Here is a 115,343-nt window from a genome sequence, read left to right as displayed (position 1 = left end):
TCCGGGAGGTTTTGAAAGTAGGCCTCAGCGTCTCGATGCAAGGTTTTTCTCAAGGCCTTGAACTGCATCAGAGGGCCTCCGGGATTAAAGATGTCGTCGTAAGCGTCACTGAGTTGATTGACTTTGTGAACGTCAGTGACGATAGGCAGCAGCTCGGCCCGTAACGCTTGGGGCACGTCATAGACAGTGGTGGGGCTGGCAACGTCGGGTAAGGGGGCTGGCGTCCTTCCCCACGGCCAGCATCCGAAAATGCTACCGCCGCCACACAGCCCGGGCCGTGTCAGGAGTTCCCATTCACCCGCGGCGTTCAAGCGAACCGGCAGGTTGCGGTAAAACGAGAACGGGTTGGCGGGATCGATGATGACCCAGGTCTTCAACTCGTTGACGTAGCGCACCAGGTAGTAGTCGCCATTGATCCTGATGTAGTTGCCGCCCGTCGCCGGCTGATAAATGTTGCGGTACTGGCCTTCCTCGGCCGCTACCTGCAACCCATCGAGTACCTCATTGGTCTCGAACGGGGCTAGCGGGTTTTCACCTTCCAGGACATAGGCTCGACCAGGAGCGGCAACGGTGATTTTCGGCGGGGCGCCATTGGGGTGTTCGTTTTCGGCGGCGAGATTCTCCTGGGGGGTGAACTCATCGTTAGCTTCACCGACTTCCGCTACCTCGACCGAGCCGCCGAGCGCCAGCGCATTGAAGAGGGTATCGATGCTGCTGAAGATGGCGCCGAGTACACCGGCCTTGCGCTCCTGGGTATTCTTCCCGTTGACGGCCTGGTCGATGTTCAGGCCGATGTTGGCCAGGCCGGCGCCGACAGCCGCGAGGGCAACCGGCCAGCCCACCACGGCCATGGCGCCAAAGAGGCGACTGAAGGTGCTCAGGTAACCGATCCACATCTTTTCCCGCAGGTCGCCATTGGAGCGCAGGGACAGATCGGCGTCGTCGAACATGCGTTCCCTGACCGAGTCACGGATCCAGCTGAAGACGTCACCCTCGATGTCGGGCGCGTCCTGATCGAACAGGCTGCTGTCGTATTTGCCCCAGGTCGAATACAGCAGGTCGAGGGTGTGATTCAGGCCGACGTTGTCGCCATCCTGTTGTTGGGCCGACAGGGGAAAGTGCGCCATGAAGCGGGCGCGATTATCCGGGTGGTTGTTCTGGCACAACAGCCACCAGTGCAGGTCGTGGGAGGTTTCGAATACATGGAAGGCATCTGTTTCGCCAGGGGTATACAGGATCTGCCGACCCTGGCGGTCGATGATGCGCAGTATGTCGCAGGCGAAGTAGTTGCCGATGTACAGGGGCGTGGCCCGCAGGCCTTCGGCAGGTGGCTCATGGGCGTGGAGCATGTCGAGGGTGATGGGCCAGGAGAGGTGGCCGGCCACAGCCTTGAGTACGGTCTTGAGGTTCTCGTTGCTCAGGCGTGAGCCGTCGTGTTCCTCCAGCGCCTTGGAAATGAAATTGAGCTTGGCCAGGGTGCGGAAATTGTCTGAATGCTGGCGCCAGAAGGCGCCCATCTTGTCCCAATAGCGGTCGTGAAAATTGATGCGCCACAGGTCCTTGATGACCACGCTTGGGTACATCTTCACCTCGTTGGTTTCGTTGTAGATCCGGGCGTTCGCCCCCTCGTTGTAGAAACCACCGTCACTGTCCAGCAGGTCGGCATTGTCCTGATCGTGGGCTTGAAAGCGCTGGATCACCAGTTGCGGCAAGGTCAGCGACTCAATGGGCTTGGGGTAGTGTTCCCAGAACAGGAAGGCCTTGGTGCTGGTCACCGAAGTGTTGTCGAAACGGTGCCACCAGACTTTGTCCGGATCGATGTGCTGGATACCGTACTTGTCCAGAATCCCCCGGGCTTCGATATGGGCCATGTCGTGCATGTCGGGGCATGCTTCCACGAACGGGACCACCAGGTCTTTGAGGGCCTGCACGTCGTCGGAGTTGGGAAGTAGGAATTGTGAGTTTGTATCTGAAGAATTCATTTCTCTCTCCTTGAGAAATGGATGGGTTTGAAGTCGGCACTATGCCCTGCGGACTACAGCCTGATCTGTAGGAATGACGGCGCACGGTGTCCGGTATTGATGGATCTGTGCTGTCAGAGGCGGATCCGAACAGACTGCCGGCCCCGCTGCGGCCCGTCGTCACGCCCACTTTGCTGTTTCTTTCACAACTGCGGGTGTATCGTATTCGCCTTTTGCGGGCCCCGGGCCTGTCGCTGATACGTGAGGTAGTTGAGTTCATGTCGTTTACCCGTCGCCAAATCCTCGGTGGCCTGGCCGGTCTTGTTGTCGTTGGCGTCGGTGCGGGGGGCGCATCGCGCTACTGGCTGGGCAAGATGGCTGACGCCGAGGCGGGCCACGACTACGAGCTGATCGCAGCACCGCTGGACGTGGAACTGGTAGCCGGGCACAGGACCCAGGCTTGGGCCTTCGGCCCGTCGGCGCCGGGCACCGAATTGCGGGTGCGCCAGGGTGAATGGCTACGGGTGCGCTTCATCAACCATCTGCCGGTCGCGACCACCATCCACTGGCACGGCATCCGCCTGCCGCTGGAAATGGACGGTGTGCCTTACGTGTCGCAATTGCCGGTGTTGCCGGGTGAGTACTTCGATTACAAATTCCGCGTGCCGGATGCCGGCAGCTACTGGTATCACCCGCATGTGAACAGCAGTGAAGAGCTCGGTCGTGGCCTGGTCGGCCCTTTGATCATCGACGAACGCGAGCCGACCGGTTTCAAGTATGAGAAGACCTTGAGCCTGAAAAGCTGGCATGTCGACGACGTCGGCAATTTCGTCGAGTTCAGCATTCCCCGTGAAGCGGCCCGTGGCGGTACAGCGGGGCGCCTGGCGACCATCAACGGCGTGCCGCAAGCGGTGATCGACTTGCCGGCCGGGCAGATCACCCGTGTACGCCTGCTCAACCTCGATAACACCCTGACCTATCGCCTGAACATTCCCGGCGTCGAAGCGCAGATCTATGCGCTGGACGGCAACCCGGTCGAGCCACGACCGCTCGGCAAGGAGTACTGGCTCGGTCCGGGCATGCGCATTTGCCTGGCGATCAAGGCCCCGCCGGCCGGTGAGGAGTTGTCGTTGCGCAACGGCCCGGTGCGCCTGGGCACGTTCCGTTCGGTGGCCAATGCCGATGCGCCGACCGAGTGGCCGCCGGCCCTGCCGGCCAACCCGATTGCCGAGCCGGACCTGGCCAATGCCGAGAAACTCAACTTCAATTTCGAATGGGTCGGCTCGGTGTCGGTCAACGTTGATAACGGCAAGCCGCCGAGCCTGTGGCAGATTAATGGCAAGGCCTGGGACATCACCGACAAGACCTGCGCCGACCGGCCGATTGCCAAACTCGAGAAGGGCAAGAGCTACATTTTCGAATTGAAGAACATGACTCAGTACCAGCACCCGATTCACCTGCACGGCATGAGTTTCAAGGTCATCGCCTCGAACCGGCACAAGGTCATTCCGTACTTCACTGACACCTACCTGCTGGGCAAGAACGAGCGCGCGCAGGTAGCGTTGGTGGCGGATAATCCGGGTGTATGGATGTTCCACTGCCATGTGATCGACCACATGGAAACCGGCCTGATGGCCGCCATCGAGGTGGCGTGATGCGTCAGATTCGTCCCGCCGCCATCATCGACCGCAGCCGTGATCGCGAATTCATGCGTGAGGCCCTGGCCCTGGCGGCCCAAGGCGCGGCCCTCGGCGAAGTGCCGGTGGGCGCGGTACTGGTGCAGGACGGCGAAATCATCGGTCGCGGCTTCAACTGCCCGATCACTGGTAGCGACCCGAGCGCCCACGCCGAGATGGTCGCCATCCGCGCCGCCGCCCAGGCGGTGAGCAACTACCGCCTGCCGGGCAGTACGCTGTATGTGACGCTGGAGCCGTGCAGCATGTGCGCAGGCCTGATCGTGCATTCGCGGATTGCACGGGTGGTGTACGGCGCGCTGGAGCCGAAAGCCGGGATCGTGCAGAGCCAGGGGCAGTTCTTTACCCAGGGCTTTTTGAATCACCGGGTGCTGTATGAGGGCGGGGTGTTGGCGGAGGAGTGTGGGGCGGTGTTGAGCGAGTTTTTCAAGGCGCGCCGCGCCAAACCTTCAGACTGAACACAAAACCCATTGTAGGAGCGAGCCTGCTCGCGATTCGATCTGACAGTCACATCTGTGCTGAATGTCAGTTCGCAATCGCGAGCAGGCTCGCTCCTACAGGGTTACTTGGTGTCCAATTATTTCTTCGCCACGATGACCGCCCGCATCGGCGCCGGAAGCCCTTCAACGGTCTTGCTGTGATCCTCGGGATCGAGGAAATCACTGAGCGACTGATACTTCATCCACTCCGTCCCGCGCTGTTCCTCGACCGTGGTGGTGCTCACATCCACGCACTTCACATCCGTGAACCCGGCCCGACGTAGCCACAACTCCAGTGCAGGCACCGACGGCAGGAACCACACGTTGCGCATCTGCGCGTAGCGATCTTCCGGCACCAGTACCTGATGCTTGTCGCCTTCGACCACCAGGGTTTCCAGCACCAGTTCACCACCCTTGACCAAGCAATCCTTCAGCGCCAGCAAATGCTCGATCGGCGAACGGCGGTGGTAGAACACGCCCATGGAAAACACCGTGTCGAAGCCTTCAAGGTTCGGCGGCAGGTCTTCGAACGGGAAGGGCAGGTGCCAGGCATTCGGCTCTGACAGGTAACGCTGCACTGCCTGGAACTGGCAGAAGAACAGCCAGTTCGGGTCGACGCCGATTACGCTATTCGCGCCGGCACCGAGCATGCGCCACATGTAATAACCGTTGCCGCAGCCGACATCGAGGATGCGCTTGCCTTTCAGGTCCAGGTGCGGGGCGACTCGCGACCATTTCCAGTCCGAGCGCCATTCGGTATCGACGTGCACGCCGAACAGGTCGAACGGCCCCTTGCGCCATGGCGACAGGCCCATCAGCGCGGTGCGCATTTGCGCGCGGGTCTCGTCGTTGCAATCGGTGTCCAGCTTCAAGCCATTGAGCAAATCGACTTCGCTCGGCTGGATCTTCGGCAGGGCGTCCAGCGCGCTTTGCCAGCGTTCCAGGTCGCCATGGCCCTTTTCCATTTTCTTGTCGAGTTGCGCTTGCAGGGTGTTGGCCCATTCGGCCAGCGGCGTGCCGGCCAGACGGCGGGCGAGGGGGGACAGATCAATCATGGCAAGGCAATCAACGAGGCAAAGTTAAGACACTGGAACCACGGCACGACTTTCGAGAACCCGGCGGCCAGCAGGCGTTCGCGGTGTTCTTCGAGGCTGTCGGGCTTCATGACGTTTTCGATGGCGCTGCGCTTCTGGGCGATTTCCAGCTCGCTGTAGCCGTTGGCGCGTTTGAAGGCGATGTGCAGGTCGGTGAGCAGTGCGTGTTCCTGCTCGTCTTCGAAGCGCAGTTTTTCCGAGAGGATCAGGGCACCGCCGGGCAACAGCGACTGACGGATGCGCGACAGCAACGCCGTGCGCTGGTCCGGGGCGATGAATTGCAGGGTGAAGTTCAGCGCGACCACCGAGGCCGGCTGGAACTCCAGCGCGAGGATGTCGCCCTCGATCACCTCGACCGGCAGCAACTCCTGGAACATCGAATCCTGCCCGTTGAGGTACTCGCGGCAACGCTCGACCATCGCCGCCGAGTTATCCACAGCGATCACCCGGCAACCGTCGGTGCGCACGTGCCGGCGCAGGGCCTGGGTCACGGCCCCCAGCGACGAGCCGAGGTCGTAGAGCACACTATTGGGCTGGGCGAATTGCGCGGCGAGCACGCCGAGGTTTTCGACGATGGTCGGATAACCCGGCACCGAACGCTTGATCATGTCCGGGAACACCCGCACCACGTCCTCGTTGAAGGCGAAGTCAGGCACCTGGGCCAAAGGCTGGGCAAAAAGGCGATCGGGTTCTTTGCTCACGGCGGTTCCAGCGGTGTAGGTGGAAAAGGCCGGCATTTTAGCCAAGTTGGCGCGGGGATGCGCGGGTTGTCTGATAAAGCGGTGGGCTCACCATGATTTGTGGAGAGAAACACCATTGTGGCGAGGGAGCTTGCTCCCGCTGGGCCGCGCAGCGGCCCCAAAACCAATCAAACTGGTTTAATCAGGTGGATCCGACTGGCCGGGGTTGCGACTGCTGCGCAGCCGAGCGGGAGCAAGCTCCCTCGCCACAGGGGTTAGCGTGATCTTTGGGGGAATGCCGAGGCAGTGATCCCCCATTGTCCCAGCCAGTAACTGAGGATGATCACATAAGGCGCCGCGTCGAACGGCACCACAAACCGGCTGATGCCAATCACGCTGTCGGAGAACACGAACGCCACTGCGCCCGCCGCCGCCAGCAGCGCCGAGCGTTTGGGTACGTCGCTCCCGAGTCGGGCCAGGGCGCGCCAGAGCATGGCGCTGATGGCCGTGCCATAGACAATCACGGGCACCAGCAATGGGCCGAGGCCGTTGGAAATCAGAATCCCCAGCAGGACGGCACCGACGCCAAGGGCCAGCACCAGCGGCAGCACGGCCGGGCGTCGGCAATCGCTCAGATAAGCCTTGAGATAGGCCAGATGCGCGACCAGAAACGCGCCCAGCCCAAACACAAACAAATCCCCCGGCCATGCCAGCAACACGTCGCCGACCAGAGAGAAAATCAGGCCCAGGCTGATCCAGCGCCGATATTCGCCGGGCGGTGCGTCATGCAGCCAGCCCAGCAGGGCCAGTACCGGCAGCGGCTTGACCAGCAGGCACAGCAGAGATGCTTGCACGCTCACGCCATACAGAAAGGTTACCGCGCCCATCAGCGCCAGTATCAGCCAGCCCACGGTCAGTTGACCGAGATCGCGCAGTCGAACGAATCCACCGGCAGCACTTCCGGCGCCCATGGTTGTTGCGAGGTCAGGCGCAAACGCCCGGTGCCGGGCGCAAAAGCCTGAAAGCGCCAGGTCGAGACCCCGGCCGCGCCGACGATGCCGGCATCTTCCGGATTTCGATAAACCTCTGGCCCCAGGGCGTGCAACACGCCGCCGGCCGAATCCTGGATCGCCCAGCGATAGCCCGTGGTCGGATTGCTCGGCAGGGTCAGGATCAGGTTTTGCCCGTTGCTGAGCTGCACCGGACATTCGCTTTGTTTTTCCACGGTCACGTTGTGCGCAGGTTGCGTGGCGCACGCGGCCAGCAAGGCGAGGGCGAGGGGGACAAACAGGCGAATGGGGGACATAGGCTTCGGTGGCTCCGGCGTTCACGACGAACGGCGAGCATAACTGAAGATGAGACAAAGTGTGACCAGAGCCGTGAAGATGAGTGGCGAACGCGTCAGGCTCTGATGCGAGGGTGAGAAAACGAGGCTATTAGCTACTTATCCGGTAACTTCGAGTTCACCTTCAATCTCGTCGACTTGATTGTGGAATTTCAGCTTGAAACTTAGCCAGTATTTTTTAGTGGGAATGTCGAGATAGGATTTGAAAGTTCCTTCGTTGGCGTAGTTTTTTTCTCCCCCATTGAGGTAGAAAACATCTTTCAGTCGTTGTCCACGTACAAACACCTGTTCTCCGTTCGGAGTGGATGAGTCGATGATCAAGTTGATCGCACGTCCATTTGGAGAAAACAGGTTTTTGGAACCCTCGATTGTTATTTCTCCTTCATGGTGATTTACAGTAATTGTGTCGGCATTGAAGAGCTCATCGCAGTTTTGTTTTACTGTGAAGTAATATGAGGTTTTAGGTTTCGTGGAAAACTTTTGAGATGTCATGGTGATATTTCCCTAAAGGATTAAAAGATAAATCGAATGGGGAATGTATAAGAGTAAGGGGGTGGTCCGATACTGTCAATTTTGTCAGGTTTTAAAAACGAATCGCGATAAATATTATATTTTAATGCGTCGAAGGCGATTGAAAAGTGTCTTCACTACCTTCATCACGAGCAAACTGTGTTTGTCATTGATGAAGGTGATGAAGCCTACTTGGTTGTCAGAACAACACCTTCGCCACATCCGCAAAGCGTTTGGCAAAGTGCACGGTAATGCCTTCCTTCAGATACTCCGGCAGTTCCTCGAAATTGCCCTGATTCGCCTCCGGCAGAATCAGCTCGAAAATCTTCTGCCGCCGCGCCGCAATCACCTTTTCCCGCACCCCGCCAATCGGCAGTACGTGCCCGGTCAACGTCAGTTCGCCGGTCATGGCCACGCCTTTTTTCGGTGGCTGATTGCGCGCCAGCGAAAGCAGGGCGCTGGCCATGGTTACGCCGGCGCTCGGGCCGTCTTTCGGCGTGGCGCCTTCCGGCACGTGCAGGTGGACGAAGGCTTCGTCGAAGAACTTCGGATCGCCGCCATAGGACTTCAGGTGTGAGCTGACGTAGCTGTAGGCGATTTCCGCCGACTCTTTCATCACGTCACCCAGTTGCCCGGTGAGCTTGAAACCACGGTTGAGGGTATGGATGCGCGTGGCTTCGATCGGCAGGGTCGCGCCGCCCATACTGGTCCAGGCAAGGCCGGTGATCACGCCGACACCCGACAGCACCTGCTCGTTGCGGAACACCGGTTTGCCGAGGGACGCCTCGAGGTCTTTCGGGCCGAGCTTGATCACAGCCTTCGGCTCATCGAGCAGTTTCATCACCGCTTTACGCACCAGTTTGCCGAGGTTTTTTTCCAGCTGGCGCACGCCGGCTTCACGGGCATAACCGTCGATCAACGCCTTGAGCGCACTGTCGCTGATGCTCAGGCTGCCCTTGGACACGCCGGCTTTCTCAAGCTGCTTGGGCCACAGGTGACGCTTGGCGATGGCGACTTTTTCTTCGGTGATGTAGCCCGACAGGCGAATCACTTCCATCCGGTCCAGCAACGGGCCGGGGATCGAATCGAGGGTGTTGGCGGTGCACACGAACAACACTTTCGACAGGTCCAGGCGCAGGTCCAGATAGTGGTCGAGGAACTCGACGTTCTGCTCCGGATCCAGGGTTTCCAGCAACGCCGAGGCCGGGTCGCCCTGGTAGCTCTGGCCCATCTTGTCGATTTCATCGAGCATGATCACCGGGTTCATCACTTCGACGTCTTTCAACGCCTGCACCAGTTTGCCCGGTTGCGCGCCGATGTAGGTGCGGCGATGGCCCTTGATTTCGGCTTCGTCGCGCATGCCGCCAAGGCTGAATCGATAGAACGGCCGGCCCAGGGATTCGGCGATGGATTTGCCGACGCTGGTCTTGCCCACGCCCGGCGGGCCGACCAGCAGCACAATGGAACCGCTGATTTCGCCTTTATAGGCACCGACGGCGAGAAATTCGAGGATGCGGTCCTTGATGTCGTCGAGGCCAGCGTGGTGTTTGTCCAGCACCTTGCGCGCGTGCTTGAGGTCGAGTTTGTCCTCGCCGTACACACCCCACGGCACCGAGGTCGCCCAGTCGATGTAATTGCGGGTGACCGCATACTCCGGTGAGCCGGTTTCGAGGATCGACAGCTTGTTCATTTCTTCTTCGAGGCGTTTCTGCACCTGCGCCGGCAGGACTTTGCCGACTAGCCGCTGTTCGAACTGTTCGAGGTCGGAGCTGCGATCGTCCTTGGTCAGGCCGAGTTCCTGCTGGATGACCTTGAGTTGTTCCTTGAGGAAGAACTCGCGCTGATGTTCACCGATTTTGCGGTTAACTTCGGCGGAAATCTCTTTTTGCAGGCGCGCGACTTCGACTTCCTTGCGCAACATCGGCAGGACTTTTTCCATGCGCTTGAGCATCGGCACGCAGTCGAGCACTTCCTGCAGCTCACTACCGGTGGCTGATGTGAGCGCGGCGGCGAAATCGGTCAGCGGCGACGGATCGTTGGGGCTGAAGCGGTTGAGGTAGTTCTTCAACTCTTCGCTGTACAGCGGGTTGAGCGGCAGCAGTTCCTTGATCGCATTGATCAGCGCCATGCCGTAGGCCTTGACCTCGTCGGTCGGCTCGGTGGGCTGGTGCGGGTATTCGACTTCCACCAGGTACGGCGGGCGGTGATGCTTGAGCCAGGTCTTGAGGCGGACGCGGGTCAGGCCTTGGGCGACGAATTGCAGCTTGCCGTTTTCGCGGCTGGCGTGGTGCACCTTCACCAGGGTGCCGTAGAGCGGCAGGGCCGAGGTGTCGAAGTGGCGCGGGTCTTCCTGGGGGCTGTCCATGTAGAACAGGGCCAGGGAGTGGTGTTCGGACTTGGCCACCAGGTCCAGGGTCTCGGCCCATGGCTCTTCGTTGACGATGACCGGCAACACTTGGGCCGGGAAAAACGGGCGGTTGTGAATCGGGATGATGTAGACCTTGTCCGGCAGGTTCTGGCCAGGCAAGGCCAGGCCTTTGCCAGGTTTGTGCTGCGGGGCGTTTTCCGGATCGGCGTATTCGCTCGGGTCTTCGGGGAATTCCTGCTGGTCGCTCATGGGGGGCACCTGCGCAATGGGTATGGGTCTTAGATGGGGCAGGTTGGCGGTGGTTTCAACGGTCATTTTCTGCGAAACGGTGTTTCGCAGGCGTGATCAGCGCAGAGACAGGTTAGCTGGATTTCGGCACGACACGTTCAATTGTGGGAGCGAGCCTGCTCGCGAAAGCGATGTATCAGACACATTTATATCGACTGGTATGGCCTCTTCGCGAGCAGGCTCGCTCCCACAGGGGGGGCGGGGGTGTTTTGAAATCTGCGGTCACAAAAAAAGGCGACGTCCTCACGGACGTCGCCTTTCGTTTTACTGCCGCTAAAACTTACTCAGACAGTTTGTACGCAATCACATAGTCACCCATTTTGGTGCCCAGTGAGCCATGGCCACCGACGACCAACAGCACGTACTGCTTGCCGTCCTTGCCGGTGTAGGTCATCGGCGTAGCCTGACCGCCAGCCGGCAGGCGCGATTTCCAAAGCTCGTTGCCGGTGTTGACGTCATAGGCGCGCAGGTATTGATCCAGCGTGCCGCTGAGGAAGCCGACGCCGCCGGCGGTGACCATCGAGCCGCCCATGCTTGGCACGCCGAGTGTCAGGCCGATAGGCAATGGCGAGCTGTCGCGGCTGGTGCCGTTCTTGCGTTTCCACACGACTTTGCTTGTGGTCAGGTCGATGCCGGCCACGTAGCCCCAGGCCGGAGCCTGGCACGGTACGCCGAACGGCGACATGAACGGGTGCATGATCACCGCGTAAGGTGCGCCCGTGTTCGGTTGCACGCCCGCCGTTTCGCTCTCGCGCTTGCTGCCGGCCGCGACTTCGGCGCGTGGCACCATTTTCGAGACGAAGGCCATGTAGTTCGGGCTGGTGAAGAGCATCTGGCGAACCGGGTCGACCGAAACTCCGCCCCAGTTGAAGACGCCGACGTTACCCGGATAGATCAGGCTGCCCTGTTCCGACGGCGGGGTGTACTGGCCTTCGTAACGCAACTCCTTGAACTGGATGCGGCACAGCATCTGGTCGAACGGGCTGGCGCCCCACATGGCTTTTTCGGTCAGTTCCGGGGCCAGCAGGTTCAGGTCCGAACGGGCCTGGGTCGGCGCGGTGTGGTCACCTTTCACGGCGCCTTGCGGAACCGGGATTTCCTTGATCGGGATGATCGGCGTGCCGTCGCGACGGTCGAGGACGTACAGGCTGCCTTGCTTGGTCGGTTGGATCACAGCCGGCTTGATGCCGTCGGCGGTTTTCATGTCCAGCAGGGTTGGCTGGCTGCCAACGTCCATGTCCCACAAGTCGTGGTGAGTGAATTGGTAGTTCCAGCGCACCTTGCCGGTGGCCAGATCCAGCGCGACCAGGCCGGCACTGAACTTCTCGGCGCCCGGGGTACGGTCTGCGCCCCACTGGTCAGGGGTCTGGTTGCCCAGTGGCAGGTAGACCATGCCGAGTTTTTCGTCGACGCTGGCCAGCGACCACATGTTGGCCGAGTTGCGGCTGTAGTGTTCGCCCTCTGGCAGCGGTTCAGTCGCGTCTGGATTGTTGCTGTCCCAGTTCCACACCAGATGACCGTCGTGTACGTCAAAGGCACGGATCACGCCGGATGGCTCGTTGGTCGACTCGTTGTCGGTGACGTGGCCGCCCATGATCACCAGGTCACGGGTGATCGCTGCCGGCGAGGTGGCGTAGTAGCCACCGGGCGTGAACGGCCCGATGCCTTGAGTCAGGTCAACCACACCGTTTTTACCGAAACCTTCGCAGACCTTGCCGGTGTCGGCATTGAGTGCGATCAGGCGTGCATCGGCGGTCGGCAGGTACAGACGACGCGGGCAGGCCTGGGCAACGGCTTTGCCGGCCTCGGAAATCACTGCGGAGGCAGCGTTTTCAGACTTGGCGTAGGCCGCTTCGTCGTAGTACGACACGCCACGGCAGGTCATGTGGGCGAAGCCCTTGAAGCCCACCGGGCTCTTGATCTGCGGGTCGAAACGCCACAGTTCCTTGCCGGTGTCCGGGTCCAGCGCCAGCACCTTGCTATGGGCGGTGCAGGCATAGAGCATGCCGTTGGCCTTGAGCGGGGTGTTTTCGTTGGTCAGTTCCACCGGGTCATCGGCGGTTGGCAGATCACCGGTCTGGATACGCCAGGCTTCTTGCAGCTTGCCGACGTTGGCCGGAGTGATCTGCTTGAGCGGCGAGTAGCGGTCACCGAATTCGCTGCGGCCATAGGCCTGCCAGTCTCCTTCGGGCATCTGCGGCGCGGTGCTGGTCATGTCAGCCGAGTCACGACCCAACTCGCCGAGGGTCTCGCCCGGATGGGTGAACTGGCTGGCTACGGCGGTGGCGCCGGCCAGGACCACGGCCACGCTCAAGGCGCCAGTGCCCATAGGGGCAGGGCCGTTGATCAGCAATGGACGACGGAACCACGGCAGCAGCATCACCACACCGAGGGCGAACCACAGCGCCAGGCGCGGCACCAGTTGCCACCAGTCGAGGCCCACTTCCCACAGCGCCCAAACGGTACTGGCGAACAGCACCAGTGCGTACAGGCCCAGGGCCGCGCGGCGGGCGGCGATCAACAGCACGCCGCTCAGAGCGATGCCGATACCGGCCAGCAGGTAATACAGCGAGCCGCCGAGCATGCTCAGCTTGATCCCCCCGGCCAGCATGGCCAGGCCCATTAGCAGAAGCAGTATGCCGAGCAGGGTCGGCCATAGACGGCTTCGACCCAAGGCACTATCAGTGCTCATAGTGTGATTCTCCGTGACGTTTCAAGTAGTCCTGCGCAAGTTCACTGTAGATGACGATCTTGTGCGGGCATGGTTCAGATAAAACTGGTGTGGTTGACGCAGTCCCTGTAGGAGCGAGCTCTGTGGCGAGGGGGCTTGCCCCCGTTCGGCTGCGAAGCAGTCGCAAAGCATTGCACTCGTTGTGCCTGACACGTCGCGGTTGCAAGTATTGGGGTCGCTTCGCAACCCAACGGGGCGGTGCGGCGATCCGACAAGCCCCCTCGCCACATGTCGCTCCTACAAAGGCTTTGTGGTGTTTGTCAGAACGAGGACTGGACCTTGATCCCGCCGATCAGCGCGTCATCGACCTCGTTCACGCCACCGGGATGGCGGATGTATTGCAGGTTCGGGCGCACGGTCAGCCAGTTGGTCACGTGCACGCCGTAATAGAGCTCGGCGCTGTATTCGGTGTCCTGGGGCGGCAGGAAGGACTGATTGTCGAAGTCGAAGACGGCGTTGGCCTGGTTGGTCGCCTCGGCATTCTTGCGAAAGGCCGGGTTGACGTGGACGCGGGCCATGGCGAACCCAATGTCGTCCCGGGCGCGCGCGTCGAACGGGCCTTTGTAGACGAGACCGGCCTGGACATAGTTGTCGATGGCGTTGGTCTTCTTGTCGTGCATCGTGCCGTTGGCGAACAGGCTCAGGCCCCGGGAGTGGTCGCTGGCGACGCTGGTGACTTGCTGCTGAAGGCCCAGCCACACGCCGTGTTTGCTCGAGGCGCTGCGGTAGGCTTCGCCGCTCAGGGCGGCAGGCTGGCCATTGCTGTCCTTGTAGACGTCGGTGGCGCTGGCGCTGCTGTAGTAGTAACCGGCGCGGTATTCACCCGGCAGGCCGTTGAGTTTTGGCGTCCACACCAGCTCCACCGGCAGGACCGCGCCCTGGGTGCCGCTGCCGCTGAGCTTGAAGCCGTTGTTGCGGTCAAGGTTTGACGGGTTCTGCTCGTACGCGCCGACCTGTGCATAAAGCTCTGGCGTCAGGTGATATTTGACCCGCATCGCCCACTGGCTGACCGGCCAGTTGTACCAGATGTCGCCCGCCCAGTTGCCGACCTGGGAACCGCAGAACGCCAGGTTCTGGAAGTCGCAGGGGAAGCTGTTGAAATCTTCGCCTTCGCCGAATCGGCCGACCTTGATGTCGAGTTTTTCATCGAAGAACTTCTGCTGATACCACATCTGCGTCAGACGCCAGGTCTGGCCGCGGCCCCAGACTTCCTGGGCCGAGGTGAAGCCGCCGACACGCGGGTCGTTGATGCGGTCGTTGCTGATGTTGTTGCCGTTGCGTTCGGTGATGGTCAACTGGAATTCGGCATCGTCCCAGCCGAGGATCTTCTGCAAGTCCAGGTGGGTGCCCAGGCCGAACTGGTCGCTGTAGCGCGCGGTGCGGTCGTGGTCGTAGCCACCGTGCAGATTGCTGCCCATTTCACCGGTGTAATCGACTTTGAAGTCGTAGCCTTTTTCCGCGAGCTCTGTGCGAGTGCCATTCCAGTCACCGAGCATCCACGGTGAATCGCTATCGAAGGCCGGCGCCGCCTGAACGCAGGAGGCAAGGCCCAGCGCGGTGAGGCCACCAATCAGGGGCAGGATGTTTCGGTGGGCAGCAGTTGCAAAGACAGCGCTGTCTTGCAAAGATTTAAAGTCAGGCATAGAGACGGAGTTCTTGATCTTTTTCTGGGGGATAAACGGAAAGCAGCAGGCGTGAAGCGAAAGCAGAAGCGTTTCAGCAGGCAGCGGGGCGCAAGGATAATGTTCTGTTACAAATAGAGAAAGTGCTTTTGCTGACATGCATCGTTTCGGATTTGGTAACAGTGACAAAAAATCGCAGTCTTGAGTGACTCCATCCGCGCGTGTTCCTGCACAGGCACGGGACTTGTCCGGACGATCTTTTCCGTTTCACCTACATTTAACGTAAGGTGCGCGGCTTCCAATTCCCACTCTGCTCGAAGGCCCGGCATGACCGAACACAACACCGATCCGTTGCATGGCGTGACGCTGGAACAGATCCTCAACGCGCTGGTTGAACACTACGAGTGGTCGGGGCTGGCCGAGCGCATCGATATCCGCTGCTTCAAGAGCGACCCGAGCATCAAGTCGAGCCTGACGTTCCTGCGCAAGACCCCGTGGGCGCGGGAGAAGGTCGAACGCCTGTATGTGAAGTTGATGCGCACCAAACGACCGCTTTGAACATGGCCGACCCGTCTGCGTTACGCCGTCGTTTGGTGGCCATGGCTGCCATGCTTGGCTGGGCGGGATTGAGCATCCAGATGTACCTGATTCTCCATTCACGCTGGACGCTGGGCGCGAGCCTGATCGGCGGGCTGATGAGTTTTTTCAGCTATTTCACCGTGCTGAGCAACACCTTGGTGGCGACCGTGCTGACCTGTGAATGGACATCCCGCGAGTCAGCCGCGCGCCGCTGGTTCCTGCAGCCTTGGGTCAGCAGTGCGATTGCCGTGAGCATCGCCGTGGTGAGCCTCGCCTACAACCTGCTGCTGCGCCACTTGTGGCATCCCGAGGGCTGGCAATGGCTGGCCGATGAACTGTTGCACGACATCATGCCGTTGCTGTTCCTGGGGTATTGGTGGTGGTGTGTGCCCAAGGGCACATTGCGCGTGTGGCATATCGCGCTGTGGGTGATTTATCCACTGCTGTATTTCGCCTATGCGCTGTTGCGCGGGCATCTGCTGGCGGTTTACCCGTATCCCTTCGTGGATGTGGACAAACTGGGTTATCCACAGGTGTTCATCAATGCCGGTAGGTTGTTGGCGGGGTTTGTGGTGATTGCGTTGCTGGTGATCGGGCTGGATCGGTGGCGGGCTCGAAGGTGAGCGCGGATATGGCGGTTTGGAATGCTTTATGTGGTGAGGGGGCAAGCCCCCTCGCCACATGGTGATTCCGGTCACTCCTCGCCACTGTCCCCCAATTTCCAGTACCCAACCGCCTTGACGAACTGCTCGTCCAGCCCATGCTCATCGAGCAATACCCGACGAATCTGCCGCGACACTTTGCTCTCGGTCGCCACCCACGCATACAGGCTGCCGGATGGCATCTGGATCTGGCGCACGGTAGCCAGCAGATTGTCCTTGCCACCTTCGCGCAGCACCCAGATCACATTGACCTCGGCCGCACTGTGCAGCACCTGCTGCTCCTTGCCGTTTTCCACTTCGACGATCACCAGCGCACGGCGGTTGGCCGCCAGGCCTTCCAGACGCCGGGCGATGGCGGGCAGGGCGGTTTCGTCGCCGATCAGCAAATAGCTGTCGAAGATGTCCGGCACGATCATCGAGCCCCGTGGCCCGCCGATGTGCAGGAACTGCCCGGGCTGGGCCTGCGCCGCCCAGGTCGAGGCAGGGCCGTCGCCGTGCAGTACGAAGTCGATGTCCAACTCCAGGGTATCGAGGTCATAGCGGCGCGGGGTGTAGTCACGCATCTCAGGCAGCGGACCGTTGTCCTTGCCGGCGCCCAGTACCAGGGTTTCCAGCGCCGCGGCCTGTTCGGCATTCTGCGGGAACAACAACTTGACGTGATCGTCCGTGCCCAGGCTGACGAAGTCCGCCAATTCAGGGCCGCCCAGGGTAATCCGGCGCATGCGCGGGGTCAGGTCGACCACGCGCAACACTTCCAGGCGACGGCGTTTGATTTCGTGCATGACACGGTGAATGGTGGTGATCACTTCAGTCATTCGGCGTTCTCCTGAACGGGTTGAACGGCAGGGCCGTCGACGATGGCTTTGGCGGTGTCATTGAGCAGGTCACGTACCCGCAGGATTTCGTCCGGGCTCCAGCGTCCATGGTGCATTTGCAGGGCGTGGCGCAGGTTATGCACAGCCTCATGGATTTCCGCCGGGCGATCATGGCCGCGCAGCGAACGCTTGCTGACGTCGATGCGCATCCGCACGCCATCCAGTGCTACGGCTTGCTCTTGCAGGAATAGACGTCCGGCATCGGTGATGGTGTAGCGTTTTTTTCCGCCTTCGGCGTCGCCCAGGATCAGTTCGCTTTCTTCCAGGAACGTCAGGGTCGGGTAGATCACGCCGGGGCTGGGGCAGTAGGCGCCCTCGAACATGCCTTCGATCTGGCGGATCAGGTCGTAGCCATGGCACGGCTGTTCGGCGATCAATGCCGGCAGCAACAACTTCAGATCGCCGGGGGCAAACACCCGGGGCCCACGGCTTCCGCGTTCGCGGGCGGGACGTTTTTCGAAGCCGTCGCGGCCATCGCCGTGTTCGCGGTGGGGGGAATGATGGTCTCTCATTTTCTGCTTTCTCTCGTCGTCTTTAGATACAACTTAAGATATATCTTAACGAAAATGCAAAGGTTCCTGACCAACGGCAGTCCCTGCATCGGCCCTGGCTTGAAGGTCAAATCGAAAAAATAGAGCTTATTAGTACAGGTAAAATTTCAGAAATTAGTGTTAACTCTCTAATGTATTAGTTTGCTCCATTGTTTACTGGGGTTGTGGTATTGGTCTTACAGAAGGTACTTTGTTAATCTCTCGAATATCATTGCAGGCAGGATGCTGTTTGTAGTCTGTCTCTTACAGTCAAGCATTGGTTTTATAGTTATTCCTGCTTTTTTCTTTCTGCTGTCAAGGCACTCCGGCTACGCACTTGCAGGAACTTTCTTGCTTACTTTAAAGATAAATTGATCGATCATCTTTCGGCGTTGAAAGTTCGGCTGAGCCAATAGCTGCTCGTGACAGTTTTTGCTCGGCATGAACTTTCAGCCCTTCATCCTTTTAAAAACACAGGTACTGAAAGATGTTCAAGAAAATCGCGTTCGCTGCTCCCCTGGCTGTTCTGGCTCTGAGTTCTTCGATGGCGTTTGCCGCTACCGAAGCCAGGCACACCATCAGTCTGGTTGCTACTGTCAATGCTGACGACTTCTATGCGGTGCCGGTTGACTTTGATCTGGTCAACAAGGATCAGGACATGAGCTACAACCCTTCTACCGACTCCATGAGATCTGTCGATGGGCACTTTGATGTGCTTCATACCGCCGGCAAGGTAAACGCACGACTTGAAGGCGTCCCCAAGCTGATTGCCGGTAACAAAAGCATCGACTTGAAAGTCGAACTCAATGGCAAGACGCTGACAACCACTTCACAGGAAGTTGTTGGAGATGAAGAGTCCAATACCCGTTATCGCGCGCCATTCAAAATCAGCGCGGTTACCACTAAAAAACCTGATGCAGGCGATTACACCGGCGTCGTGATGTTGGTTGTCGAGCCTTCTGTCTAAGTAGTATTGGCGGCGGCAAACCGTTTACTTGTTTTAAGTAACGTTCTCGGTCGGCAAACTTTCCGGTTTGTCGGCCGTGCTTGAACTCCTTTGTAATTAGAGAACTCGTTCATGTTCCCGATGACGCCCATCGCGGCGGCGCTTGCGCTGCTGTTATGTAGCAGTGCATTTGCGGCGCCCACTTCCGTTGATAACTCGCCGCGAAGTTTGCTGGCACAGGCCAAGGGCTTGCCGGCCGAGTTCGAGGAGCATTTCTTCGATGTTCCCTTGGCGGTTCGTGTCGAACTCGATCAACAACCGCTGGGTGAGGCGATGATTGTGTTGTCCCGTGATGACCGGGTGACGCTGCTCGATTTCACCGACACCAGCGAAAGCCGCTTCAGCGCAAGTGAGCGTGATACCTGGGCCGATATTCTCAAACCCGGTGTGGCACTGGGCACCTGCACAAGCCAATGCCCGGAGCAGATGCTGGCGGTTCACTACAACCTCGAAAATTCATTGCTGTCGATCGTCACTGAAAATGCCGAGCGCGACAGCGAAGCCAAGCGTTTCTACGATCAGCCCGAAGGCGGCAGCAACGGCCTGATGGTACGTAACCAGCTCAATCTCAATGGCGGCCAGGGTCAGGACCTGGGCGGTCGTTTCGGCCTGGAGGCCAGCGGCAGCCTGGGCAACTGGAGCCAGACCTTCAACATGCAACTGTCCCGTCTTGGCGGTCCGGACAACAAGACCTACCACGCGGTGCACGAGCTCTATAGCCAACGCGAACTGGAAGGCCGTTTTTTCCGACTGGGCTACTTCACCCCCAACTCCGAAGGCCTGACGCGCGAACCCCGTTCGTTCGGCAACAGCCCCGATACGGCGGTGGGCGTGATGTTCGGCAGTTCCGACAGCCTGGCGATCGACAGCCCGAAACCCAGCGTCTATCCGGTCTATGTCACGGCCAACCGACAGGGTTCCGTGGAAATTTACCGCGATGGCTTGCTGATCAATACCCAGTCGGTCCCGGCCGGTTTGCAAACCCTCGACACCCGTCCGTTGCCTGGTGGCATTTACGAGGTGGAAGTGCGGTTGATCGAAGACGGTCAAATCACATCGACCACCCAGGAGTTGATTTACAAGCCGAACAATTGGCGCAACCACGATGAGCGTTGGCGCTACAACCTGTTTGCCGGACAGGAAAGCAAGTTGCTGAGTAATTGGAATGATCAAGAGAGCGGCGATGCGACGCTGGGGGCGTCATTCAACTACTTGCTGCACCCACGGGTGATTCTCGGGCTGTCGGCACGCCAGGTTAGTGACAAGCTGCAGTACGGCAGCTCCATCGACTGGAGCCTGGCCAACAGCGTCAGCCTCTATGCCAACCTGTACCAGACCGAAGACCACGGCACCGGTGCCGATTTTCAAGGCCTGTACAATTATGGCGCCGGCAGCCTGGTGATCAGCCACAACCGCAGTTGGCTCGATACCACCAACACCTTCGACACATTGCCCGACGGCACCCGCGTGCGTCAGCGCAATGTGTTCACCGGCCAGACCAGCAATTCGTCATTGGCGCTGAACCACCGGATCAGCCGCAAAAGCTCGCTCAACGCACGGGTGTCCCACAGCGAGGGCAACGTCGAAGGCATGGGGGTGGACCTGGGCTGGACGCAACGCACCGTTCTGTTCGGCAGCGATGCCAACTGGCGGCTCTCGTTGTTTGATCGTCCGGGCAGCTACAGCAGTGGTGATGCGCGTAATCGCGGGGTCGATCTGAGCATCAACATGGCGCTCGGTGGCCCGGGGCAGCAGGTTTCCGGCAGCATTGGCAGCCGCACCGCCCGTGATGGCAGCCGTGACAACAACGCCTCCCTGGGTTGGCGCAAGGACCTGCAAGACCATGTGTTGCAGAGCGTATCGGTGACCGCGTTGACCGATACCTACGGTGTCGGATTGTCGAGTCTGGCGAACTTTCGCACCGATGCCATCAATGGTGACGGGTTCATCCAGCGTTCGTCCTTCAACAACAATTTCACCGGTGGTTTGAACCTCGACAGCACGCTTGTCGTTGGAGCGCAGCGCATGGCGTTGACCAGTCAGCATCAAGGCCGCGGCGCCGGGATGATTGTAGATGTCGAGTCCGACATCGACGGCATCGCCCTGCGTGCCGACGACCTCAGCGGTGGCAGCGCGGCCTTGCGTCCCGGACGCAATTTCATACCGCTCACCGCTTACAAAAACAGCTCGGTGAGCTTCGATTTCGAAGGCAACGACGTCCCGGCGGCGAGCATCGAGCCGGCACGCACGCGCTATCACCTGAACAAGGGAGGCGTGGAGTACCGCAAGGTCCGTGTCATGAAAACCCTGACCGTGCTCGGCCGCTTGCTCGACCCGCAAGGACAGCCGCTCAAGGGCCATCACGTGATCAACCACGCCAGCCGTGGGGTCAGCGAAGTCGATGGCTTCTTCTCCATGGAAATGAATGCCGGCTCGCCAACCCTGGAAGTGCGTTACGCGGACCAGTTGCTGTGCCAGTTCCGCCTTGATATCGACAAGCACCGCAGTGAAAACAACGTGCTGATGATCGGTGATCTGCGTTGTTCGCCGGATACGTTGGCGGATGCCACTTCCAACCGGCGCACGGCAGGTTGAACGGCCCCGGTTCCGATGTTCAAGAGAGTGTGATCATGAATCTAACGTCTACATATTCCCGACTGCTGCGGCGCAGTCGCTGGCTGGGGATGCTGGCCGTCGTCGCGGCGCCTTCGGCACAGGCGGTGAATCAGGAGATCCGGGCGCTGTTCACCCCGGACTCTGCCAACCCGCAACGAAATCTGTTCGTTAATAAAACGCCGGTCAGTGGCTATTGTGCCGACTATCCCAGTGAGTGCCGGGACAACGAGACCTTCAGCATTCGCCTGCCCATGAGCTTCGAGTCGGCGAGCCCCATGCAACCCAATGCGTCGCCGCGCAACAGTGCGATGTTCAGCGTTCCGGCCCTGTGGCGTCCGTTAACGGTGACGAACAGGGAAACGGGCGAAACGGAAACCGTCGAGGTGCGTATTGCCGGTTTCGGTTCCCGATACATCCTCAGTGATACCGCGGTCAATCTGACAGGTGCCGCCACTGCCATTGAAGGGCACCGCGCCTTATGGGGCGGTCCGGGGGGAGGCTGGGTAAACGCGGCACCTCCCTGCGGCTACAGTGGTGTCGGGCTGTATTCGGACAGCTACTACCGGTTCTTCTGGAAGACCCCGGTACAAGGGACCTGCGTCAAGACTGCCAGTTTTCCGATACCAGCCATGACTTATGACTATCTGGACTTCTCCTACGAACTTAAAACCCCCAATCCGCTGACGATGTCCTCCGGGCTTTATACGGGGGACGTGAGTTATCGCATTGGTCCCGGTGGTGACTTCGACATGGGCGATGTGATGCTGCCGAGCGACCCCGACCTGACCCTGAATTTTGTGTTGGATGTTCAGCACACCCTCAAGGTCGACATCCCCCCCGGCGGCGAGAAAGTCCAACTGGTCCCGGCGGGCGGTTGGCAAAGCTGGTTGCAGGCGGGGCGTAAACCTGTGCGTTTGTTTCGGGACCAGACGTTCCATATTTCAGCATCGTCGCGGTTCAAGATGCTGTTGGAATGTGAGTTCAGCGGTTTTCCCTACGAGTGTCTATTGGATGATCGAGTCTCCAAGCGAGCGGTTGAATTGCGCGTCAGCGTCAGCCTGCCCAATGGCCTGACCGACTTGGCCGGCCAACCCGTCAGGCAAATGCGCCTACGAACGGGAGCGGCTAACGCACTGCAGTTTCAACCAGGTTTCTATGTCGATAGAGCACCGGGCGTACTGCACTTTGAAGTACCGCCAAGCCAGATGGAGTTCATGTTGGCACCAGGCGCGGGGCCCTTCTTCAGGGGCAATGTCACTGTGATCTGGGATTCGGAAGTCTGATGGGCCTCGTATCGATGGTTCGGTCCGGGGTTGTATTCAATGTCAGGAGATTCAAGGGTATGAAACGTCTATGGGCACTGTTGGTTTTGAGCGGGTTTTCCTTGGGTATTCAGGCCGGACCACAAATCAATGTCGGAACGGTTTACGACTACCTCGACAGCGACAAGAGCACCTACCTCAAGCGCGTGTTCAACAGTGGAGACAGCACGGCGTTCGTCAAGGTCAACATCCTGGAAATCGTCTACGACGCCGATGGCAGCCATCGTGAAATTCCGGTCAAGACCCAGGCGGACGGCAGTGGTCGGGATGGCTTGATGGCCAGCCCCGCGCGACTGATCGTGCCGGCCAAAGGTATGCAGGGCACGCGCTTGTTGCACATGGGCGAACGTGACACCGAGCGTTATTTCCGCGTGCGCTTCGTGCCGGTGGTGCCGGAGAAAGAAGACGAATTCGCGGTGTCGAGTGAAGAGCGCGATGCCTACAAACAGAACCTGTCGGCGGGGGTCAACGTGATGACCGGGTTTGGCACGGTGTTTTTTGTCCGACCGAAAAACAGTCGCTTCGACAGTGTGATCGATGACAGTCCCGGCGTTTACCGGCTGCGCAACAACGGCAATACCGTGGTGCTGATCGATGAGTTTCGCAACTGCTCGCTGAAAAACGAAACCGAGTGTGAGCCGACCACCAAACACCACGTTCTGGCCGGTAAAACCTTTGAGTTCGAGAAGAAGCCCGGCCGCGAATATCGCTTCAATCTGGTGGAAGGCGCATCGAAAAAAACGCTGCGCATCGCCAGCCAGTAATACCGGGAGGGGCGAGTCACCTTGGCTGGCTCGCGGTATTTTTTGTCGCAACAGGTACCTGACATGATCAAGCAATCGACCATCGCCGTGTGGATGAGCGTGATGGCGCTGATAAGTACCCAGGCTTTTGCGGCCCGGGAAGAGCGCACGTTCGAAGTGTCGGTGAATATCCCGACGTTGGGGTTTTACATCATTCCGGCCGAGTCGAACTGGATACACCTTGAACAGACGTTAGCGTGGAACATCCATACCAAGACATTGGAGGGGCTGCGCAAGAATTTCGACGTCAAGCACGACACCAGCGCAATCGAAGCACGGTTGGAGGCAGAACCTTATCTGTCCAACGGGCGTGACGATCAGAACATTTATTTGCGCGTCAGCTTCAATGGCAAGGAGTTGAGCCATGACCCACAACCGCGGGAAGTACTGACCGCCGCGCAAGCAATCGCCGGTGGCCGCTTTCCCTTGGAGATCGTGCCGAAAGTGCCTGTCGGCGGATACAAACCGGGTGTTTATTACGGCAATGTGCAACTGATATTCATCGCCGCTGCGCCTTGATGTGCGGCAGCCTGATGCGTCAGGCTGCCTTTGACTTGCTTTGTGGACTTTATTGGCCGGCTTTGCGCAGAGCCTCTCGGGTCAGTTGTCTCGCCATCTGTTTCTCCTCGTCACCCAGGTCGACGAGAAAACGATCGAAGTCAGTTTCGCTGATGGGCTCATCGGCAAAGACCACGGTCTCTGGAACGGGAAGATCGTTGATGAGTTCCCTGAGCCGGTTGCGCAGGTCGGCTTTCTCAATGTCCGACGTCGATTCGAGCCATTCGCGCTGCGTGGTGCGCAAGGTTTCCAACTGGTCGAACAGGCTCTGATAGTGGCGTTTGTTCGCCTCCACTTCAACCGAGTAGCGTTCAACCAGGTAGTTTTCCCAAAAGTCTTGCTCGAGCATTCTGTTCACCAGACCATCGACTTCGCCCAGGGCCAGCACCGTGTCATAGGCTTGATCGATCATGCTGTCGGTGACGCCCGAGACTGGCCGGTAGAGCATGCCTTCCGATTGCCAGGGCAAGCCCAGGCGTTGTGCCAACCCGGTCTGATAAGCCAGATAGATTTCGACCTCGTCAGGATTGCCGCCACGGCTGGCGACGTCGGCCCGGGCAATGTCGTTCACTTGTTCCAGTCGTGCCGCACCTTTGGCCAGGGTCACCAGTTTCTGCTCAAGCTCTGCCGCATCGATGGAGTACGAGTAGGCCTCGGAGGCGAGCACGTTGATGCCCATGTGGTTGAACAGCTGTGCGCCGGCATCAGCACAGTCCACGGGTGCGATTGCCATGGTGAACAGCTTTTCCCGCAAGCGGGTGTCGACATGCACGGCATCAAGCATGCGCCAGACCCTTTGTAGCAATTGATCCTGAGCCCGGCCGCCGGCCCGGTAGTCGGCAGTGTCTTTGGTGTTGAGCAGTACAGTCATGAACCGCTCGGCCTTGGGCTCGTCGATCAGTTCAGACCAAAGGTTGGCCCGATCGACGCCCCAGCCAGGCACATCATTCCAGTGGTCAGCGCTGTAGTTCGAGCTGATCATCAGCTCTGCCTGAGTGTTAGAGGGCACGATAGGCTCCGGAGGCAGCGCCATTGAGCGGCGGATTTCCTGGTAGAGCAACTGGTTCGGTTCCGACAGATTGCCGACATCCAGCCGTGTACGCCCCACTACCCAGGCTTGTGGGGTGCCGGGGACCACGTTGGGAATGAGGCTGATCGGGTTGTCTCGAAGGTCCAGCAGTAAGCCGCGGGGTCTGGGATTGCTCAAAACGCCTTTGGGCCAGGTCATGATCACGGTGTCTCTCAACCCTACGACTTTCAGCCGGGGCATAAGTGAGATGTCCACAGATCGTCCCAACGGATTTTCATCGAGCTTGAGTATTTCCAGATAGGTCAGGTGCTTTAGCTTCTCCACTGCGGGGGCGTCCAGAACGATCTCGTTGTCACTCAAGCGCAGGCGTTCCAGCCGATGCATGGTGCCAATGTGTTCCGGCAGGCTTGTCAGCTCGCACCGGCTGGCGCTGAGTTCACGAAGGTTGGGGAAGTCTTTCAACAAACCGTTCGCCTTGCCGGAAAAGCGCGTGTTGTCGAGTTTCAGGATCGTGACCTTGTCCAGAAACCTTTCTAGCTGCGGTCGTTCCGGCCACCCGGATTCCAGGTCCAGTGGCAGCAGGTCCTCTGACAGATCCAGCGCATAACAGTGCGGATCGGTACGGCTACCGAGATTGGTGTTTTTTCGCTCAAAACAGTCGAGCAAGCCCAGGGCAATGTGTTGCCGGACGCCACGCAAAGGAATCGGATTATCGGCATCCAGCCCGGCGAATTGGTGCTCCCAGAGTTCGACAGTCCTGCGTAGTTCGTCGAGTTCATTTTTCTGTTCCTCCAGACGTGTCATCGGTTCGCCCTTTTCGATCAGAGCCTGGGCAAAGGTGTCGACCTCGTTGTCGCTAAAGTGAGGATGCAGGTCGTGAATCCGCTCGTGCAGTGTTTCGCCGGACCTGCTGATAACGGGACCACGTACCAACAGCATGGTTTCGTGCTCGGCCACAGCACGAATAGGTGGAGTGGCCAGAACCGCGCGGCGCTCGCTCGGTGTTTCGGTTTTGGCAATGATCCAGTGCTTGAAGAACCCGACATCCCCCGCTCGATATCCCACCGCTCTGCGCCCATCCCGGCCCATGGCCTGGAGCAGGGCAGGAAGAAAGTCATCGGCTGCGTGGATCTGCTGATCCTCGGCGTCACGCACTTCGTATTTTCCGGATTCGTCGCGAACCATGATCCGCACTTGTGCTGCATCTTCCGGCCCTGCGCTGCATCGCAGTTCGCCGTCGAGCGCGCCCTGGCGGATTTCGATGCGCAGGTTGCCGAAGGTATCGGTTTGCATCCGCAAGGTGCCCAGCACCAGGCGTTCGGTATCGCCACTGACCAACGCGTTGTCGTACAGGCCGTGGGCCGCGCGCACCGCCTGGGTCTCGAACTGAAGTTCCCTGGCCTGGCTTTTCAGGCGCAAGGGCAGGCGCTTGTGCCGGGTAGTCTGCTGTCGTTCCGAATGGGTGGCGCCGGCGAAGATTTTTTCCGCGACGGGGTCGGGCAGTTCGGGAAAACCGCTGAATAGAGCAGCCATTTCGGGGGACAACACAGGAGGCGGATTCACCGGTGCCCCCAGGCGTTGCAGGGTGTCGGTTAGCAAAGGCGGCGGCGGGGCGTGCTCGATGTGCATCCTGCGCAGCGCGGCCTCTTCAGTACCGCTGATCTGACGGATCTGCTCCAGTTGCGTGTCGCTGAAGGCATCGGTCGTATGACCCAGGCGACGCATCAGGGTCGTGCCTTCCCACTCGCGCGGGTTCTCCGTTTCACAGACCCAGGCACCCTGGCCGTTGTGTCGCAGGGTCGGTGCATAGGCATCGAACCGCTGCGGATGGCGAATGCGCTGTTGCCCGGAAACGGGGTCGTCCAGCACTTCGAAGTGTTGATTGTTCAGGCGCAAAATTCGCCGGCCCTGATGCTGGTGAATACCCTGTCCATCAGGCCGTGCATCCGCCGGCAAAACCACGTCAGCTCGTTGATAAGGGCTTAGGTCAGGGTTCCACAGCCGTGTCTCACCGTTTGCCAACTGCACCGGCTTCAGACTTTCAAAAAACGGCGAGAGCTTCGCCCGCGCGACATTGCCGATTGCGCCGCCCGCCGCAAATGCGCCCAACTGGACGACGCTTTCCAGCACGCTGATGGTCTGTTCTGCCGCCTCGGCAAAATGACCTTCGGCCAGATCGACGATACCCTCGACCACTTCATCGGTCAGTTGATAGGCGGTGTACGCCAGCATCAGCTCGCCAAGGCCAGGGACAAGTGGCGTCGCCACCAGCAGCGCGACGTTGAGAATGTCCGACAGCATTTTTTCCAGGTTATCCCACCAGGCCCAGCGGGCCATGCGATCGGCGTACTCGGTAGAAATCGCGATTTCCCGCCCATCGTTGAGAATCTTGTTGAGCTTCTGGCGGTAGTAGTAGCCCCAAAGATCATTCTTGAACACAGTGTCTCGGTCGGTCCTGACGCTCGACAGGTTGAACTTCAAGTCAGGGTTGGCCACGGGTGTTTCACGCCAACTGGGCAAGTTGGAGCCAGGTGGGACCGGCTGCCATTCGATTGTGCTCAGGCGGTCATTGAGGCCGGCGAAGAAATGCCCGCGTTGCTGATGGGGCACGAACTGGCTGAAGTACTGTTGATAACTTTTGCTGGAGGTGCTGTCGCGCAGCTGGCGTGTCAGTTGCGCCATGAAATCGAGCGTCGACGGGTACAGCTTGAGCGGATGCTCCGGGTCATGGGGAACATACGCCATGACCGGGACGGTGCCTGTGGCGGTGGATACATCAGGGGCGATTAGCACAATGCCAACCAGGCGCGTGTCCATCATCGACAGGTTGTAATAACCGACGGGCTGCCCGCGCCATTGCATTTTTGAGCGATCGTCGAGCATGCCTTGCACGACGTCATAGGCCTCCTGGTCGATGTCCTTTTTCATCAGGGCCATTTGCGCCGCAACGTTCAACGCGCTTTTCTGACTGCGAATGACGATGTAACGCAGGTAATTGCTCGCCACTCTGTTGGTCGACAGCAAAAAATCGTTCAGATGCTGTTGGTATCTGGCACCGATGTTCAGTTCGCGGCACAGTGATTTGAACTGATCGATGCTCAGTTTGTGCTTGAGGTGTTTGACCCCGAAATGCCCACGAGCGTCGGGGCGGGTGATGAACTCGGAGTCTTGGTGAAACGACTCGTCGAGCGAAAAATTATGCAGGGCGGCGTCCAGCAGCGAAACAGTTCGGCTGGTGGTACCGTCTGAAAAGTCATGCACCCACCAGGATGTTTTCACCGGTGCATACAAATGTAGCCAGGTCTGCTCGACATCGTCATCGACGCCGAAGCGGTCCTTCAGCGCCTGTTGCAGGATGGGCCGGGCAAATGCGTAGACATCCTGCAGTTCGCTCAGTGCGCGATCTACCTCGTTTTGCGCCGTCCAGCTGAGCTTGATGCCGTGCTTCAGTCGTTGCTGCAGCACCTGGGTGGCTTTCCGCAACGGGTCTGGAAGGATCACTCTGTCGGCTTTCAGTTCGTTGACACGAGCGATGGAGGTGTCTTTCAGCCAGTAAGGGATAGCCTGTTTGACCCGTTCAAAATGGATACTTTTATCGGCCAGATCATTGGCGAGCGAGTCTGGAATATACGGATTGGGCATTGTCTGATCGTCCGTTGATCAATAATGGAACGGACAGACTAGGTACGCGTGGCCCCCGAAAAAAGCTCAAAAACTGGTTTGAAAGGATGCCTGTTTTGCCCCGATCTTCCCAAAATCAAAGAGTGAAAAATACATAGTTACCGCCACCCCGGCCCCGGTTTTGGTACTGGTTAGCGCACAGCCGTTGCCTGGGTTGGCTGGCACATCGTGTGGGTGCCCGGTTGCAGGTACGGCGTCAGAATCGGTGCCATGCCCTTGAGCACCTGCACCGGCAACGCTGAAGTGAAGGTGAAGTTTTCCGCCGAGCGGCCCGGCACGAACGCCGTCAGGGTGCCGAAGTGGGAATCGCCAATGTAGAACACGAACGTGGCCGTGCGGTTGAGCGATTTCGAACTCAGGATCCGTCCGCCGGAACCAATGGCTTCGATACGGTTGTCGCCAGTACCGGTCTTGCCGCCCATGGCCAGTGGGCTGCCATCCGGCAGTTTGAAACTGCCGGCCACGCGCTTGGCCGTACCGGCATCCACCACCTGTGAAAGGGCTTCGCGCATGGCGGTCGCCACCTCGGATGGCATCACCCGTTTGCCGACGTCCGGGTCATTGATCAGTTGGGTTTCATAGGGGGTGTTCGCAGCGAAATGCAGGCTGTCGATACGCAGGGTCGGCATGCGTACGCCATCGTTGAGGATGGTACCGATCAATTCGGCCAGGGCGGCGGGGCGGTCGCCGGAGCTGCCGATGGCGGTGGCCAGCGACGGCACCAGGTGGTCGAACGGATAGCCGACTTTCTGCCAGCGCTGGTGAATATCGAGGAACGCTTCGATCTCCAGCATGGTGCGGATGCGACTGTCGCGGGCACCCTTGTGCCGGCTTTTGAACAGCCAGCTGTAGACCTCCTGGCGCTCGAACTGGCTGGCTTTGACGATCTCGCTCCACTTGGCGTCGGGGTGATTGAGCAGGTAGCCCATCAGCCACAGGTCCAGCGGGTGGACCTTGGCGATGAAGCCTTGATCCGGCAAGTCGTAGGAGCCGGGAGCGTAGGCCTCGTAGAGCCGCACAAGACGTTCGTCAGTGAGTTTTTCCGTGAGCGTGGCGCCCTTGAGGTGTGAGCGCACGAAGGCGTTGAAGCTTTCCTGGCTGGCCTGCGGCAGCAGGTAGCGGTGCACGGCGGCCATGCGGATCGGGGTGGGGCGCATGCTGTCGAGGAAGGTATCGAGGCGGTCCTGGGTGTCCTTGTTCTTGTACCTCTTCCAGAACTTGAGCAGGAACGAAGTGCCCTCGCGGTCGGCGAAATCGGCCAGGTACTCCTGACGCCGTGGGTCTCGGTCGTCCTTGAGCAGTTCGGCACTGCTGTTCGGGCCGGAGTAGATGGTGTAGCGCACCAGGTCTCGCATCAGGCGAATGAACGGCAGGTTGATCGATTCGCGCAGGGCGTCGCGTATGGGCGGTATCCGGCCGTTGTCTTCCTTGCGGAAGTTGTGGAACACGTGCAGGCCGCCCCCGGTGAAGAATGCCTCGCCAGGGCTGGCGGAGTATTTACGGTCCAGAGCGGCACCGAGCATTTTTTGCAGGTCGCGGTCCTTGTTCTCGATCAGGTAATCGACCGCCCAGCGGCTCAGGCGGTCCTGGTCCGGCACGTCGACTTTCTTCAGTTCCGGAACGGTCATGCCGGCGTATTTGTCGTGCAGCTCGGCGATGATTTGCAGGTAGGTGGTCAGCACGCGCATTTTCGCGGTGGAGCCCAGTTCCAGTTTGCTGCCTTCGTTGATGTCGAATGGCTGGTCGGTGCTGTCGGTCTGTACCCGAACCCGCGAACCGTCCGGGGTCAGTTCGAACAAGGTGAAGCTGTAGCGCACCTGGGTGGTGCTGGTGGTGGTCAGGAGGCGTTCGCCGATCAGGCCGATTTGCGTGGCAAACTCCGGGTCGGCGAGTTTTTTCAGGTACGCGGTGGCTTGGGTTTGCAACTCGCCTTGCAGGGTGCTGGTGGCGGAGAGGTCAAGGCGGTCGAGGTCATACAGCGGGCGATTGAGCATGCCGGCCAGACGGCTGCGCGCAACACTGATGCCCTTGTTGGTTTCAATCGGTTGAATGGTCGGCTGGGTGGCCCAGTCGCGGTAGGTCACTTTGCTGGCCAGGGCGGCGGCGGCGAACTCGGCGTCGATCACATTGTTTTGCGCCAGCAGGCGAATATGGCTGTCGGTGAGGTCGGCCAGTTCATCGTGACCCTTGGTCAGGTAATGCGACGGGCGGCGCTGGGCAATCATCAACGACAGCATTTCGCGCAGGGCCAGGCCTTTTTCCGCCATGGTTTTTGGATCCGTCGCGGTGCTGGACAGCGCTTCGTTGGCCTGATTGAAGTCGGAGCCGTACCACACTCGCAACCCTTCAGCCATGCCGTGCACTTCACCGTGGCCCGGTACGGCTGACAGCGGCACGCTGTTGAGGTAGTCGCGAACCACGTTCTGCCGGGCTTCGAGGGTTTGTGGCCCGGCCTGGTAGGCGCGTACGGTGGCGGAAATCATCTGGCGAATCTTTTCCGCGCCATTGACCGTCAAGCCATCGGGGGAATGCCGGTACTTCTCCAACTGCGTGGCCAGGGTACTGCCACCGGCGGATTGGCCGGGAACGTGCAACAGCTTGGCCACCTGGGACCATGCCGCCATGCCGAACCGCGGCCAGTCCACCGCCGGGTTGGCCAGCGGTTCTTTTGGATCCAGCAGGAAGCGGTTTTCGATGAACAGAAGGCTGTTGACCACCACCGGCGGGATCGAGGCAAAGGTCGAGTAAAGCTGCTGTGGATAGTTGTACTGGTACAGCGGCGCTGCACGGCAATCGGTGATCGACAGCCCGGCCTGGATTTTCTCGGCATAAGGCACGAACAGGCCCTTGTCGCTGTACTTCAACAGCGCCGGGGAAAAGCGGGTTTGTGCTTCGACGACGAAATCGCGCTTGATCAGGCGCGGCAGGAACTCATCCAGCGAGCTGTAGCCCAGGCGCCGATCGAACGGGCCGTCCCCCGGATAGCGAATAGCATCGCTGGGGCCGGGCTTGAGTTCATAGTTCAGGGACGCGGCGTATTTGCTGACTTCCCGAGCCTGGAACTTCGAGGTACGCATTTCCCTCGCAGCCGCCAGCCCCACAACAATCGCGATTATCAACAGCAATAGCCAGAACGCTCCCCATCCGTGCCTGGAGCGACGGGGTTTTTCAGGAATAGGCGCTTCATCCTCACGTTCATTCGGAACCACGGTTTTACTCGAATCGGTTTGCCACAAAGCGCCCATAGTCGACTGATCCATTCACGCAGATTGATCGGACTTCACTGAAGCTTAGACGGTGGTTGGCGAAGGTGAAAAAAATGTGAAGGGCAAAATGTCGGGTAATGGCCTCTTTTTGTGGCGAGGGAGCTTGCTCCCGCTGGGCTGCGCAGCGGCCCCCAGGCAGGCAAATGCGATTTGTCTGGATGATATGTTTCACCGGCTTTACGACTGCTGCGCAGTCTAGCGGGAGCAAGCTCCCTCGCCACAAGAGGATCAGCCAGCCATTTGTACTCAGGGCCAGCACGCATCCCAGAGCGGGTAGTCGCCAATTTTATCCACAAGCCCCGCCCTGAGTGGATTGGCAACGATGTAGCGAGCGAACGGTAGAAGATCTTCTCCGTCGCGGATGGCCCGGTCGTGGTAGCCGGTTTGCCAGAAGGCTCCTCTTTCGTTCAATTCCCGGTTGATCGTGAGAGTGCTGCGAGATTTTATGGCCTGCATGAGTTGCGGCAGCGTGTGCCGCTCAAGCTGTATTAACCAGTGGAAGTGGTCCGGCATGATGACCCAGGCCATTGAGTTGACCCATTTTTGATCATGGGCTCGCCTGAGCTCCTCAACCAACAGGCGTCCAAGCCGCCAATCCGCGAATAATCGGCGGCGCTGATGTACGACTGCGGTAATGAGATAACCCCTACCTTGTTCCGAGTAACGTCCACGGCGCAATAGATGTGAGTTTGGATGGGGATGCATTCCGTTGCTTCCTTTGGCGTTTGTCTAAATACGCTAGCTCCTTGTTTTCTTACTTGTATCTGCATTGGCTGAATGAAATTTCCCCGGTTATTGAAGGATTCAAAGCAACGTGTGGCGAGGGAGCTTGCTCCCGCTCGGCTGCGCAGCAGTCGCAAAACCAGAGGTCTGGATCAACCCGACAAATCATGGTTGCTGAATTGAGGACTGCTTTGCAGTCCAACGGGAGCAAGCTCCCTCGCCACAGTAGGTCAGCGGGCTGAAACACCTGAGTTAGAGCTTTATAGGCTTTTTCGGGGCATGACGATGCACCATTGTTGTGCAATACTCGGCGCCGTTTTCCCACTGATCTTGCGGGTATTTCCTACAAGACGACTCTGCCCACGAAGCAGAACCGGTTCGGGAGGCGATGGCTTATCGGTCAGCGCTTCGCCACTCGGTGGTCATATCCAATAACAAGACGAGGATGTCCCCATGCCCGTAGGCAATCACCTGCCCCAAGGCGAGACCGCTCAGGGCGGTCCGCTTAAACGTGAACTCGGCGAGCGGCATATTCGCCTGATGGCACTCGGTGCCTGTATCGGTGTCGGCCTGTTCCTGGGCTCGGCCAAGGCCATCGAAATGGCCGGCCCGGCCATCATGCTGTCTTACATCATCGGCGGTCTGGCGATCCTGGTGATCATGCGCGCCCTCGGCGAGATGGCCGTGCACAATCCGGTCGCTGGCTCGTTCAGCCGTTACGCCCAAGACTACCTCGGCCCGCTGGCGGGCTTCCTGACCGGCTGGAACTACTGGTTCCTGTGGCTGGTGACCTGCGTCGCGGAAATCACGGCCGTGGCGGTGTACATGGGGATCTGGTTCCCCGATGTGCCGCGCTGGATCTGGGCGCTCGCCGCGTTGATCAGCATGGGCTCGATCAACCTGATCGCGGTCAAGGCATTCGGTGAGTTCGAGTTCTGGTTTGCCCTGATCAAGATCGTCACCATCATTGCAATGGTGTTCGGCGGCATCGGCATCATCGCCTTCGGTTTCGGCAACGACGGCGTGGCCCTGGGGATTTCCAACCTGTGGACCCACGGCGGCTTCATGCCCAACGGCGTGCAAGGCGTGTTGATGTCCCTGCAAATGGTGATGTTCGCCTACCTGGGCGTGGAGATGATCGGCCTGACCGCCGGTGAAGCGAAGAACCCACAAAAGACCATCCCCAACGCCATCGGCTCGGTGTTCTGGCGGATTCTGCTGTTCTACGTCGGCGCGTTGTTCGTGATCCTGTCGATCTACCCGTGGAACGAAATCGGTACTCAGGGCAGTCCGTTCGTGATGACTTTCGAGCGGCTGGGCATCAAGACAGCGGCGGGCATCATCAACTTCGTGGTGATTACCGCTGCGCTGTCGTCCTGCAACGGCGGCATCTTCAGTACCGGGCGCATGCTCTACAGCCTGGCGCAGAACGGCCAGGCCCCGGCCGGCTTTGCCAAGACCTCGACCAACGGCGTGCCGCGGCGTGCATTGCTGCTGTCGATTGGTGCGTTGCTGCTGGGCGTACTGCTCAACTATCTGGTACCGGAAAAGGTGTTTGTCTGGGTGACGGCGATTGCCACCTTCGGCGCGATCTGGACCTGGGCGATGATCCTGCTGGCCCAACTGAAATTCCGCAAGGGCCTGAGCGCCAGCGAAGCGGCCGGCCTGAAATACCGCATGTGGCTGTACCCGATCAGCTCTTATCTGGCGCTGGCGTTCCTGGTGCTGGTGGTCGGCCTGATGGCGTACTTCCCGGACACCCGCGTGGCGCTGTATGTGGGCCCTGCGTTCCTGGTGCTGCTGACGGTGTTGTTCTACGTGTTCAAGTTGCAACCGACCAATGTTTCGCAAGGTGCGGCGCGTTCGGCTTCGTAAGTCGTAATGCCTGAAAGACAAAAGCCCCGGTCGAAATGATCGGGGCTTTTTGTTGAAGGACATTTATCTGTGAGCAGGGGCTTTTGTGGCGAGCGAGCTTGCTCGCGCTGGGGCGCGTAGCGGCCCTGAACGCTGCAATCGTGATCCTTCAGGTGCACCACGCTATCCGGTTTACGTCTGCTTCGCAGCCGAGCGGGAGCAAGCTCCCTCGCCACAGAAGCAGTCAACGGACGGCGACGGTTTGCGGTGACCGGGTCAACCACTTGTTGAACTCCAGCCACGCCGCCAGCAACGCCATCAACCCGGCACCCACCAGCGCCGTGAAGATCTGCATGGCAAAAGCATCGTTGGTCAACGCATTGACCATGTCCGCCAATGGCGCCAGCAGCACGCCCAGACAGAAAATCTCCAGCGAGAAACGGCCCATGCGGCAACTTTGCTGCGCGAGCCAGTTTTGCGTCCATCCACTGTCGGGAATCAGTTTCGCCGTGACATAGGCCAGTGCCAGGAAGTGCAGCAGGCGCACGGGGGACAGATCGGTCTTGCTGATGGGGTACAGGAAGTTTCGCAGGCTCGCCGGCACCACGGCATCGTGAATGTCCGGCCAACGCCACAGAACGGTCAACACACCGGCGGCTACTACATACAGCGCCGCACTGACAAACAGCGGCTGGCGTAGCAATGGGCGGGACTCGGGCAAGCGCGGGCGCTGGCTGTGAATCGCAGCGGCACCGCCGAGTACGAACAGCAACTGCCAGGCGACCGGGTTGAAATACCACACGCCGTCCTTGATGGCCGTCAGGTTCCAGCCAGCCAGCGGCACCATCAGGTACAGCGCCAAGGACATCGCGACCACCACCCAGGCCTTGCGCACCAGCAGCGGCAGCACCAGGGGCAAGCCCGCCAACAGCACGATGTACAGCGGCAACGGGTCCATCAGGTTCGGCTTGAAGCGCAACAGCAGTTCATCGATCAGGGCCTGCTGCGGGTTGCTGATGAAGTGATGCATGCCCATTTCCTCCACCAGGTCCCGTGTTTCCACGTGGCTGTTGGCGAAAAACACAATGCCCATCAGCATCGCCAGCAGGAAGATATGCACCACGTAGAGCACCCAGGCCCGGCGCAGGATTTTCACGCAGGCGATCAGAAAGCCTTCGCGCGCCAGGACTTTGCCGTACGCCAGTACGGCCGCGTAACCTGCCAGAAACACGAAAACCTCGGCCGCATCGCTGAAACCGAAGTTACGCAGGGTGATTTGCCCCAAGGGGTTGTGGGGCACGTGATCCCAAAAGATGAAGATCAGTGCCAGACCACGAAAAAAGTCGATCCGGTGATCGCGTGCTAACGTCATGACAGCAGGCTCGTAACAGCGGGTAAAAATGGGATTGGCCGCGGGCGCAAAGGCCACGCGCCCGATCGGCGGCGCGCAGGGTGGACTGATTCGCGGGCAATTGCAAAGTCGGGATATTGCCGGATGTCTCGGGGGTTGCCCCAAGGCTCAACCGCTGGTCTGAAAGGTCCGTCAACCTGCGATTTCTGACAGCAGACAGTCATCAAATACTAATGAGTGCAACGTTCTTGAAACGGAAGCGTCCCATGAGACTGTTGTGGAAAGGGCTGTCCAGTTACACGGTGATCGGGGTCGCCAACACCCTGATCCACTGGCAGATCTTTTTCCTGCTGAGCGTGGCGGCCGGCCTCAGCCAGGCAATCAGCAACCTGGCGGCCTTCTGCGTGGCTGCGTCGTTTTCTTTCTACATGAACGCGCAATTTACCTTTGCCGCCAATGCGACGGTCGCAGGTTACCTGCTGTTTCTTTTGGGCATGGGGGCATTGAGCCTGGGGGTCGGTCATCTCGGCGATGTCTGGCGATTGCATGGTTTGCTCACCGTGGCCTTGTTCTCGGCGTTGAGCCTGGTATTCGGCTTCCTGTATTCCAAATACGTGGTGTTTCGCGAGCGTGATCAATGAAAGTGTCGCTCATTGTCCCTGTGTTCAACGAAGAACAGGCGATCGACCTGTTTTATCAGGCGGTACGACGGGAATTGAAGCTCAGCGGCACCGACGTCGAGATCGTCTTCATCAACGACGGCAGCTCCGACCGCACGGCCGAACAGGCTACGGCACTGGCCCAGGCGGATGATCAGGTCATGCTGATCAATTTTTCGCGAAACTTCGGCAAGGAGCCGGCATTGTTTGCCGGCCTGGAACACGCCAGCGGCGATGCCGTGATCCCGATGGATGTCGACCTGCAGGACCCGATCAACGTCATTCCGTTATTGGTCGAGCAATGGCAAAAGGGTGCCGACGTGGTGCTCGCCAAGCGCCGCAGCCGGGCCGCCGACGGCTACCTCAGGCGCCACAGCGCGTCGATTTTCTACCATGTGCTCAATCGCATCGCCTACACCCGCATCGAGGAAAACGTCGGGGACTTCCGGCTGATGGATCGCAAGGTGGTCGATGTGATCCGTTCCCTGCCCGAGCACCAGTTGTTCATGAAAGGCGTGTTGTCGTGGGCCGGGTTCAATACCGTGGTGGTGGAGTTCGAGCGGGCGGGGCGAGTGGCGGGGAGCAGCAAGTTCAACGGCTGGAAGCTGTGGAACCTGGCACTGGAAGGCGTGACCTCGTTCAGCACCGTGCCGCTGCGCTTGTGGACTTACGTCGGTGGCGGCATATCGATTTTCGCGGTGCTCTATGCGGTGTACATGGTGCTGGACAAGATTTTCTTCGGCAACAGCGTCCCCGGTTATCCGTCGCTGATGACCGCGATCCTGTTTCTCGGCGGCGTGCAACTGATCGGCATCGGCATCCTCGGCGAGTACATCGGGCGCATCTACATCGAGGCCAAGCACCGGCCGCGCTATGTGATCAAGGACATCGTCGGCGGTAAAAACCGGGGCGGGCGCTAGCATGGGCCGGTTCAGCGACTTCTTCGTTCGCGAGCTCAGCCGGCATCAGGTCTGGAAGTTTTTTCTGTTCGCCACCTTGGTGTATGTCCTGCCGTTGATCCTCGCGGATTTTCCCTACATCGATGACAACTGGCGCTCGCTGTCGGCGGGTATGGCCTGGGCCGAACAGGGCCGACTCTTCGCCCAGCTGTTCTACAACGCGCTGTCCTTCAGCCATGCCGCGCCGAACATCTTTCCCTTGCCCTTGTTGATCGCCACGCTGGCCATGGCGTCGGCGCTGACCAGCCTGACGTTCCATTACTTCCGCCAGCCCACCGTCGCTTGTTGCCTGGTGCTGTTGCCGCTCTGGTACAACCCGTTCTTCCTGCAAAACCTGTCCTATCAATACGACGGTCCCGCCACGGCCCTGAGCCTGGTGACGGTGATCTACGCCATAACCTTTCGTCACCCGTGGCGCGGCGTGCAATGGCTGGTGCCGGCGTTCCTGATAGCACTGGCGCTGGGGTTGTATCAGATCAGCCTGAATGTGTTCCTGGGCCTGTGTTGCCTGGAGTTGCTCAGGGCCGCCAACGATAAAACGGCCCCGGTGCCATGGCGCGACCTGCTGGGCTGGAAAGCCGCCCAGGTCATCCTCGGCGGGTTGATCTACAGCGTCAGTGCGGGTCCGTTCATGGACTCCAATCGCACATCGATGCTCGATTGGACGGCGCATGCTTCATTGCAGATCCAGATCAACATTGGCCGGGTCCTGGAAAAGGTCGTGCTGCTGTTCCATGGCGGATGGCTCTGGGTGTTCGGCGGGTTGCTGTTGCTCGCGATAGCCGGGGCGGTGCGGTTGGGATTGAACGTAGCGGCGCGCCAGGACAGCGGGCCGAAGAAGCTGTTGATCGGCCTGATGTGTTTGCTGACTTTTCCGGTGGTGACGCTGCTGGTGTCCGGTGTGGCTCTGTTTTTCCGCGACTTCAACGAAGGCGCTCGCACCTTGATGGGCTTCGCCGTGCTGCTGGTATTGCTGTTCTACCTGGGTCATCTGGCGCTGGCGTCGATCCATGAGCGCCTGCCACTGTTGTTGATGATTCCCCTGCTGGCCATGTTGTCGCTGTCGTTCGCCTACGGCCGGGTGCTGACGGTGCAGAAAACCTTTGCGTCCACGGCGCTGGCCGGTCTTGCGTACGACATCGCCAGCCACCAGTCGCTGCGCGAGGCCAGGCGGATCTACATCTCGGTGAGTTATTCCGACTATTGGTTAGTGGCGGCGTCAGGCTCATTCAAGCAGCTGCCGGTGCTGCACTACCTGCTCAATACCGACTTTTACATGCTGGCCGAGAATCTGCCGAAAGCGGGGATCACCAACGTGGTGGCGGAGCGGGAGCGGCGCAACGCGACACGGGTGGGTTATCAGGGTTATCCGGCACTGGTGGACAGCCAGTACTACCGGATTTACCTGATCGGTGATTACGGTTTCATCGTGATGAAGGAACCGACCCCGAGCAAAACACTGCGTTGGTGAGGCGCGATTTTGATCGGGGTGGCGAGGTCATGCCGCCGCTATGTCATGGGGCTCGAAACTGTCGGCCCGGGCCATCTGCCACATCCGCGAGTAGAACTCGCCGTTCACCTCGCCGGTCAGCAACTCCCCCGGTTTGAGGAATACGTGCAACTGCGAGAACAGCTTGATCTCGGTCGCCGACATGCGTCGCACCAGATGCTTGGCCGACAACTGCGACGGGTGTTCGAGGCCGGCGGCGGCGAGCATTTCCGCCAGGGCCTTGAGGGTGTTGCGGTGGAAGTTGAATACACGCTGGGCCTTGTCCGGCACCACCAGCGCGCGCTGGCGCAGGGTGTCCTGGGTGGCGACGCCGGTCGGGCATTTGTTGGTGTGGCAACTCTGCGACTGGATGCAGCCGATGGCGAACATGAAGCCGCGTGCCGAGTTGGCCCAGTCGGCGCCGATGGCCAGCACGCTGGCGATGTCGAAGGCGCTGACGATCTTGCCGCTGGCGCCGAGTTTGATCTTGTCCCGCAGGTTCAGGCCCACCAGGGTGTTGTGCACGAACAGCAGGCCTTCGCGCATCGGCACACCGATGTGGTCGGTGAACTCCACGGGCGCGGCGCCAGTGCCGCCTTCCTTGCCGTCGACGACGATGAAGTCCGGGAGGATGCCCGTTTCCAGCATGGCTTTGGCGATGCCCATGAACTCCCACGGATGGCCGAGGCAGAACTTGAAGCCCACCGGTTTACCGCCGGACAACTCACGCAACTGTGCGATGAAATGCATCATTTCGATCGGCGTGGAAAACGCAGTGTGGCGCGACGGTGACACGCAGTCCTCGCCCATCAGGATGCCGCGGGTTTCGGCGATTTCCCGGGTGACCTTGTGTTTGGGCAGGATGCCGCCGTGGCCGGGCTTGGCGCCCTGGCTCATCTTGATTTCGATCATCCGCACCTGCGGCGTCCGGGCTTGCGCCGCGAAGCGTTCCGGGTCGAAGAGACCGTCGCTGGTGCGGCAGCCAAAGTAGCCGCTGCCCAGTTCCCAGGTCAGGTCGCCGCCGTTCTCCCGGTGATAGGGGCTGATGCTGCCTTCGCCGGTGTCATGGGCGAAGTTGCCGAGCTTGGCACCCTGGTTCAACGCGCGGATGGCGTTGGCGCTGAGGGAACCGAAACTCATGGCCGAAATGTTGAACACCGACGCCGAATACGGCTGGGTGCACTGCGGGCCGCCGACGGTGACCCGGAAACTGCTCGGGTCGCTCAACGGCGCGGGGCGCATGGAGTGGCCGATGAATTCGAAACCCGACTGATACACGTCAATCAGTGTGCCGAAGGGTTTGTCGGCGGTTTCATTCTTGGCCCGGGAATAGACCAACGAGCGCTGGGCCCGTGAGAAGGGCAGGGCGTCGCTGTCGGATTCGAGCAGGTACTGGCGGATTTCCGGGCGGATACCTTCGACCAGGTAGCGGATATTGCCGAGGATCGGGTAATTGCGGCGCACCGCGTGGGGGCTTTGCAGCAGATCGAACACACCGATCAGGCTGAGGACAGCCGTGACGGCGGTGATCGGCCAGAGCCAGTCATAGTCAAGAAAAGGCAGGCTGGCGAGGGTGAAGATCACGCAGACGGCAAAGAAGGCGTAGCGGCTCAGGAGTGACAGGCTCATACGGTTTCCTTGGGTTCGGACTCAATATTGTGGCTAAAACACAAAACACTGTAGGAGCGAGCCTGCTCGCGAAGGCGGCGGTGCTGTCGACATCGATGTTGGCTGACATACCGCTATCGCGAGCAGGCTCGCTCCTACAGAAAAGCTGTCAGGCATTTTGTGCCTGGAGAAAAATCGAAAACAGCTCGGACTGGGATTTGATCCCCAGCTTGCTGTACATGTGTTTCTTGTGGACTTTCACGGTTTCGGCAGAGATTTCCAGCTTACGGGCGATTTCTTTACTGGAGCAACCGCTAAGCATCAAGCGCCCGACATCCAGCTCCCGGGCGGTCAACTGCGCGCCTTTGAGTTGCTGCACAGAGGCCTCCAGCTGTACCCGCCAGTCGGCTTGCGGCGGTGCGGGGGCCAGGGCCACGACTTCGTTGATTTCATAGGGTAGACGCTGGCGCAACAAACCGAGCACCCACGGCTGGATCAACGACAACAAGGCGATCTGCTGGCCGCTGAAGCGCTGGGTGCTGCCCAGGGACAGGCACAGCGTGCGGTCGCCTTCGAGCTGACAATTGAACTGGATTTCGTCGGCCACCACATTCAGACGAAAGTAGCGCTGGTAATACTCGGTCAGCTCGAAGTGCTCCGGGGCCACCTCCGACAGGCGATACAGCCCGGTGCGCGACTGCTCGCGGCAGGCGATGTAGAAGGGGTCGAGCAGGTACAGGCCGCGCAGGTAATCCTGGAACAACTGGTCGGGGCTGCCGTCCTCGCCGGGGCATTCGGCGAACACCTGGGGGCGCTGATCGGCGCTGAAAAGCAGCGCCACCCAGCTGTCGAAGGGCACGTACTGGTCCAGCAAGCGCACAAGCTGGGTCCAGAAGTTGGGCTTGTCCAGGGCGTCGATCAGTTGCCCCACCGAGCGGTGCCAGGCGATGTCGTCCAACGAGAGTGTCATGCATCTACCCCTATCGTGTTACCCCAGCGGCGTAATTCCCCGCCCGGTTGCTTGCTGCGCATACTGGCGCACAGACACCGACCGGGCAATCTTTCTGCCGTCCGGCCCATAACAAGGAATACCCATGAAGGTCGAACTCGCCCAACTGGCAGGCCGTGACAACGATACGGCTTACAACCTCGAACGCACCCTGGCGGCGATGGCTGCGTGCGCAGCCGACACGCAGCTGATCCTGTTCCCCGAAGGCCACTTGATGGGCTTCCCTTCGGCCGAGTCCGTGGCCGAGGTGGCCGAGGCGCTGGACGGCCCGTCCGTCAGTGCGGTGATCGCCGCCGCCCGCCAGCGCAATATTGCCGTGGCCATCGGCATGGCCGAGAACGACAACGGCCGTTTCTACAACACCACGTTGCTGATCACCCCCGAAGGCATCGCGCTGAAGTACCGCAAGACTCACTTGTGGGCCTCGGATCGCGGTGTCTACGAAGCGGGCGATCGCTACGCCACCTGCCTGTGGAACGGCGTGCGCGTGGGCCTGCTGATTTGCTACGACATCGAATTCCCCGAAGGCGCCCGCGCCCTGGCGCAACTGGGGGCCGAACTGTTGATCGTCACCAACGGCAACATGGACCCGTACGGTCCGACCCACCGCACCGCGATCATGGCCCGCGCCCAGGAAAACCAGGCGTTTGCGCTGATGGTCAACCGGGTGGAAACCGGCGATGACAATCTGCTGTTCGCCGGCGGCAGTGCACTGGTTGATCCGCTGGGCACCCTGTTATTCGAAGCCGGACGCGAGGAAGGGCAGTTTGCCGTTGAACTGGACCTGAACCAACTGACGACGGCGCGCCAGGATTATCGCTATCTGGATGATCAGCGGCTGAGGTTGCCGGGGGAGGTGGTTGAGCATGTTTCCGGGGTGCGGGAGCTGCTGATTCCTGTGCGCTGATCCTGATTTCTTGTCGACCAGGATGACGCCATCGCGAGCAGGCTCGCTCCCACAGGGATCTGCAGTGGATTCAGATTTTGTAACCGACACAAAACCCTGTAGGAGCGAGCCTGCTCGCGATGAGGCCCTCCCAGACGACACACCTGCCTGACCCAAGAACAACAACGCAACACCCGTAACTTGCGCCGAACTCGGCTCTGCCATAAATCCAATAAAATCCGGAGTAGTCGCTCATGGCTCGTTTGCAACGCACCCTGTCACTGGGGTCGGTGGTGCTGTTTGGCATCGCCTACATGACGCCGATCATTGTGCTCGGCACCTTTGGCATCCTCGCCCAATCCACCGCCGGCATGGTGCCGGCCGCGTACCTCGCGGCGCTGGTGGCAATGTTTTTCACCGCCATGAGCTACGGGCGCATGGCCTCGGCGTTCCCGGTGGCCGGCTCGGCCTACAGCTATGTGCGCAAGGCCATCAGCCCGAAACTCGGGTTCATCGCCGGTTGGGCGGTGCTGCTCGATTACCTGTTCCTGCCCATGGCGATCTGGCTGATCGGCGCGGCTTACCTCAACTCCGCATTCCCGGCAGTGCCACAGTGGATCTGGGTGCTGGCGTTCATCGGTATCACCAGCGCGATCAACATCGTCGGCCTGAAACTGGCCAACGGCATCAACGCCTTGCTGATGCTGGTGCAATTCCTGGTGCTGATCGCCTTCGTCGCGTTGTGCGTGCATTACGTCGGCGGCGATGCGAGCACGCCGTTGTGGTCGATCAAACCGTTCTTCAACGGCGACATGCAGATGCCGCTGATCATGAGTGGCGCGGCCATCGCCTGCTACTCGTTCCTGGGCTTCGACGCGGTCAGCACCCTGACCGAAGAAACCCGCGATCCACGCCGCACCATTCCCCGGGCGATCATGCTGATCACCTTGATCGGCGGGCTGATTTTCGTCGGCGTGTCGTACTTCGTGCAGATTGCTCATCCGTCGTTCCAGTTCGACAACGTCGACTCGGCGGCCTATGAAATTGCCCGCAACATCGGTGGCGACCTGTTCGTGTCGATCTTCCTGATCGGCCTGATCGTCGGCCAATTCGCCTCGGGGTTGTCGGCCCAGGCCAGCGGTTCGCGGCTGCTGTACGCCATGGGTCGCGACGGCGTGTTGCCGAAAGCGTTTTTCGGCACCTTGCACGAACGCTTCGGCACGCCGATCAACAGCATCCTGCTGTGCGCGGTGGTGGCGTTGCTGGCGCTGAAACTGGACGTCACCACCTCGACCTCGTTCATCAACTTCGGCGCGTTCCTGGCGTTCAGCCTGGTCAACCTGTCGGTGATCTTCCATTACTGGATCGGTGGCGAGAAAAAAGGCCCGCGCGAATTCGTGCTGTTCCTGCTGTTTCCGTTCATCGGCCTGGCAGCGGATTTGTGGCTGATGGTCAGCCTCGATCATCTGGCGGTGTACCTGGGGTTGAGCTGGCTGGCGATTGGCGTGGTGTACCTGGCGGTGTTGACCGGCGGTTTCCGTCGGCAGCCGCCGGAGATGGATTTCCAGGAAGCTGCATAAGCCTTTCTGCCTGAACCTGAGGCCTTTGCTCACGAGCGGCGGACATGTGATCCTTAGCGTTTTTGAGTCAAAGGCCTTTTGTTTATGTCGACGTACTCCTCGCCAACCTCCGGGACAATCCGCATCGCCGCCGCCCTGTTGATCGGCCCCGACGGCCGCACGCTGCTGGTGCGCAAGCGCGGCACCACGGCGTTCATGCAGCCGGGTGGCAAGATCGAGCCCCATGAATTGCCGGTCCACGCCCTGGCCCGGGAGCTGGAAGAAGAGCTGGGTCTGGACATCGACCCGGCGCAGGCCGTTTACCTCGGTCACTTCTCGGCACCGGCCGCCAACGAGCCGGGTTTTGTCGTACATGCCGAGCTTTTTCAGCTGAACATAGATTCAGATGTCACCCCGGAGGCAGAGATCGAAGAAGTGATCTGGATCGACCCGGCCACCGACGGCGATGTCACCTTGGCGCCATTGACACGGGACCTGATCCTGCCGTTTTATCGAGCATCGCTGACCGCGATCGCCTGATCATCACGCAAAGGACTTCGCCCATGATCCCGCTTCAAGACCTGCTGATTTTTGCTGCTGCCGCGTTGCTGATGGTACTGACGCCGGGGCCGAACATGATCTACCTGATCTCCCGTTCGATCTGCCAGGGCCGCAAGGCCGGGGTGATCTCGCTGCTCGGGGTGGTTGCGGGTTTTTTCGTGCACCTGTTTGCTGCCGCCGCCGGTTTGACCGCGGTGTTCCTGGCGGTGCCGATGGCCTATGAGCTGTTGAAGTGGGCCGGTGCGCTGTACCTGTTGTGGCTGGCCTGGCAGGCGGTCAAACCCGGTGCGCGTTCGCCGTTCGAGGCGCAGCAGTTGCCTCCGGATTCGTCGCGCAAGCTGATCACCATGGGCTTTCTGACCAGCGCCCTGAACCCGAAAATCGCGGTGTTCTATCTGTCGGTGTTTCCGCAGTTCATCACGCCGGAGCACGGTTCGGTGTTCAGCCAGAGCATCATCCTCGGCCTGACCCAGATCAGCGTCAGTTTCAGCGTCAACCTGCTGATCGCCATGTTTGCCGCGGGCATCGCCTCGTGGTTCGTCAACAATCCGACCTGGCTGGCGATGCAGCGCTATTTCATGGGCTTCGTGTTGTCGGCGCTGGCGCTGCGGCTGATGCTTGAGCAAAAACGGATGGCCTGAGGATGTGGATCGAACGACTGGATGCCAGCCATGCCCTGGACTATCGGGCGCTGATGCTCGAAGCCTACGACCTGCACCCGCAGGCCTTTACCTCGAGCGTGCGTGAGCGGGCGGCGATGCCGCTGAGCTGGTGGGAGTCGCGCCTGAGCGACAAGCTGGACGTGGTACTCGGGGCGTTCGAAGAAGGCCGGTTGGCCGGCATCGTCGGCCTTGCGTTCGAGCCTCGGGAAAAGGCCCGGCACAAGGTGACGCTGTTTGGCATGTATGTTTCACCGACGGTCCGCCAGCGCGGGCTCGGCCATCAACTGATTCAGGCGGCATTGGCCGAGGCGCGGAACCATGGGAGTTTGCGCCTGATCCAGTTGACCGTCACCGCCGGCAACGATGCCGCGTTCAACCTCTACCAGCGCTGCGGTTTCGTCCAGTTCGGCCTGGAACCGATGGCCGTGCGGGTGGAAGAGGATTACTTCGACAAGATCCACATGTGGCGCGAACTCTGAAATCACCGCAGATCCCCCTGTAGGAGCCGGTATTTGTGGTGAGGGAGCTTGCTCCCGTTGGACTGCGAAGCAGTCCCGATACCATCCGCCACGGACTTTCAGTCAACACTCAAGAACATTTACGACTGCTGCGCAGCCGAGCGGGAGCAAGCTCCCTCGCCACAGTGGACAGCATCTGGCTTCTCAGCGAACTGCACTAACCCCATCCAGCGTCGAAAACGACGTGTCCTTGGCCGTCAGCAAGAAGTCGCGCATGTACGGCGCATCAAGCATGTCGGCGCGGATTGCCGCATACAGTGTGGCGAACAAACCTTTCTCCCCCAGCCGCTTGGCTTTCACATAGCCCCGCGAGCTGTATTCATGCAGTGCCCAATGGGGCATGCCGCACACGCCGCGACCGCTGGCCACCAGTTGCATCATCATCACCGTCAGTTCCGAGGTGCGGACCTGGGCCGGCTCGATGTCGGCGGGTTCGAGGAAGCGGGTGAAGATGTCCAGTCGGTCCCGTTCCACCGGGTAGGTGATCAGGGTTTCCGGGAGCAAGTCTTCGGGGACGATATAGGCCTTGCTGGCCAGGCGGTGCTGGTTGGCCACCGCGAGCATCGCTTCATAAGTGAACAGCGGGACATAGGTGATCCCGGCCAGATCCACCGGATCGGAGGTCACCACCAGGTCCAGATCGCCACGGGCCAGGGCCGGCAGCGGTGCGAAGGAGAACCCCGAGGCCAGGTCCAGCTCGACCTCTGGCCAGGCGTCGCGGAACTGGTCGATGGTCGGCATCAGCCACTGGAAGCAACTGTGGCACTCGATGGCCATGTGCAGACGACCGGCGGTGCCACCGGCCAGGCGACTGATGTCGCGTTCGGCGGCGCGCAGCAGCGGCAGGGTGGCGTCGGCCAGTTGCAGCAGGCGCAAACCGGCGCTGGTGAAGCGCACCGGTTTGGTCTTGCGCACGAACAGCTGCATGCCCATGCGCTCCTCCAGCTCTTTGAACTGGTGGGACAGGGCTGACTGGGTCAGGTGCAGGCGATCGGCTGCATCCACCAGGCTGTCGGCTTCGCGCAGGGCGTGCAGGGTCTTGAGGTGACGGATTTCAAGCACCGGGGGCTCCATGAGGAAAACTTGTCGATAAATCGAAAAGGTTGAGTTTGTCTCATGTTGGTGCCGCTGTCGACCACAAGTACGGCGGAGCACATTGCGTGCCCCGCCGTTGCTGCTTCACAGCGTGGAAAAGTGTTTGTTGCCCAGCGGTTTGCCGATGTCGCCGCGCCAGATCGCCTCGATCGTACCGCCACTGGCGGCCACGTCCTTCTGCCATTGCAGGCCCAGGTTGCGTTGTTCCGGCCGTTTCAGATGGCCTTTGACGAAGTCGCTGAACTGAGGCTTGGCCGAGGTGTAATGGAAGTGTGCGTACCATAGGGTTTGCGCCGGTTCGCTGCGCAGGTCGCGCACCTCGTACTCCTGGAGGAAATCCCGTCGTCCGTCTGCGCGTTTGCCCAGGTCGCGCAAACCGCCTTCCTTGCGGATATCCACCACTTGCTGTTCTAGCAGATAGTCCAGATAACCTTCGGTCGGGGTTTTGCTGTTCATGCTTTGATCGATGCGCAGGGTGCGCCCCGTGCGCAACATCTCATCCGCGCGATTGCGCAATTGCAGCGCTATGGTCTCGGCGGGGGACAACCGTTCGATGGCCTGGGCGCGCAGGGTCAACTCCGCCGCTTCGCTGCTCATCATGTGTTCCAGGTCGACGGGCAGCATGTTTTGCTGCGCATAGCCTTTGACTTTGTTGGTATAGGCGTCCGCAGCCCCCAGCCTTTTTCCGGCCTCTGTCAGCAGCGGCCTGACATCGGTCGGCAGCATCGGTTGCGCGGAGACAGCTGGTTCACTGAGGTGATATTTACCGGTGGAGCGGGGCAGCCAGGTTTCCGTACGGCCATCGACACCTTCAATGGTGAAGCGCTTTTGCCGGGTGACTGCGTCGGTGCTGGCGATGCCGATCAACAACTGGTTGTCTTCGGTCTCGAACAACTGCTGCCCGGGCCGTCCTTCCTTGGGAACCACTGACGGGCGGGTCTTGATGGCATTGCGCGCGAAGTCTTCGACCCTGTCCAGATTGTCCAGAAATGCGCTGACTTGCTCCAGATCCAGGTGCTGCGAATAGCCGATGGTCCAGGCGCCCAACTGACGGCGGAACTCGCTATAGGCGGCCAGGCAGTCTTCGAGGACTTTGTTGCGCTGACTGACGGTGGCGCTCACCTGGGGCAGGTGATGTTGTGTCAGTAACACGCGGCCGACCTTGTTGCGGGCTGTTTTCAATTGCGTGTGGAAGTACATCCAGGACAGGTCGGTTACCGCGTCATAATGGGTGATGATTTCCAGGGTATGTGCCGTTTTCAGGTAGAAGTGATTGGCGTCGCTGAATTTTTCATTCACGGTCGTCATGTCCTGCGCCATCTTCGATTTTTGCATCCGGTTGGTGATCCGGCGGTTCCATCGATTGGCTTCCTCGACCGTCGTATGGAGCTGATCGAAGTCTTTGAGAAAGCCTTTGCGGACTTCCTTGCGCTGCGCCATGAGCTGCAAGTGCGCGGCGGTATCGGTGACCGGTGTGGTGTCTGAACGGGCGATCAACTGATCGATACGGTCGAGGTGCTCCAGCAGCCGTTCCTTGACCAGGGCGATCCGCCGTAACGAACGGTCGACGATGATCCAGGCGCAGCGGCTTTGAATATCCTCGATCTGCACGCGTTTGCGGCCATGGCTGTACAGCATCAGCTCATCGAGATTCAGGTATTGGGCCTGGGCAAGGTCGATATCGTTCGCGCAGGTGATATCGGCACGGGCGCGAAGGGTCGGGCGCTGCCGGGGTTCGAGGCCGAAGTAGTGCTCCAGCGTGACGTTGCTGCTGCGGGTCTGGGTATCGAGCCGTCGCGAGTAGGCGTCGGCGCTATTAGTCAGGGTCAACTGCCGACGCAAGGCCCGATCCGTCCACCAGCGTGGCAGCCAGCGGCGAATGGCGACCGGCCAGAGCGGGTCCAATCCATCGGCCATGTGCCCAAGCACCGCGCCACCCCCCACGCCGCCGCCATCGATCACGGCGCCGTACACCGCGTAGTGGGTGTTCCAGTGGCCGGACTCATCCAGGGCAACCGGCTGTTTGTAGGTCCGGCTGCGGGTGCCGCTCAAGCGCCAGCGGGGTGGTTTGCCTTCCAGCTCGATGCGATAGATTCGCCCCTGGCTGACCATAAAATGGCCGTCAGTGTGGCGATACACGTTGCGATAAATACCTTCGGTGCCCGGTTGCAGGCCCGCGAGGGAAATCGGCTTTTCATATTCGTAACCCTTGAAGCGTTCCAGGGCACGTCGTGCCTGATGTCGCGTCGATACCTGCAAGGCGCGCGGGCTTTTGCCCAGCGCCCGCCACTGACGATTGCGCGTGACGGCGCGGGCCGCAACGGGCGCAGCGCTGGCACCCGGGAGAATGTCCATGGCCGCATCGATCAGCGACAACAGCACCGCTTCCACCTCGGCCAGGCCATGACCGACATCACCGCGCAGGAAGGCCGCCACCGCCAGGTTGGCGCTGTTCCAAGCGTCGTACAGGGCAATGGTCGCACCGACGAAAGGCAGCATGCCCACGGCCATTTTCAGGTAGTTGAACATCGCGCCGGACTTCAGGGCGACTTGCTCCAGGTACAAGGCATCGTTGGAGCGCGATGTCATCCGATGGGCTTCGAGCAAGCGGCCCATGTGCACGTTCAGCAGATGCGCCGCCAGGGAGGTGCTGGATGGCCAAGGCGTACCGACGCCGATCAGGCCGTCGAAGTTTCTCACTCTCGCCTCGTTGATTCGGCTGACGTGATGGGCGAACTCTCCGGTCAAGGCCCGTCCGGCGAGATAGGTGACCATCGAGCTGCGCAGGCAATCGTTGAATAGCCGTATCCGCGCCTGCTCAAGGCTGTCGAACTGGCGCACAAACACACCGTCCGGGCTGTCCGGCAGGTAGAGCAGGGTCAGGCCACTGATCCGCTCGACAATGAAGGTCACACCGGACAGGGTGCTCGACCCCTGGCCAGGGGTGTCGATGCCGCCTACTGTCAGGTGCGTCGGCAGCAGTTCGATGCGTTGGCCATGGGCGCTGAAGGCTTCACGGCTGCTGGCATCGATGGCGATCTCCAGGACCTGTTGGCCATCGGCATTGATATCTTTGGCGAGCACGGCGAACTCGCCTTGCAGGCGCAGCATCAGGCGCCATGGTTCGCTCAGGCATTCGTGGCGGTATTCATTGCTGAAGGCCGGAGCGGTCGAGGTGCCGAGGAAGGTTTCACGAATCAACGTTTCATACTGTCCGGCCAGGTCCAGTTCGGTGACCATCTTGCGCAGCCAGGCCGGGGTGATGCCGGTTTTCAGCTTCTGTTGATCCGTCGCGTCGCCGCCGCTGATCTCCACTTGCATGAACGACAGTCGCCACGACATCGCCTGATCAATGTTGCTTTGCGCCAGGTCGCCGAGGGACAACTTGCTGCTTTGCTGGCTGGCCACCAGCACGTTTTCCTGGGGTGTCCCCGGTGCCGCCCCCTCGGTGACGACCTTGCGCCAGGCAGTGGAGTCAGGCACGTCCAGTCGCACGTCAACGTTTCGGGTCAGGCCGAACGCCTGGCGCAGGTGGGCATCAATGGCCTTTTTGCTGAAGGTGTCGCGGGGCGGCAACTCGCGCTCCAGCCACTCATGGGAGCGATTCATGGCCTTGATGTAGGACTTGAACAGCGTCTTGATCCGCTCACGTTGTGCGGCGGGCAAGGCGCTGTGCCACGCCGGCAAACGTGCGGCCAGCGCACTGCTGTGAACTTGCTCGACAATGTGCTGATGAGCCAGTTCACGGGCTGCGGGGACAGAAACTGTCAGGCCGGCGAGGGTCTGTTCGCGCAGCTTTTCCAGTTCCGTCTCGCGTTGACTGGCGCGAGATGGAACCGGGTTGGCGGTCAGCAGCCGGGCCACTTGTTGTTCACAGCTGTGAAGCTGATTCTGCAAGGCGTATTCGAACGGGTTCGCAGTCAGTGGCAGGATATGCAGCGCTTGACTGCCGACATTGGCCGAAAGTTTGAACAGCGTCTGTTCCAGAGCCTGTCGAGACGCGAACCGTTGCAGGCCACCGAAGCGTCCGGGCCAGTAGAGCAGCAGGCTCTCGGTCGAGGACGGCAGCAAGGCCGACGGCCGGGAGAACAGTAATACACCGTCCAGTTCCCGGGATTGTGTGCCGGTGGTGTCACCTTCAGTGTCCGTCATCGACAACACCAGGCGCGCTACCACCACTCCGTCCGGGGGTGGTTGATCCGGTGCATCCAGCACGCTGGTCAGCCATTGATGTTCCTCGTGGCTGATCTGGCTCAGGCTCAATTGCAGCTCGGCTTCGGCGCGCAGGCCGTCCAGGCGTGCCTGGTAAAGGGTGGCGTAGTGCGGACGGTTTTTGTGGCGCAATTCCAGCATTTTCTGCGCACTGTCGCTGTGCAGCAGCGCGGTTGCAGCGCGGGTGCTGGCCTGCTCGGCCGTCGTGAGGGCGTCCATTTGCTGTTGCAGGCGTTGCAGGCGCGGGTCAGTGTGATCACCCTGAAAGTTCTCGCCCAACAAGGTATCCAGTGCCGTGCGCTGTTGCGCCAGTGCCTGGTGACGGATGCCCAGTGGAATATCGGGGCTCAACTGGCCGAACAGGACACCGTCGTCGTTGGTATCCACCTCCAGCAGGTCGGCGGGCAGGGCCAGGATCGATTCGTTACGCGACCGGTCCTCAGGTGCGACGTGCAAGCGCGACCACAGGGATTCGGCGCTGGTCTGCAGCACCTTCTGCTCAAGCGCTGTGTACTCGACCCTGAGGGTGCCTGGCGGTAGCCGGGGTTGGTCGAACATCTGCGGCTGATGTTCGATCAGCCAGCTTTCCATATCGACACGGTTCTCAAAGGTCATCCAGGCGGATGGCCGGGAAGGCAAGTACAGCAGTTGAGCGACCGGTTGCTTCGTGTCCCGGGTGATGACCAAGGCGCCCGATAGCTTGACTGACAGGCCTATGTCATCCATGAACTGCATTTGCTCGACGTAAACCCGTGGAGTGGCAGGCGTTGCTGTCTGCACGGGTGGGTCGAGGATCGCCTGTAATGTCTCGATCTGTTCGGTTTGCAGAATGCCCTGGGCAAAAGCCCATTGGCTCGATGCCTCGAAATGCTGACGGTACAAGCGGTTGGCCTGTGCCTTGCGCGACTGATCCGTACCGCGCGCACGGGCATTCCACCAAGTGCTGGCGAGCGGCGACTGCGGGTTTTGCGCCATAAGCGCCCGCCACTGTTCACAGCATTCATTCCAGCGTTCCGAGGCGCTCAGGGTCAGGCTTTGATCCGGGTTTGCGGGCAAAGGAAAGACAAGGCCGAAATCGGCCGTTAGGGGGGTGGTTTCGTCAACCATGACGATGAATCTCCAGAAGGCCGGGCCGTGCCGGCGGTACGGGCATTAGGAGGCAGTCGTCAAAAGGGCGGGTGGTACATAGTTATCGCGAGGCCGAATTTGACGCCTGATGACCGCTCGGCACTCTTCATCAAACTGTCATGGAACTGTGGCAGCGCGCTTGAACAAACTTCATCAGACTCGCGCTCTACTGGGGTTCTGCGTTTTGGTGTTTTTTCATGGGTGCTTCATTCCTTTCACGAATCGTATTGTTGGCCGCGCTGTTGTTCGGCCTGCCGTCCCTGGCGGCTTCGCGTTGTGACGTCAATGTTCCTACCGAACGGGTGGATCTGGCCCAGGTAAGCCTGGCGTACCAGAGCATCGGCCGTGCGTCGGATCCGGCATTGCTGCTGGTGATGGGCCTGGGCGGGCAGTTGATTCACTGGCCGGACGAGGTGGTGGTTGCCCTATGCCGGCAGGGGTTCCGGGTGATCCGCTATGACAACCGCGATGTCGGCCTGTCGACCTGGCGGCAAGCACCGGCTGAAGCCAACCTGACCTTCGAAGTGCTGCGCTACAAACTCGGATTGCCAGTGTCGTCACCGTATTCGCTGACCGACATGGCCGAGGATGGCCTGGGCTTGATGGACGCCTTGCACATCGACCAATTCCACGTGTTGGGCGCCAGCATGGGCGGAATGATCGCCCAGCGCATGGCGGCCATGGCACCGCAACGGGTCGAGAGCCTGACCCTGATCATGACCACCTCCGGCGCCGAAGGCTTGCCGGCGCCGAGTGCGGCGCTGGTGCAGTTGTTGGCCCGGCGCGGCGCACCGAACCGCGAAGTGGCCCTGGAGCAACAGGCTGATTTGCTGGCGGCGCTGGGCAGCCCGATGGTGACCGATGATCGCCAGTCGCTGTTGCATCAGGCGGCACTGTCCTATGACCGGGCGTTCAATCCCGAGGGCGTGAAACGCCAGATCATGGCCATTCTCGCCGAACCGAGCCGGGTGACCCTGCTCAACCAGTTGCGGGTGCCGGCGCTGGTGGTGCATGGCACGGCCGACCCGCTGCTGCCGGTGATGCACGGGGTGCATCTGGCGGCGCATCTGCGTGGCAGTCAATTGATCCTGATTCCGGGCCTGGCCCATCGTTTCCAGGAGGCGTTCAAGGCGCCATTGCTGGCGGCGGTGTTGCCGTATTTGCGCGAGCACCGTGAAGACACTTCACACTGGGCGCAGATCGAGCCTGTGGCCGATCACAACCTCCTCTAACCCCCGATCACCTGTAGGAGCGAGCCTGCTCGCGAAAGCGGTGTTTCAGCCAACGATGATATCGACTGATCCGGCGCTATCGCGAGCAAGCTCGCACACAGGAGAATGCATGGTCCATCAGTGGCTCAACCCGTACTTCTTTACCTTGTCGAACAGCGTGGTCTTGGCCATGCCCAGTTCCTGGCTGGCCTGTGTCAGGTTGCCGCCGCTGCGTTGCAAGGCGTCGCTGAGCAGGTTGCGCTCGAACGCTTCCACCGCTTCGGCAAAGGCCAAGCCCTGATTGCTGGCGCCGGCACCGGTTTTCTTGAACGCCGGCAGGCCCAGGGCAAAGCGCTCGGCAACGTTGCGCAGTTCACGCACGTTACCCGGCCAGTCGTGGCTCATCAGGTTCGAAACGGTCTGGTTGTCCAGTTCCGGCACCGTGCGGTCGAAGCGTAGGGACGATTGCTGCAAAAAGTGTTCGAACAGTTGCAGGATGTCCTCGCGGCGCTCACGCAGTGGCGGCAGTTCCAGGGTCACCACGTTGAGGCGGTAATACAGGTCGCTGCGGAACTCGCCGGCCTTGCTTGACTCGACGAGGTCGGATTTGGTCGCTGCGATGACGCGGCAATCCACCGCTACGCTCTGGTTCGAACCGAGGCGCTCGAGGGTGCGTTCCTGTAATACCCGCAACAATTTGATCTGCAAGGGCAGGGGCATGCTTTCCACTTCGTCGAGGAACAGCGTGCCGCCGTCGGCGTGTTCGATCTTGCCGATCCGCCGCTTGCCTGCGCCGGTAAAGGCGTTGGCTTCGTGGCCGAATATTTCACTTTCGAACAGGTTCTCCGGCAGGCCACCGCAGTTCAAGGCGACGAACTGCTTGGTGTGCCGCCGACTGAAATCGTGCAGGCAACGCGCAACCAATTCCTTGCCGGTGCCGGTCTCGCCTTCGATCAGCACATTGGCCGAGGTATCGGCAACGTTGGCGATCAGTTCCCGCAGGTTCTGCATGGCCGGCGAGCGACCGATGATCCGTCCTTCGAGGGAATCACGCTCGGCCAGTTGCCGACGCAACGACGAGACTTCCCGCGCCAGGCTACGTTGCTCCAGGGCGCGGCGGGCGACATCCACCAGACGCTCTGGGGAGAACGGCTTTTCCATGAAGTCGTAGGCGCCTTTCTGCATCGCGCCGACGGCCATGGAAATGTCGCCGTGCCCGGTAATCAGTACCACCGGCAGGCTGCGGTCGCGCTCCTTGAGTCGCGTCAGCAATTCCAGGCCATCGATGCCCGGCAGGCGGATGTCGCTGACGACGATGCCGGCGAAGTTGTCGCCGACCCGCTCCAGGGCTTCTTCGGCGCTGCCCACGCCAATGCAGGGAATGTCTTCCAGGGTCAGCGCCTGTTGGCAGCCGAGCAGCACATGGGGGTCGTCTTCGACGATCAATACACTAAGGTCGTTGTTCATATTGGCTCGGCGGGAGTGGGGCTTACCAACGGTAAACTGAGGACGAATGCGGTACCACCGCTGGCCGGGTGCTCGACACCCAGGTGACCGCCGGTGGCGGCGGCCAGGCTGGCGGACAGGGTCAGGCCCAGGCCCAGGCCCTGTTCGCCGGGTTTGGTGGTGAAGAACGGTTCGAACAGGTGCTTGCGCGCTTCGGCGTCGATGCCGTGGCCGTTGTCACGCACCCGCAGGCGGTATTTGCCATCGAACGCTTCGCCTTCGAGCCACAGCTCGGGTTGCGGCTGCGCTTGCATGGCGTCGAGGGCGTTACCGATCAGGTTGACCAGAATCTGCTCCAGGCGGGTCTGGTCGATCTGCACCTGCACATCGGTGAAATCGCGGTGCAGTTGCAGGTGAATGTTTTCCACCCGGCCGCCGAGCAATTGCAAGGCGGCGTCCACGCCTTTGCCGAGGCAGGCCTGACCCTTGTCGTCCCCGCGCCGGGCAAACGAGCGCAGGCTGGCGGTGATCCGGCCCATGCGGTCGATCAGTTCGTTGATGGTCTTGAGGTTGGTGCTGGCCACGTCGAGCTGGCCGCGCTCGAGGAAGCGTACGGTATTGCCGGACAAGGTGCGCAGCGCCGCCAGCGGCTGGTTCAGTTCGTGGGCGATGCTGGTGGACATCTGGCCGATGGCCGCGAGTTTTCCGGCCTGTACCAGTTCATCCTGGGCGCGGCGCAACGTCTCTTCGGCGAGCCGGCGTTCGCGAATCTGCCCCTTGAGCCGTTCGTTGCTGGCGCGCAGGTCGGTGGTGCGTTCGGTAATCCGACGCTCCAGCTGATTGTTGGCTTCCTGCAAGGCTTCCCGGGCCGCAAGACGGGTGGCGATTACCTTGCGTCGCTCGTTCCAGGCGATCAACAGGAAGGCGAAGAGGGCAAACGCCACGGCCACCAGAATCCCCTGATTGATCGCTTCGCGGCGCAGATCCTGCAGCGGCGTGAGCAGGGTGAAATTCCACGGCGTATCGCTCAACGGCCGGGTTTGCGCCAGGTAGCTGATGTTTTCATCGTCGGACACCAGTTCGCTGTTGGCCGGGAACGTGAGTTTCTCCACGCCTTCGGACAGGGTTTCCCGGGCCAGCGGCTGCAGTTCATTGAGGGGGAACCAGTAGTACTGCAGGCTGCGGGCGAGTTTTTCCTTGGTTTCTTCGCTCAGCGGCACCACCGATTTCAAGCGCCGCGCCGGATCGCTGGACAGAATGATGATGCCGTTTTCATCGCTGACGAAGGCTTCCAGGCGTGCCCGTTGCCAGCGTTCTTCCATGGCTTCCAAGCGGACCTTGACCACGGCGACGCCGATGATCTTGCCGTGTTCTTCCAGGCCATGGGCCAGGTAGTAACCGGGTTCGCCATTGGTACTGCCGATGCCGTAGAAGCGTCCGGGCTGACCGCGCACGGCGTTCTGGAAATAGGCACGGAAGGACAGGTCTTCACCCAGGTAACTGTCGACATCGCGCCAGTTGCTGGTGGCCATGACGCGGCCGGTGGTGTCCATCACGTAGATGGCCCGACTGCGGCTGCGCCGGTTCAGGCCTTCGAGGTAATCGTTGACCGTCTGCCGGTGTTCCGGAGTCGGGTCGGCCAGCAACTGCGAAACGCTGGTTTCGAGTTCCAGCAGGCTGGGCAGGTAGGTGTATTTGCTGATTTCGCTTTCGACGGCGCGGGCGTGCAGTTCCAGCTGGCGCTGGCCGTTTTCGCTGAGGCTGCGGATGCCGTAGTGTTCACTGATCCAGAAGCCGATAAAGCCCAGGCCGATCATCATGGCGATGATCAGCGGCGGCAGGAACAAATGACGAACCAGACGGGGTTTCACGGCGAGTGATGGCGACGCTGCGCGATAAAGAGTGGGGTCGCATTTCATCACAGATGCCTTGGGTCAACCAGCATGGCAACGGGCTTGCTCTGGTTTCCTGCCGAACGCGGAACCTGTGGCGAGGGAGCTTGCTCCCGCTCGGCTGCGAAGCAGTCGTAAAACCGATAAATGCGGTGTGTCAGACACAATGCATTTTCAGGTTTTTGGGCCGCTGCGCGACCCAGCGGGAGCAAGCTCCCTCGCCACAAGGGCAATCCAGTTACCGTCTTTCTTAGTGCTGCAGAATCTTGTTGAGGAAGTGCTGCGTGCGATCGGCACGGGCGTTGATGTCACCGAAGAACTCTTCTTTCTTACAGTCTTCGATGATCTTGCCGGCGTCCATGAAGATCACCCGGTCGGCCACTTTACGGGCGAAACCCATTTCGTGGGTCACGCACATCATGGTCATGCCTTCGTGGGCCAGTTGCACCATCACGTCGAGCACTTCGTTGACCATTTCCGGGTCGAGCGCCGAGGTCGGTTCGTCGAACAGCATGACGATCGGGTCCATCGCCAACGCACGGGCAATCGCCACACGCTGCTGCTGACCACCGGACAGTTGGCCCGGATGCTTGTGGGCGTGGGCCGAGAGACCGACGCGTTCGAGCAGTTGCAGGCCTTTCTTGGTGGCTTCTTCCTTGCTGCGGCCCAACACCTTGATCTGCGCGATGGTCAGGTTTTCGGTGATGGTCAGGTGCGGGAACAGCTCGAAGTGCTGGAACACCATGCCCACGCGGGAACGCAGTTTCGGCAGGTTGGTCTTCGGATCGGCGATGGAGGTGCCGTCGACCACGATGTCGCCTTTCTGGAACGGTTCCAGGGCGTTGACGCACTTGATCAGGGTCGATTTGCCGGAACCGGATGGCCCGCACACCACGATCACTTCGCCTTTTTTGACCTCGGTGCTGCAATCAGTCAGTACCTGGAAGTCCCCATACCACTTGTTGATGCTTTTGATAGAGATCATACGGCGAACCTTTTTTGCAGACGCTTGACCAGCTGCGAGGCGGCAAAGCTGATGGTGAAGTACACGAGACCCGCGAAAATCAGGAACTCATTGGAGCGGCCAATGATGTCGCCACTGGCGCGCGAAGCATTGAGGAAGTCCACCAGGCCGACGGCGTAGACCAGCGAGGTGTCCTGAAACAGGATGATGCTCTGCTGCAGCAGCAGCGGTGTCATCTTGCGGAACGCTTGCGGCAGGATGATCAGGCGCATCATCTGCCCGTAAGTCATGCCCAGCGCCTGGGCAGCGCCCATCTGGCCTTTTGGAATCGACTGCACACCGGCACGGACGATTTCGCAGAAGTACGCCGCTTCGAACATCATGAACGCCACGATGCAGGAGGCGAATGCGCCGATCGGCGTGTCTTCGCCGGTGATCCAGCGCAGCACGAACGGTACCGCCAGGTAGAACCAGGTGATCACCAGCAGCAGCGGGATCGAGCGGAAGTAGTTGACGTAGGCGCCGGCCAGGTTCGACAGCAGTTTGTTGTGCGACAGACGGCACAGCGCCAGGATGGTGCCGAGGATGATGCCGCCGATCACGCCCATGGCCATCAGCTTGAGGGTCATGATCATGCCGTTCCACAGGCCCGGCAGGGACGGGATGATGCCCGAGAAGTCGAATTCCATCATTTACCCCCTACGGAGATCAGGCCCGGTACGGCGACTTTCTTCTCGACCAGGCGCATCAGCAACATCAGGCTCATGTTCAGGGTGAAGTAGATCAGCGTTGCCAGGGTAAAGGCTTCGAACAGGTTGGCGGAGAACTCGGCGGTCTGTTTGGTCTGCGCGAGCAATTCCATCAAGCCGATCAGCGAGGCCACGGAGGTGTTCTTGAAGACGTTCAGGAATTCCGAGGTAAGCGGCGGAATGATGATCCGGTAGGCCTGGGGCAGCAGCACGTTCCAGTAGATCTGCGGCAGCTTGAAACCCATGGCGCGGGCCGCGGATTCCTGGCCTTTTGGCAGGGCCTGGATACCGGTGCGCACCTGTTCGCAAACCCGGGCGGTGGTGAACAGGCCCAGGCACACGACGACGCTGAGGAAGGCCGAGGTGGTCGGGTTCAGATCCTGCTTGTACCACTCTTGCAGGTCCGCCGGCAGCAGGTCGGGTACCAGGAAGTACCAGATGAACAGCTGAACCAGCAGCGGCACGTTACGGAAGAGTTCGACGTAGCAGGTGGCGATGCCCGATACGATGCGATTCGGCACGGTACGCATGACGCCCAGGACCGAGCCCAATGTCAGGGCGATGATCCAGGCCGCGATAGCGATGCCGATGGTCCAGCCCAGGCCGGTCACGTACCAGTCGAAATAGGTTTCGCTGCCCACGCCGGTGGACTTGAAGAACACGCCCCAGTCCCAGTTGTAATTCATTAGGGTCTCCCCTCAGTTCAATCGATGTACAAGTGCCCGCTTGGGGGAAGCTCCGTTCCCGCCCGACCCAGGTGGCCTGTGTGGTCAGTTCTGTTAGCTCAACTTCGGCACCAGAAGTCCATATCCTTCGTTGCTGTTCCTCGCCATAGCGGGCTATGACTCGTCACAGCGCCTTGGCTATGAACTTCTGGCATCCGAATTTGAGCTAACGAACTAACCGTACAGGCCACTTCGATCAGGCACACGCCCCCGGCTCGACAGCCACCGGTTCGAGTGTTTCCAAAAAATGCCAGCAGGAAGTGACCACCTCCTGAAAGGGCCAGGGCCCTCTCAGGAGATAAGGTTAGTCAGAAATCAGGACTTCTTGTCGTCAGCCGCTTTATCAGTCGGTTTGGCGATCAGGGCCTTGAGTTCGTCGCTCATCGGGAAGTTCAGGTTCAGGCCTTTTGGCGGGATTGGTTGCATGAACCATTTTTCGTAGATCTTGTTGATCTCGCCCGATGCGTAGGTGGCCTTGATGGCGTCATCCACAGCTTTTTTGAACGGCTCGTCGCCTTTGCGCACCATGCAGCCGTAGATTTCGTAGGACTGTGGAGTGCCGGTCACGGCCCAGTCGCTTGCCTTCTTGGCCTTGGCGGCTTCACCGGCCAGCAGGGCGTCGTCCATCATGAAAGCCACTGCACGGCCGGTTTCCAGCATCTGGAACGACTCGCCGTGGTCTTTGGCGGAGATGACGTTCATGCCCATCTGCTTGTCGGCGTTCATCGCCTTGAGGATGCGCTCGGACGTGGTGCCGGCGGTGGTCACGACGTTCTTGCCGGCCAGGTCAGGGAAATCCTTGTACTTGGAGTCTGCCTTGGACAGCAGGCGAGTACCGATTTCGAAGATGCCAACGGAGAAGTCAACTTGCTGCTGACGCTCGACGTTGTTGGTGGTGGAACCGCACTCGAGGTCCACGGTGCCGTTCTGCACCAGCGGGATACGGGTCTGCGAGGTCACCAGGTTGTACTTGACCTGGAGGTTCGGCATGTCGAGGTCTTTTTTCAACGCTTCGACGACTTTCAACTGGATGTCGTGGGAATAGCCGACCGGTTTGCCGGAAGCGTCTGCAATGTAGGAAAACGGAATGGAAGCGTCGCGATGGCCCAGGGTGATGGTGCCGGACTCTTTGATCTTCTTCAGGGTGCCGGTGAGTTCGGCGGCGAAAACTGGCGTGCTGATCAGAGCGGCAGCAATGGCTGCGCCCAGGATGTGGGGAACGATGCGCATCAAATTTTCCTCGACATTGTTTTTTTTATGGAGCCAGTTCATCGGCCCTTTTGTGCTGCAAAACACCTGAGCGCTATTGAGAGTCGGCGCAAAGGACATTCGTCGAAGAAGTGTAGAGCATGACTCGTGCCAGACCAGTCTCAATTGATCAAGTAATTGATTTATAAGGAAAATAAATATTTTTTGCGTTGAAATTTCAGTGAGATGGTCCGGTTAACCGAACCGACCCGCAGGTCGCGTTCGGAAAACCGAATGGTGGCTGGGTGCTACTCGGGTGTCAGGTGTATTTGCGCTTGTCCGGCGCTGGCGGGAAGTACTGATACAACCAGGTTTCACTCAACGTGCGGTCGTTGGTGCGGATGAACAGCCGCAGCTCGACAGGCTCGACGCTGTCACTGGTCGGGTACCAGTCAAACAGGATGCGGTAGCCTTTGATGTCATCGAGCTTGAGCACGCTGAAATCCTTGACCTCGCCGTTCGAGCAAGTGACTACAGGCTCGATGCCCGCGCCTTCAGGCAAGCGGTCCAAGCCGCCGCCGGTGAAGTCCACGGCAAAACGACGGGCCCAGACTGGTGGGTAATGTTCGCCTGGTGCCCAGCCTTCGGTGAAACCGCCCATGCCCGAACGGGTCGCGTTGACCCGTGCCAACGGCGTTCCGACTGGCGGCAATGCGCTCCAGTACAGCTTGTAGCCGTAGTTCAGCGAATCCCCCGCAGCCACCGGTTTCTTCGGCGTCCAGAAAGCGACGATGTTGTCCATGGTCTCGCCGGTGGTCGGGATCTCCAGCAGATCGATTGAGCCTTCGCCCCACGCGGTGGTCGGTTCTACCCACAGGCTCGGGCGGCGGCTGTACCAGTCGACGGTGTCCTGATAGCTGGCGAACTCGTGGTCGGTCTGCACCAGGCCGAAGCCCTTCGGGTCGGTATCGGCGAAGGCATTGAATTGCAGGGTGGCCGGGTTGTTCAGCGGGCGGCAGATCCACTCGCCATTGCCGCGCCACATGGCCAGGCGGTCGGAGTCGTGGATTTGCGGGTGAATGGTGTCGCACATGCGGCGCTCGTGGGTGCCGCAACTGAACATGCTGGTCATTGGCGCGATGCCCAGTTGGTCGATGGCGGTGCGTGCGTTGACGTGGGCATCGATCTCCATCACCACGCGCTCGGCCTGGCAGTCGATATCGAAGCGGTAGGCACCGGTGGCGCTCGGCGAGTCGAGCAAGGCGTAGACCACGAAGCGGGTGCTGTCCTTGTCCGGCGTCTCGAACCAGAACTTGGTGAAGTCGGGAAACTCTTCGCGCTTCTTGGCGTAGGTGTCGATGGCCAGTCCGCGGGCCGACAAGCCGTACTGGCCGGTGGCGTCCACCGCACGGAAATAGCTGGCGCCGAGGAAGGACACGACGTCGTGCTTGTCCAGTTCCGGGGCCTTGAACAGCTTGAAGCCGGAGAAACCCAGGTCGCCCTTGAGCTGCGCGGTGTCGACCGTGGTGTTTTCATAGTTGAACAGCGACGGGCGGAAATGCACCTCGCGGGCCATGCGGGTTTTCGGATCGACGCTGTACATGCGCACTGGCTGCTTGAAGCCCATGCCGACATGGAAGAACTGCACGTCCAACTGGCCCTTGAGCTCTTTCCACAACGAATGATTGCCGTCGTAGCGGATCGCATTGAAGTTCTGCGGCGTCATGGTCGCCAGGGTCGGCGGCAACTGCTGCTTGGTGTCCTGGTAGCGATTGCTGGCGAGCTGTTTGGCCTGGAGCTTGAGCGCCTCGAAATCGAACGCGGTGGCCTCGCCATCAGCGGTGCCGCCGCTGGCGGCCCAGGCCTTGGCGGCCAACAGGCCCGTGGCGGACAAACCGGTGTAGGCCGCGATGGCCATGGAGGCTTTGAGCAAGTTCCTGCGGTGCATAAATACAACCTGTCTTGAGCAATCCCGCGCCGTTCCTGGCACGTGCTGGATCAGAAATATCGGTTCGGACATGCCTTCGGCCAAACGCAACGGACTTTTAAACAGATGCCCGACAGCTTAAACCGTTCGATTGCAGAGCAAAATTGATTGATGGCACTGCGCCGGCTCGGCAATGAAACAAGACATGTCGGGAAACAATTCCGACAGGGGCTTCTGATTTACAGGGCATTTCTGCTTTTTTCGACTAATTACTCTAAAAACCGCTTTTCAGCGCCCGGAATATTTCTATTCTGTACACATGACCGGTTTATGCCCGAAAGACCGGTGCGGTTCAGTCGGCACATTGCGGCTGCTGAAAAGGGGGAGGGCGATGCGTTTTTTTTGCAGTTTTCTTTGACGTTTAGAAGGACATCGTCCATGTCGAAAGTACAAGGCATCACCGAAATGTTGGGAATCTTTCCGTGTCTGGCCCTGGGGCGACGAAGACGCCGGCTCAATAGCGAGGAAATGAAACTGGTGGAACGCTATCGGGAACTGTCGGAGAGCGACAGGATCGCGATGAGGTATCTGGTGGATGCGATGAGGAGTGTTTCGCGGTTTTGAGCAGGGCGGGTTACCGTGAGAGCCATTTGGCCTTCACGGTGGCCAGGCTGGTTAACCTGCCTGCATCAGCGTCGGCTATGCCAGCGTCTATTGCTGGCTGTCGGACAGATTGCTGGTCGAGCTTATGGAGATACGCTTCTGCAAACGAGCTATCACATGGAATCATTTCGATGATGTTTCGTTTGTCGCTGCGAGTCTCGTTCATGTGGATGTAACTCATTCAGCAGGACAATTAATTGAGAGGACTCAAACCAAAGGGACGGACTGTGAAGTCTGTCCCTTTTTGATCAGCTCGATTTATCCCTTCAACGGCAAGTGCCCGCGATTGGGAAGGGGCGCTGTACCTGCATCAGCTCAGGCATGTCTCGCCACTTGATCCAGGCGTGATGTTGGTAATGCAGCAAGGGCACCGAAACTCCGGCCCAATTCAAGGAGCTCAGGCTTGGCAGGTTTTCCACAGGCTCTGATTTCGCATCACGCAGCGAGGGAATGACTTCGTTGCTCAACCACTGGCGCAGATTGCGGTTTTCCGGGACGGAGTGGTGGACCAGCAAGGCGTACATGCCTGATTCGCTGACCATCAGGGTTTCGACCGTTTTGCCGTCTTTGCGCAGCCAGACGGTGCGACGTTGGTCGGGGTCGAGTTTCAGGGTCAGGCGTTCATTGAGTGGTTTGCCCATCAAGCGACCCAGATCCTGGGCACAGAACCAAGCTTGGTTGTTTTGCATGAAGGCGTGGAGGAAACGGTTGTGGCGGGTGAAGACGGAGGGATCGAAATAGGGAAGAGGCGAGCTTTGAGGATGCATTGGCATGGCGTGATTTCCGTTTTGGCTTGGAAAGTCGCCACCAACCCTTCGACAGGTTGGGTGGCGGACCGAGTGACGTTCGAAGCCGGGACACTTCCAATCAAAACGGAAGCCGGAAGGCCCGCGCCACACGGCCCGCCATAAAGCAGAACTGAAGGCATAAAACAGCCACAGTTCTATGGGGGCACACGAGCACCGTTTTGACTTGTTCCGGCTTCGACTCCGGGCCGCTGATTTGGCAGCGACGGAGCAAAGCCTATCGGTCAGGCGCTCGCGGCGCCAAGTCTACTCTGGCGACACTTGTTGTAGGAAACGAGGGTTTTTCAGGAAGGCTGCGCCTGTAGGAATTTCTTGTGTCTGCACTGGGCAGAACTCGCCCCGAGATCGCACTTGATCCCGGGGCGATTTTCATTAGTGACTAACCTTCCACGCATCCCCCGCAGGTGCCGTACCGTGGTCATACGGCTTGGCGATCCACATGTAGAGCAGGCCCAGACCAATCACGATGGCAGTGCTCAGCACCATCGCGTAGTTGATGTACCACGCGGCATCCGGGGTGCGTGGCCAGGCCATGTTGATGATGGCACCGACACCATAGACCAGCGCGCCGATGTTCACCGCCCAGCCCCAGGCGCCGAGGGTGAATTTGCCACTCGGTTTCCAGCCTTTCATGCGGGCGTACAGGGCCGCAAGCACGATCATCTGGAACGCCAGGTAGATGCCGATGGCCGCGAAGCTGACGATGGTGGCGACCGCGTCTTGCAGGAAGAAGCCGAGGATGATGATCAGTGCCGGCAGGACACCGGACACGAACAGCGCGGCAACTGGAACTTGAGTTGTAGGGGAAATCTTCTTCAGCAGTCGGCTGCCGATGACCATTTCGTCACGGGCGTAGGAATACAGCAGACGACTGGCCGCCGCTTGCAGGCTGATCACGCAGGAGATGAAGGAAATCATCACCACGCCCATCACCACTTTCGAACCGACCGGGCCGAAGGCGTTGTTGAGGATGGTGGTGACCGGGTCCTTGTCGGTACCGTTGATCACCGCTTGCATGTCCGGCACGGCGAGGATCAGCGCCAGGCAGGCGAACATCGCCGCGATGCCGCCGATGTAGATGGTCATGCGCATGGCCACCGGGATTTTCTTGCTCGGGTTCGGGGTTTCTTCGGCCACGTCGCCGCAAGCCTCGAAGCCGTAGTACAGGAACATCCCCGCCAGCGAGGCGGTGAGGAAGGCCGGCAGGTACGAGCCGTCGACGCTGATATCGAAGGTGTTGAACAACACACTGATGGGTTGATGGCGCTCGAAAATCAGCAGGTAAACGCCGACGATCACCGCGCCCACCAGTTCGCAGAGGAAGCCGAACATGGCGATTCGCGCCAGCACTTTGGTGCCGCTCAGGTTGACCAGGGTGGCGAACAGCGTCAGGAACAGGGCGATGATGATGTTGGTGTTGTTGCTCGGCTCAAAGCCCATCATGGCGGCGAGGTACGGACCGGCACCCACTGCAACCGCCGCGATAGTGACGCACAGGGCGATGGAGTAGATCCAGCCGACGATCCACGCCCAGCGTTTGCCCACCAAGCGGCGAGCCCAGGGGTACACACCGCCGGAAATCGGGAACTGCGAAACCACTTCGCCGAAGATCAGGCACACCAGCAGTTGGCCGCAACCGACCAGCAAGTAAGCCCAGAACATCGGTGGCCCGCCGGCGGCGAGGCACAGGCCGAAGAGGGTATAAACCCCTACGACCGGAGACAGATAAGTGAAGCCCAGGGCGAAGTTTTCCCACAGGCTCATGCTGCGATTGAAGTTGGAGGTGTAACCGAGTTTGCGCAGTTGCTCGGCATCGCTGTCGGCAAGGGCTGCAGAGAGATCGGGTGATGCACTCATGTGTGATTGCTCCGGAAAATCGGCAGATTTCGGATGTCCGAAACCGTGACGGGGCTTTGGGAGCGCCGCCCGGATCGGTGGTTATTGTTTTGTCTTCTTTGGGGTGGAGCCTGGTGGTGCTGGGTACCGGCTTCTTCCTTGGAACCGTGGTGACGCCTTCGCGAGCAAGCCCGCTCCCACAGGGATCGGGTTTGCCTGAAAGGTTTTTAGTGCTTGAACATCACATGCCGCACAACGGTGTAGTCCTCCAGCCCGTACATGGACATGTCCTTGCCATAGCCGGACAGTTTCTGACCGCCGTGGGGCATTTCGCTGACCAGCATGAAGTGCGTGTTGACCCAGGTGCAGCCGTACTGCAAGCGCGCTGCCAGGCGATGGGCGCGGCCGACGTCGGCGGTCCACACGGAGGAGGCCAGGCCGTAGACCGAGTCGTTGGCCCAACCCAGCACCTGCGCTTCATCGCTGAATTTGGTCACCGACACCACTGGCCCGAACACTTCGCGACGGACGATTTCGTCGTCCTGTTGTGCATCGGCCAACACGGTCGGTTCGAAGAAGAAGCCATTGCCCTCAACCGCCTTGCCGCCGGTGATCAAACGAATGTGCGGCTGGGCGATGGCGCGCTCGACGAAACCGGCCACGCGGTCGCGGTGTTGCGCGGTGATCAGCGGGCCGAGTTCGGTCGATGGATCATCCTGCAAGCCGTACTTGATGCTGCTGACGGCGGCGCCGAGTTTCTCGACGAACTTGTCGTAGATGCCTGCCTGGGCATAGATGCGGCAGGCAGCGGTGCAGTCTTGCCCGGCGTTGTAGAAACCGAAGGTGCGGATGCCTTCGACGGCGGCGTCAATGTCGGCGTCGTCGAAGATGATCACCGGGGCCTTGCCGCCCAGTTCCATGTGCATGCGTTTGACGCTGTCGGCGGTGCTGGAAATGATGTTCGAACCGGTGGCAATCGACCCGGTCAGCGACACCATGCGCACTTTCGGGTGGTTCACCAGCGGGCTGCCGACGGTAGGACCACGGCCGAACACCAGGTTGAGCACACCGGCCGGGAAGATCTCCGACGCCAGCTCGGCCAGGCGCAGGGCGGTCAGCGGGGTTTGTTCCGACGGCTTGAGCACCACGGTATTACCGGCGGCCAGGGCCGGGGCGATTTTCCAGGCGACCATCATCAGCGGGTAATTCCACGGCGCGATGGAGGCGATCACGCCCACCGGATCGCGACGGATCATCGAGGTGTGCCCTGGCAGGTATTCGCCACCGGCCGAACCGCTCATGCAACGGCTGGCGCCGGCGAAGAAACGGAACACGTCTGCAATCGCCGGGATCTCGTCGTTCAGTGCGGCGCTGTAGGGCTTGCCGCAGTTGTCCGACTCCAGTTTGGCCAGCTCTTCGCCGTGGGCTTCGATGACATCGGCGAGTTTGAGCAGCAGCAGCGAACGCTCTTTCGGCGGGGTATGCGACCAGCTGTCGAACGCGGCGTCGGCGGCGCGTACGGCGGCATCGACCTGGGCTGCGCTGGCTTCGTTGATGTCCACCAGCACACGGCCCAAGGCCGGGTTGAATACGGGTTGGGCGGGGCCTTCGCCGTCTTGCAGTTGGCCGTTGATCAAGAGTTTGGTTTGCATGGTTCTGTCCTCACTAACACTTTTATTTTTCTGCCTGAACCGGATCTAAATGTAGGAGTGAGCCTGCTCGCGATAGCGGTCATACAGTCGACATCACTATTGAATGACAGTCAGTCATCGCGAGCAGGCTCACTCCTACAGAGATTCGGTTCCTTCAGTGGTTATTCGGTTATTTCCCACCACTGCCCGCAACGCTTTCGCCGCCACGGGTCAGGTAATAGGCGCCGAGAATCGGCAGCATGGTCACCAGCATCACCAGCATCGCCACGACGTTGGTCACCGGCACATCTCGTGGGCGGCTGAGCTGGTTGAGCAGCCACAGCGGCAGGGTGCGTTCATGGCCGGCGGTGAAGGTGGTGACGATGATTTCGTCGAACGACAGGGCAAACGCCAGCATGCCGCCGGCCAGCAACGCCGAGCCGAGGTTCGGCAGGATGATGTAGCGGAAGGTCTGCCAGCCGTCGGCGCCGAGGTCCATCGAGGCCTCGATCAAACTGTGGGAGGTGCGGCGCAAGCGGGCGATGACGTTGTTGTAGACGATCACCACGCAGAAGGTCGCGTGGCCGACGATGATGGTGAACATCCCCGGCTCGATTCCCAATGTCTTGAAGGTCGCCAGCAATGCGATCCCGGTGATGATCCCCGGCAGGGCAATCGGCAGTATCAGCATCAGCGAGATGCCTTGCTTGCCGAAGAAGTCGCGGCGATACAACGCGGCGGACGCCAGCGTGCCGAGGATCATGGCGATCAGGGTGGCAATCGAGGCGATCTGCAACGACAGCTTGATCGCTTCGAGCACGTCCGGCCGTGAGAACGCCACGCTGAGCCAATTCAGAGTGAAGCCCTTGGGTGGAAAGCTGAATGCCGCGTCTTCGGTGTTGAAGGCGTACAGGAAGATGATCAGGATCGGGAAGTGCAGGAACACTAGCCCGCCCCAAGCTGCGATTTTCAGGCCTATTGAGGCTTTCTCAGAGTGCATCGAAGGCCCCCAGTCGTTTGACGATGGACAGGTAGATGGCGATCAGCACGATCGGCACCAGGGTGAAGGCGGCGGCCATCGGCATGTTGCCGATTGCGCCTTGCTGGGCATACACCATGCTGCCGACGAAGTAGCCGGGCGGGCCGACCAGTTGCGGCACGATGAAGTCGCCCAGGGTCAGCGAGAAGGTGAAGATCGAACCTGCGGCAATGCCCGGGATCGACAGCGGCAGAATCACTTGCGTGAAGGTCTGGCGCGGCTTGGCACCGAGGTCGGCGGAGGCTTGCAGCAGCGAGGGCGGCAGGCGTTCCAGCGAGGCCTGGATCGGCAGGATCATGAACGGCAGCCAGATGTAGACGAACACCATGAAGCGGCCAAGGTGTGAGGTCGACAAGGTACTGCCGCCAACGCCCGGAATGCCCAGCACGAACTGCAGGACCGGTTCCAGCCCCAGGTGCTGCACGAACCACTGCGCCACGCCGCCCTTGGCCAGCAGCAGCGTCCAGGCGTAGGCCTTGACGATGTAACTGGCCCACATCGGCATCATCACCGCGATGTAGAAGAACGCCTTGGTCTTGCCGGTGGTGTAGCGCGCCATGTAGTAGGCAATCGGGAACGCGACGATGGCGCTGGCAATCGACACCACAATCGCCATGCCCAGGGTGCGCAGGATGATGTCGAAGTTCGATGGCTGGAACAGCGCGGTGAAGTTTGCCAGGGTCAGGTCAGGGGTGACCGCCATGGTGAAGTCATCGAAGGTGTAGAAACCCTGCCACAGCAGCGTCAGCAACGAGCCGAGGTAGATCGCGCCGAACCACAGCAACGGCGGCACCAGCAGCATCGACAGGTACAGGTTCGGCCGGCGATACAACAGGTTGGAAAACCTGCGCAACGGCGAGCCGCCTGACGAGGTTTGAGTAATAGCCAAGGTGCTCATCTCACACCCCGCCTGCAAGGGTGTCGTGCAAATGGACCATCGCTTCCCGTGCCCAGCGTGCGCTCAGGCGCTGCCCGGTCTGGTGTTGCGAGCTGCTGTCGATCCACTGATTGTTGGCTTGGCTGATGTTCAGGGTCTGGCCGTTTTCCAGTTTCAGTTCGTAGCGGGTGGCGCTGCCCTGGTATTGGATGTCGTGGAGCAAACCGCTGACTTCAATCTCGTGGCTGGCCAGCGGGCCTTCGGCGAATCGCACGTGTTCCGGACGAATCGAGAACGGCTGCGGATTGCCACTGAGCTGCTTGGCCAAGTCGCCGCGAATCACGTTGGAGGTGCCAACGAATTCCGCCACGAAGGTGGTAGCCGGTTTCATGTACAGGTTACGCGGGCTATCGACTTGTTCGATGCGGCCCTTGTTGAACACGGCCACGCGGTCGGACATCGACAGCGCTTCGGTCTGGTCGTGGGTGACGAAAATGAAGGTGATGCCGAGCTGGCGTTGCAGCTTCTTCAACTCGCCCTGCATTTGCTCGCGCAGTTTCAGGTCAAGGGCACCGAGGGGTTCGTCGAGCAGCAGCACCCGTGGACGGTTGACCAAGGCGCGGGCCAGGGCCACACGCTGGCGCTGACCGCCGGAGAGCTGCACCGGCTTACGTTCGCCGTAGCCGCCGAGGGCGACCATCTCCAGGGATTCTTCGGCGCGCTTGAGGCGTTCGGCCTTGCCGATGCCTTTGACTTTCAAGCCGTAGGCGACGTTGTCGCGAACGTTCATGTGCGGGAACAGCGCGTAATCCTGGAACACGGTGTTCACGTCGCGCTGGTACGGCGGCAGGCCGGCGGCCTCTTCGCCATGAATGCGGATGGAGCCTGCGCTCGGTTGTTCAAAACCGGCGATCAGGCGCAAGCAGGTGGTCTTGCCCGAGCCGGACGGCCCCAGCATGGAGAAAAACTCGCCGTCCTGGATGTCGATGGAAACCCGGTCTACGGCTTTCACTTCACCGAATAGACGGGAAACGTTGGTGAACTGGACTGCAAGCGTCATGGTGCGGTGCTCCAAAAAGGCGAAGGCCGTCGCAGCGGCCCTGCCTGGACTTCTGAAAAAACAGTCATTCGAAAATCAGCTTTGCTTCTTGAAAAGCGTCGATCACATAAAGTCGTTTCGGGAGCGTAGCGAGCGGCGATTAGCCGTGTCCGGCCAGCGCGCAGCCCCCGGAGCGTACGTCAGTACGTGAGGAGGCGAGCACTGCCCGGGCGCGGCTGGTCGACGCGCAGTAGCTACCGGAATGACTTTTACCTGCCGCCCATGATCGCGATGTAGTCCTGGGTCCAGCGGCTGTACGGCACGAACTTGCCGCCTTCAGCCTGCGGGGTTTTCCAGAAGGCGATCTTGTCGAACTGGTCGAATCCGTTGGTCTTGCAGCCTTCGGCGCCGAGCAACTCGCTCTCTTTGCACGCCGCCGGAACCGCTGGCAACGAGCCGAACCACGCTGCTACGTCTCCCTGGACTTTCGGTTGCAGCGACCAGTCCATCCACTTGTAGGCGCAGTTCGGGTGCTTGGCCTCGGCGTGCATCATGGTGGTGTCGGCCCAACCGGTGGCGCCTTCTTTCGGAATGGTCGAGGCGATTGGCTGCTTCTCGTTCATCAGGCCGTTGACCTGATACGGCCAGGCACCGGAGGCAACCACGCCTTCGTTCTTGAAGTCGCTCATTTGTACAGTGGTGTCGTGCCAGTAGCGGTGGATCAACGGCTGCTGGGCGCGCAGCAGGTCGAGCACGGCCTTGTACTGGGCTTCGGTCAGTTCGTACGGATTCTGGATGCCCAGTTCCGGCTTGGCGGTCTTCAGGTACAGCGCCGCGTCGGCGATGTAGATCGGGCCGTCATAGGCCTGCACACGGCCCTTGTTCGGCTTGCCGTCCGGCAGGTTTTCCGCGTTGAACAGCACGCCCCAGCTGGTGGGCGCGGTCTTGAACACGTTGGTGTTGTACATCAGCACGTTCGGGCCCCACTGATACGGGGTGCCGTAGGTCTGCTTGTTGACCACGTACCACGGTCCATCCTTGAGGCGCGGGTCGAGGTTTTTCCAGTTCGGGATCAACGCGGTGTTGATCGGCTGCACACGCTTGCCGACGATCAGGCGCAGGGACGCATCGCCGGACGCGGTGACCAGGTCGTAACCGCCCTTGGCCATCAGGCTGACCATTTCATCGGAGGTGGCCGCGGTCTTGACGTTGACCTTGCAGCCGGTTTCTTTCTCGAAACCGGTCACCCAGTCGTAGGCCTTGTCACTCTCGCCACGTTCGATGTAGCCGGGCCAGGCCACAATATCCAGTTGGCCTTCGCCCGCCCCGACAGCTTTGAGCGGCTCGGCGGCCTGGACACTTGCGCTGGCCAGCAGCGCGGTGGTGATTGCACTGAGCAGTGCGGTCTTGTGCACGAACATTGGAATTCCCTCTTCTTTAATTATGGTCGGGGCAGTGTTTTGAACGTGGTGAAGCATGCCGTTGGCGGCTTGTTATTAGCGTAGTCAGAGATGTTCGCCATGGCGGGCCATGATGTGCCGCACCACGCTGTAGTCCTGAAGCGAATCGCTGGACAGGTCTTTGCCGTAGCCCGAACGTTTCAGGCCGCCATGGGGCATTTCGCTGACCAGCATGAAGTGGCTGTTGATCCAGGTGCAGCCGTACTGCAAGCGCGCCGCGACCTGCATGGCCTTGTCGAGGTTCTGCGTCCAGACCGACGAGGCCAGGCCGTATTCCGAATCGTTCGCCCAGTCCACCGCTTGTTCCAGCTCTTCGAAGCGGGTCACGGTGACCACCGGCCCGAACACTTCGCGCTGGACGATCTCGTCACTTTGCTTGCAGCCAGCCAGCAGGGTCGGCTGGTAATAGAAGCCGGCGCCGGAATGCACCGCCGCGCCGGTCACCCGCTCGATGTGCGGCTGGCCGAGGGCACGCTCGACAAAACTGGCCACGCGGTCGCGCTGGCGGGTGCTGATCAGCGGGCCGATTTCGTTGTCTGCGTCGCGTTTGCCGGCGAAGCGCAGGCTGCTGACGGCCGCGCCGAGCTCGGCCACCAGACGGTCATGAATCCCGGCCTGGGCGTAAACGCGGCAAGCGGCGGTGCAATCCTGTCCGGCGTTGTAGTAGCCGTAGGTGCGTACGCCTTCGACCACGGCCTGAATGTCGGCATCGTTGCAGACGATCACCGGAGCCTTGCCGCCGAGTTCGAGGTGGGTGCGTTTGAGTGTCTTCGATGCGGCCTGGAGAATCTTTTGGCCGGTGACGATATCGCCGGTCAGCGACACCATGCGGATCTTCGGATGGCTTACCAGATGGCTGCCGACACCTTCGCCGCCACCGCAAACGATGTTGATTACACCGCGCGGCAGGATCTCGGCCAGCGCCGGGGCCAGGGCCAGGATCGACAGCGGCGTGTGTTCGGACGGCTTGAACACCAAGGTGTTGCCGGCGGCGAGGGCCGGGGCGATTTTCCACGCGGCCATCATGATCGGGTAGTTCCACGGCGCAATCGACGCCACGACCCCGATAGGATCGCGACGGACCATGCTGGTGTAACCCGGCAGGTATTCGCCGCTGAGCTGGCCGGTCTGGCAACGCACGGCACCGGCGAAGAAGCGGAACACGTCGACCGTGGCACTCAGGTCATCCTGACGGGCCAGGTGCAACGGCTTGCCGCAGTTCATGGATTCGAGGCGGGCCAGCAGGTCGGCATTCTTTTCGATGGCGTTGGCGATCTCCAGCAACAGGTTCGAACGCTGTTGTGGCGTGGTCCGCGACCAACCGGCAAAGGCACGATGGGCGGCGAGGATGGCGGCTTCGACCTGCTCGGTGCTGGCTTCGGCGATCTGCGTGACGACTTCGCCGGTAGCCGGGTTGAGAATCGGCTCGACGCAGCCTTGACCGGCGACTAATTCACCATCAATCAACAATGCGGTGAACAACGGGGTCTGCGCGCCAGCCATTTTTCGGGTTCTCTTTTCTTGTGTGGCCATGGTGTTCCCAGTAATTGGGGCCCGGCCGTCTTATATAGATGTAACAAGACTAGTTCGCAGACCCGAGGACAACAAATACTAAATACTGAAGGTGGCGTTCGATTAAATAGATGGCTTGCGCCCGCCGTGGGGTTGCTCGCGGGCGACCGTGAGGAAGGGGTCTACCAGCGCCGGCCGCGCGGTGCCGCGACGCCAGGCCAGGCCGACATCCAGGGTCTGGCTGAGGTCGGCGATCGGCCGCGCTTCGATGATGTCGCCCTCCAGTGACCACGGGCGATACGTCATGTCGGGCTGGATCGATACGCCCAAACCGGCGGCCACCAGGCTTCGCACCGCTTCGGTCGAGGCGGTGCGCAGGGTGATGCGCGGTTGCAAGGAGGCTGCCGACCACATGCGCTGGGCGTTGCGGTCCATTTCATCGACGTTCAGTTGAATCAATGGCTCGCGGGCCACGTCGGCGAGGTTGATGCTGTCGTGTTCCAGCAGCGGATGCTGGGCCGGCAGCCATAGCCGGTGCGGCGAGTGGGTCAGTACTTCGGTCTGCAGGGCGTGGCGGTCTTCGAGGTTGGACAGGATCAACACGCCGACATCGATCTCGCCACTGACCAGCAAATGCTCGATGTACGGGCGCTCATCTTCCATCACGCGGATTTCCACGTTGGGGTAGGCGCGCTGGAAGCGGGTGAGCAAATCCGCCAAGTAGTAACCGGCCACCAGGCTGGTCACGCCGACGATCAGTTGCCCGGCGACCTGGTCGGTGCTCTGTTGCAGGCTGCGCTTGGCGTTATCCACGGTGGCCAGGATCAAGTGCGCCTGACGCAGGAATTGATGCCCCTGGTGGGTCAGGGTCATGCCTTTGGCGTGGCGGCTGAACAGGCTGACGCCGATTTCCTCCTCCAGTTGCTGGATCGCCAGGGTCAGGGTCGACTGGGAAATGAACGCGGTTTGCGCGGCGGCCGAGATCGAGCCGGTCTCGGCCACGGCGATGAAGTGACGGATCTGACGCAAGGTCATCATGGGAAAGTACCCGGTGGGCTGTTTTTATCGATTGGCGAGAGTGTATATCTTTTTTTCTGATAGGCCGGCGCAAGCGGCAATGCAACATCTGGAAGCACTCTCGCCCACGGGACGTGGGCACTTTCGTTTTAGGCTGGTGGTTCTGGTTTCAGGTTAAACGTCTTGTGGAGGCGGTAAATGAACACCCGTGGATTGCTCGATCAACTACTCAAGTCCGGCCAGGACCTGTTGCAGAACAAGGCCGGCAGCTCACAGCAAAAGAGCGCGAGCGGTGGCATCAGTGCCCTCGGTAGCTTGCTCTCCGGCGCGAGCGGCGGGGCATTGGCGGCAGGCGCCATGGGTTTGCTGCTCGGCAGCAAAAAGGCCCGTAAAGTCGGGGGCAAGGTTGCGGTCTACGGCGGTCTCGCCGCGTTGGGCGCGCTGGCTTATAAAGCCTATGGCAACTGGCAGGCGCAACAGGGCGGTGCAGCCGCTACGGAACCGCAAACCCTGGACCGCGTGCCGGCCGCGCAAGTCGAACTGCACAGCCAGGCGATTCTCAAGGCGCTGGTGGCCGCGGCCAAGGCTGACGGTCATGTCGATGCGCGTGAGCGGGCCTTGATCGAAGGCGAATTCACCCGGCTCGACAACGACCAGGAGCTGCAACACTGGCTGCACGCCGAGCTCAACAAGCCACTGGACCCGGGCGATGTCGCCCGCGCCGCCCGCTCCCCGGAAATCGCCGCCGAGATGTACATCGCCAGCGTGATGATGGTGGACGAGGAAAACTTCATGGAGAAGGCCTACCTCGATGAGCTGGCGCGCCAGCTCAAGCTGGAGCCGGGGTTGAAGGGCGAGCTGGAGAAGCAGGTTCGCCAGGCTTCCCTGTAAACCTTCAGACTGCATTCGCGAACAGGCTCGCTCCCACACGGGATCTTCAGTGATCACAGTTTCTGTGTACGCTAGATATTCAATGTGGGAGCGAGCTTGCTCGCGATGGCGTTTTCGGCCACAACACCTCCCCAATGACCATTGCATGGTCCCTTTCTGCCCAATCACCCCAGGCACCCATCCCCTTCATTAGCGGACAGTCCCAACCCAGAGCCCATCGCGCCTTTTTTCAACGGGATGAGAAGCGGTGCGCACCGTCTTATAAATGAAACACCGCCCTCGGCTATACTCCCCGCATTTCGAATCAGGCCCCGAGGATTGACTGTGAAGAACTGGACGTTACGCCAACGCATTTTGGCGAGCTTTGCGGTAATTATCGCCATCATGTTGCTGATGGTGGTCCTCTCCTATTCGCGATTGCTGAGGATCGAAGAGAGCGAAGCCAGCGTGCGGGACGACGCTTTGCCGGGGGTTTATTACAGCTCGATGATTCGCAGCGCTTGGGTCGACACTTTCCTGCAGACTCAGGAATTGCTCGGATTGAAAGAAGGGCAGGGCATCAGCAGCGAAGACGCTGCGGAATTCAAGGCTTTCGAAGCGCGTCTGCTGGAGCAGATAGGTAACTACCGCAACACCATCACGACCGATGAAGACAAGGTCGAGTTTGCCGCTTTCGAACAACGGCACGAGGAGTTCAGCAGGATTCTGACGGCAGTGCTCGATCTGCACAGCCGCAACCAGGAAGCCGAGGCCGTCAAGTTGTTCACCGAGCAACTGACCCCGGTCTGGACCGCAGGTCGCACGAAGCTCAACGAAATCCTCCGCGAAAACAAATTGGTGGCCGACCACGAAATGGCCGCCATCGACGACGCCGTGCTTTCGGCAAAAATCAGCATGGGCATTTCCCTGCTGGTGGCCGTCCTGGCTGCCGGCCTCTGCGGTTTGCTATTGATGCGCGCCATCATGGCGCCGATGAACCGCATCGTGAAAATCCTTGAAATCATGCGCACCGGCGACCTCAGCAGCCGCCTGAACCTGGAGCGCAAGGACGAATTCGGCGCGGTAGAGACCGGTTTCAACGACATGATGTCCGAGCTCACTTCTCTGGTGTCCCAGGCCCAGCGTTCGTCGGTGCAGGTGACCACGTCGGTGACCGAGATCGCCGCAACGTCCAAGCAGCAACAAGCCACCGCCACCGAAACTGCCGCCACCACCACGGAAATCGGTGCGACCTCCCGTGAGATCGCCGCCACTTCCCGGGATCTGGTGCGCACCATGACCGAGGTCTCCACCGCCGCCGATCAGGCTTCCGTGGCCGCCGGCTCCGGGCAGCAGGGCCTGGCGCGCATGGAAGAAACCATGCACTCGGTGATGGGCGCGGCCGATCTGGTCAACGCCAAGCTGGCGATCCTCAACGAGAAGGCCGGCAACATCAATCAGGTGGTGGTGACCATCGTCAAGGTCGCCGACCAGACCAACCTGTTGTCGCTCAACGCCGCCATCGAGGCCGAGAAGGCCGGGGAATACGGACGCGGTTTTGCCGTGGTCGCCACCGAAGTACGGCGCTTGGCGGACCAGACGGCCGTGGCCACCTACGACATCGAGCAAATGGTCCGCGAGATCCAGTCGGCGGTATCGGCCGGGGTCATGGGCATGGACAAGTTCTCCGAAGAGGTGCGTCGCGGCATGTCCGAGGTGCAGCAGGTCGGTGAGCAGTTGTCGCAGATCATCCATCAGGTCCAGGCGCTGGCACCGCGGGTGCTGATGGTCAACGAAGGCATGCAGGCCCAGGCCACCGGTGCCGAGCAGATAAACCACGCGCTGGTGCAGTTGGGTGATGCCAGCAGCCAGACCGTTGAGTCTTTGCGCCAGGCCAGTTTCGCCATCGATGAGCTGAGCCAGGTGGCCGTTGGGCTGCGCAGCGGCGTTTCGCGATTCAAAGTCTGATGAGCGAAATCACGGCCAAACGCTCTGCCGTGAAGCAGGCGCTGCAAGCCTTGTTTCTGGTGTTTCGCATCGGTAACGAACGCTATGCCTTGAAGGCTATCGAAGTGGCTGAAGTGCTGCCGCGCCTGCCGTTGAAGCCTGTTCCCCATGCGCCTGTATGGGTCGCCGGGGTGTTCGCCTATCGGGGCTCGGTGGTGCCAGTGATCGACTTGAGCGCACTGACCTTTGGCATGCCTGCACAGGCCCGTACCAGCACGCGACTGGTGCTGGTCAACTATCGCCCGGATGAAACCGCCGAGACGCAGCTGCTCGGACTGATTCTGGAGCAGGCGACTGACACCTTGCGCTGCGATCCGGCGGATTTTCAGCCCTACGGCCTGGACAATCGCCAGACGCCCTACCTCGGGCCGGTGCGCAAGGACGAGCAGGGCTTGCTGCAATGGGTGCGGGTCGGCGATCTGCTGGACGATCAGGTGCGCGCCTTGTTGTTTCCCTCGCCGCCTATGGATTCGGCGCTGCTGCAGGAGCGGCCATGAACAGCGACCAGCGTTTTTTCGACTTCCTCAAGGAAACTATCGGACTCGACGTGACCTCGGTGGGGCCTGCGATCATCGAGCGAGCGGTGCGCCAGCGCAGCATCGTTTCGCAAGCAGTCTCGGCCGATGAGTATTGGCGCACCTTACAGGGCTCGCGGGACGAGCAGCAGGCTTTGATCGAAGCGGTGATCGTTCCGGAAACCTGGTTTTTTCGTTATCCGGAATCCTTCGTCACCCTGGTGAAACTGGCTGGCAAGCGTCTGGCCGAGATCAACAACCTGCGCGCACTGCGGATTCTCAGCCTGCCGTGCTCCACCGGCGAAGAACCGTACTCGATCGCCATGGCGTTGCTCGATGCCGGGCTCAAACCGCACCAGTTCAAGGTCGATGGCCTGGACGTCAGCCCGTTATCAGTGGAAAGAGCCCGGCGGGCGTTGTACGGCAAGAATTCCTTTCGGGGTGACGACATTGCATTTCGCGACCGTCATTTCATTGCCGAAGGCGAGAGCTATCGCCTCGATCAGCGGGTGCTCGAGCAAGTGCGCCTGCAGGTTGGCAATCTGCTGGATCCGGCCTTGCTGGCCGGTGAACCGTCCTTTGATTTCGTGTTTTGTCGCAACCTGCTGATCTATTTCGACCAGCCGACCCAGAAGCAGGTCTTCGAAGTGCTCAAGTGCCTGACCCATGTAGACGGCGTGCTGTTTATCGGGCCGGCCGAAGGCAGTCTGCTGGGGCGTTTGGGGATGCGCTCGATCGGCATCCCGCAGTCCTTTGCGTTCAGTCGACAGGGCACTGCGGACCCTGAACCCTTGCCGGCATTCGTTCCAGCGCCATTGCCAGTGCCGCAACCGCTGCGCAATCCGCCGCCTGCGCCAGTGCGCAGCCGTCCGTTTGTCCGGGTTGCGCCGCTGCGGCCTGCACCTGCAATCTCCGGCGCCGACACTGCCGCGCTGCTGGCCAATATCGCCGTGCTGGCCGATGAAGGCAAAAGCGCCGAGGCGCGAGCGGCGTGTGAAAGCTATTTGCGCAGCCATGAGCCGGTGGCCCAGGTCTTTTATTGGCTGGGACTGCTCAGCGATGTGGCCGGCAATACCCTTGAAGCCCAGGGTTTTTATCGCAAGGCGTTGTACCTCGAACCGCAACATCCCGAAGCGTTGATGCACCTTGCCGGGTTGCTGCAGGCCCAGGGCGACGCGATGGGAGCCAGACGATTGCAGGAGCGTGCCGCCCGCAGCGCACGTTTCGCCGACAGTGAGCGTAAACGATGATTGCCTCCGACACCTTTAGCGTCACCCGGGATGCCCAGGCCATCGACGATTGCTGGAACCGCATCGGTATCCACGGCGACAAGTCCTGCCCGCTACTCAGCGAGCATATTCATTGCCGCAATTGTGCGGTGTATTCGGCGGCCGCCACACGCTTGCTCGATCGCTATGCGTTGCAGCAGGAAGATCGCGGGATCGTGTCCGTTGCGCTAGAAAACGAGGTGAAAACCCGCTCGCTGTTGATGTTCCGTCTGGGTGAAGAGTGGCTGGGGCTCGCGACCCGAAGCCTGGTAGAGGTGGCGCCGCTGCAAGCGATTCACTCTTTGCCGCATCAACGTTCCCGGGCCTTGCTCGGCGTGGCGAATGTGCGCGGCGCGCTGGTCGCCTGCCTGTCGCTGGTGGAGTTGCTGGGGCTCGACAGCACTGGCAACGCGGTGTCCGGCACGCGGGTCATGCCACGCATGTTGATCATCGCCGCCGATGGCGGGCCGGTGGTGGTGCCGGTGGATGAGGTCGACGGGATTCACGCCATCGACGAGCGCATTCTCGATAGCGCATCGCGCTCGGGTGCCCAGGCCAGTGCCAAATACACCCGTGGCGTGTTGCAATTCAAAGGTCGCAGCCTGCGTTGGCTGGATGAAGAACAGCTGCTGTCCGCCGTGACCCGGAGTCTCACATGACCCCCGAGCAAATGCGCGACGCCTCTCTGCTGGAGCTGTTCAGCCTGGAGGCCGAAGCCCAGACCCAGGTCTTGAGCGCCGGCCTGCTGGCGCTTGAGCGCGACCCGACCCAGGCCGATCAACTTGAATCGTGCATGCGCGCTGCGCACTCGCTCAAGGGCGCGGCGCGGATCGTCGGTGTCGACGCCGGGGTCAGCGTCTCCCATGTGATGGAAGATTGCCTGGTCAGTGCCCAGGAACGCCGCCTGTTGCTGCGCCCCGAGCACATCGATGCGTTGCTGCAAGGCACTGATTTGCTGATGCGTATCGCCACGCCGAATAACAACCCGGAGGCCGCGGACATCGAGGTCTACGTGGCGTTGATGGCGCGATTGCTGGACCCGACGGCCCCGCTGGTTGCGCCTTCCGCACCGGTGATGGCCGAACTTCAGCTCGAAGCGCCGTCGCCAAGGGTCGAGCCGCCGGTGCCTGCCGTCGAACCGCCATCGGCGCCGACCCCGCGCAAGACCAAACGCACCACCGAAAACGGCGAGCGAGTGCTGCGTGTTACCGCCGAGCGCCTGAACAGCCTGCTCGATCTGTCGAGCAAATCCCTGGTGGAAACCCTGCGGCTCAAACCGCACCTGGCGACCATGCAGCGACTCAAGCGCATGCAGAGCAACAGCCTGCGCGCACTGGAGAATCTCAATGTGCATCTCAAGGATCACGCCTTGAGCCTGGAGGCCCAGGAAGCCCTTGAGGATGCGCGGCGGCTGCTCGCGCAATCCCAGCAATTGCTCATTGAAAAGAACGCCGAACTCGATGAGTTCGCCTGGCATGCCAGCCAGCGGGCGCAAGTGTTATACGACACGGCGCTGGCCTGTCGCATGCGGCCGTTTGCCGATGTGCTGACCGGGCAAGTGCGGATGGTCCGGGATCTGGGGCGCGATCTGGGCAAACAGGTGCGGCTGGAGATTGAAGGCGAAAAGACCCAGGTCGATCGCGACGTACTGGAAAAGCTCGAAGCGCCGCTGACTCACCTGTTGCGCAACGCGGTCGACCACGGCATCGAGACCCCGGAGCAACGCCTGCTGGCGGGCAAGCCGGCGGAAGGTTTGATTCGCCTGCGCGCGTCTCATCAGGCCGGTTTGCTGGTGCTTGAACTGAGCGATGACGGTAACGGCGTGGACCTGGAAAAGGTCCGTCGCAGCATCGTTGAACGAAGTTTGTCGCCCGCGCAAACCGCCGCGCAGTTGAGCGAAGAGGAATTGCTGACGTTCCTGTTCCTGCCCGGTTTCAGTCTGCGGGACACGGTCACCGAGGTGTCCGGTCGCGGCGTCGGCCTGGATGCGGTGCAGCACATGGTCCGGCAGTTGCGCGGCGCGGTGGTGCTGGAGCAGACGGCGGGCGAGGGCAGTCGTTTCCACCTCGAGGTGCCGCTGACCCTGTCGGTGGTGCGCAGCCTTGTGGTGGAAGTCGGCGACGAAGCCTATGCCTTCCCGCTGGCGCACATTGAGCGCATGTGCGACCTGGAGCCGGCGGATATCGTGCAGGTCGAAGGCCGCCAGCATTTCTGGCACGAAGGCCGGCATGTCGGCCTGGTGGCGGCCAGTCAGTTGTTGCAACGTCCGGCCAGCCAGAACAGCGGGCAAACCCTGAAGGTCGTGGTGATTCGCGAGCGCGATGCGATCTACGGCGTGGCCGTGGAGCGGTTTATCGGTGAGCGGACCTTGGTGGTGCTGCCGCTGGATGAGCGTCTGGGCAAGGTGCAGGACATTTCCGCCGGGGCCCTGCTCGACGACGGCTCGGTGGTGCTGATCGTCGACGTCGAAGACATGCTGCGTTCGGTGGATAAGCTGCTCAACACCGGTCGCCTGGAGCGCATTGCCCGCCACAGCAATCAGGTGGTCGAGGCGGCCCGCAAACGAATTCTGGTGGTGGATGATTCCCTGACCGTGCGAGAGTTGCAGCGCAAGCTGTTGCTCAATCGCGGCTACGACGTGGCGGTTGCGGTGGACGGCATGGACGGCTGGAACGCGCTGCGTTCGGAGGATTTCGATCTGCTGATCACCGACATTGATATGCCGCGCATGGACGGCATCGAATTGGTCACGCTGCTGCGTCGGGACAATCGCCTGCAATCGCTGCCGGTGATGGTGGTGTCCTACAAGGATCGTGAAGAGGACCGGCGCCGTGGACTGGATGCCGGGGCCGACTATTATCTAGCCAAGGCCAGTTTTCATGACGACGCCTTGCTCGATGCAGTGGTTGAGCTCATTGGAGGAGCGCGGGCATGAGGATCGCAATCGTCAACGACATGCCCATGGCGGTGGAGGCCCTGCGCCGCGCCCTGGCATTCGAGCCGGCCCACGAGGTGGTCTGGGTCGCCGGCAATGGTGCCGAAGCGGTGCGCCAGTGCGCGCTGGACACGCCGGACCTGATTCTGATGGACCTGATCATGCCGGTAATGGATGGCGTCGAGGCTACGCGGCGGATCATGGCCGAGACCCCCTGTGCCATCGTCATCGTCACCGTGGATCGCCAGCAGAACGTGCACCGGGTGTTCGAGGCCATGGGCCACGGTGCGCTGGACGTGGTCGACACCCCGGCCCTCGGCGCCGGCAATGCCCAGGAAGCGGCCGCGCCGTTGTTGCGCAAGATCATGAACATCGTCTGGCTGATCGGCGACAAGGGCAACAGCCCGCGCTCGACGCCGGCACCGTTGCGCAGTTCGGGCTCTCGCCAGAGCCTGATCGCCATTGGCTCATCCGCGGGTGGGCCGGCAGCGCTGGAAGTCTTGCTCAAGGGACTGCCGCGTGATTTCTCTCCGGCCATCGTGCTGGTGCAGCACGTTGACCAGGTGTTTGCCGCCGGTATGGCCGAGTGGCTCGGCAGCGCCAGCGGCCTCGACGTGCGCCTGGCCCAGGAGGGCGAGCCGCCGCAAGGCGGCACGGTGTTGCTGGCCGGCACCAATCATCATATTCGCTTGCTCAAAAACGGCACGCTGGCCTACACCGCCGAACCGGTCAACGAGATCTACCGGCCCTCCATCGATGTGTTCTTCGAGAGCGTGGCCAGTTACTGGAATGGCGACGCCGTAGGAGTTTTGCTTACAGGCATGGGACGTGATGGCGCCCAAGGGCTTAAACTCATGCGCCAACAGGGCTACCTGACCATCGCACAAGACCAAAACAGCAGTGCGGTGTACGGCATGCCGAAGGCGGCCGCAGCCATCGACGCTGCCGTGGAGATTCGCCCGCTGGACAAGATAGCGCCACGATTGCTGGAGATTTTCGCCAAATGAGCACTTTTTCCCTCATTCCTGGCTCAGGTAGTACTCAGGTGACCGCACATGAATGAATTACAGCTCGACGACTTCAAGACCGACGAAAACGCCGCCATGGTGTTACTGGTGGACGATCAGGCCATGATCGGCGAAGCCGTGCGTCGTGGACTGTCGAACGAAGAGAACATCGATTTCCACTTCTGCGCCGATCCGCACCAGGCCATCGCCCACGCGGTGCGCATCAAGCCGACAGTGATCCTGCAGGATCTGGTCATGCCGGGGCTGGACGGTCTGAGCCTGGTGCGCGAGTACCGCAATCACCCGGCGACCAAGGACATTCCGATCATCGTTCTGTCGACCAAGGAAGATCCGCTGATCAAGAGCGCGGCCTTCGCCGCCGGGGCCAACGATTATCTGGTCAAGCTGCCGGACAACATCGAACTGGTCGCACGCATTCGCTATCACTCGCGCTCCTACATGACCCTGCTGCAACGGGACGCGGCGTACCGCGCGTTGCGCGTCAGTCAGCAGCAATTGCTCGACACCAACCTGGTGCTGCAACGCCTGATGAACTCCGATGGCCTGACGGGGTTGTCGAACCGTCGGCACTTCGATGAATACATGGAGCTGGAGTGGCGCCGTTCGCTGCGTGAGCAGAGCCAGTTGTCGTTGCTGATGATCGACGTGGACTATTTCAAGGCCTACAACGACAGCTTCGGCCACCTGGAAGGCGATGAAGCCCTGCGCAAGGTCGCCACGGCGATCAAGGACGCCAGCGCCCGTCCTTCGGACTTGCCGGCCCGCTACGGCGGCGAAGAGTTTGCTCTGGTACTGCCCAACACCTCCCAGGGCGGTGCACGGCTGGTGGCCGAGAAGCTGCGCCAGACCGTGGCCGCCCTGAAGATCCCGCATACCTCGCCAACCGAAGGTTCGAGCCTGACCATCAGCATCGGCCTGTCGACCATCACGCCGAAAGCGGGCAGCAACTGCCGTGATCTGATTTCAGCGGCGGACAAGGGGCTGTATTCGGCGAAGAACAATGGGCGTAATCAGGTGGGGGTCGAGTAACGCTCGACCTGATGGTGATGAACCTGTGGCGAGGGGGCTTGTCGGATCGCCGCACCGCCCCGATTGGGTCGCGAAGCGGCCCCAAAACCGCCGCCTATGTCTGCCAGACATACCGCATTGACTGGTTTTACGACTGCTTCGCAGCCGAACGGGGGCAAGCCCCCTCGCCACAGGTGGGTGGTGACTGCTTGATTTGCAGTTGGCAGGTGGCCGCTGACTGAAACCATTCGCCGGTAAACCCGCCATGCGGGCTGCCGGGGGCGCTTGATTACGGTATACTCGCCGGCTTTCAAAAGTTCGCCAACGAGTGCTGCCCGTCATGGAAATCAACCCGATCCTGAACACCATCAAGGACCTGTCCGAGCGCTCCGAAACTATTCGGGGGTATCTTTGACTACGATCAAAAGCATGAGCGTCTGACCGAAGTCAATCGCGAGCTTGAAGATCCGAGTGTCTGGAACAAACCTGAATACGCCCAGGAACTGGGCCGTGAGCGCGCTGCGCTGGCGCAGATCGTCGATACCCTGGACGAATTGAACACCGGTCTGGCCGATTGCCGCGACCTGCTGGACATGGCCGTCGAAGAAAACGACGAAGGCGCAGTGGGCGATGTCGTCGCCGAACTGGCCCGTCTCGAGGAAAGTCTGGCCAAGCTGGAATTCCGCCGCATGTTCAGCCATGAAATGGACCCGAACAACGCCTACCTGGACATCCAGGCCGGTTCCGGCGGCACCGAAGCCCAGGACTGGGCCAACATTCTGCTGCGCATGTACCTGCGCTGGGCCGACAAACGCGGTTTCGACGCGACCATCATGGAACTGTCCGCCGGTGAAGTCGCCGGGATCAAGGGCGCGACCGTGCACATCAAGGGCGAATACGCGTTTGGCTGGTTGCGGACCGAGATCGGCGTGCACCGTCTGGTGCGCAAGAGCCCGTTCGATTCCGGCAACCGTCGCCACACCTCGTTCTCCGCGGTGTTCGTCTCGCCTGAGATCGATGACAAGGTGGAAATCGAAATCAACCCGGCAGACTTGCGGATCGACACCTATCGTTCCTCGGGTGCCGGTGGTCAGCACGTAAACACCACCGACTCGGCCGTACGTATCACCCACGTACCGACCAACACCGTGGTCAGCTGCCAGAACGAACGTTCCCAGCACGCCAACAAAGACACCGCCATGAAAATGCTGCGGGCCAGGTTGTACGAGCAGGAAATACAGAAGCGCAACGCGGCGTCCCAGGCGCTGGAAGACACCAAGTCCGATATCGGCTGGGGTCATCAGATCCGTTCGTACGTGCTCGATGCCTCGCGGATCAAGGATCTGCGTACCAACATTGAACGCAGCGACTGTGACAAGGTGCTCGATGGCGACATCGACGAATACCTGGAAGCGAGCCTGAAGTCCGGGCTGTAAGCAATGCAATACAGGATCGGCTGACTCAGCGCGATCCTTGTAGGAGCGGGCTTGCCCGCGATCCCCAGCCGCAGGCTGGGGACAACGAACCTGATGGAATTTTTAAAGACATGAGCGACCTAGAACTCGACCCGCAAGCCCTGCAACAGGAAGAAAACTCCCTGATCGCCCTGCGCAAGGAAAAGCTTGCTGCCGAGCGCGCCAAGGGCAATGCCTTCCCGAACGACTTCCGCCGCGAAAACTACTGCGAACAACTGCAGAAACAGTACGCGGACAAGACCAAGGAAGAGCTGGCAGAGGCTGCGATCCCGGTCAAGGTTGCCGGTCGTATCATGCTCAACCGTGGCTCGTTCATGGTGATCCAGGACATGACCGGTCGCATCCAGGTCTACGTCAACCGCAAGACCCTGTCCGAAGAAACCCTGGCCGCGGTGAAAACCTGGGACATGGGCGACATCATTGCCGCCGAAGGCACCCTGGCCCGTTCCGGCAAGGGTGACCTGTACGTTGAAATGACCAACGTGCGCCTGCTGACCAAATCCCTGCGCCCGCTGCCGGACAAGCACCACGGCCTGACCGACACCGAACAGCGCTACCGCCAGCGCTACGTTGACCTGATCGTCAACGAAGACGTGCGCCAGACGTTCCGCGTGCGTTCGCAAGTCATCGCGCACATCCGCAGCTTCCTGATGAAGCGTGACTTCCTGGAAGTGGAAACGCCGATGCTGCAGACCATTCCTGGCGGCGCGGCAGCCAAGCCGTTCGAAACCCATCACAATGCGCTGGACATGGGCATGTTCCTGCGTATCGCGCCGGAGCTGTACCTCAAGCGCCTTGTTGTTGGCGGCTTCGAGAAAGTGTTCGAGATCAACCGCAACTTCCGTAACGAAGGCGTTTCGACTCGTCACAACCCTGAATTCACCATGTTGGAGTTCTACCAGGCCTACGCCGACTACGAAGACAACATGGACCTGACCGAAGAACTGTTCCGCGAACTGGCGCAGCTGGTTCTGGGCAGCACCGACGTGCCGTACGGCGACAAGGTGTTCCACTTCGGCGAGCCGTTCGTGCGTCTGTCGGTGTTCGACTCGATCCTCAAGTACAACCCCGAGCTGACCGCTGACGACCTGAACGACATCGACAAGGCTCGTGCCATCGCGAAGAAGGCCGGCGCCAAGGTGCTGGGCTTCGAAGGCCTGGGCAAGCTGCAGGTGATGATTTTCGAAGAGCTGGTCGAGCACAAGCTGGAACAGCCGCACTTCATTACCCAGTACCCGTTCGAAGTGTCGCCGCTGGCCCGTCGTAACGACGACAACCCGAACGTCACCGACCGTTTCGAGCTGTTCATCGGTGGTCGCGAAATCGCCAACGCCTACTCCGAGTTGAACGACGCGGAAGACCAGGCCGAGCGCTTCATGGCCCAGGTGGCCGACAAGGACGCCGGCGACGACGAAGCCATGCACTACGACGCTGACTTCGTTCGTGCGCTGGAGTACGGCATGCCGCCAACGGCGGGTGAAGGCATCGGTATCGACCGTCTGGTGATGCTGCTGACCAACTCCCCGTCGATCCGCGACGTGATCCTGTTCCCGCACATGCGGCCGCAAGCGTAAGTGTTTCAATTAAAAAGCCGCCTTTGAGGCGGCTTTTTATTGCCTGTCTGGTACAAACGTATCAACTTGTTACTTTCATCTGAGAGGAAATACCTGTCGTGATTCGTGCAATGGCTCAAGAAGGTGCAGCGGGTATCGCCACTGCGGTCGCTGAAAGTGTTCAGTACCAGGGCCGCAAGGCCAGCCGACAGGGCAGCGAACAGCGACGACAGGAAATCCTGGATGCCGCCATGCGCATTGTCGTGCGTGACGGCGTACGGGCCGTACGGCACCGTGCGGTGGCCGCCGAGGCACAAGTGCCGTTGTCGGCGACCACTTACTATTTCAAGGATATCGATGACCTGCTCACCGATACCTTCGCCCAATACGTGGAACGCAGTGCGGCGTACATGGGCAAACTGTGGGTAAACAACGAGGGCCTGCTGCGCGAGATGATCGACAGTGGCGACGGCAGCCCGCAGGCGCGCTCGAAACTGGCGGACGACATTGCACGGCTGATGACCGATTACGTTCACCGGCAACTGGTCAATCGCCGCGAACACTTGATGGCCGAGCAGGCGTTCCGTCAGGAGGCATTGCTCAACCCGCGCCTGGCCGAACTGGTGCGCTCGCATCAGCAAATCCTGTTGCAGGGCTCTTGCCAGCTGTTCCAGGTGTTGGGCTCGCGCGAGCCGCATCAGGATGCCAAGGTGTTGACGGCGATAATCGGCCGGATGGAATATCAGGGCCTGCTCAATGTAGACGAGCCCGCCGCCGAAGAGGAAATGCTCGGCATCCTGACGCGCTACATGCACCTGGTGCTGGCGTCGGTGTGATTCCGGGCGGAGTTATCCCTGTAGGAGCGAGCCTGCTCGCGAAGGCGGCTTAACATTCAACATAGAGGTTGTCTGGCACACCCTCATCGCGAGCAGGCTCGCTCCTACAGGTCAGCGGTATGTTCATAGGGAGTTTTGAATGAAAGCCTGGCGTGTCGTTGTGATCGCCTTGTCGTTCCTGCTGCTCAGTGGCTGTCTGGTGGCCTTCAAGGAACCGCTGCCTGCAAGCGAACCCGCGCCCAAGGGATTGCTCGGCAAATGGACCAGCACCAATGCCTGGGGCGAGCCGCTCAACCTCGAGCTGACCCGTATCGGCGACAACCGCTATCAGGCCGTCAGCTATTACCGGGCCAGGCCCAAGGAGCGGGAGGCCTATCCCTTTACAGTGACGCGCCATGGCAACCGCTGGTACCTGTCGGCGAAGGTGCCGGCGCAGTTCGGCGGGCACTTCACCCTGGCCGGTTTTGAGCTGACCGACAAACATGAGTTGGTGGTCTACAACCTCGACCTCGACCAGATCAACCAGGCCATCAAGCAAAAAGCCCTGAGCGGCGAAAGCTTCCAGACTCACGACGGCGATGGCGTATTGATTGACAACCACATGGATCAAGTCACCGCCTATCTCGACGACCCGGCCAATTCCGATGTGTTCGTCGAAGCCGTACGCTACCAGCGTCAGGCCAAAGCCAAATAAGCAGCACCAACAGGTTTCTACAGGAGTTTCGGGTGGACGATTACCAACAGTCGATACGCATTTTGTCCGATCGCATCGTGCTGGCGCAGACACCGATCCGTGTCCTCGATGCGGTCAAGTGGGACGACAACATTCGTAAGGGTTTCCTCAAGGCCAAGGGCAAGGAAATGCCGGCGGTGGATCGCGACTACTATCTCAACCGGCCGCTGGCGTTCGACTCCAGCAAAGTGAAGCTGGAGTTTCAGAACATCGAGCGCGACATCACCCGTCAGCTCGGCCAGTTCAACCCGGTCGGCCAGATCATGCGCCGCATGTGCAAGGAATACCGCATGGTGGTGCGCATGCTCGAAGCGCGCGGCACCGAGGATTTCGGCCTGATTTCCCAGGAGTTGTATGGCGCCGCGTCCGACGCGTTCCACGCCGGTGACCCGACGCTGTCCGACCTGGGCATGATGTTGTCCGAATACCTGAACAACATCGACGGCCGTGGCGACCTCAAGGATGAGCCGAAGACATTGACCGCCAAAGATGCCGTCAATCTGCTGCAACACCGCTTGAACAAGGTGTTCGGCGAGGCCGAGGAAACCATCCGGGTGTTCGAGTCCGACGGCATCGTCGCCGATGCGGCGGCGGGTGCCGACTACATCAAGATCCGCGCCGACGCGATGTTCAACGACCGCGACGTGCGGGCACTGGAAGTTCATGAAGGGCTGGTGCATGTCGGCACCACGCTCAACGGCCTGAACCAGCCGATCTGCACCTTCCTCGCCAAGGGCCCGCCCTCGTCGACGGTGACCCAGGAAGGCCTGGCGATCCTGATGGAAATCATCACCTTCGCCTCGTACCCGAGCCGCCTGCGCAAACTCACCAACCGCACCCGCGCCATTCACATGGTGGAGGAGGGCGCCGACTTCCTGCAGGTGTTCGAGTTCTTCCGTGAGCAAGGCTTCGAAATGCCCGAGAGCTACAGCAACGCCAGTCGCGTTTTCCGCGGCTCGGTGCCGACAGGTCTGCCATTTACCAAAGACTTGTCCTACCTCAAGGGCTTCATCATGATTTACAACTACATTCAGCTGGCTGTGCGCAAAGGCAAGCTGGAGCAGATACCGCTGTTGTTCTGCGGCAAGACCACCCTGGAAGACATGCGTACCTTGCGCCAGTTGGTGGACGAAGGCCTGGTAGTGCCGCCCAAGTACCTGCCGGAACAGTTCCGCGACATGAACGCGTTGTCGGCGTGGATGTGCTTCTCCAACTTCCTCAACCACCTGAGCCTGGACCGGATCGAGGCGGATTACTCCAACATCCTGTAATCCTGGTGATATTCCCTGTAGGGCCTGGCAAGCCAGCTCCTACAGGGAGACGCATTCCAATGCCATTTTTCGCGAGGTTTCAACGGATGAGAATCCTCGGCATCTTCTGCCTTCTCCTGGTCTTGAGCGGTTGCAGCTCACTGTTGTTCTACCCCGAACCCGGCCAGTTGTTCACCCCGGAAAAGGCCGGGCTCGAATACCGCACCGTCACCCTGATCACCGCCGATGGCCTCAAGCTGAATGCCTGGTGGCTGCCGGCGAAGCAGGGTGTCGAGGTCAAAGGCACGGTGTTGCACCTGCACGGCAACGGCGGAAATCTGCCCATGCACCTCGGCGGGAGCTTTTGGTTGCCGAAAAATGGTTACCAGGTGTTGCTTGTGGACTATCGCGGTTATGGCCTGTCCGAAGGCGAGCCAAGCCTGCCGGCGATCTATCAGGACATCGACGCGGCCTACAAATGGCTCGACCAGGCGCCGGAGGTCAAAGGCAAGCCGCTGATCCTGCTCGGCCAGAGCCTCGGTGGCTCGATGGCCGTGCATTATCTGGTTCAGCACCCGGAACGGCAGAAACAACTGAAGGCTATTGTCCTCGACGGTGTGCCCGCCAGTTACCGAAGCATCGGTCAGTTTGCCCTGAGCAATTCGTGGATGACCTGGCCGTTCCAGGTGCCGTTGTCGTGGCTGGTGCCGGACGGCGACAGCGCGATCAACTCCATGGCGCAGCTTAAAGATGTGCCGAAACTGCTCTACCACAGCATCGACGATCCGATCGTGCCTCTTTCCAACGGCATCCGACTGTATCAAGCTGCGCCGCCGCCACGGGTGCTGCAACTGACCCGTGGCGGTCATGTGCAGACGTTCGCCGACCCGGTCTGGCGCAAGGTCATGCTGCGTTATCTCGATGATCCGCAGCATTTCAACGGCCTGCGCCGCCTGGGTGAAATCCCCAACTACCCGGCACCCCCGAATTCAGAAGATGAACCACCAGAGAGTCCGCAATGAGTGAAGAACGTAACGCCATCCCGCTGATCATCACCGGTATCTGCAGCATCCTCGGCACCGTCGGTGCCCTGTGGTGGTACGGCTACCTGCACTTCGCCAAGCCTGAGGATGCGTTGCTGCTCAACGAATTCACCATGCTCAAGACCGTGCCGGGTGAAGACTACAAAGTCTCGCTGGAACCGGCCGCCCAAGTGGCGCAGTGCATCGATGGCGTGCTGGTGCTGTTCGACATGGAACAAAAAGGTCTGACCGGCGTGTTGGTCGACAGCAAGAAAAAAGCCGTGCGCTGCATGGGGCAGGAGACGCCGCAGAAGCTGGAGCAGTAACCCGGTTCTAACTAACAACAACGATCCAATGTGGGAGCGGGCTTGCTCGCGAATGAGGTTTAACATTCAACAATAATGTTGACTGATACACCGCTTTCGTCGGAACGCCGCCCGGAGCAAGCCCGCTCCCACAGGTTCTGTGGAAATCAGTGTTTCTGTTTGTCGTCCGGCACCGACAAATCGTGCAAATGCCGACGGGACAGCGCCAGAAAGCGCGGGGTCGGCCCGATGTCTTCGTACAGCGGATCGCCTTCTTCATCGGTGGCGACCACGGTCGTGCCTTTGACGTACGGGAAGCTTCTTTCCAGTTCTTCCAGTGCGGCGCCGATCAGATCGCCGAGCAGTTCTTCGGGATGCCGCTTGGGGTACATCTCGACGAGCGCAGCCAGCCGTGCGGCAGACTCCACGTCCAGATGAATCGAGTAGCCGGTGTCGGTCAGGCGACCCTTGGCGTTTTCTTCCCAGTGGTGGGCAAGCTCGCGGATTTTCATATTGACCTCATTGCGCTCCCGCTCGTGGCAGGCAGAGTGAGTGTCCGGCACTGGCCGGTGACAACCGTTGTACGGCTTACCGTTCAGACTAGCCTCAACAGGCAGGGTTTACAGGCCCTTCGTCGTCTTGCTTGTAAGAACCTGTCTGGGGCGGCACTCTCTTGTTTCTTAGCCGCCCGGATTTTTTGCTGGAGACCTGCTGATGACCGATATTGATGCACGCTTGCGCGAGGACGTTCACCTGTTGGGTGAGCTGTTGGGCAACACCATTCGTGAGCAATATGGCGACGGTTTTCTCGACAAGATCGAGCAGATCCGCAAGGGCGCCAAGGCTGACCGACGCGGCTCCATGGACGCCGAACTCAGCGCCAGCCTCAACCAGCTGAGCGAAGACGAGTTGCTGCCGGTGGCGCGGGCGTTCAACCAGTTCCTCAACCTGGCCAACATCGCCGAGCAATATCAGTTGATTCACCGTCGCGAGGAATCCCGGGAGGCGCCGTTCGAAGCCCGGGTGCTGCCGGAGTTGCTCGCGCGCCTGCGCGCCGAGGGGCATGGCGCCGACGCGCTGGCCCGGCAATTGGGTCGGCTGGAGATCGAGCTGGTACTCACGGCGCATCCCACCGAAGTTGCACGCCGCACGCTGATCCAGAAGTACGACGCCATCGCCGCGCAACTGGCGGCTCAGGATCACCGTGACCTGACCAGTACCGAGCGCGAGCAGATCAAGACCACCTTGCAACGCCTGATCGCCGAAGCCTGGCATACCGAGGAAATCCGCCGCACGCGCCCTACGCCGGTGGACGAAGCCAAGTGGGGGTTCGCGGTGATCGAGCATTCGCTGTGGCAGGCCATTCCCAATTATCTGCGCAAGGCCGATCAGGCCCTGCACGCTGCCACCGGCCTGCGCCTGCCACTGGAGGCTGCACCGATTCGCTTTGCCTCGTGGATGGGCGGCGACCGCGACGGCAACCCGAACGTGACGGCGGTGGTGACCCGAGAAGTTTTACTGTTGGCGCGCTGGATGGCGGCCGATTTGTACCTGCGCGATGTCGATCGCCTAGCCGCCGAGCTGTCGATGCAGCAGGCCAGCGATGAATTGAAGGCCAAGGCGGGAGACAGCGCCGAACCGTACCGGGCAGTGCTCAAGCAGCTGCGCGATCGCTTGCGGGCAACGCGTAACTGGGCACACGCTGCGTTGTCGACACCAACACCGGCACCGATCGATGTACTGCAAGACAACCGCGAACTGCTCGATCCACTGGAGCTTTGCTACCGCTCCTTGCACGAGTGCGGCATGGGCGTGATCGCCGACGGGCCGTTGCTCGATTGCCTGCGCCGGGCAGTGACATTCGGTCTGTTCCTGGTTCGTCTGGATGTACGCCAGGACTCGTCGCGGCACACCGCCGCGATGACCGAAATCACCGACTACCTCGGCCTGGGTCGCTACGAGGACTGGAGCGAGGAAGAGCGCATCGCCTTCCTGATGCGCGAATTGAGCAATCGTCGGCCCTTGTTGCCGACGTACTTCAAACCTTCCGCCGACACCGCCGAGGTGCTGGCGACCTGCCGGGAAATCGCCGCTGCGCCGTCGGCATCCCTCGGTTCCTATGTGATTTCCATGGCCGGTGCGGCTTCCGATGTACTCGCCGTGCAATTGCTGCTCAAAGAGTCCGGCGTGTTGCGGCCGATGCGCGTGGTACCGCTGTTCGAAACCCTGGCCGACCTCGACAACGCGGGGCCGGTGATCGAGAAGCTGCTGCTGTTGCCGGGCTATCGCGCGCGCCTGCAAGGGCCGCAGGAAGTGATGATCGGCTACTCGGATTCGGCCAAGGACGCCGGCACCACCGCGGCGGCCTGGGCGCAGTACCGGGCGCAGGAGCGGCTGGTGGATATCTGCCGTTCGCACGACGTCGAACTGCTGTTGTTCCATGGTCGTGGTGGCACCGTGGGGCGAGGCGGTGGCCCGGCCCACGCGGCGATCCTGTCGCAGCCACCGGGTTCGGTGGCGGGGCGTTTCCGCACTACCGAACAGGGCGAAATGATTCGATTCAAGTTCGGTCTGCCGGACATCGCCGAGCAAAACCTCAATCTGTACCTGGCCGCCGTGCTGGAGGCGACCTTGCTGCCTCCGCCGCCACCTACACCCGAGTGGCGCCATTTGATGGACGAGCTGGCCGCAGACGGTGTCAGTGCCTACCGCGCCGTGGTGCGGGAAAACCCGCAGTTCGTGGAGTATTTCCGCCAGTCCACGCCGGAGCAGGAACTCGGTCGTTTGCCGCTGGGCAGTCGTCCGGCCAAGCGCCGGGCCGGGGGGATCGAAAGCCTGCGGGCGATTCCATGGATCTTCGGCTGGACCCAGACGCGCCTGATGCTGCCGGCCTGGCTGGGTTGGGAGGCGGCCCTGAGCAAGGCACTGGAACGTGGCGAAGGTGAGCTGCTGGGGCAAATGCGCGAGCAGTGGCCGTTCTTCCGCACCCGCATCGATATGCTGGAAATGGTCCTGGCCAAGGCCGATGCCGACATTGCACAGTCCTACGATGAGCGTCTGGTGGAGCCGAAACTGTTGCCATTGGGTGCGCACTTACGCGACCTATTGTCGCAGGCGTGCACCATCGTTCTGGGCCTGACCGGGCAGTCGCAGCTGCTGGCACATAGCCCAGCGACCCTTGAGTTCATCCGCTTGCGCAACACCTACCTCGACCCGCTTCATCTATTGCAGGCCGAGTTGCTGGCCCGTTCAAGAGTGCAGGACGTGGCGCAGGGCAGCCCGGTAGAACAGGCCTTGCTGGTGTCTGTGGCGGGGATTGCCGCCGGTTTGCGTAACACCGGCTAAGGTTTTTGCCGTGGGATCAGACATCCGGCAGGTGAGCCGGATGCCGCCGTTTGACGGGTGCAAAAGTGCTGTCAGGCGACAGTTAATGATGGGGTTGCGACTTGGGAAACTGCGCGCAATGGTCGCAAGAGGCAGCGGTTTCTCCGACTTTTGGCGTCTTGTGTGGGCGCAGCCTGCTGTGTATCTTGATCAGCCTTTGACCGTTTGGGCGGTCACGACCCTATTTTTGAGATTGGCCCCACGAGGCGAATCTGACGTTATCCATATAAAAAATTGAGGAGCACATCGATGCGCGTCATTCTGCTGGGAGCTCCCGGGGCCGGTAAAGGTACTCAGGCTAAGTTCATCACCGAAAAATTCGGCATTCCGCAAATCTCCACCGGCGACATGTTGCGTGCAGCGGTCAAGGCCGGCACCGAGCTGGGCATCAAGGCCAAGAGCATCATGGATGCCGGTGGCCTGGTCTCCGATGACCTGATCATCGCACTGGTCAAGGACCGCATCGCCCAGTCCGACTGCGCCAACGGTTTCCTGTTCGACGGTTTCCCGCGCACCATTCCCCAGGCTGAAGCCCTGGTGACTGCAGGCGTCGAACTGGATGCCGTGGTTGAAATCGCCGTTGAAGACGAAGAAATCGTCCAGCGTATCGCCGGTCGCCGTGTTCACGAGGCCAGCGGCCGCGTGTACCACATCGTCTACAACCCGCCGAAAGTGGCTGGCATAGACGACGTCACCGGTGAAGAGCTGGTACAGCGCAAGGACGACACTGAAGAAACCGTGCGTCATCGCCTGTCGGTCTACCACTCCCAGACCAAGCCGCTGGTGGACTTCTACCAGAAGCTGTCGGCTGCCAATGGCAAGCCGAAGTACAGCCACATCGAAGGCGTCGGTTCGGTTGAAGCGATCACCGCCAAGGTGCTTGCAGCCCTGAGCTGAAAAGTCTGATCCGCTGCATCATCCACGGCCCGCTTGCGGGCCGTAGTTGTTTATACTGACGCACTTTTTTCTGATCTCTCTTGTGGATACATCGATGAGCACCTTGCTGGCCCTGGACACCGCGACTGAAGCTTGCTCCGTTGCCTTGCTGCATGACGGCAAGGTCACGAGCCATTACGAGGTGATCCCGCGCCTGCACGCACAGAAGCTGTTGCCGATGATCAAGCAATTGCTGGCCGATGCGGGCACCACGCTGCAAGCGGTCGATGCCATCGCGTTCGGCCGTGGCCCGGGCGCCTTCACCGGCGTGCGCATTGCCATCGGCGTGGTGCAAGGCCTGGCGTTTGCCCTGGAGCGCCCGGTGCTGCCGGTGTCGAACCTGGCCGTGCTGGCGCAACGTGCGCTGCGCGAACACGGCGCCACTCAGGTCGCCGCCGCCATCGATGCGCGCATGGATGAAGTGTATTGGGGTTGCTACCGCGAAACGGCCGGGGAGATGCGCCTGGTGGGTGCCGAAGCGGTTCTGCCGCCGGAGTCCGCTGGGTTGCCGGTCGATGCCAGCGGCGAATGGTTCGGCGCCGGCACCGGTTGGGGTTATGCCGAGCGTATTGACGTCAGCCTGAGCGGGCAGGACGCGGGCATGTTGCCCCATGCGCAAGACTTGCTGACTTTGGCGCGGTTTGCCTGGGAACGCGGCGAGGGGATCGTGGCCGATGAGGCGCAGCCGGTTTATCTGCGTGACAAGGTGGCGACGCCTAAAGCGCGTTGATACGCGCAATTCTGTGGCAAGGGAGCTTTGTGGCGAGGGGGCTTGCCCCCGTTCGGCTGCGCAGCAGTCGCAGATCAACTGATGCGGTGTAACAGGCGAATCGGATTCTATTGTTTTGGCACTGCTTCGCAGTGCAACGGGGGCAAGCCCCCTCGCCACAGTAAGCATTCCAGATACAGCCAATCATCAGTTTCTAACCCCAGCTTTTAAACCTTTTGCCTTTTATGTGTTCTAGTTATCACTCGGCGGTTTGCGAAGTGGGTTTTGCGCCACTAAACTGCCATCACTGATTCCGAGTATGCATGTATGCGTATAGACGGCCTTTCCTCTCAGTCCTACCCCATCAAGCGCAAGCCTCGCAAAGGCCGTGTGGTGGAAGACGACGCCATTGATATCGAAGGCGAGCTGGAGTTCCCGACTGAAGAGCAACTGGCTGCCCGCGCCGCCAAAGCCTCTGCGCAAAAACTGAGCAATCTCCCCGCCCGTCAGCAAGACATGATTTACCACCGTGCCATGAGCAAAAGCGTGGCGACAGCCCTGGCCAGCTACCTGAGCACCGCCGGTTTCGTCGATTGGGAAGCGGATGTGCTGGGTCTCGACCTGTACATCTGATGTTGCTGCCGTATTACCTCGGTTGTCCGTCCTGGAGCGAAAACGCCTGGCGCGACTACCTGTATCCGCCGGACGCCAGACCCGCCGATTTTCTTGATCTCTATTCCCGGGTTTTCAATGCCGTGGAAGGCAACACGACCTTCTACGCGAGCCCGGCTGCCAGCACCGTGCAGCGTTGGGCCGAGACCATGCCCGAGCACTTTCGCTTCACCGCCAAGTTTCCCGGCGAGATCAGCCACGGAGGCGATCTGCGCGAGCAACTGACCGCAGCCGAAACCTTCGTGCAATTGCTCCGCCCGCTGGGTGAGCGGGTGTCGCCACTGTGGTTGCAGCTGTCGAAAAGCTTCACACCCCAACGTTTGCCTGAGCTGGCTGGATTTATTGATGCCCTGCAGCGACCGCTGGCTGTGGAGGTGCGGCATGACGAGTTTTTCGCCAAGGGCGATAGCGAGCGAATGCTCAACCGTTTGCTGCTGGATCGCGGTGTCGAACGCATCTGTCTCGACCCCCGTGCGCTGTTCAGTTGCACCTCGACCGAGCCCTCGGTGCTCCACGCCCAATCGAAGAAACCCCGGGTGCCGCCGCGCCCTGCGGCGTTCACGCAATTCCCGCAGGTGCGTTTTATCGGCCACCCGACGCTTGAAGCCAACGATACGTTCCTGGAGCCATGGGTCGAGAAAATCGCGCTATGGATCGAAGAAGGCCGAACGCCGTATATCTTCCTGCACACGGCGGACAACCTGCTGGCGGCGAAGCTGGCGCAGCGTTTTCATGCCCGGCTGATGCTGCGTTTGCCTGGCTTGCCGGCGCTGCCTGAGCTATACAGAGAACCCGTCGCCGAGCAACTTGGCCTGCTCTGAGGCGGATTCTTTCCCCTCTTCAGGAGCCTGCCCAATGGATGCGCAAACCCTTCGAGCCCAGGCGTTCAAAGCCCTTCACGACCGCCCCGGGGCTTTTGTGATTCCCAATCCGTGGGATGCCGGTTCAGCGAAAATGCTCGCTAGCCTCGGCTTTGAGGCGCTGGCGACCACCAGCGCCGGTTATGCCTTTTCCCAGGGCCGTGCCGATGGCGGATTGACCCTCGACGACACCCTGATGAACGTTCAAGCCATTGTCGCCGCCACCGACCTGCCGGTTGCCGTCGACCTGGAAAACGGTTTTGCCGACAACCCGGCCGATTGCGCCAAAAGTATCTTGCGCGCGGCAGAGGTCGGCGCGGTCGGTGGTTCGATCGAAGATGCCACCGGCCGCGAAGAAGGCCCGATCTATTGTTTCGAACACGCTGTGGCGCGCATCGAAGCCGCTGTGGCTGCCGCTCGCAGTCTGCCGTTCCACTTTACGTTGACTGCCCGGGCGGAAAACTTCCTGCACGGCAATCCCGATCTGGCCGACACCATCCGCCGTTTGCAGGCATTCGCCGAGGCCGGTGCCGATGTGCTCTACGCGCCGGGCCTGCGTAGCGCCGAGGATGTGCTGGCGGTGGTGCGTGCCGTGGCGCCAAAACCGGTGAATGTGTTGATGTCGGGCGGCTTGAAGCTGACGGTCGCGCAGTTGGGTGAGATGGGCGTTAAACGCATCAGCGTCGGTTCGGCGCTGGCATTGGCGGCCTATGGCGAATTCTTCCGCGCTGCCGAAGAAATCCAGACGTCAGGCACGTTCGGTTTCACGTCCCGGTCGATGCCGTATCAGAAGGCCAATCAGTTTTTCAAAGGCTGAGGGAAGAGGGCGCGGCGGAGGGTCAAGCGGCGATGCGCAGGTTCTGCAAGATGATCGGGCGCGCCCAGCCATTGTCGAAATCGAGTTGTTTCTGCTGCTCCACCCGTTCTTGCGGCGAGAACGGCGGGAACGGCTTGTCGAGCAGGTCGAGTTCGAACTCGGCGATGGGCAGGTGCAGCGAACGCGGTTGCGGGGCAGGGCCAGCTTCTGGCACCGGCTGACCGGCGTTCAATACGATCGGGCGAACCCAACCGCTTTCGAAGTCCTGCTGTTTTTGCTGGGCGACGATTTCGTCCGCCGGGAATGGTGGGAACGGCTTGTCGGCCAGGTCCATTTCGAATTCGGCAATTGGCAGGAATAGCGGCTCGGGCGGGCGGATTTCGTTGTCCTTCACGTCGCATTCACGCTGGGACACGATGTGCGCCAGCAGGTCGCTGCCGACCGTGGGTTCAACCGGGCTTTCGAGATCGACCGGTGGAAAATTCAGCGATTCAGGCAGCACTTCACCCGACTGTTCGGCCAGCGCTCGGGCAAAGAAATCCTGCCAGATGTGGCTGACGCCGCTCAGTGTCTGGGTGTTTCGCAGGTTGTAGTCGCCGTAGGGCGAGATAAAACCTGTGAATGTGGGTTGAATGTCTGACATTTCTCTCGGTCGACGCTCAGCTCTGGCAAAATGCTCGATAGTTTTGTTATCGGCAGTTTTTGCCGATCATTAATTTTTTGAGCGTGTTTTCCGATGATTGATCAACCTGCGGCCTGCCGCATCCATGTCCAGGCCCTCGACGCGGCTTTCGAGCCACAAGCCGAGCAATGGGCCGAGCGCCTGGGCTTGCCAATGCAAGTGGAGGACGGCGAATTTGCCTTGCAGGTGGGCGACCAGGGTTTGCAGTTGCAACAACTGGGGCCGGATGCACCGGGGCCGGTGCGGGTGGACTTCGTCGAGGGCGGTGCGGCCCATCGCCGGTTGTATGGTGGTGGCAGCGGGCAGATGATTGCCAAGGCTGTCGGCGTCGCCCAAGGCGTGCGCCCGCGGGTGCTGGACGCCACGGCAGGGCTGGGCAAGGACGCGTTTGTGCTGGCCAGCCTCGGTTGCGAGATGAGCCTGATCGAGCGTCAGCCGCTGATTGGTGCCTTGCTGGAAGACGGCCTGGCCCGTGGCGCGGAAGATTTCGACGTGGCGCCGATCGTGGCGCGCATGCGCTTGCTCAAGGGCAATTCGATTGAGGTCATGCGCAACTGGGAGGGCGAACCGCCCCAGGTGATCTACCTCGATCCGATGTTTCCGCATCGTGAGAAAACCGCGCTGGTGAAGAAGGAAATGCGCCTGTTCCGGCCGCTGGTGGGCGATGACCCGGATGCGCCGGCACTGCTTGAGGCCGCGTTGGCCCTGGCCAGCCACCGGGTGGTGGTCAAGCGTCCGCGCAAAGCACCGTGCATTGAGGGGCCTAAGCCGAGTCATGCGCTGGATGGCAAGTCCAGTCGGTATGACATCTATCCGAAGAAGGCGCTCAAGCCGTAAGACCGAGTTGCTCCCATCGCGAGCAGGCTCGCTCCTACAGGGATCTATGGTGTTGCATAGAGCCAGTGTAGGAGCGAGCCTGCTCGCGATAGCTTAAGCCCCGATACTGCAAATCCATCAGATCTGCTCAGGCCGATAAGCCCGCATAAACAACCCCACCACTTCCCGCACATGGCTCTCTGCCTCTTCGCCAACCGGCGGCTCGCCGCAGCCGTACAGCAAGCGGAAATTACCCGCACCCTTGAGCAGGCAGAAGAAGTGCTCGGCCGCGTTGTGCGGCTTGTCGATGCTTAGCACGCCACTTTCATCGATCTTGCTCAGCAAGCGCTCCATGCCGTGCAGCATGCGCTCCGGCCCGGCCTCGAAGAAGATCTGCGAGAGTTTCGGGTCCTGGCTGCCCAGGGTCATCATCAAGCGGTGCAGGTTCACCGATTCATCACTGTTGATCAGGTGATGAAAACCGCGCGCGATGTTCAGCAGCACGGTTTCCACGGCCACGCCTTCCGGCAGTTCAAAGAACAGCGGTGGCAACTGCTCCTCGCACTTGGCCATCACCGCGGCGGAGAACAGCGTTTCCTTGTCGTTGAAGTGGCTATAGACCGTCAGCTTCGACACACCGGCCTCGGCCGCGACGGCATCCATGCTGGTATTGGCATACCCCTTACTCAAAAACAGCGCTTTCGCCGCATCGAGAATTGCCTGGCGCTTGACCAGGTCCTTGGGTCTGCCTGGGCCATTGGGTGCTGAAAGATTGTTTGGCATATTCGTTTTTATTACTGGACTGGTGAGTTTGCTATTAATAACATACTGCTCAGTATAATTATTCAAAGCACCATTAGCGAAAGGTCCTTCACCATGTTCCGCTATGCCTTGCCCCTCGCGTTGCCAGTCACCCTGGCTTTTTTATTGTCTGCGTGTGGTCATGAAGAGGCGCCGCAGGTCAGCGTGCGCCCGGCCATGGTGGTCCAGCCAGAGCCTTCGGCGCAGGCCATGGAAAGCTATCCCGGTGAAGTTCGCGCGCGGTATGAGCCGGACCTGGCGTTCCGTATCGGCGGCAAAGTCAGCCGACGACTGGTCGAGGAAGGGCAGCGGGTCAAGGCTGATCAAGCCTTGGCGGAGCTCGATCCCCAGGACGTGCGCCTGCAACTGGAGGCCACCCGGGCCCAGGTCGCAGCCGCTGAAGCCAATCTGAACCTGGTGCGTTCCGAGCGTGATCGCTACAAGACCCTGATGGAGCGCCAACTGGTCAGTCGTTCGCAATACGACAACGCCGAAAACCTCTACCGCTCAGGCGAAGCGCGGCTCAAGCAGATCAAAGCCGAATTCAACGTTTCCAATAACCAGGCCAGCTATGCCGTACTGCGTGCGCCACAGGACGGCGTCGTGGCCAAGCGTCTGGTGGAAGTCGGGCAAGTCGTGGCTGCCGGGCAAACGGTGTTCACACTGGCAACCGATGGCGAGCGTGAAGTCTTGATCAGCCTGCCGGAGCAGAACTTCGGTCGCTTCAAGGTCGGTGAACCGGTGTCGGTGGAACTCTGGACCCAGCCCGATCAGCGATTCGAAGGGCGTATCCGTGAACTGTCGCCGTCGGCTGATCCAAAATCTCGCACCTTCGCGGCCCGCATTGCCTTCAGTTCCGGCAAGGTTCCTGTTGAACTGGGCCAGAGCGCCCGAGTGTTCGTGCAGGCCGCCGACGTGGTTCCGCTATCCGTTCCGCTGTCTGCGCTGACGGCGGAAAACGGCGTGACCTATGTCTGGGTCGTCAGTGCCAACAACACCTTGAAGAAAACCCCGGTGCGAATCGGTGCCTTTGGCGAAAAAACCGTACCGGTGCTTGAAGGGCTTAACGCCAGCGACTGGGTGGTGGCCGCCGGTGTCCATGTGCTTCTCGAAGGGCAGCAGGTGCGCCCGGTGGATCGCTCCAATCGCGTGGTCAATCTGGCGGACAAGGAGTAAGCCCCGATGCGCTTCAACGTTTCCGAATGGGCGCTGCGTAATCGCCAGATCGTCCTGTTCCTGATGCTGTTGCTGGCCATCGTCGGCGCACTTTCCTACACCAAGCTCGGCCAGAGTGAGGACCCGCCGTTCACCTTCAAGGCCATGGTGATTCGCACCAACTGGCCGGGGGCGACCGCCGAGGAAGTCTCGCGCCAGGTCACCGAACGCATCGAAAAGAAACTGATGGAAACCGGCGAATACGAACGCATCGTGTCGTTCTCCCGTCCCGGCGAATCCCAGGTGACCTTCATTGCGCGCGACTCCATGCACTCGGTGGAGATCCCGGAGCTCTGGTATCAGGTGCGCAAGAAGATCAGCGACATCCGTCATACCTTGCCTCCGGGGATCCAGGGGCCGTTCTTCAACGATGAATTCGGTACCACGTTCGGCAATATCTACGCCCTGACCGGCGCGGGTTTCGACTACGCCGTGCTCAAGGATTACGCCGACCGCATCCAGATCCAGCTGCAACGGGTCAAGGATGTGGGCAAGGTCGAATTGCTGGGGTTGCAGGACGAGAAAGTCTGGATCGAACTCTCCAACGTCAAGCTCGCCACCCTCGGCTTGCCGCTGGCGGCGGTCCAGCAAGCCCTTGAAGAACAGAACGCGGTGTCCACGGCAGGATTCTTCGAAACCAGCAGCGAACGATTGCAGCTACGGGTGTCGGGGAATTTTCAGACGGTCGACGAGATCAAGAATTTCCCGATCCGCGTCGGTGATCGCACCTTCCGCATCTCCGACGTGGCCGACGTGCGCCGTGGTTTCAACGATCCACCGGCGCCGCGCATGCGCTTCATGGCGCAAGACGCCATCGGCCTTGCGGTGGCGATGAAGGACGGCGGTGACATCCTGGTGCTGGGCAAGGCACTGGAAATCGAGTTCGCCCGCATCCAGAAAAACCTCCCGGCCGGCATGGAGCTGCGCAAAGTCTCCGACCAACCGGCGGCGGTGAAAACCGGTGTTGGCGAGTTCGTGCAAGTGTTGGTCGAGGCGCTGGCCATTGTGTTACTGGTGAGCTTCTTCTCCCTCGGCGTGCGCACCGGCATGGTGGTGGCCCTGGCGATTCCGCTGGTGCTGGCGATGACGTTCGCCTGCATGTATTACCTCGGTATCGGCCTGCACAAGATCTCCCTCGGCGCGCTGGTACTGGCCCTGGGTTTGCTGGTGGACGACGCGATCATCGCCGTGGAAATGATGGCGATCAAAATGGAGCAGGGCTTCGACCGGGTCAAAGCGGCGAGCTATGCCTGGACCAGTACCGCGTTCCCGATGCTCACCGGTACGCTGATCACCGCGGCCGGCTTCCTGCCGATTGCCACGGCGCAGTCGGGCACTGGCGAATACACCCGTTCGATCTTCGAGGTGGTCACTATCGCGCTGTTGGCGTCGTGGGTGGCCGCGGTGGTCTTCGTGCCGTACCTTGGGGAAAAACTCCTGCCGGACCTGGCGAAGATTCACGCAGCCAAGCATGGTGCCGGCCAGCCCGATCCGTATGGCACGCCGTTTTATCAGCGCGTCCGGCGTCTGGTGGAATGGTGCGTGCGCTGGCGCAAAACCGTGATCCTGGCGACCGTGCTGTTGTTCATCGGCTCCATCGTGCTGTTCCGTTTTGTGCCGCAACAGTTCTTTCCGGCATCGGGTCGCCTGGAATTGATGGTCGACCTGAAACTGGCCGAAGGTGCTTCGCTGAGCAACACCGCCGACGAGGTCAAGCGCCTTGAAGCGCTGCTCAAGGACAAGGCCGGGATCGACAATTACGTGGCCTACGTCGGCACAGGTTCGCCGCGTTTCTACCTGCCGCTCGATCAGCAACTGCCGGCGGCGAGCTTCGCCCAGTTTGTCGTTCTGGCGAAAACCATCGAAGAACGGGAAACCCTGCGCATCTGGTTGATCTCAACCCTCAACGAGCAATTCCCGGCTCTGCGCTCTCGGGTCACGCGCCTGGAAAACGGCCCGCCAGTTGGCTATCCGGTGCAGTTCCGCGTGACCGGGGAGCACATCGAGGAAGTGCGGGCACTGGCGCGTAAAGTCGCGGCCAAGGTTCGCGAGAACCCGCATGTGGTCAACGTCCACCTGGATTGGGAAGAGCCGAGCAAGGTGGTGTACCTGAACATCGATCAGGACCGTGCGCGGGCGCTGGGTGTGAGCACGGCAAACCTGTCGAGGTTCCTGCAAAGCTCCCTGACCGGTTCCAGCGTCAGCCAGTACCGTGAAGACAACGAGTTGATCGAGATCCTGTTGCGCGGCACCTTGCATGAGCGCACCGAGCTGTCATTGCTGCCGAGCCTGGCGGTCCCGACCGATAACGGTCGCAGTGTCGCGCTGTCGCAGATCGCGACCCTGGAATACGGTTTCGAGGAGGGCATCATCTGGCATCGCAATCGCCTGCCCAACGTGACCGTTCGCGCCGACATCTACGGCAAGGAACAACCGGCGACGCTGGTGCAGCAGATCATGCCCACCCTCGATCCGATCCGCGCTGAATTGCCGGATGGCTACTTGCTGGATGTCGGTGGCACGGTGGAAGACTCGGCGCGCGGACAGAACTCGGTGAAGGCCGGCGTGCCGTTGTTCATCGTGGTGGTGTTGACCTTGCTGATGCTGCAGCTGCGAAGTTTTTCGCGCACGGCGATGGTGTTCCTGACCGCGCCGCTGGGGTTGATCGGGGTGACGCTGTTTCTGTTGGTGTTCCGTCAGCCGTTCGGTTTTGTGGCCATGCTGGGGACCATCGCCTTGTCCGGGATGATCATGCGTAACTCGGTGATTCTGGTGGATCAGATCGAGCAGGATATCGCGGCGGGACTCAAGCCCTGGCAGGCGATCATCGAGGCGACGGTGCGGCGGTTCCGGCCGATTGTGTTGACGGCGCTGGCGGCGGTGTTGGCGATGATTCCGTTGTCGCGCAGTGTGTTTTTCGGGCCGATGGCGGTGGCGATCATGGGGGGGTTGATTGTGGCTACGGCGTTGACGCTGCTGTTTTTGCCTGCCCTTTATGCCGCCTGGTTTCGGGTTCGCAAAGAGTCGGTTTGAGGGTTTGACCTTGGCGGCCTTCGGGCCGACCAGGCTGCTTTTTTGATTGAGTACATATCCGTTTCTGCGGTAACGGCGGCTTATGGTTTCGCCCTTACGGCGAGTCACTTTTAACAAGCGCCTTAAAAGTAACCAAAAGGTCTCGCCCCTTACGTACGGCCCCTCGCTAAGGCTCGGCGTTCCTTCGCTGCGGTATTCATCCGGGGGCATTGCCCTCCGGTCGGCTTCGCTTCGACCTACATGCAATGAGTTCGACTGCGTCGAACGGCGCTGCGCGCCAATCCCCGGATGAACACCTCCACTCAGCCTTCCGAGGGGGCGGGTGGATCAAGATCAAAAGCTGCAGGCGAGCTAACGCTCGGCCTGATGAGTGGTGTGGAGCGTGGGTGTACGCCGACCTGCCTTTGCTCTTCTGTGGGAGCGAGCTTGCTCGCGATGGCGGCCTGACAGCCGACCAATTCCTTGCAGATGTACTCAGCACCTGTGGGAGCTGGTTTGCCTGCGATGGCGGCCTACCGGCCGGCCTGATTTTCCTGACCGTGCTCAATTCAAAGTGTGGGAGCGAGCCTGCTTGCGATGACGGCTTATCAGTCAAAACCGTCGCTGCCATTTCAGCAACCGTGACTGCAAGAACCTGTACCAACCAGCGGGCATTCATTGTTCCTACATCTATCTCGGACCCGTCTGATATTGAGGCTAAAAAGCTCAGGTGTTGTACTCAGTGCCCGGTTTCACGCATGTTTGAGACAGCACCATGAAAAATCCACCCACTTTGAGGGGCCGGTCCGATCCGGTGTTTGATCGGCTGTTGCGATCGCCTCACAAGGAACGTCTTTCGCAATACCTCGCTTTGCTCAAGCCTCTGGACGATCAGGGGCGTTACCTGCCGTTCGATTCATTGCGCTACCGCTGGGCGCCTGGGCTGGATTCGAAGCTGTGCTGGGCCTTGGTCAAGAAAGCGCGGACTGCACAGTATTCGAACCTTTTGCCATTGGGTGAACCGGCGTGCTGGCTGAAATTCATGCTGACGCCGCAGGCGCAAAAAGCCATTTCCGTAGTGGATCGTCAGGCGACAACCGCAGTGCTGGAATACATGACCGGCCAGATCGGCGAGCGTGCTCATTTCAGCTATTTGCTCAATGATCTGATCGAAGACGAGGCTATCAGCAGTAGCCAGCTCGAAGGTGCGGCCACCACGACGCGGGTGGCCAAGGACATGCTTAAGCGCCATCGCTCGCCGCGCACACCGGATGAGCGAATGGTCATCGGTAACTTCAAGATGATGAATTTCGCCTGGGAGCAGCGTTACGAGCCACTGAGCATTGAGCTGATTGCAGCCATGCATCGGGTTGGCGTCGAGGGCATCGACGATTCGCAGTACTCGCCTGGAGCGTTCAGGACCAACGATGACGTCGTCGTCCAGGATGGCGAGGGCAACACCGTGCATTCGCCGCCGCCTGCAACAGGGCTCGTGTCACGTTTGCAGGTGCTGGCGAAGTGGATCAATCAACCCCACAACAACCCTCATCAAGCGGACTATCTTCATCCACTGATCAAAGCCATCGCGCTGCATTTTGTCCTGGGTTACGAGCATCCATTTCGCGACGGCAACGGTCGGGTAGCGCGCGCGTTGTTTTACTGGTTCATGTTCAAAAATGACTACTCGGCGTTTCGCTACATCGCCATCAGTGTTTTGTTGCGCAATGCGCCGTTGAAGTACGGGCGGTCGTATTTGAATACCGAGGCCGATGACCTGGATCTGACCTACTTCATCGATTTCCAGTGTTCGGTGGTATTGCGGGCTGTGGGCAGTTTTACCGGGACGTATCGGAAAAGTCTGGACGATGCGCAGCAATTTGATTGCTGGCTACGTGAAAGTGGTTTTCTCGACCAACTCACCGAGAAACAGCGGGCGTTGTTTCAAGTGGCCAGAAGCGGGATGGCCAAGGAGTTCACGGTGGTCAACGTGAAGGAGAATCTGGGTTGTTCCTACAACACGGCGTCAGCCACGCTAAATGGGCTGGTCGCGTTGAAGTTGTTCGAGAAGCGCAAGATGGGGTGCGAGTGGGTGTTCTTTCTAAGACCCGTATCAGCGGCTTGAACCTTTGTGGGAGCAAGTCTGCTCCCACAGGTTTTGTGTCGCGGCTTAGAGCGTACCAAACACCTTCTTCGCCAAACTGGTCGCCGCAGCCGCCGGGTTCTGGCGGATGGTTTCTTCCTGTTTGCCGATCATCTCGAACAAGCCATTCAGCGCCTGCTCGGTGACGTAGTTTTCGACGTTGGCATTTTTCGCATCTACTACGCCCATGGTCGCCGCTTGCCCGGCGAACGAGTTGTACTGTTGGGCCAGGCCAACCTTGTCGGTGGCCTGCTTGACGATGGGCAGGAACTTGGCGCGGATCTGTTCGCGGCTGGTCTTGTTCAGGTATTGGGTGGCCGAGTCGTTGCCGCCGCTGAGGATGCCCTTGGCATCTTCCACGGTCATTTTCTTCACGGCATCGACAAGGATGGGCTGGGCCTGGGTCACGGCAGTTTCCGCCGCTTTGTTCATGCTGGCTTCCAGTTCATCGACCTGGTCACCCATGCCGAACTGTTTCATTTTGCTCGCGACCTTGCCCAGTTTGCCGGGCAGTTCGATTTTCACGTCGGGGTTGTTGCTGAACCCCCCCGGGGTGCCAAGTTGTTTCACGGCCAGTTGCGCGCCTTGGGTCAGCGCGTCCTTGAGTCCGCCAGTGGCGTCTTTCTGCGACAGGTCACTGAGGGACAGCGCCAGGGCGCTGGCGGAGATCATCAAACCTGCACACAGGCCGGCAAAGCGAAGGGTAGGGCGGAGCATAACAACTTCCTTTTTCGAAAAAGACACTTAGCGGGCCGGATCGACACGGACCTTCAGTGGTTGTGGATCGGAGCCGTCCAGGCGCACGGCATGATTCTCGGTGGTGATGAACATCAGTTTGCCATCGACTTCGATGCGCGCGCTCACCGAGTATCGGTGGTTGGGCTCTACCTTCAGCGGGTCGTAGCTGAGGTGGAAGGCCAGAGGCACCTGGCCTTTGACCTGGCCGCGTTGTTCGTCGATGACCTTCGCCGGGGCATCGGCGAGTGAAATGTCCTGCAGGCTGATGCTCAGGACCGCCGTCGGTGGCAGGGCGATGCGTTGCAGGTAGAAGACTTCTCCATCGAGGGAGGCCTTGGGCGCCGGTGTCGGATGCTGGCAGGCAGTCAACAGCAAGGCGGCTACGATCAGGGGCAGTTTTTTCATTGAAAGATCTCCGTATCGAGGGCGCCAGAACCGACTGGCGCCCTGATCAATCTAGACGGTTTCGACCGGTGGAGTGGGTTGGTCGGCGGCATCTTCACTGCGATGCAACGCCACCTGACGAATCGACAAACGAATCTCCGCCGGCAAGACACGTTTGGCCGCGCCTTCGGCCAGTTCACCGAGCAGTTCGTGATAGCTCAGCTTGCCCGCTTCATCGCGCTTGAGCACGTCGAGGTCGAGCATCGTCTGGATGAAGTGGCGGAACAGGCTCTTGTCGAAGAATTCCGGGGCGTTCAGGCCATGCAGGATCGACAGGCGCTGGGCCATGACCGTGCACAAGTCCTCCAGTTCTTCGGCGCTGATGCTGTTCTGGCCACTGTTGAGCAGCAGGGACACGGTCATGTAGAAGCGCTGCAACGTCTGGGCGATGCTTTTCGACAGCAGGGTCAGCAGCACGAAATGCCGCGAGCTCGGCGCCGGGCGCAGGTACAGGTCATTCTCGAAACGCAGCAGGCCTTGCTCGACGAACGCCTCCAGCCACTGATCGATCACCGCATCCAGTTCGTCCAGCGACCAGCGAATGAACAGTTCCGCTTGCAGGTACGGGTACAGCGCGCGGGTGTAGCGCAGGATCTGTTCGCGGCTCATGCGCGAGGTGCTCTGGAAGAAGCTCGCGAGCAACGCCGGCAGCGCGAAGATGTGCAGCACGTTGTTGCGGTAGTAGGTCATCAGGACGGCGTTCTGTTCGTCCAGATAGAGAATCTTGCCCAACGCATCGCTCTGCTCGGACAGCAGGTCCATGTCTTTCACATGCTCGATCAGCGCCCGGCCATCGCCTTCCGGCAAGGTGGTGTGCGGCGAGTACGGGACCTTGCGCAGCAGCGCCAGGTACAGGTCCAGCACCCGCGCCATGGCCCGGTCATCCAGCGCCAGGCGGGTGGTCGACAGCAGCGCCAGTGCCACCAGGTTGACCGGGTTGATCGCCGCCGCTTCGTTCAGATGCCGGGCGACTTTTTCGCCAAGACGGTTGGTGGTTTCGTTGAGCCAGGCCGGTCTGAACTGCGGACCGAGTTCCTGTTGGCGCCAGTCCGGCTGTTCGCCGTCGAGGAATTCCGCCAGCTTGATCGGCTCGCCGAAGTTCACCGCCACCTGGCCAAAGCGCTGCTTGAGCGCACCAATCACTTTGAAAATATCGAAGATCGACTCTTTTTTCTTGGCCGCACCACGCAACTCGCCAAGATAGGTTCGACCTTCCAATACGCGCTCGTAGCCGATGTATACCGGCACGAACACGATCGGCATGCGCGACGAACGCAGGAAGCTGCGCAGGGTGATCGCCAGCATCCCGGTCTTCGGTTGCAGCATGCGCCCGGTGCGTGAGCGGCCGCCTTCGACGAAGTACTCCACCGGAAAGCCCTTGGTGAACAGGGTATGCAGGTATTCGTTGAACACCGAGGTGTAGAGCGGGTTGCCCTTGAACGTGCGGCGCATGAAGAAGGCACCGCCGCGACGCAGCAGGCCGCCGATCACCGGCATGTTCAGGTTGATGCCTGCGGCAACGTGCGGCGGGGTCAGGCCGTTGCGAAACAGTAGATAGGACAGCAGCAGATAGTCGATGTGGCTGCGGTGGCACGGTACGTAGATCACTTCGTGACCCTGGGCGACCTTCTGCACGCCTTCGATGTGGTTGACCTTGATGCCGTCGTAGATCTTGTTCCAGAACCAGCTCAGCACCACTTCCATAAAACGGATCGCAGTGTAGGTGTAGTCCGAGGCGATTTCGTTGCCGTAGCGCAGCGCCTGGGCTTTGGCTTTCTCCGGCGAGATGTTCTCGCGCTCGGCTTCGTCGAGGATTGCTTGTTTGACCTGTGGCTGGTTGAGCAGGCCCTTGACCAGGTTGCGGCGGTGGGAAATGTCCGGGCCGATCACTGCGGCCTTCAGGTTGCGAAAGTGCACCCGCAGGATGCGCTGGGCCATGCGCACGGTGCGCTCGTGACCCTTGTCGTGCTCGATCAGTTCGCGCAGGTGGATCGGCGCGGAGAACTGCACGCGGGTCTTGCGTCCCAGCACAATGATGCTCAGCAAGCGACGCAGGCGCCCGGTAACGGCCCAGCTGTCGGCGAACAGGAGTTTCCATGGGCTGTTTTCGCTGTCCGGCGATTGGCCCCAGAACACGCTGACCGGAATGATCTGTGCGTCTTCGGCGGCGTTCTGGCTCAGGGCGCTGACCAGGCGGGTCAGTGTCGGCGGTGCACCGCGCTTGTCCTGGCGGCCGAGCCAGTCCGGGTCCGGCGTCAGGTAGAAGAACGCGGCAGGTTCCAGCAGGTTGCCCACCGATACCGGCAGCACCGGGCGTGGCAGGCCAGCCTTGCTGCACTCGGTGTCGACCACGGCGAGGTCGGTCAGCGAAGGGTTTTGCAGGACGTAGAACACCGGACGACTGCGGTCGAGGTTGAGGGTGAACGACGACTGGTTGATCGTCTCGGAGCGAACCCAGAGGTACAACAGTCGGCGCAGGGTGCCAAACACAAGACGGCGGAACGGGGAGCGGGTCATACGGCTTCTGCGTGAGTGAATAAAACCAAGCAATTGCTTGGGCGGCCGATAGTGTGCCGGATTCGCTTAAAATCGGCAAAAAAGCGGCGAAGTAAACTCCTGTTGAGAGTTTTAACGTCTGTCATATACTCGGTGCTCTGTCGCCGTTGCCCTCATGGGACCGGTATGCGCAGGCTGACGTTCCCGAGGCTTTCCTGCGAAAAGCCCGACCAATAATAAAAAGGGAGTATGAACAAATGGCAACACGCGAAACCGGTAATGTGAAGTGGTTCAACGACGCCAAGGGCTACGGCTTCATTCAGCGCGAGGACGGGGTGGACGTGTTCGTGCACTACCGCGCGATTCGCGGTGAAGGCCACCGTTCGCTGACCGAAGGCCAGCAGGTTGAATACGCGGTGGTGGAAGGGCAAAAGGGGTTGCAGGCTGAGGATGTTGTAGGTCTGTAAACCAAATCTTCAGAACACCCAAAAACACTGTAGGAGCGAGCTTGCTCGCGATAGCGGACTGACATTCAACATGGAAGTTGACTGAAAGGGCCTCATCGCGAGCAAGCTCGCTCCCACAGGTTCGGTGTGTAGGCTTTTACGCGGTTTTCCAGGTGATCTCTTCTTCACCATCGGCGCTGATGCGAATCCAGCGGTCCGCCGTCTCTTCACCTTCTTCCTCGACCCAGGTGCCCGGTGCGCAACGCACTTCCACGTTCAGAGCGGCAAACGCGGCGCGGGCGCAGGCGATGTCGTCGTCCCACGGGGTCTGGTCGCTTTCCAGGTACAGGCTGTTCCACTTGCCGACGGCTTTTGGCAGCCAGGTCACCGGCACGTTGCCGGCCTTGCACTTGTAGGTCTGGCCCTTCTGGACCCAATCCGTGCACGGGCCCAATGCCGCGCCGAGCCAGGCGGAAATGGCCTTGTGGTCGACGTCGGCGTCTTTCAGGTAAATCTCGATATCGGGTTGGCGCATGGATGTCCTCACTGCGGGTCTGAAAAATCCATTCGCGGATTTAGCCGGTCTCGGGCACTCGCCCGAAACCAAAAGGTTATTGAAGAACGAAATAATCGTAGCGCATTGACACGGTGGTCTCGAACGGCTCGGTCTGCTCGATCACCGCCGCACGACGCTCGGCACTGGCACGCCAGCCGTGGGGCGTCATCGCAAGCAGGTTGGCGCGGTCCTGCGGCTTGTCCAGCGTCAGCTTGAACGTCAGCGTCTCGCTGTGCGCCAGTGCCATGCCTTCCGGCACCAGGTCCAGATGCTTGTCGTCAATGTACTCGCGGACTTCGTCGTACAGCCGCTCACGCAATTCCATCAGGTGGCCGCTGGTCGGCCCGACTTTCATCAGGCCGCCGCCAACACTGAGCAGGCGTTTGGCTTCTTCCCAATCCAGCGGGCTGAAGACACTGGCCAGGAACTGGCAACTGCCGGAGGCCAACGGCACCCGCGCCATGCTGGCGATCAACCAGGTGAGCTGCGGGTTGCGTTTGCAGGCGCGTTTGACCGCTTCGCGGGAGATGTCCAGGGCATAACCTTCGGCATCTGGCAGGGCCTCGGCGATTTGCGCGGTGTAGTAACCCTCACCACAACCGATGTCCAGCCAGTGCTGTGGTGCGTAGCCGGCCGCCAGCTCCGCCAGACGCTTGGCCACCGGGGCGTAGTGCCCGGCGTTCAGGAAGTCGCGGCGGGCTTCGACCATTGCCTGGTTATCCCCAGGGTCGCGGCTGTTCTTGTGCTGCACCGGCAACAGGTTCAAGTAACCCTGGCGCGCACGGTCGAAACGATGCCCGGCGGGGCAGGCCACGCCGTTGTCCACCGCGTTCAGCGGCTCACTGCAGATCGGGCACGCAAGCATCAGGCGAGCAACTTGATCAGGGTCTGGTAGTAGATCTCGGTCAGCACGTCGAGATCGGCGGCCAGCACGCGTTCGTTGACCTGGTGGATGGTCGCGTTGACCGGGCCCAGTTCAACCACTTGGGTACCCATGGTCGCGATGAAGCGGCCATCGGAGGTACCACCGCTGGTGGACGCTTTTGTTTCGCGACCGGTGATGTCCTTGATGCTCGCCGACACCGCATCGAGCAGCGCGCCCGGTTCGGTGAGGAACGGCAGGCCGGACAGCGCCCAGTCGATGTGCCAGTCCAGGCCGTGCTTGTCGAGGATGTCGGCGACGCGCTTTTGCAGACCTTCGACCGTCGATTCGGTGGAGAAGCGGAAGTTGAACACCGCCACCAGGTCACCCGGGATCACGTTGGTCGCACCGGTGCCGGAATTGACGTTGGAGATCTGGAAACTGGTCGGCGGGAAGAAATCGTTACCGTGGTCCCAGTGCTCGGCGGCCAGTTCGGCCAGGGCCGGGGCAGCGAGGTGGATCGGGTTCTTCGCCAGGTGCGGGTAAGCCACGTGACCTTGAATGCCGCGTACGGTCAGCTTGGCGCCGAGGGAGCCGCGACGGCCGTTCTTGACCACGTCACCGACCAGGGTGGTGCTCGACGGTTCGCCGACGATGCACCAGTCCAGACGCTCCTTGCGCGCGGCGAGGCGTTCAACCACTGCCTTGGTGCCGTGGTGCGCCGGGCCTTCTTCGTCGCTGGTGATCAGGAAGGCGACTTTGCCCTTGTGATTCGGGTAGTCGGCGACAAAACGCTCGGAGGCGACGGTCATGGCGGCGAGGCTGCCTTTCATGTCGGCGGCGCCACGGCCGCAGAGCATGCCGTGTTCGTCGATCAGCGCGTTGAACGGTTCGATCTGCCAGGCCGCCACCGGGCCGGTCGGGACCACGTCGGTGTGGCCGGCGAAGCACAGCACCGGACCGTCTTCCTGGCCGTGGGTGGCCCAGAAGTTATCCACATCCTCGATGCGCATCGGTTCCAGGGTGAAACCGGCATCGCCCAGGCGCTGCATCATCTGCTTCTGGCAATCGGCGTCGATCGGCGTCACGGACGGACGGCGGATCAGGTCGATGGCGAGTTGGAGGGTCGGCGAAAGGTCGGCGTGGGCCGTCATGGAGAACTCCGAAAGCTGTAAATGTGGGAGCGAGCCTGCTCGCGATAGCAATGTCACTGTCAACATAATGGTTGAATGTGACGGCCTCATCGCGAGCAGGCTCGCTCCCACAGGTATTGGGTCTGGCCCTTAAGCCAAGCCCCGCAAAATGGCGCTTATCTTAAAGCAAAACGGCGGCCATTGGCCGCCGTTTAGTGCATCCGCGCAGATTTAGACGACAGGTGCCGTTTCAGGCTCGGCGGTCGGTTTCGGCAGCGACGACAGGAACGCCATGATCAGCGCCGCCAAGTATGGCAACGACTGCACCAGCAACATGGTCACCCAGAAACGCATGTCGTTGCTCGGCATGCCGTTCACCAGGAAGATCCCCAAGGCAGCGCCCCACAACAGCAGCATGATGAACATCTCTTCCCGGGCTTCCGAAATCGCCACCCAGAAGCCGTGGTTGTCGGCATTCTTCGGTGTACGGAAGAACGGAATGCTGCTGGTGAAGAAGCCGTACAGCACCGCTTTGGCGATGGTGTGGGACAACGCCAGACCGGCCAGCGCCGCGCAGAAGGCATCCTTCAGATTCACTCCAACCGCACGACGGTAGAGGAAGATGATCTTGGCGACCTTGAACACGAACAGCGCCAATGGTGGGATTGCGAAGATCAGCAGCGGCGGATCGACCCGTTGCGGCACGATGATCATCGCCGCCGACCACAACAGCGCGCCGACGGTGAAGAAGATGTTCATGCCGTCTGCCACCCACGGCAACCAGCCCGCGAGGAAGTGGTAGCGCTGGCCACGGGTCAGCTCGGTGTCCTTGCCGCGCAGCAGGCTGGCGGTGTGACGCTTGATGATCTGGATCGCACCGTAGGCCCAGCGGAAACGCTGCTTCTTGAAGTCGATGAAGGTATCGGGCATCAGGCCCTTGCCATAGCTGGTGTGGTAATACGCCGCCGACAGGCCTTTCTCGAATACCCGCAGGCCAAGCTCGGCATCTTCACAGATGCACCAGTCGGCCCAACCCAGTTCTTCGAGCACCGAGCGACGGGTCATGGTCATGGTGCCGTGCTGGATGATCGCGTCGCGGTCGTTGCGAGTGACCATTCCGATGTGGAAGAAGCCTTTGTATTCCGCGTAGCAGAGCTTCTTGAAGGTGCTTTCGTTCTGGTCGCGGTAATCCTGCGGCGACTGCACCACGGCGATTTTCGGGTCGGCGAAGTGCGGCACCATGTGCTTGAGCCAGTTCGGGTGCACGCAGTAATCGGAGTCGATCACCGCGATCACTTCGGCATCTTTGGCGGTGTGCGGGATCAGGTAGTTCAGCGCGCCGCCCTTGAAGCCGGCCAGCGGTGCCACGTGGAAGAACTTGAAGCGCGGGCCGAGGGTTTCGCAATAATCGCGCACCGGTTCCCAGACCGCCGGGTCCTTGGTGTTGTTGTCGATGATCAGGACTTCGAAGTCCGGATAGTCGAGGTTGGCCAGGGCGTTGAGGGTCTGTTTGACCATCTCCGGCGGTTCGTTGTAGCAGGGCACGTGAATCGACACTTTCGGGCGGTAGCTGGAGTCGCCTTCCACCGGCAGGAACTCGCGCCGGCGCTTGTGCACCCACACCGCTTCGGCCAGTTCATGGGCTTCGGTCAGCAGCACGATAAACACCCCGAGCGCACCGAGGGCGAGCAAGAAGCCCACGGTCAGGCTGAACCAGGTGCTGTATTGCTGGCTGTAGTCGTAACCGATCCACACCAGCACCGAACCGCACAGGAACGCAATGAAGGTCAGGAAGGTGCGACCGCGCTGGCGCAGGGCCGATCCGTCGATCATCAGCAGGGTCAGCGACAACAGCGCCAATACC

General features: G+C 60.5%; 91 protein-coding genes (2 of these 91 only partly in view). 46 read left to right on the top strand and 45 right to left on the bottom strand.

Annotation, left to right across the window (positions count from 1 at the left end; all coding sequences use genetic code 11):
* On the bottom strand, window positions 1–1,982 hold the 5' portion of the coding sequence (locus KGA96_RS05715) for a membrane-targeted effector domain-containing toxin (RefSeq protein WP_223511971.1). Its footprint begins 976 nt before the window's first position; the window shows 1,982 of its 2,958 coding nt (coding positions 1–1,982); it begins with the start codon at window positions 1,980–1,982; its stop codon lies beyond the left edge, outside the window.
* 257 nt (window positions 1,983–2,239) lie between these two features.
* On the opposite strand from KGA96_RS05715, the gene KGA96_RS05710 reads away from it, so the two are divergent.
* Window positions 2,240–3,616, top strand: coding sequence for a multicopper oxidase family protein (locus KGA96_RS05710; RefSeq protein ID WP_223466615.1), 1,377 nt, complete (start codon window positions 2,240–2,242; stop codon window positions 3,614–3,616).
* A complete protein-coding gene (gene tadA / locus KGA96_RS05705) occupies window positions 3,616–4,113 on the top strand; it encodes a tRNA adenosine(34) deaminase TadA (protein WP_150757936.1) in 498 nt (165 codons plus the stop codon). The genes KGA96_RS05710 and tadA overlap by 1 nt, the downstream gene beginning before the upstream one ends.
* Before the next feature lie 119 nt (window positions 4,114–4,232).
* Here tadA and cmoB read toward each other — a convergent pair whose 3' ends face one another.
* The 8 genes from cmoB to KGA96_RS05665 form a co-directional block, all read right to left on the bottom strand.
* Entirely contained in the window at window positions 4,233–5,189 is a 957-nt protein-coding gene (gene cmoB / locus KGA96_RS05700) for a tRNA 5-methoxyuridine(34)/uridine 5-oxyacetic acid(34) synthase CmoB (protein WP_223466613.1), read from the bottom strand.
* Window positions 5,186–5,965, bottom strand: coding sequence for a carboxy-S-adenosyl-L-methionine synthase CmoA (cmoA, locus tag KGA96_RS05695; protein WP_191628059.1), 780 nt, complete (start codon window positions 5,963–5,965; stop codon window positions 5,186–5,188). Before cmoA ends, cmoB begins: the two co-directional genes overlap by 4 nt.
* Window positions 5,966–6,183: 218 nt before the next feature.
* Entirely contained in the window at window positions 6,184–6,819 is a 636-nt protein-coding gene (locus KGA96_RS05690; RefSeq protein WP_223512028.1) for a lysoplasmalogenase, read from the bottom strand.
* A gap of 2 nt (window positions 6,820–6,821) precedes the next feature.
* A complete protein-coding gene (locus KGA96_RS05685) occupies window positions 6,822–7,214 on the bottom strand; it encodes a protease inhibitor I42 family protein (protein WP_046040996.1) in 393 nt (130 codons plus the stop codon).
* A 138-nt stretch (window positions 7,215–7,352) separates the two neighbouring features.
* Window positions 7,353–7,745, bottom strand: coding sequence for a hypothetical protein (locus tag KGA96_RS05680; RefSeq protein WP_046040998.1), 393 nt, complete (start codon window positions 7,743–7,745; stop codon window positions 7,353–7,355).
* Window positions 7,746–7,962: 217 nt separating this feature from the next.
* A complete protein-coding gene (lon, locus tag KGA96_RS05675) occupies window positions 7,963–10,380 on the bottom strand; it encodes an endopeptidase La (RefSeq protein ID WP_223511969.1) in 2,418 nt (805 codons plus the stop codon).
* Window positions 10,381–10,699: 319 nt separating this feature from the next.
* Window positions 10,700–13,111: a glucose/quinate/shikimate family membrane-bound PQQ-dependent dehydrogenase gene (locus KGA96_RS05670; protein WP_223511967.1), complete on the bottom strand. Its 2,412-nt coding sequence runs from the start codon at window positions 13,109–13,111 to the stop codon at window positions 10,700–10,702.
* A gap of 299 nt (window positions 13,112–13,410) precedes the next feature.
* Window positions 13,411–14,793, bottom strand: a complete 1,383-nt coding sequence (locus tag KGA96_RS05665) for a carbohydrate porin (protein WP_223511965.1) — start codon at window positions 14,791–14,793, stop codon at window positions 13,411–13,413.
* Between the two features lie 306 nt (window positions 14,794–15,099).
* On the opposite strand from KGA96_RS05665, the gene KGA96_RS05660 reads away from it, so the two are divergent.
* Entirely contained in the window at window positions 15,100–15,330 is a 231-nt protein-coding gene (locus KGA96_RS05660; protein ID WP_007985772.1) for a VF530 family DNA-binding protein, read from the top strand.
* A gap of 2 nt (window positions 15,331–15,332) precedes the next feature.
* Window positions 15,333–15,974 carry a Pr6Pr family membrane protein gene (locus tag KGA96_RS05655; protein ID WP_223511963.1) on the top strand — a complete coding sequence of 214 codons (642 nt, stop codon included), beginning with the start codon at window positions 15,333–15,335 and terminating at the stop codon, window positions 15,972–15,974.
* A gap of 71 nt (window positions 15,975–16,045) precedes the next feature.
* Here KGA96_RS05655 and KGA96_RS05650 read toward each other — a convergent pair whose 3' ends face one another.
* Together KGA96_RS05650 and KGA96_RS05645 are read right to left on the bottom strand one after the other, a co-directional pair.
* A complete protein-coding gene (locus KGA96_RS05650; protein ID WP_223511961.1) occupies window positions 16,046–16,828 on the bottom strand; it encodes a siderophore-interacting protein in 783 nt (260 codons plus the stop codon).
* Window positions 16,825–17,400: a PadR family transcriptional regulator gene (locus KGA96_RS05645; RefSeq protein WP_046041007.1), complete on the bottom strand. Its 576-nt coding sequence runs from the start codon at window positions 17,398–17,400 to the stop codon at window positions 16,825–16,827. The genes KGA96_RS05650 and KGA96_RS05645 overlap by 4 nt, the downstream gene beginning before the upstream one ends.
* Before the next feature lie 505 nt (window positions 17,401–17,905).
* Between KGA96_RS05645 and KGA96_RS05640 the strand changes: the two genes are divergently transcribed.
* The 5 genes from KGA96_RS05640 (at window position 17,906) to KGA96_RS05620 (ending at window position 23,684) form a co-directional block, all read left to right on the top strand.
* The gene (locus KGA96_RS05640) at window positions 17,906–18,385 is read left to right on the top strand and encodes a CS1 type fimbrial major subunit (protein ID WP_223511959.1); all 480 of its coding nucleotides are present in this window, start codon (window positions 17,906–17,908) and stop codon (window positions 18,383–18,385) included.
* Window positions 18,386–18,496: 111 nt separating this feature from the next.
* Window positions 18,497–21,019, top strand: coding sequence for a CS1-pili formation C-terminal domain-containing protein (locus tag KGA96_RS05635; RefSeq protein WP_223511957.1), 2,523 nt, complete (start codon window positions 18,497–18,499; stop codon window positions 21,017–21,019).
* Between the two features lie 35 nt (window positions 21,020–21,054).
* On the top strand, window positions 21,055–22,323 hold the full coding sequence (locus tag KGA96_RS05630; protein WP_223511955.1) for a hypothetical protein: 1,269 nt from the start codon (window positions 21,055–21,057) through the stop codon (window positions 22,321–22,323).
* Window positions 22,324–22,382: 59 nt separating this feature from the next.
* Window positions 22,383–23,126, top strand: coding sequence for a pilus assembly protein (locus tag KGA96_RS05625; protein ID WP_046041011.1), 744 nt, complete (start codon window positions 22,383–22,385; stop codon window positions 23,124–23,126).
* Between the two features lie 63 nt (window positions 23,127–23,189).
* On the top strand, window positions 23,190–23,684 hold the full coding sequence (locus KGA96_RS05620) for a CS1 type fimbrial major subunit (protein WP_046041012.1): 495 nt from the start codon (window positions 23,190–23,192) through the stop codon (window positions 23,682–23,684).
* A 49-nt stretch (window positions 23,685–23,733) separates the two neighbouring features.
* On the opposite strand, the gene KGA96_RS05615 is transcribed toward KGA96_RS05620, so the two are convergent.
* The 3 genes from KGA96_RS05615 to KGA96_RS05605 form a co-directional block, all read right to left on the bottom strand.
* Complete coding sequence (locus KGA96_RS05615) at window positions 23,734–28,395, bottom strand: dermonecrotic toxin domain-containing protein (protein ID WP_223511953.1); 4,662 nt, start codon at window positions 28,393–28,395, stop codon at window positions 23,734–23,736.
* Between the two features lie 170 nt (window positions 28,396–28,565).
* On the bottom strand, window positions 28,566–31,679 hold the full coding sequence (locus KGA96_RS05610; protein WP_046041015.1) for a transglycosylase domain-containing protein: 3,114 nt from the start codon (window positions 31,677–31,679) through the stop codon (window positions 28,566–28,568).
* Window positions 31,680–31,946: 267 nt separating this feature from the next.
* Window positions 31,947–32,405, bottom strand: coding sequence for an REP-associated tyrosine transposase (locus tag KGA96_RS05605; RefSeq protein WP_223511950.1), 459 nt, complete (start codon window positions 32,403–32,405; stop codon window positions 31,947–31,949).
* Window positions 32,406–32,876: 471 nt separating this feature from the next.
* On the opposite strand from KGA96_RS05605, the gene KGA96_RS05600 reads away from it, so the two are divergent.
* On the top strand, window positions 32,877–34,298 hold the full coding sequence (locus KGA96_RS05600; RefSeq protein ID WP_223466594.1) for an amino acid permease: 1,422 nt from the start codon (window positions 32,877–32,879) through the stop codon (window positions 34,296–34,298).
* A 223-nt stretch (window positions 34,299–34,521) separates the two neighbouring features.
* Here the strand turns inward: KGA96_RS05600 and KGA96_RS05595 are convergent, their stop codons facing one another.
* Window positions 34,522–35,649: an OpgC family protein gene (locus tag KGA96_RS05595; protein WP_046041019.1), complete on the bottom strand. Its 1,128-nt coding sequence runs from the start codon at window positions 35,647–35,649 to the stop codon at window positions 34,522–34,524.
* A gap of 245 nt (window positions 35,650–35,894) precedes the next feature.
* Here KGA96_RS05595 and KGA96_RS05590 point away from each other — a divergent pair, with 245 nt between their 5' ends.
* Genes KGA96_RS05590 through KGA96_RS05580 form a run of 3 tightly spaced genes read left to right on the top strand, consistent with a single transcriptional unit; the run spans window position 35,895 to window position 38,717 of the window.
* Window positions 35,895–36,269: a GtrA family protein gene (locus KGA96_RS05590; protein WP_046041020.1), complete on the top strand. Its 375-nt coding sequence runs from the start codon at window positions 35,895–35,897 to the stop codon at window positions 36,267–36,269.
* Window positions 36,266–37,207 (top strand): glycosyltransferase family 2 protein, encoded by a 942-nt coding sequence (locus tag KGA96_RS05585; RefSeq protein WP_223466593.1) that lies wholly within the window; start codon window positions 36,266–36,268, stop codon window positions 37,205–37,207. Before KGA96_RS05590 ends, KGA96_RS05585 begins: the two co-directional genes overlap by 4 nt.
* Window position 37,208: 1 nt before the next feature.
* Window positions 37,209–38,717 carry a glucosyltransferase domain-containing protein gene (locus KGA96_RS05580; RefSeq protein WP_223466592.1) on the top strand — a complete coding sequence of 503 codons (1,509 nt, stop codon included), beginning with the start codon at window positions 37,209–37,211 and terminating at the stop codon, window positions 38,715–38,717.
* A 27-nt stretch (window positions 38,718–38,744) separates the two neighbouring features.
* Here the strand turns inward: KGA96_RS05580 and KGA96_RS05575 are convergent, their stop codons facing one another.
* Window positions 38,745–40,364 (bottom strand): FMN-binding glutamate synthase family protein, encoded by a 1,620-nt coding sequence (locus tag KGA96_RS05575; RefSeq protein ID WP_223466591.1) that lies wholly within the window; start codon window positions 40,362–40,364, stop codon window positions 38,745–38,747.
* A gap of 148 nt (window positions 40,365–40,512) precedes the next feature.
* Window positions 40,513–41,313, bottom strand: coding sequence for a helix-turn-helix transcriptional regulator (locus KGA96_RS05570; RefSeq protein ID WP_046041024.1), 801 nt, complete (start codon window positions 41,311–41,313; stop codon window positions 40,513–40,515).
* 124 nt (window positions 41,314–41,437) lie between these two features.
* On the opposite strand from KGA96_RS05570, the gene KGA96_RS05565 reads away from it, so the two are divergent.
* The 5 genes from KGA96_RS05565 (at window position 41,438) to KGA96_RS05545 (ending at window position 45,499) form a co-directional block, all read left to right on the top strand.
* Window positions 41,438–42,259 carry a carbon-nitrogen hydrolase family protein gene (locus KGA96_RS05565; protein WP_223511948.1) on the top strand — a complete coding sequence of 274 codons (822 nt, stop codon included), beginning with the start codon at window positions 41,438–41,440 and terminating at the stop codon, window positions 42,257–42,259.
* Between the two features lie 233 nt (window positions 42,260–42,492).
* Window positions 42,493–43,818 carry an APC family permease gene (locus tag KGA96_RS05560; RefSeq protein WP_046041027.1) on the top strand — a complete coding sequence of 442 codons (1,326 nt, stop codon included), beginning with the start codon at window positions 42,493–42,495 and terminating at the stop codon, window positions 43,816–43,818.
* An 84-nt stretch (window positions 43,819–43,902) separates the two neighbouring features.
* Entirely contained in the window at window positions 43,903–44,337 is a 435-nt protein-coding gene (locus KGA96_RS05555) for an NUDIX hydrolase (RefSeq protein WP_223511941.1), read from the top strand.
* A gap of 23 nt (window positions 44,338–44,360) precedes the next feature.
* Window positions 44,361–44,999 carry a LysE family translocator gene (locus tag KGA96_RS05550; protein ID WP_223511939.1) on the top strand — a complete coding sequence of 213 codons (639 nt, stop codon included), beginning with the start codon at window positions 44,361–44,363 and terminating at the stop codon, window positions 44,997–44,999.
* 2 nt (window positions 45,000–45,001) lie between these two features.
* A complete protein-coding gene (locus tag KGA96_RS05545; RefSeq protein ID WP_223511937.1) occupies window positions 45,002–45,499 on the top strand; it encodes a GNAT family N-acetyltransferase in 498 nt (165 codons plus the stop codon).
* Between the two features lie 183 nt (window positions 45,500–45,682).
* On the opposite strand, the gene metR is transcribed toward KGA96_RS05545, so the two are convergent.
* Entirely contained in the window at window positions 45,683–46,600 is a 918-nt protein-coding gene (gene metR, locus KGA96_RS05540) for a transcriptional regulator MetR (RefSeq protein WP_046041032.1), read from the bottom strand.
* A 117-nt stretch (window positions 46,601–46,717) separates the two neighbouring features.
* Window positions 46,718–51,952 carry a dermonecrotic toxin domain-containing protein gene (locus tag KGA96_RS05535; protein ID WP_223511931.1) on the bottom strand — a complete coding sequence of 1,745 codons (5,235 nt, stop codon included), beginning with the start codon at window positions 51,950–51,952 and terminating at the stop codon, window positions 46,718–46,720.
* Window positions 51,953–52,170: 218 nt separating this feature from the next.
* Here KGA96_RS05535 and KGA96_RS05530 point away from each other — a divergent pair, with 218 nt between their 5' ends.
* Window positions 52,171–53,205 carry an alpha/beta fold hydrolase gene (locus KGA96_RS05530; protein WP_223511929.1) on the top strand — a complete coding sequence of 345 codons (1,035 nt, stop codon included), beginning with the start codon at window positions 52,171–52,173 and terminating at the stop codon, window positions 53,203–53,205.
* 117 nt (window positions 53,206–53,322) lie between these two features.
* Here the strand turns inward: KGA96_RS05530 and KGA96_RS05525 are convergent, their stop codons facing one another.
* The 7 genes from KGA96_RS05525 to KGA96_RS05495 all read right to left on the bottom strand — a co-directional run bounded on the left by KGA96_RS05525 (window position 53,323) and on the right by KGA96_RS05495 (window position 62,096).
* Window positions 53,323–54,651 carry a sigma-54-dependent transcriptional regulator gene (locus tag KGA96_RS05525; protein ID WP_223511926.1) on the bottom strand — a complete coding sequence of 443 codons (1,329 nt, stop codon included), beginning with the start codon at window positions 54,649–54,651 and terminating at the stop codon, window positions 53,323–53,325.
* Entirely contained in the window at window positions 54,648–56,549 is a 1,902-nt protein-coding gene (locus KGA96_RS05520; protein WP_046041038.1) for a sensor histidine kinase, read from the bottom strand. The genes KGA96_RS05525 and KGA96_RS05520 overlap by 4 nt, the downstream gene beginning before the upstream one ends.
* 223 nt (window positions 56,550–56,772) lie before the next feature.
* Window positions 56,773–57,507 (bottom strand): amino acid ABC transporter ATP-binding protein, encoded by a 735-nt coding sequence (locus KGA96_RS05515; protein ID WP_007985725.1) that lies wholly within the window; start codon window positions 57,505–57,507, stop codon window positions 56,773–56,775.
* Window positions 57,504–58,175 (bottom strand): amino acid ABC transporter permease, encoded by a 672-nt coding sequence (locus tag KGA96_RS05510; protein ID WP_223466639.1) that lies wholly within the window; start codon window positions 58,173–58,175, stop codon window positions 57,504–57,506. The genes KGA96_RS05515 and KGA96_RS05510 overlap by 4 nt, the downstream gene beginning before the upstream one ends.
* The gene (locus tag KGA96_RS05505; RefSeq protein ID WP_046041041.1) at window positions 58,175–58,921 is read right to left on the bottom strand and encodes an amino acid ABC transporter permease; all 747 of its coding nucleotides are present in this window, start codon (window positions 58,919–58,921) and stop codon (window positions 58,175–58,177) included. Before KGA96_RS05505 ends, KGA96_RS05510 begins: the two co-directional genes overlap by 1 nt.
* A 354-nt stretch (window positions 58,922–59,275) precedes the next feature.
* Window positions 59,276–60,190, bottom strand: coding sequence for a glutamate/aspartate ABC transporter substrate-binding protein (locus tag KGA96_RS05500; protein ID WP_046041277.1), 915 nt, complete (start codon window positions 60,188–60,190; stop codon window positions 59,276–59,278).
* 277 nt (window positions 60,191–60,467) lie between these two features.
* Window positions 60,468–62,096, bottom strand: a complete 1,629-nt coding sequence (locus KGA96_RS05495) for a glucan biosynthesis protein D (protein WP_046041042.1) — start codon at window positions 62,094–62,096, stop codon at window positions 60,468–60,470.
* A gap of 417 nt (window positions 62,097–62,513) precedes the next feature.
* On the opposite strand from KGA96_RS05495, the gene KGA96_RS05490 reads away from it, so the two are divergent.
* Window positions 62,514–62,699, top strand: coding sequence for a hypothetical protein (locus KGA96_RS05490; RefSeq protein ID WP_046041279.1), 186 nt, complete (start codon window positions 62,514–62,516; stop codon window positions 62,697–62,699).
* A gap of 305 nt (window positions 62,700–63,004) precedes the next feature.
* On the opposite strand, the gene KGA96_RS05485 is transcribed toward KGA96_RS05490, so the two are convergent.
* The 9 genes from KGA96_RS05485 to KGA96_RS05445 form a co-directional block, all read right to left on the bottom strand.
* Window positions 63,005–63,511 carry a Bro-N domain-containing protein gene (locus KGA96_RS05485; RefSeq protein WP_223511924.1) on the bottom strand — a complete coding sequence of 169 codons (507 nt, stop codon included), beginning with the start codon at window positions 63,509–63,511 and terminating at the stop codon, window positions 63,005–63,007.
* 405 nt (window positions 63,512–63,916) lie between these two features.
* The gene (locus KGA96_RS05480; RefSeq protein WP_046041047.1) at window positions 63,917–65,401 is read right to left on the bottom strand and encodes an APC family permease; all 1,485 of its coding nucleotides are present in this window, start codon (window positions 65,399–65,401) and stop codon (window positions 63,917–63,919) included.
* 206 nt (window positions 65,402–65,607) lie between these two features.
* A complete protein-coding gene (locus tag KGA96_RS05475) occupies window positions 65,608–67,032 on the bottom strand; it encodes a gamma-aminobutyraldehyde dehydrogenase (RefSeq protein WP_223511922.1) in 1,425 nt (474 codons plus the stop codon).
* Window positions 67,033–67,201: 169 nt separating this feature from the next.
* Window positions 67,202–68,011 carry an ABC transporter permease gene (locus tag KGA96_RS05470; protein WP_223466584.1) on the bottom strand — a complete coding sequence of 270 codons (810 nt, stop codon included), beginning with the start codon at window positions 68,009–68,011 and terminating at the stop codon, window positions 67,202–67,204.
* Complete coding sequence (locus tag KGA96_RS05465) at window positions 68,001–68,948, bottom strand: ABC transporter permease (protein ID WP_046041053.1); 948 nt, start codon at window positions 68,946–68,948, stop codon at window positions 68,001–68,003. The genes KGA96_RS05470 and KGA96_RS05465 overlap by 11 nt, the downstream gene beginning before the upstream one ends.
* A gap of 1 nt (window position 68,949) precedes the next feature.
* A complete protein-coding gene (locus KGA96_RS05460; RefSeq protein ID WP_046041054.1) occupies window positions 68,950–69,987 on the bottom strand; it encodes an ABC transporter ATP-binding protein in 1,038 nt (345 codons plus the stop codon).
* Window positions 69,988–70,235: 248 nt separating this feature from the next.
* Window positions 70,236–71,387 carry a putative ABC transporter substrate-binding protein YdcS gene (ydcS, locus tag KGA96_RS05455; protein WP_046041056.1) on the bottom strand — a complete coding sequence of 384 codons (1,152 nt, stop codon included), beginning with the start codon at window positions 71,385–71,387 and terminating at the stop codon, window positions 70,236–70,238.
* A gap of 84 nt (window positions 71,388–71,471) precedes the next feature.
* Window positions 71,472–72,959 carry a gamma-aminobutyraldehyde dehydrogenase gene (locus KGA96_RS05450; RefSeq protein ID WP_080925318.1) on the bottom strand — a complete coding sequence of 496 codons (1,488 nt, stop codon included), beginning with the start codon at window positions 72,957–72,959 and terminating at the stop codon, window positions 71,472–71,474.
* Between the two features lie 102 nt (window positions 72,960–73,061).
* Window positions 73,062–73,976 (bottom strand): LysR family transcriptional regulator, encoded by a 915-nt coding sequence (locus tag KGA96_RS05445; protein WP_007975056.1) that lies wholly within the window; start codon window positions 73,974–73,976, stop codon window positions 73,062–73,064.
* A gap of 177 nt (window positions 73,977–74,153) precedes the next feature.
* Between KGA96_RS05445 and KGA96_RS05440 the strand changes: the two genes are divergently transcribed.
* The 15 genes from KGA96_RS05440 to KGA96_RS05370 all read left to right on the top strand — a co-directional run bounded on the left by KGA96_RS05440 (window position 74,154) and on the right by KGA96_RS05370 (window position 90,781).
* Window positions 74,154–74,846, top strand: coding sequence for a tellurite resistance TerB family protein (locus KGA96_RS05440; protein WP_223511920.1), 693 nt, complete (start codon window positions 74,154–74,156; stop codon window positions 74,844–74,846).
* Window positions 74,847–75,170: 324 nt separating this feature from the next.
* Complete coding sequence (locus tag KGA96_RS05435) at window positions 75,171–76,793, top strand: methyl-accepting chemotaxis protein (RefSeq protein WP_046041062.1); 1,623 nt, start codon at window positions 75,171–75,173, stop codon at window positions 76,791–76,793.
* The gene (locus tag KGA96_RS05430; protein WP_046041063.1) at window positions 76,793–77,329 is read left to right on the top strand and encodes a chemotaxis protein CheW; all 537 of its coding nucleotides are present in this window, start codon (window positions 76,793–76,795) and stop codon (window positions 77,327–77,329) included. The genes KGA96_RS05435 and KGA96_RS05430 overlap by 1 nt, the downstream gene beginning before the upstream one ends.
* Window positions 77,326–78,597 (top strand): CheR family methyltransferase, encoded by a 1,272-nt coding sequence (locus KGA96_RS05425; protein ID WP_046041064.1) that lies wholly within the window; start codon window positions 77,326–77,328, stop codon window positions 78,595–78,597. Before KGA96_RS05430 ends, KGA96_RS05425 begins: the two co-directional genes overlap by 4 nt.
* On the top strand, window positions 78,594–79,274 hold the full coding sequence (locus tag KGA96_RS05420; protein ID WP_046041065.1) for a chemotaxis protein CheW: 681 nt from the start codon (window positions 78,594–78,596) through the stop codon (window positions 79,272–79,274). The genes KGA96_RS05425 and KGA96_RS05420 overlap by 4 nt, the downstream gene beginning before the upstream one ends.
* The gene (locus KGA96_RS05415) at window positions 79,271–81,550 is read left to right on the top strand and encodes a hybrid sensor histidine kinase/response regulator (RefSeq protein ID WP_046041067.1); all 2,280 of its coding nucleotides are present in this window, start codon (window positions 79,271–79,273) and stop codon (window positions 81,548–81,550) included. Before KGA96_RS05420 ends, KGA96_RS05415 begins: the two co-directional genes overlap by 4 nt.
* A complete protein-coding gene (locus tag KGA96_RS05410) occupies window positions 81,547–82,557 on the top strand; it encodes a chemotaxis response regulator protein-glutamate methylesterase (protein ID WP_046041068.1) in 1,011 nt (336 codons plus the stop codon). The genes KGA96_RS05415 and KGA96_RS05410 overlap by 4 nt, the downstream gene beginning before the upstream one ends.
* A 48-nt stretch (window positions 82,558–82,605) precedes the next feature.
* Window positions 82,606–83,607: a PleD family two-component system response regulator gene (locus tag KGA96_RS05405; protein WP_046041070.1), complete on the top strand. Its 1,002-nt coding sequence runs from the start codon at window positions 82,606–82,608 to the stop codon at window positions 83,605–83,607.
* A gap of 319 nt (window positions 83,608–83,926) precedes the next feature.
* Window positions 83,927–85,022 (top strand): peptide chain release factor 2 gene (prfB, locus tag KGA96_RS05400; protein WP_185754790.1). Its coding sequence is split into 2 segments (ribosomal slippage): window positions 83,927–83,998 and window positions 84,000–85,022, totalling 1,095 coding nucleotides; the frame shifts between segments, so codons are not numbered across the junction.
* A 110-nt stretch (window positions 85,023–85,132) separates the two neighbouring features.
* Entirely contained in the window at window positions 85,133–86,635 is a 1,503-nt protein-coding gene (gene lysS, locus KGA96_RS05395) for a lysine--tRNA ligase (protein WP_008051377.1), read from the top strand.
* Between the two features lie 98 nt (window positions 86,636–86,733).
* Window positions 86,734–87,450 carry a TetR/AcrR family transcriptional regulator gene (locus tag KGA96_RS05390; RefSeq protein ID WP_046041074.1) on the top strand — a complete coding sequence of 239 codons (717 nt, stop codon included), beginning with the start codon at window positions 86,734–86,736 and terminating at the stop codon, window positions 87,448–87,450.
* Window positions 87,451–87,589: 139 nt separating this feature from the next.
* A complete protein-coding gene (locus KGA96_RS05385) occupies window positions 87,590–88,144 on the top strand; it encodes a hypothetical protein (RefSeq protein WP_046041075.1) in 555 nt (184 codons plus the stop codon).
* 32 nt (window positions 88,145–88,176) lie between these two features.
* Complete coding sequence (locus tag KGA96_RS05380) at window positions 88,177–89,454, top strand: flavohemoglobin expression-modulating QEGLA motif protein (protein WP_223466581.1); 1,278 nt, start codon at window positions 88,177–88,179, stop codon at window positions 89,452–89,454.
* Between the two features lie 86 nt (window positions 89,455–89,540).
* On the top strand, window positions 89,541–90,455 hold the full coding sequence (locus KGA96_RS05375; protein WP_046041077.1) for an alpha/beta hydrolase: 915 nt from the start codon (window positions 89,541–89,543) through the stop codon (window positions 90,453–90,455).
* The gene (locus tag KGA96_RS05370) at window positions 90,452–90,781 is read left to right on the top strand and encodes a hypothetical protein (protein WP_046041078.1); all 330 of its coding nucleotides are present in this window, start codon (window positions 90,452–90,454) and stop codon (window positions 90,779–90,781) included. Before KGA96_RS05375 ends, KGA96_RS05370 begins: the two co-directional genes overlap by 4 nt.
* Window positions 90,782–90,927: 146 nt before the next feature.
* Here the strand turns inward: KGA96_RS05370 and KGA96_RS05365 are convergent, their stop codons facing one another.
* On the bottom strand, window positions 90,928–91,272 hold the full coding sequence (locus KGA96_RS05365) for a hypothetical protein (protein WP_008051389.1): 345 nt from the start codon (window positions 91,270–91,272) through the stop codon (window positions 90,928–90,930).
* A gap of 202 nt (window positions 91,273–91,474) precedes the next feature.
* Here KGA96_RS05365 and ppc point away from each other — a divergent pair, with 202 nt between their 5' ends.
* The 6 genes from ppc (at window position 91,475) to KGA96_RS05335 (ending at window position 98,138) form a co-directional block, all read left to right on the top strand.
* On the top strand, window positions 91,475–94,105 hold the full coding sequence (gene ppc / locus KGA96_RS05360) for a phosphoenolpyruvate carboxylase (RefSeq protein ID WP_046041079.1): 2,631 nt from the start codon (window positions 91,475–91,477) through the stop codon (window positions 94,103–94,105).
* Window positions 94,106–94,393: 288 nt separating this feature from the next.
* Window positions 94,394–95,041 (top strand): adenylate kinase, encoded by a 648-nt coding sequence (adk, locus tag KGA96_RS05355; protein WP_046041080.1) that lies wholly within the window; start codon window positions 94,394–94,396, stop codon window positions 95,039–95,041.
* Between the two features lie 94 nt (window positions 95,042–95,135).
* Complete coding sequence (gene tsaB, locus KGA96_RS05350; RefSeq protein ID WP_223466574.1) at window positions 95,136–95,810, top strand: tRNA (adenosine(37)-N6)-threonylcarbamoyltransferase complex dimerization subunit type 1 TsaB; 675 nt, start codon at window positions 95,136–95,138, stop codon at window positions 95,808–95,810.
* A gap of 306 nt (window positions 95,811–96,116) precedes the next feature.
* Window positions 96,117–96,422, top strand: coding sequence for a hypothetical protein (locus KGA96_RS05345; protein ID WP_046041083.1), 306 nt, complete (start codon window positions 96,117–96,119; stop codon window positions 96,420–96,422).
* The gene (locus KGA96_RS05340) at window positions 96,422–97,282 is read left to right on the top strand and encodes a DUF72 domain-containing protein (protein ID WP_046041084.1); all 861 of its coding nucleotides are present in this window, start codon (window positions 96,422–96,424) and stop codon (window positions 97,280–97,282) included. Before KGA96_RS05345 ends, KGA96_RS05340 begins: the two co-directional genes overlap by 1 nt.
* 34 nt (window positions 97,283–97,316) lie before the next feature.
* On the top strand, window positions 97,317–98,138 hold the full coding sequence (locus KGA96_RS05335) for an isocitrate lyase/phosphoenolpyruvate mutase family protein (protein WP_046041086.1): 822 nt from the start codon (window positions 97,317–97,319) through the stop codon (window positions 98,136–98,138).
* Window positions 98,139–98,160: 22 nt separating this feature from the next.
* Here the strand turns inward: KGA96_RS05335 and KGA96_RS05330 are convergent, their stop codons facing one another.
* Window positions 98,161–98,781 carry a hypothetical protein gene (locus tag KGA96_RS05330; RefSeq protein WP_046041087.1) on the bottom strand — a complete coding sequence of 207 codons (621 nt, stop codon included), beginning with the start codon at window positions 98,779–98,781 and terminating at the stop codon, window positions 98,161–98,163.
* Between the two features lie 93 nt (window positions 98,782–98,874).
* On the opposite strand from KGA96_RS05330, the gene KGA96_RS05325 reads away from it, so the two are divergent.
* The gene (locus KGA96_RS05325) at window positions 98,875–99,657 is read left to right on the top strand and encodes a class I SAM-dependent methyltransferase (protein ID WP_046041089.1); all 783 of its coding nucleotides are present in this window, start codon (window positions 98,875–98,877) and stop codon (window positions 99,655–99,657) included.
* A 117-nt stretch (window positions 99,658–99,774) separates the two neighbouring features.
* Here KGA96_RS05325 and KGA96_RS05320 read toward each other — a convergent pair whose 3' ends face one another.
* A complete protein-coding gene (locus tag KGA96_RS05320) occupies window positions 99,775–100,419 on the bottom strand; it encodes a TetR/AcrR family transcriptional regulator (protein WP_046041091.1) in 645 nt (214 codons plus the stop codon).
* Between the two features lie 93 nt (window positions 100,420–100,512).
* Here KGA96_RS05320 and KGA96_RS05315 point away from each other — a divergent pair, with 93 nt between their 5' ends.
* From KGA96_RS05315 to KGA96_RS05305, 3 genes are all read left to right on the top strand, one after another.
* Complete coding sequence (locus KGA96_RS05315) at window positions 100,513–101,613, top strand: efflux RND transporter periplasmic adaptor subunit (protein ID WP_046041093.1); 1,101 nt, start codon at window positions 100,513–100,515, stop codon at window positions 101,611–101,613.
* A 6-nt stretch (window positions 101,614–101,619) separates the two neighbouring features.
* Window positions 101,620–104,685, top strand: coding sequence for an efflux RND transporter permease subunit (locus KGA96_RS05310; RefSeq protein ID WP_223511918.1), 3,066 nt, complete (start codon window positions 101,620–101,622; stop codon window positions 104,683–104,685).
* A gap of 754 nt (window positions 104,686–105,439) precedes the next feature.
* Window positions 105,440–106,786 carry a Fic family protein gene (locus KGA96_RS05305; protein WP_046041095.1) on the top strand — a complete coding sequence of 449 codons (1,347 nt, stop codon included), beginning with the start codon at window positions 105,440–105,442 and terminating at the stop codon, window positions 106,784–106,786.
* 45 nt (window positions 106,787–106,831) lie between these two features.
* Here the strand turns inward: KGA96_RS05305 and KGA96_RS05300 are convergent, their stop codons facing one another.
* From KGA96_RS05300 to plsB, 3 genes are read right to left on the bottom strand one after another with little or no spacing between them, the layout of a single operon-like run.
* Entirely contained in the window at window positions 106,832–107,521 is a 690-nt protein-coding gene (locus tag KGA96_RS05300; protein ID WP_007990313.1) for a DUF4197 domain-containing protein, read from the bottom strand.
* A gap of 27 nt (window positions 107,522–107,548) precedes the next feature.
* Window positions 107,549–107,947 (bottom strand): YbaY family lipoprotein, encoded by a 399-nt coding sequence (locus KGA96_RS05295; protein ID WP_046041096.1) that lies wholly within the window; start codon window positions 107,945–107,947, stop codon window positions 107,549–107,551.
* Window positions 107,948–107,998: 51 nt separating this feature from the next.
* On the bottom strand, window positions 107,999–110,503 hold the full coding sequence (gene plsB, locus KGA96_RS05290) for a glycerol-3-phosphate 1-O-acyltransferase PlsB (protein ID WP_046041098.1): 2,505 nt from the start codon (window positions 110,501–110,503) through the stop codon (window positions 107,999–108,001).
* Window positions 110,504–110,739: 236 nt separating this feature from the next.
* Between plsB and KGA96_RS05285 the strand changes: the two genes are divergently transcribed.
* Window positions 110,740–110,949 carry a cold shock domain-containing protein gene (locus tag KGA96_RS05285; protein WP_007954750.1) on the top strand — a complete coding sequence of 70 codons (210 nt, stop codon included), beginning with the start codon at window positions 110,740–110,742 and terminating at the stop codon, window positions 110,947–110,949.
* 136 nt (window positions 110,950–111,085) lie between these two features.
* Here the strand turns inward: KGA96_RS05285 and KGA96_RS05280 are convergent, their stop codons facing one another.
* The 4 genes from KGA96_RS05280 to KGA96_RS05265 all read right to left on the bottom strand — a co-directional run.
* Entirely contained in the window at window positions 111,086–111,463 is a 378-nt protein-coding gene (locus KGA96_RS05280) for a hypothetical protein (protein ID WP_046041100.1), read from the bottom strand.
* Between the two features lie 76 nt (window positions 111,464–111,539).
* Window positions 111,540–112,349 carry a putative RNA methyltransferase gene (locus tag KGA96_RS05275; RefSeq protein ID WP_046041101.1) on the bottom strand — a complete coding sequence of 270 codons (810 nt, stop codon included), beginning with the start codon at window positions 112,347–112,349 and terminating at the stop codon, window positions 111,540–111,542.
* On the bottom strand, window positions 112,349–113,500 hold the full coding sequence (dapE, locus tag KGA96_RS05270) for a succinyl-diaminopimelate desuccinylase (protein WP_046041102.1): 1,152 nt from the start codon (window positions 113,498–113,500) through the stop codon (window positions 112,349–112,351). The genes KGA96_RS05275 and dapE overlap by 1 nt, the downstream gene beginning before the upstream one ends.
* 210 nt (window positions 113,501–113,710) lie before the next feature.
* A protein-coding gene (locus tag KGA96_RS05265) for a glycosyltransferase (RefSeq protein ID WP_223511910.1) crosses the window boundary here: on the bottom strand, window positions 113,711–115,343 show its 3' portion. Its footprint extends 959 nt past the window's final position; the window shows 1,633 of its 2,592 coding nt (coding positions 960–2,592); the start codon falls outside the window, past its right edge; its stop codon occupies window positions 113,711–113,713.

Source organism: Pseudomonas sp. GL-R-26 (assembly GCF_019947365.1).
GTDB lineage: Bacteria > Pseudomonadota > Gammaproteobacteria > Pseudomonadales > Pseudomonadaceae > Aquipseudomonas.
Note: the sequence above shows the minus strand (reverse complement) of the source record. Positions and strands in the feature narration are given on the sequence as shown.

Coding starts and splice junctions, on each gene's coding strand:
- KGA96_RS05710 (WP_223466615.1), top strand. CDS start 2,240: ATGTCGTTTACCCGTCGCCAAATCCTCGGTGGCCTGGCCGGTCTTGTT.
- tadA (WP_150757936.1), top strand. CDS start 3,616: ATGCGTCAGATTCGTCCCGCCGCCATCATCGACCGCAGCCGTGATCGC.
- cmoB (WP_223466613.1), bottom strand. CDS start 5,189: ATGATTGATCTGTCCCCCCTCGCCCGCCGTCTGGCCGGCACGCCGCTG.
- cmoA (WP_191628059.1), bottom strand. CDS start 5,965: ATGCCGGCCTTTTCCACCTACACCGCTGGAACCGCCGTGAGCAAAGAA.
- KGA96_RS05685 (WP_046040996.1), bottom strand. CDS start 7,214: ATGTCCCCCATTCGCCTGTTTGTCCCCCTCGCCCTCGCCTTGCTGGCC.
- KGA96_RS05680 (WP_046040998.1), bottom strand. CDS start 7,745: ATGACATCTCAAAAGTTTTCCACGAAACCTAAAACCTCATATTACTTC.
- lon (WP_223511969.1), bottom strand. CDS start 10,380: ATGAGCGACCAGCAGGAATTCCCCGAAGACCCGAGCGAATACGCCGAT.
- KGA96_RS05670 (WP_223511967.1), bottom strand. CDS start 13,111: ATGAGCACTGATAGTGCCTTGGGTCGAAGCCGTCTATGGCCGACCCTG.
- KGA96_RS05665 (WP_223511965.1), bottom strand. CDS start 14,793: ATGCCTGACTTTAAATCTTTGCAAGACAGCGCTGTCTTTGCAACTGCT.
- KGA96_RS05660 (WP_007985772.1), top strand. CDS start 15,100: ATGACCGAACACAACACCGATCCGTTGCATGGCGTGACGCTGGAACAG.
- KGA96_RS05655 (WP_223511963.1), top strand. CDS start 15,333: ATGGCCGACCCGTCTGCGTTACGCCGTCGTTTGGTGGCCATGGCTGCC.
- KGA96_RS05650 (WP_223511961.1), bottom strand. CDS start 16,828: ATGACTGAAGTGATCACCACCATTCACCGTGTCATGCACGAAATCAAA.
- KGA96_RS05645 (WP_046041007.1), bottom strand. CDS start 17,400: ATGAGAGACCATCATTCCCCCCACCGCGAACACGGCGATGGCCGCGAC.
- KGA96_RS05640 (WP_223511959.1), top strand. CDS start 17,906: ATGTTCAAGAAAATCGCGTTCGCTGCTCCCCTGGCTGTTCTGGCTCTG.
- KGA96_RS05635 (WP_223511957.1), top strand. CDS start 18,497: ATGTTCCCGATGACGCCCATCGCGGCGGCGCTTGCGCTGCTGTTATGT.
- KGA96_RS05630 (WP_223511955.1), top strand. CDS start 21,055: ATGAATCTAACGTCTACATATTCCCGACTGCTGCGGCGCAGTCGCTGG.
- KGA96_RS05625 (WP_046041011.1), top strand. CDS start 22,383: ATGAAACGTCTATGGGCACTGTTGGTTTTGAGCGGGTTTTCCTTGGGT.
- KGA96_RS05620 (WP_046041012.1), top strand. CDS start 23,190: ATGATCAAGCAATCGACCATCGCCGTGTGGATGAGCGTGATGGCGCTG.
- KGA96_RS05615 (WP_223511953.1), bottom strand. CDS start 28,395: ATGCCCAATCCGTATATTCCAGACTCGCTCGCCAATGATCTGGCCGAT.
- KGA96_RS05610 (WP_046041015.1), bottom strand. CDS start 31,679: ATGGGCGCTTTGTGGCAAACCGATTCGAGTAAAACCGTGGTTCCGAAT.
- KGA96_RS05605 (WP_223511950.1), bottom strand. CDS start 32,405: ATGCATCCCCATCCAAACTCACATCTATTGCGCCGTGGACGTTACTCG.
- KGA96_RS05600 (WP_223466594.1), top strand. CDS start 32,877: ATGCCCGTAGGCAATCACCTGCCCCAAGGCGAGACCGCTCAGGGCGGT.
- KGA96_RS05595 (WP_046041019.1), bottom strand. CDS start 35,649: ATGACGTTAGCACGCGATCACCGGATCGACTTTTTTCGTGGTCTGGCA.
- KGA96_RS05590 (WP_046041020.1), top strand. CDS start 35,895: ATGAGACTGTTGTGGAAAGGGCTGTCCAGTTACACGGTGATCGGGGTC.
- KGA96_RS05585 (WP_223466593.1), top strand. CDS start 36,266: ATGAAAGTGTCGCTCATTGTCCCTGTGTTCAACGAAGAACAGGCGATC.
- KGA96_RS05580 (WP_223466592.1), top strand. CDS start 37,209: ATGGGCCGGTTCAGCGACTTCTTCGTTCGCGAGCTCAGCCGGCATCAG.
- KGA96_RS05575 (WP_223466591.1), bottom strand. CDS start 40,364: ATGAGCCTGTCACTCCTGAGCCGCTACGCCTTCTTTGCCGTCTGCGTG.
- KGA96_RS05570 (WP_046041024.1), bottom strand. CDS start 41,313: ATGACACTCTCGTTGGACGACATCGCCTGGCACCGCTCGGTGGGGCAA.
- KGA96_RS05565 (WP_223511948.1), top strand. CDS start 41,438: ATGAAGGTCGAACTCGCCCAACTGGCAGGCCGTGACAACGATACGGCT.
- KGA96_RS05560 (WP_046041027.1), top strand. CDS start 42,493: ATGGCTCGTTTGCAACGCACCCTGTCACTGGGGTCGGTGGTGCTGTTT.
- KGA96_RS05555 (WP_223511941.1), top strand. CDS start 43,903: ATGTCGACGTACTCCTCGCCAACCTCCGGGACAATCCGCATCGCCGCC.
- KGA96_RS05550 (WP_223511939.1), top strand. CDS start 44,361: ATGATCCCGCTTCAAGACCTGCTGATTTTTGCTGCTGCCGCGTTGCTG.
- KGA96_RS05545 (WP_223511937.1), top strand. CDS start 45,002: ATGTGGATCGAACGACTGGATGCCAGCCATGCCCTGGACTATCGGGCG.
- KGA96_RS05535 (WP_223511931.1), bottom strand. CDS start 51,952: ATGGTTGACGAAACCACCCCCCTAACGGCCGATTTCGGCCTTGTCTTT.
- KGA96_RS05530 (WP_223511929.1), top strand. CDS start 52,171: ATGGGTGCTTCATTCCTTTCACGAATCGTATTGTTGGCCGCGCTGTTG.
- KGA96_RS05525 (WP_223511926.1), bottom strand. CDS start 54,651: ATGAACAACGACCTTAGTGTATTGATCGTCGAAGACGACCCCCATGTG.
- KGA96_RS05520 (WP_046041038.1), bottom strand. CDS start 56,549: ATGAAATGCGACCCCACTCTTTATCGCGCAGCGTCGCCATCACTCGCC.
- KGA96_RS05515 (WP_007985725.1), bottom strand. CDS start 57,507: ATGATCTCTATCAAAAGCATCAACAAGTGGTATGGGGACTTCCAGGTA.
- KGA96_RS05510 (WP_223466639.1), bottom strand. CDS start 58,175: ATGGAATTCGACTTCTCGGGCATCATCCCGTCCCTGCCGGGCCTGTGG.
- KGA96_RS05505 (WP_046041041.1), bottom strand. CDS start 58,921: ATGAATTACAACTGGGACTGGGGCGTGTTCTTCAAGTCCACCGGCGTG.
- KGA96_RS05500 (WP_046041277.1), bottom strand. CDS start 60,190: ATGCGCATCGTTCCCCACATCCTGGGCGCAGCCATTGCTGCCGCTCTG.
- KGA96_RS05495 (WP_046041042.1), bottom strand. CDS start 62,096: ATGCACCGCAGGAACTTGCTCAAAGCCTCCATGGCCATCGCGGCCTAC.
- KGA96_RS05490 (WP_046041279.1), top strand. CDS start 62,514: ATGTCGAAAGTACAAGGCATCACCGAAATGTTGGGAATCTTTCCGTGT.
- KGA96_RS05485 (WP_223511924.1), bottom strand. CDS start 63,511: ATGCCAATGCATCCTCAAAGCTCGCCTCTTCCCTATTTCGATCCCTCC.
- KGA96_RS05480 (WP_046041047.1), bottom strand. CDS start 65,401: ATGAGTGCATCACCCGATCTCTCTGCAGCCCTTGCCGACAGCGATGCC.
- KGA96_RS05475 (WP_223511922.1), bottom strand. CDS start 67,032: ATGCAAACCAAACTCTTGATCAACGGCCAACTGCAAGACGGCGAAGGC.
- KGA96_RS05470 (WP_223466584.1), bottom strand. CDS start 68,011: ATGCACTCTGAGAAAGCCTCAATAGGCCTGAAAATCGCAGCTTGGGGC.
- KGA96_RS05465 (WP_046041053.1), bottom strand. CDS start 68,948: ATGAGCACCTTGGCTATTACTCAAACCTCGTCAGGCGGCTCGCCGTTG.
- KGA96_RS05460 (WP_046041054.1), bottom strand. CDS start 69,987: ATGACGCTTGCAGTCCAGTTCACCAACGTTTCCCGTCTATTCGGTGAA.
- ydcS (WP_046041056.1), bottom strand. CDS start 71,387: ATGTTCGTGCACAAGACCGCACTGCTCAGTGCAATCACCACCGCGCTG.
- KGA96_RS05450 (WP_080925318.1), bottom strand. CDS start 72,959: ATGGCCACACAAGAAAAGAGAACCCGAAAAATGGCTGGCGCGCAGACC.
- KGA96_RS05445 (WP_007975056.1), bottom strand. CDS start 73,976: ATGATGACCTTGCGTCAGATCCGTCACTTCATCGCCGTGGCCGAGACC.
- KGA96_RS05440 (WP_223511920.1), top strand. CDS start 74,154: ATGAACACCCGTGGATTGCTCGATCAACTACTCAAGTCCGGCCAGGAC.
- KGA96_RS05430 (WP_046041063.1), top strand. CDS start 76,793: ATGAGCGAAATCACGGCCAAACGCTCTGCCGTGAAGCAGGCGCTGCAA.
- KGA96_RS05425 (WP_046041064.1), top strand. CDS start 77,326: ATGAACAGCGACCAGCGTTTTTTCGACTTCCTCAAGGAAACTATCGGA.
- KGA96_RS05420 (WP_046041065.1), top strand. CDS start 78,594: ATGATTGCCTCCGACACCTTTAGCGTCACCCGGGATGCCCAGGCCATC.
- KGA96_RS05415 (WP_046041067.1), top strand. CDS start 79,271: ATGACCCCCGAGCAAATGCGCGACGCCTCTCTGCTGGAGCTGTTCAGC.
- KGA96_RS05410 (WP_046041068.1), top strand. CDS start 81,547: ATGAGGATCGCAATCGTCAACGACATGCCCATGGCGGTGGAGGCCCTG.
- KGA96_RS05405 (WP_046041070.1), top strand. CDS start 82,606: ATGAATGAATTACAGCTCGACGACTTCAAGACCGACGAAAACGCCGCC.
- lysS (WP_008051377.1), top strand. CDS start 85,133: ATGAGCGACCTAGAACTCGACCCGCAAGCCCTGCAACAGGAAGAAAAC.
- KGA96_RS05385 (WP_046041075.1), top strand. CDS start 87,590: ATGAAAGCCTGGCGTGTCGTTGTGATCGCCTTGTCGTTCCTGCTGCTC.
- KGA96_RS05375 (WP_046041077.1), top strand. CDS start 89,541: ATGAGAATCCTCGGCATCTTCTGCCTTCTCCTGGTCTTGAGCGGTTGC.
- KGA96_RS05370 (WP_046041078.1), top strand. CDS start 90,452: ATGAGTGAAGAACGTAACGCCATCCCGCTGATCATCACCGGTATCTGC.
- KGA96_RS05365 (WP_008051389.1), bottom strand. CDS start 91,272: ATGAAAATCCGCGAGCTTGCCCACCACTGGGAAGAAAACGCCAAGGGT.
- ppc (WP_046041079.1), top strand. CDS start 91,475: ATGACCGATATTGATGCACGCTTGCGCGAGGACGTTCACCTGTTGGGT.
- adk (WP_046041080.1), top strand. CDS start 94,394: ATGCGCGTCATTCTGCTGGGAGCTCCCGGGGCCGGTAAAGGTACTCAG.
- tsaB (WP_223466574.1), top strand. CDS start 95,136: ATGAGCACCTTGCTGGCCCTGGACACCGCGACTGAAGCTTGCTCCGTT.
- KGA96_RS05345 (WP_046041083.1), top strand. CDS start 96,117: ATGCGTATAGACGGCCTTTCCTCTCAGTCCTACCCCATCAAGCGCAAG.
- KGA96_RS05340 (WP_046041084.1), top strand. CDS start 96,422: ATGTTGCTGCCGTATTACCTCGGTTGTCCGTCCTGGAGCGAAAACGCC.
- KGA96_RS05335 (WP_046041086.1), top strand. CDS start 97,317: ATGGATGCGCAAACCCTTCGAGCCCAGGCGTTCAAAGCCCTTCACGAC.
- KGA96_RS05330 (WP_046041087.1), bottom strand. CDS start 98,781: ATGTCAGACATTCAACCCACATTCACAGGTTTTATCTCGCCCTACGGC.
- KGA96_RS05325 (WP_046041089.1), top strand. CDS start 98,875: ATGATTGATCAACCTGCGGCCTGCCGCATCCATGTCCAGGCCCTCGAC.
- KGA96_RS05320 (WP_046041091.1), bottom strand. CDS start 100,419: ATGCCAAACAATCTTTCAGCACCCAATGGCCCAGGCAGACCCAAGGAC.
- KGA96_RS05315 (WP_046041093.1), top strand. CDS start 100,513: ATGTTCCGCTATGCCTTGCCCCTCGCGTTGCCAGTCACCCTGGCTTTT.
- KGA96_RS05310 (WP_223511918.1), top strand. CDS start 101,620: ATGCGCTTCAACGTTTCCGAATGGGCGCTGCGTAATCGCCAGATCGTC.
- KGA96_RS05305 (WP_046041095.1), top strand. CDS start 105,440: ATGAAAAATCCACCCACTTTGAGGGGCCGGTCCGATCCGGTGTTTGAT.
- KGA96_RS05300 (WP_007990313.1), bottom strand. CDS start 107,521: ATGCTCCGCCCTACCCTTCGCTTTGCCGGCCTGTGTGCAGGTTTGATG.
- KGA96_RS05295 (WP_046041096.1), bottom strand. CDS start 107,947: ATGAAAAAACTGCCCCTGATCGTAGCCGCCTTGCTGTTGACTGCCTGC.
- plsB (WP_046041098.1), bottom strand. CDS start 110,503: ATGACCCGCTCCCCGTTCCGCCGTCTTGTGTTTGGCACCCTGCGCCGA.
- KGA96_RS05285 (WP_007954750.1), top strand. CDS start 110,740: ATGGCAACACGCGAAACCGGTAATGTGAAGTGGTTCAACGACGCCAAG.
- KGA96_RS05280 (WP_046041100.1), bottom strand. CDS start 111,463: ATGCGCCAACCCGATATCGAGATTTACCTGAAAGACGCCGACGTCGAC.
- KGA96_RS05275 (WP_046041101.1), bottom strand. CDS start 112,349: ATGCTTGCGTGCCCGATCTGCAGTGAGCCGCTGAACGCGGTGGACAAC.
- dapE (WP_046041102.1), bottom strand. CDS start 113,500: ATGACGGCCCACGCCGACCTTTCGCCGACCCTCCAACTCGCCATCGAC.